Genomic DNA, 115343 nt, shown 5'->3' on the forward strand with positions numbered 1-115343 from the left:
CGGCCGGCGCCTTCAGCTTCCGGCTCTCCGTCCCCGGCGCGGCGGTGGTCCCGGCGGCCGGCGTGACGATGGTGAGCGTGGCCCCCACGCACCGCAGGCGCGGGGTGCTCACCTCGATGATGCGCCGCCAGTTGGACGACATCCGGGCGGGTGGTGAGTCCCTCGCCGTGCTGACGGCCTCCGAGCCGGAGATCTACGGCCGCTTCGGCTACGGCACCGGCGCCTATGCCCTGTCCGTGGACATCGACACCACCCGCGTACGGCTCTCCGTGCCGCCGGGGACGGACGAGGTGCGGCTGCGCCTGGCCGACCTGGAGAAGTCCCTCGCGGACTGCGAGCGGGTCTACGCGGCGCTGGTCCCGGCCCGGCCGGGGATGCCGGCCCGCCGGCCCGGGTGGGAGCGGCAGGGCCTGCTGGATCCGGAGTCGGGGCGGTCGGGGGCCTCGCCGCTGAAGTGTGTGGTGGCCGAGGGGCCGGACGGGGAGGTCGTCGGCTACGCCCGCTACCGGGTCAAGCCGGACTGGGAGCGGAGCGGCTCGGACGGCAAGGTGCAGGTGTCGGAGCTGGACGCGCTGCACCCGGCGGCGTACGCGGCGCTGTGGCGCTACGTCTTCGGGATCGACCTGACCTGGCACGTGCAGGCGTACGGGCGGCCGGTGGACGATCCGCTGCTGCACCTGGCCAGTGACGTCCGCCGGGTGCGGCCGCGACACCGGGACGCGCTGCACGTACGGCTGGTGGATCTGCCGGCGGCGCTGTCGGCGCGGTCCTACGGGGCGCCGCTGGACGTGGTCCTGGAGGTCGAGGACGCCTTCTGCCCGTGGAACGCGGGCCGGTGGCGGCTCACGGCCGGGGCCGACGGGGCCGTGCGGTGCGAGCGGACCGGGGACGCGGCGGAGCTGGAGCTGTCGGTGCGGGAGCTGGGCTCGGCGTACCTGGGCGGGGTCACCCTGACCTCCCTGGCGACGGCGGGCCGGGTGCGCGAGCTGCGCCCGGGCGCGCTGCGGGAGGCCTCGCGGGCCTTCGCCGGGGACGTGGCGCCCTGGCTTCCGCACGGGTTCTAGCCGCCCCGGACGGCCGCGGGGCCGAAGGCCTCCGACCTGGGCGAGGCCGGTCGGCGCCGCCGCCGGTGGGGTGGCGGTCCCTGGTTCCGCGCGGCTAGCGCCGCTGGCAGGTGGGGCACCAGAAGAGGTTGCGGGCGGCGAGGTCGGCGGTGCGGATCTCGCCCCCGCAGAGGTGGCAGGGCATGTTCGCCCGGCGGTAGACGTACACCTCGCCGCCGTGGTCGTCGACCCTCGGGGGGCGGCCCATGGCCTCGGGGAGGTGCTCGTCGCGGACGGTGTCGATGCGGTTGTGGCGGACGCCCTCGCGCATGAGGGCCGCCAGGTCGGCCCACATGGCGTCCCATTCGGCGCGGGTGAGGTCCTTGCCCTGCCGGTAGGGGTCGATGCCGTGCCGGAAGAGGACCTCGGCGCGGTAGACGTTGCCGATGCCCGCGACGACCTTCTGGTCCATGAGCAGGGCGGCGACGGTGGTGCGGGAGCGGGAGATCCGCTTCCAGGCGCGGTCCGGGTCGTCGGCGGGGCGCAGCGGGTCGGGGCCGAGGCGGTCGTGCACGGCCTTCTTCTCGCCCTCGCCGATCAGCGCGCAGGCGGTGGGGCCGCGCAGGTCGGCGTAGTGCTCGTCGCTCAGCAGGCGCAGCCGGACGGTGTCGGTGGCCGGCGGGGCGGGGGCGGGGCCGAAGCCGAGCTTGCCGAAGAGGCCGAGGTGGATGTGGATCCAGGCGTCGCCGAGCTCCAGGAAGAGGTGCTTGCCGTGGGCCTCGGCGCTCTCCAGCGTGCGGCCGTCGAGCAGGGCGGCGCTCTCGGTGAAGCGGCCCTGGGGGCTGCTGACGCGTACGGGCCGCCCGGCGAACCGCTCGGTGTGGTCCTGGGCGAGGCGGTGGATCGTATGCCCCTCGGGCACGGCGGCGCTCCTGTGTGCGGTCATGACGGTGCCGCCGGACTTCCGTCCGGCGGCACGGGTGTCCTACTGGTCCTGCGGGTGGTGGGCCGGGATCGGGGGGAGCTCGCCGGTCCGCTCGTACGCCGACAGCATGTCGATGCGGCGGGTGTGGCGCTCCTCGTTCGAGTACGGGGTGCTCAGGAAGGCCTCGACGAAGGAGACGACCTCGTCCTGGGTGTGCATCCGGCCGCCGACGGAGATGACGTTGGCGTTGTTGTGCTCGCGGCCCAGCTCGGCGGTCTGGACGCTCCACGCCAGGACGGCGCGGATGCCCTTCACCTTGTTGGCGGCGATCTGCTCGCCGTTGCCGGAGCCGCCGATCACGATGCCGAGGCTGTCGGCGTCCGCGGCGGTCTTCTCCGCGGCGCGCAGGCAGAACGGCGGGTAGTCGTCCACCGCGTCGTAGATGTGGGGCCCGCAGTCGACGGGCTCGTGGCCGTTGTTCTTGAGCCAGTCCACCAGGTGGTTCTTGAGCTCAAAGCCGGCATGGTCGGATCCGAGGTACACGCGCATGCCACGAGTGTGTCACGAGCGCGCCCGGCGGCCCGCAGGGGGTGTCGCGTAAATCACTTCTAAACCTCAAGTAAAGCCCAAGAACCCAGACGGGACGGGTCGGGACCTTGGTCCCGGACTTTGAGCCCTGGGCAACCATCGGAATTAGGTCTTCCGTACTGGCCGGAAGTCGGGTTTGAATGCCGGGGCTCGTAACCCGAGAAACCCTAAGGAATCGTCCATGAGCTCCACGACGACCCTTCAGAAGGCAGGCGACCCCACCGGTGACTCCGGTTCCGCCCAGCCCTCCGACGGTCTGAAGGCCGGTCTCAAGAACCGCCACCTGTCCATGATCGCCATTGGCGGCGTCATCGGCGCCGGCCTCTTCGTCGGTTCCGGCGGCGGCATCGCCAAGGCCGGCCCCGCCATCCTCCTGTCGTACCTCCTCGTCGGCGCCATGGTCGTCTTCGTGATGCGGATGCTGGGCGAGATGGCCGCCGCGAGCCCGAACTCGGGTTCCTTCTCCGCCTACGCCGACCGGGCGCTGGGCCGCTGGGCCGGTTTCTCCATCGGCTGGCTGTACTGGTTCTTCTGGGTCGTCGTGCTGGCCGTGGAGGCCACCGCCGGCGCGAAGATCCTCGAGGGCTGGATCCCGGCCGTCCCGCAGTGGGGCTGGGCACTGATCGTCATGGTCGTGCTGACCGTCACCAACCTCGGCTCGGTCGCCTCGTACGGCGAGTTCGAGTTCTGGTTCGCGGGCATCAAGGTCGTCGCCATCGGCGGCTTCGTGATCGTCGGCATGCTCGCCGTCTTCGGCGTGCTGCCGGGCTCGGACAACCCGGGCGCGGGCTTCGCGCACCTCACGGACACCGGCGGGTTCATGCCGGGCGGGTGGGGCTCGGTCCTCACCGGTGTGCTGATGGTCGTCTTCTCCTTCATGGGCAGCGAGATCGTCACCCTGGCCGCCGGCGAGTCCGAGGACCCGCGCCGCGCCGTCACCAAGGCGACCAACTCGGTGATCTGGCGCATCGGCGTCTTCTACTTGGGCTCGATCTTCATCGTGCTCACGCTGCTGCCGTGGAACGACAAGTCGATCGTCGACAAGGGCTCGTACGTCGCCGCCCTCGACTCGATCGGCATCGCGCACGCCGGCCAGATCATGAACGTGATCGTCCTGACGGCCGTGCTGTCCTGCCTGAACTCGGGCCTGTACACGGCCTCGCGCATGGCCTTCTCGCTGGGCGAGCGCGGTGACGCGCCGAAGGCCTTCGCCAAGGTCTCCAAGAAGGGCGTCCCGGCGGTCGCGATCCTGGGCTCCGTGGTCTTCGGCTTCGCCGCCGTCTACTTCAACTACGCCTTCCCGGACACGATCTTCAGCTTCCTGCTGAACTCCTCGGGTGCCATCGCGCTCTTCGTGTGGCTGGTGATCTGCTTCACCCAGCTGCGGATGCGCGGGATCCTGATGCGCGAGGCGCCGGAGAAGGTCACCGTGAAGATGTGGCTCTTCCCGTACCTGACCTGGGCCACCGCCGCGATGATCACCTTCGTCCTGGGCTACATGGTCTACGACAAGGACAACCGCGAGACGGTGCTCCTCTCCCTGCTGGTCGCGGCCGTCGTGCTCGTGATCGGCGTGGTCCGCGACCGGCTGCGTCGCCGGGCCGCCGCCACTGCCGCCGCGTAGCGGCCGCACGAACGACAGCGGCCCCGGACCACTCCGTCGTGGTCCGGGGCCGCTGTTCGTGCGTGGTCAGCCGCGGTGGCCCGCCAGCTGCCAGGCTGCGGGCAGCAGGCCCATCGCCAGGGCGGCCTTGAGGGCGTCGCCGATGAGGAACGGGACGAGTCCGGCGGCGACGGCCGCGCCGAGCGACATCCCGGTGACGGCCATCAGGTACGGCACGCCCACCGCGTAGATCACCGCGGAGCCGAGCACCATCGTGCCCGCCGTACGCAGGACCGAGCGGTCGGCGCCGCGCCGCGCGAGGGCGCCGACGAGGCCGGCCGCGAGCAGCATGCCGAGCACGTAGCCGAAGGAGGCGCCGCCCGCGCCCGAGGTGCCGCCCGCGAACCAGGGCAGGCCGGCCGCGCCGGCCAGCGCGTACAGGGCGAGCGCGAGGAAGCCGCGCCGGGCGCCGAGGGCGGTGCCCACCAGCAGGGCCGCGAAGGTCTGGCCGGTGACCGGGACGGGCGAGCCCGGGACCGGTACGGCGATCTGCGCGGCGAGGCCGGTGAGCGCGGCGCCGCCCGCGACGAGGGTGATGTCGCGGACCCGGCTCGCGGGCAGCAGGTCGGCGAGGACGGCGCCGGGCCGGAGGGAGACGGAAGCAGTGCTCATCGGGGGCTCCGCGAGGTGGTGATCGACAGGACACCGCGAGGCTAGTGCGCGCCGCCGCGCCGACCCACCGTCGGCCGGGACAAAGCCCGACTGCCCGGTTTGGTGGGGACCGGACAAAGGTCTGGACTTACACCCGAGTTGACGTGATCCGTATCACGGCCCATCTTCTACGACACGCCCTTTTTGCTCCTGCGGTCGTCCTCCAGTGAGACTGTAGGTTCCCGCCAATCCCTTGTGCAGCCCCCAGCGCCGCTTGGCCGACCGAGAGTACGAGCACCCCTCATGCGCGACCGCCTGCCCGATCCACCCTCCCTCGACTCCGCCCTCCCGCCGGAGCCCCTGAGCCACGGCCTCAAGCAGCGCCACCTGACCATGCTCGGCCTCGGCGGCGTGATCGGCGCCGGGCTCTTCGTCGGCTCCGGCGCGGGCATCGGCATCGCCGGTCCGGCGATCATCTGCTCGTACCTGCTCGCGGGCGTGCTCGCGATGCTCGTGATGCGCGCGCTGGGCGAGATGTCGGCGGCGATGCCCGCCTCCGGTTCGTTCTCCGTGTACGCGGAGAAGGCACTGGGGCGCTGGGCCGGTTTCTCGGCGGGCTGGCTGTACTGGTTCCTGCTGGTCGTGGTGCTGGCCGTGGAGGCGACCGGCGCCGCGAAGATCGCGAACGGCTGGGTGCCCTCGGTCGACCAGTGGGTGTGGGTGCTCCTGTTCATGGTGGTCTTCACCGTGAGCAACCTGGCCGCCGTGAAGAACTTCGGCGAGTTCGAGTTCTGGTTCGCCGCCCTCAAGGTCGGCGCGATCGTGCTGTTCCTGATCCTGGGCACGCTGGCGGTCTTCGGCCTGCTGCCCGACACCCATCCGGTCGGCATGGCCAACCTCACCGGCCACGGGGGCTTCTTCCCCCAGGGCTTCGGCGGGGTGGTCGCCGGCATGCTCGCCGTCGTCTTCGCCTTCGGCGGCCTGGAGGTCGTCACCATCGCGGCCGCCGAGTCGGACGACCCGGCCCGCTCGGTGGCCCGCGCGGTGCGCAGCGCGGTGTGGCGCATCCTCTTCTTCTACGTCGGCTCGATGCTGGTCATCGTGACCCTGCTGCCGTGGGACTCGCTGGAGCCGGGGCAGAGCCCGTACGTGGCGGTCCTCGACTCCATCGGGATCCCGGCGGCCGGTCAGATCATGAACATCGTGGTGTTCGTGGCGCTGCTGTCGGCGCTGAACGCGAACCTCTACGGTTCCTCGCGCATGGTGTTCTCGCTGGCCGAGCGGGGCGAGGCGCCGAAGTCGCTGCTGAAGGTCTCGGGCGGCGGGGTGCCGCGGCGGGCGGTGTTCGCCTCGGTGGCCTTCGGCTTCGTGTCGGTGGTGCTGAACCTGCTGTGGCCGGACACGGTATTCCTCTACATGCTCAACGCGGTCGGCGCGGTGCTGCTGTTCGTGTGGGCGCTGATCGCGGTCTCGCAGCTGCGGCTGCGGCGGATCCTGGAGCGGGACATGCCGGAGCGCCTGACGCTGCGGATGTGGCTGTTCCCGTACCTGACGTGGGCCGCGCTGCTGGGGATGGCGGCGGTGCTGGTGCTGATGCTGTTCGACGACTCCGCGCGGCCGCAGCTGCTGTGGTCCTCCGGGGCGGCGGCGGCGGTCCTGCTGGTGGCGTGGATCCGGGAGGTCCGGGCCCGCCGGGCCTGAGGCCTCCGAGCCCACTGCCTGCTGTCTCCCGCTGCCCACTGTCCGGATATTGGACACGGAATGTTCGATAACCGGACGGTGGGCAGTATGGCTCCATGAGCCAGAGCACCATCACACCCCCCGAACAGCAGCACGGCACGGCGGCGCCGGCCGGCGGCGGGTCCCCCCTCGGCAGCGGCCTCAAGCAGCGCCACCTCTCGATGATCGCCCTCGGCGGGGTCATCGGCGCCGGCCTCTTCGTCGGCTCGGGAGCGGGCATCGCGGCCGCGGGTCCCTCGATCGTGCTCGCGTACGCCGCCTCCGGGCTGCTGGTGATGTTCGTGATGCGGATGCTCGGCGAGATGTCCGCCGCCAACCCCGCCTCCGGCTCCTTCTCCGTGCACGCCGACCGGGCCATCGGCCCCTGGGCCGGCTTCACCGCGGGCTGGATGTTCTGGACCCTGCTGTGCGTGGGCGTGGCCATCGAGGCGATCGGCGCGGCGCACATCATGACGGGCTGGTTCCCGGGCACCCCCTCGTGGATGTGGGTGCTGGCCTTCATGGCGCTGTTCTGCGGCAGCAACCTGGCCGCCGTCTCCCACTTCGGGGAGTTCGAGTTCTGGTTCGCCGCCCTCAAGATCGGCGCCATCGCGCTCTTCCTGGGCCTGGGCGTCCTCGCCGTCCTCGGCCTGCTGCCCGGCACCTCCTCCCCCGGCGCCGCGAACCTGGCGCACGACGGCGGCTTCCTGCCCAACGGGGTCGACGGCCTGCTGGTCGGCCTGCTCGCCTCGGTCGTCGCGTACGGCGGCCTGGAGACGGTGACGATCGCCGCCGCCGAGTCCGACGACCCGGTCAAGGGCGTGGCCAAGGCCGTGCGGGCCACCATGTGGCGGATCGCGATCGTCTACGTCGGCTCGATGCTGGTCATCGTCACCCTGCTGCCCTGGAACGACCCGGCCGTCACCGCGCAGGGCCCGTACGCGGCGACCCTCGACCACCTGGGCATCCCGGCCGCCGGCCAGATCATGAACGTGGTCATCCTGATCGCCCTGCTGTCCGCGATGAACGCCAACATCTACGGCTCCTCGCGCATGGCCTACTCCCTGGTCTCCCGGGGGCAGGGCCCCAAGGCGCTGGGCAAGGTCAGCGGCCGGGTGCCGCGCCGGGCCGTCCTGGCCTCCTCGGGCTTCGGGTTCGTCACCGTGCTGCTGTCGTACTGGTACCCGGACACCCTCTTCGCCTGGCTGCTGAACATGGTCGGCGGGGTCATCCTCATCGTCTGGGGCTTCATCGCGGTCTCCCAGTTCGTGCTGCGCCGGCGCCTGGAGCGCGAGGCCCCCGAGAAACTGGTCGTGAAGATGTGGGGCTTCCCGTACCTGACCTGGGTGGCGCTGGCCGGCGTCGCCGGGGTGCTGGTGCTGATGGCCGCGGACGAGGACACCCGGGTCCAGGTCGTCTTCACCGGCGGGCTGACCCTGGCCCTCGCCGTGACCGGGTACGTCATGCAGCGCCGGGCGGCGGCGGCCACCGAAAGCTCCCGTTCGCTGTAACACCCCACGGCGAACGGAACGTCAGAGGCCGGGCCCATGCGAGCGCATGGGCCCGGCCTCGGGCGTTTCCGGGGTGCCTCCAGGAGAGGTGACCCTTACTCGAACACAGGAATAGATGCTGCTAGCGTGCAGTTGCGCATTAATTGCAATAAGCGATTGGCACGCCGAGGGGACCGGACACACGCATGGCCATCTACACGCTTCCTGAGCTTCCGTACGACTACGCGGCGCTGGAGCCGGTGATCAACCCGCAGATCATCGAGCTGCACCACGACAAGCACCACGCGGCCTACGTCGCGGGCGCCAACACCACGCTGGAGCAGCTGGCGGAGGCGCGCGACAAGGAGAACTGGGGCGCGCTCAACGGCCTCGAGAAGAACCTCGCGTTCCACCTCTCCGGCCACATCCTGCACAGCATCTACTGGCACAACATGGCCAGCCCGAAGACCGGTGAGGGCGGCGGGATCCCGGACGAGAAGGACGGCCTGGGCGAGCTCCCGGCCGCGATCACCGAGTCCTTCGGCTCCTTCGCCGCCTTCAAGAAGCAGCTGACCTTCGCGTCCTCCGCCACGCAGGGCTCCGGCTGGGGCGTGCTCGCGTACGAGCCCATCAGCGGCCGTCTGATCGTCGAGCAGGTCTACGACCACCAGGGCAACGTGGGCCAGGCCTCGGTGCCGGTCCTCGTCTTCGACGCCTGGGAGCACGCCTTCTACCTCCAGTACAAGAACCAGAAGGTGGACTTCATCGAGGCCATGTGGAACGTCGTCAACTGGCAGGACGTGGCCAGGCGCTACGCCGACGCCAAGGCGAACACCCCGCTGCTGATCCCCGCCAAGGGCTGACCGGCACCGCCGAGCTGTCCGCCTCGTGATCGTCTTCTCAACCTTCACCGGCGGGCATTTCCACCGCAGGGCCCCCGCGAGGACGTGACTCGCGGGGGCCCTGCGCGTTGTCGTCCGGTATCGAGGGTTACTCGAAGCTGGGGCCCTTGTCGCGGGTCCGCTTGATCTCGAAGAAGCCCGGGGTGGAGGCGACGAGCAGGGTGCCGTCCCAGAGCCTGGCGGCGTCCTCACCGCGGGGGGTCGGGGTGACGACCGGGCCGAAGAAGGCCACGTCCTCGCCGTTCGAACCGGGCACGGAGATGACCGGGGTGCCGACCTCCTGGCCGACCCGCTCGATGCCGTCGTTGTGGGAGGCGCGCAGCTCCGCGTCGAAGGTGTCGGTGGTGCCGTACTTGGCGAGCTCCACCGGCAGGCCGACCTCGGCCAGGGCCTCTTCGATGACCTCGCGGGTGTTGCCGCGGCCCTCGTTGTGGATGCGGGTGCCGAGCGCGGTGTACAGCTTGCCGGTGATCTCCTTGCCGAACTTCTGCTCGGCGGCGGTGACCACGCGGACCGGGATCCAGGCCTCGGGCCCGAGCAGCTTGCGGTAGGACTCCGGCAGCTCGTCGAGCTTGTTCTCGTTGAGCACGCCCAGGCTCATCACGTGCCAGCGGACCTCGATGTCGCGGAGCTTCTCGACCTCCAGGACCCAACGGGACGTCATCCACGCCCAGGGGCAGAGCGGGTCGAACCAGAAGTCGACCGGGGTCTTCTCGCGCGCCTGCGTGTCGGCCATGTCTCTCCTCGTATCAGCTAAGGCGTTGCTCATCACATCCCCATCGCCAACCGGTCCGGGGCCGCGCGCATTCCCCCATGGGAAGATTCGAGCCGAAAACGCGATCACGCACGAAGGAGTGCACGTGCCCGGTGAGAACCTTTCCCGCGACGAGGCCCACGAGAGGGCCGAACTGCTGTCCGTCGACGGGTACGAGGTGGTCCTCGACCTGAGGTCCGCGGTGGAGGAGGCCGAACCGGCCGAGGGCCCCCGGACCTTCCGCTCGGTCACCACCCTGCGCTTCCGGGCCGCCGTCCCCGGCGCCTCCTCCTTCGCCGACCTGATCGCGCCCTCCGTGAACTCGGTCACGCTCAACGGCCGCGCGCTGGACCCGGCCGAGGTCTTCGACGGGTCGCGGATCGCCCTGGACGGCCTCGCCGCCGAGAACGTCCTCGTGGTCGACGCGAACTGCGCGTACAGCCGGACCGGCGAGGGCATGCACCGCTTCGTCGACCCGGAGGACGGCGAGGTCTACCTCTACACCCAGTACGAGCCGGCGGACGCCCGGCGGGTGTACGCGAACTTCGAGCAGCCCGACCTGAAGGCCCCCTACCGCTTCGAGGTGACCGCACCCGAGGGCTGGCAGGTGTGGAGCAACGGCGTGGAGGAGTCCCGCGAGGGGCTGACCCGGCGCTTCGCCGAGACCGCGCCCATCTCCACGTACATCACCTGCGTGGTGGCGGGTCCGTACCACTACGTGACGGACACCTACACGCGCGGGGACCTGACGATCCCGCTGGGTGCGATGTGCCGCAAGGGGCTGGCGAAGCACTTCGACGCGGACGACGTCTTCCTCATCACCAAGCAGGGCTTCGACCTCTTCCACGAGATCTTCGACTACCCGTACCCCTTCGGGAAGTACGACCAGGCCTTCGTGCCGGAGTACAACCTGGGCGCGATGGAGAACCCGGGGATGGTGACCTTCAAGGAGGAGTACATCTTCCGCGGGAAGGTCACTCAGGCCTCGTACGAGCGGCGTTCGAACACCATCCTGCACGAGATGGCGCACATGTGGTTCGGCGACCTGGTCACCATGAAGTGGTGGGACGACCTGTGGCTGAAGGAGTCCTTCGCGGACTTCATGGGCTCCTTCGGCCTGGTGGAGGCCACCCGCTTCGACCAGGCGTGGGTCAGCTTCGCCAACAGCCGCAAGGCGTGGGCCTACCGGGCCGACCAGCTGCCCTCCACGCACCCGGTCACGGCCGACATCCGCGACCTGGAGGCCGCGAAGCTGAACTTCGACGGGATCACGTACGCCAAGGGCGCGGCCGTGCTCAAGCAGCTCGTCGCGTACGTGGGGCGGGAGGCGTTCCTGGAGGGCGCGCGGCGCTACTTCAAGGCGCACGCCTACGGGAACACCACCCTCGACGACCTGCTGTCGGTGCTCGGCGAGGTATCCGGGCGGGACATGGCCGAATGGTCGCGGGCCTGGCTGCAGACGGCGGGCGTGAACGCGCTGACGCCGGCGGTGACGTACGACGCCGACGGGCGCGTGACGGAGCTGGCGGTCCTCCAGGAGGGTGACGAGCTGCGGCCGCACCGGGTCGCGGTCGGCCTGTACCGGCTGGAGGCCGACGGCGCCCTGGTCCGCTACGCGCGGGCCGAGGCGGACGTGGCGGGCGCGCGGACCGTGGTCGCCGAGCTGGCGGGGGCCGAGCGGCCCGCGCTGGTCCTGGTCAACGACGAGGACCTCACGTACTGCAAGATCCGCTTCGACGAGGGCTCCCTGGAGACCCTGCGCGGCCACCTGGGCGGTCTGACGGACCCGCTGGCCCGGGCCCTGTGCTGGTCGGCCCTGTGGAACCTGACGCGGGACGCCCTGATGCCGGCCCGGGACTTCCTGTCGCTGTTCCTGGCCCACGCGGGCCGGGAGAGCGACGTCGGCGTGCTCCAGATGCTGCACGCGCAGGCGCTGACCGCGGTCACCCGCTACGCGGCGCCCGAGCGGCGCGAGGCGAGCGGACGGGAGCTGGCGGCGGGCGCCCTGCGCGAGCTGCGGGTGGCCGAGCCGGGCTCGGAGAGCCAGCTGACCTGGGCCCGTTTCCTCGCCGCGAGCGCCTCCTCGGAGGGTGACTTCCAGCTGCTGCTGGGCCTGCTGGAAGGTTCGGCGCGGATCGACGGCCTGGACGTCGACCAGGAGCTGCGCTGGGACTTCCTGCTGCCGCTGGTGGCGCACGGGGCCGCGGACGAGGACGCGATCGGCGCCGAACTGGCGCGCGACGACACGGCGTCGGGCAAGCGGCACCAGGTGCGCTGCCTGGCGGCGCGGCCGTCGGCGGCGGTCAAGGACCAGGCGTGGGCGGCGGTGGTCGCGTCGGACACCCTGTCGAACGCGCTGGTCGAGGCCACCATCGACGGGATGCAGCAGCCCTCACAGCGGGAGCTGCTGGCGGCGTACGCCGGACGCTACTTCGAGGTGATCGAGGGGATCTGGGCGGACCGGTCGATCCAGATCGGGATCGACGTGGTGAAGGGCATGTACCCCTCGCTCCAGGACTCCCCGGCCACGCTGGAGGCCACGGACGCCTGGCTCGCCGCCCGCCCGGACGCGGCTCCGGCCCTGCGCCGCCTGGTCCTGGAGTCCCGCGACGACCTGGCCCGCGCCCTGCGCGCCCAGGCCCGCGACGCCTCCTGACCCACCCGGGTCCGTACCGACGGCGGGGCTGGACGCGGTCCAGCCCCGCCGTCGTACGAGAGGCCCGGCCGGCCCCCGGCAAGGGCACTCCATCGGCAGTCGAACGCCCGTACTTTAGCCCCAGCTTGTCCGCATTTGTCGACGAGCTTGTAACAGGCGTTAGCAAGGCCATGGCCTGAGGGAATCACCGCGTCATGAACCAGAACGCACCCCTCCCCCTCGCCCACCTCACCGCCAGCCGCCCCCGCGTGCTGACCGTCGCCCAGCTCCGCGAGCACGGCGTCAGCGCCTCCGAGGCCGCCGGGCGGCCCTGGCAGCAGGTGCTGCCCGGGGTGTTCCTGCTCCACACCGGACCCGCGACCAGCGAGGAGCGGCTGCACGCCGCCCTGCTGTACGCCGGCCGGCGCGGCGCCGGCGAGGTCATGATCACCGGGCTGGCCGCGCTCGCGCTCTACCGGTTCTCCGCCGCCCCCGCCCTGCTCGCGCTCTCGCACATCGACGTGCTCGTCCCGAACACCCGTCGGCTGCGCTCCACCGGCGACGTGCGCATCGTCCGCGCCCACACCCCGCCCCGCCCCCTCGAGGTGACCGGGCTGCCCGTGGCCCCGGTGGCCCGCACCGTCGCCGACGCCGTGGCCCAGCTCTCCGACGCCGGGACGGTGCGCCGCATCCTCAGCGAGGCCGTCCGCGCCGGGCACTGCGAACCGGCCGCCGTCGTACGGGAGCTGACCGTGGCCCGGCTGCTGAACCGGCCGCACGTCGTCGACGCCGTCGAGGCCCTGCTCGCCGAGGGCCGGGCCATCGCGGAGGACCGGCTGTACCAGCTCGTACGGGGCTACGAGCTCCCCGAGCCCGTCTGGAACGTCGACCTGCGGCTGCCCGGCGGCCCACACCTGGGCGGGGTGGACGCGTACTGGCCCGAGCAGGCCGTCGCCGTCGAGATCGACACCCGGGCCCCCCGCCAGGGCGAGGACGAGGACTGGTCGGAGGCCGTCCGCAAGCGCGAGACGCTGGAGCGCCTCGGGGTGACCGTCCTGCACCTGACCCCCCGCAAGCTGCGCGACTGGCCCGAGCAGCAGGCCGCGGTCGTCCGGACCGCCCTGACGGCTTCCGTCGACCGCGAGCCCGCCGCCTACCTGGTCGTACTGCCCAGGTGACCCCCGGGCGACAGCGGCGGACTGGCCGGGGAGTACTCCGGAGCACTCCAGCGCAACCGCCCCGGATGCACGCCCTCCACCGCCGACTCCACGGTGAACCGCACCCACCGCTCCCCGTCCGCCCCGAACTCGGTCCGGGCCCGGCCGCTCAGCTGGAGCACCGCCCCGCTCTCCCAGTCCGGGAAGAGAAGCCCGGCCCGTTCGTCGGCGGCCAGGTTGCCGAGCGTCAGGAACATCGCGTTGCCCGCGTAGTCCGGCCAGAGCAGCTCGGTCGGCGAGAGCACCTCCACGAAGCCGGGCAGCCCGCCGCGGTGGCTGGCGTCGACGCCGTCCGCCTCCGCCGTGGTGGCGACGAAGAAGGTGTCGGCGGCGCGTACGGCCAGTTCCTGGCCGGGGGTGAGCCCGTGCCCGCGCCGTACGACGCCGGCCCCCTCGGGCAGCAGCTCCAGGGGCTGCCGCTTCTGCAGGTACTTGGGGCAGTTGGCGAAGACCTGTTCGGCCCGGACCGCGAATCCGCGACCGGTCGGCTCCAGGGTCCCGTTCAGCCGCATCCTGCGCCGGGTGCGCGGGTCGAGCGCGATGGTGCCGACCGGGGTCCCGGCCGCGGCCAGCGCGCCGGCGAGCGGATCGCCCTCCGGCAGTCCCCCGGCGACCGTGATCCGGTCCGGCCCGGTGGCCCGTACGAAGCCGGGCGGCCCGGTGAGCAGGGAGGCCCACATCCGCCCCGAGGCGTCGGCCGCGCCGACGACCAGGTGGGGCTGGAGGCCGAGGAAGGCCGCCGCGACGTCCTTGATCTGGGTACCGATCGAGCGGCCGACGTGGCCGGCGAGCTCGCGCACCCCGACCCGGTCCTGCACGGCCAGCGGGCCCGCGTGGTAGGCGCGGGGCACGAGTACCCCGTTCATTAGAAGAACCCGCAGGTCGGCGCGGACTCGGTGGGCGCGGGAGCCCCTTCGACGCCGGTCGGGACGGAGATCTCCAGGCGGGTCCCGTCCGGGTCGTGGAAGAAGATCCCGCCCGAGGCGGCGCCCTCGCCGTGGGCGACGACCCCCTCGTAGGCGAACTCCACGCCCAGGTCGCGCAGCCGCGCCTCGTACGCCCGGACCTCCTCGACGGCGCCCGCGGAGAGCGCCAGGTGGTGCAGTCCGGCCGAGGCGGGGACGTACGCGCCCGTCGCCTGCTGCCAGAGGGTGAGCACGAGCTCGCCGTCCTGGCCGAGGAAGGCGAAGCGGCGGTCCTCCTCCTTGCCCTCGCCCAGCACCTCGAAGCCGAGGGCGTCGCGGTAGAAGGCGAGCGAGCGCTCCAGGTCGGTGACGTTGAGGCCCACGTGCCCGGTGCGGAGCTTGCTGATGACGGTCGTCATGACGGGTTCCCTTCCCCGGAGGATTCCTTGCGTTCTAACCTTCTAAATCGAGATTAAGGGTTAGGCGCGAGGTCGTCAACCGCTCACGTAACCTTGAGGGGTTAGCGAACCGAGGAGACGGACATGACGGCGGCGGATCCACGACCCCTGACCGGGGAGCCGGTCTCGCTCGACCTGCTGAACACGCGCTGGATGCAGGACGGCGAACTGGTGGACCTCTTCGCCGGGGCCTTCGGGCTGACCCGGGTGGAGGGGCTCGCCCTGTGGCTGGGGAGCGCGGGCCTGGACGGCCGCTTCCGCGCCGACGCCGCGACCCTCGTCCACCTGCTGACCGCGCGGGAGTCCCTGGCGCGCGCCGTCGCCGACCCGGCCGACGCGAGCGCCCGCTCCCTGGTGGACGCCGTCCTGGAGCACGGCCGGATCCGGGCCACGCTCACCGCCGAAGGGCCCGGCGAGCGCGCCGAGTTCGCCGATCCCGCCTGGGGGCCGGCCTGGACGGCCGCCCGCGACTACCTCGGACTGCTGGGCGCGGCGCCCGACCGGATCCGCAAGTGCGCCTCCGAGACCTGCGTCCTGCGCTTCTACGACACCTCGCGCAACGGCACCCGGCGCTGGTGCTCGATGGCCGTCTGCGGCAACCGCGCCAAGGCCTCCCGGCACTACGCGCGCACGCGCGAGCGCTGAACGGTCGGAATCTGTCACACCGGGCGTGAGACGGACACCCGCTCCGCCTCCGAGTTGAGGCCGTTAAGTCGACAAGTCGACTCGCTACGCACCGCGATCTGCCCCGTCCTGCCCCGGGATGTTCCCACTGACGCATACCCCGACCTGGCGGGAATCCGCCATGTCAGGTCTCGGTCAATGACAACCCTCCCCAAACAGCTGTCACTTCGGCAAAGCTGACCGGTCATCCGGCACCGAATTCCGGACCGTATCTTTCACTTAGCCAGGGATGCTGATGACCCTCGACTCCCCCAGCTCCACCACCGGGGCGATACCCGGCGCCCGGCGCGCCGCCCGCGTCGCCGCGGCCGCGGGCCTGGTGGCCGCCCTCTGCGCCACCGGCGCCATGCCCGCCTTCGCGGCGGACGGCACCACCGCGCCCGCCACCCCGCCGGTCAAGTCGGCGGACCAGAAGCTCGGTTCGGCCGACGCCGAACTGCTCCAGGAGGCCAAGGCCAAGGGTGACGCGACCGTCACCGTCATGGTCGCGACCGCCCCCGGGCAGACCAAGCAGGTCGCCGACCAGCTCGTCGCCGTCCAGGGCGCCTCGGTGGGCCAGACGTACGACAAGCTCGGCTACGTCCGCGCCACCCTGCCGACCGACAAGGCCGAGGCCGCGCTGAAGTCGGCCGTCAAGCTCGACTCCGTGCACGGCATCGACCTGCGGCACGAGATCCAGCTGCCGGACCCGCGCCCCGACGCCCACCGCGAGGGCGGCACGGCCAAGAAGACCGCGGTCGAGACGTACGCGGCGCCGGACAAGAACACCCCGGCGAAGAACCCGTACAACCCGTCCTTCGAGACCGGCTCGGTCGACTTCGTCAAGAAGAACCCGAAGGCCGACGGCCGCGGCGTGACCATCGGCATCATGGACTCGGGCGTCGACGTCAGCCACCCCGCGCTGCAGAAGACCACCACCGGCGAGCGCAAGATCGTCGACTGGGTCACCGCGACCGACCCGATCACGGACAACGACGCGACCTGGCGCCCCCAGGTCACGCCCGTCACCTCCGCGGGCGGTTCCTTCACCGCCGGCGGCGCGAGCTGGAAGGCGCCCGAGGGCACCTACCAGTGGAGCCGCTTCACCGAGGCGATCACCGCCACCGGTGACATGAAGGGCGACGTCAACCGCGACGGCGACACCACCGACCGGTTCGGCCTGCTGTACGACCCGGTCGCCGGAACCGTCCGCGTCGACACCGACCAGGACAACGACTTCACGAACAACGAGCCGATGAAGCCGTACAAGGACGGCTACCAGATCGGCTGGTTCGGCACGGACAACCCGGCGACCGACGTCGCCGAGCGCATCCCGTTCGTGATCGAGATCCGCAAGGACGTCCCGATGGACCCGCTGGGCGGGGACTGGGTCGGCAAGAAGGTCGACTTCGTCAACGTCGGCATCATCGAGTCCGAGCACGGCACCCACGTCGCGGGCATCACCGCCGCCAACGGCCTCTTCGGCGGCCAGATGAACGGCCAGGCCCCGGGCGCCAAGCTGGTCTCCTCGCGCGCCTGCTCCTGGTCCGGCGGCTGCACCAACGTCGCGCTGACCGAGGGCATGATCGACCTCGTCGTCAACCGCGGCGTCGACATCGTCAACATGTCGATCGGCGGCCTGCCGGCGCTCAACGACGGCAACAACGCCCGCTCGGAGCTCTACAAGAACCTCATCGACACCTACGGTGTCCAGCTCGTCATCTCGGCGGGCAACGAGGGACCGGGCGTCAACACCATCGGCGACCCCGGCCTGGCCGACAAGGTCATCTCGGTGGGCGCGGCGGTCTCCAAGGACACCTGGGCCGCCAACTACGGCTCCGGCGTGAGCAAGAAGTACAACATGTTCCCGTTCTCCTCGCGCGGTCCGCGTGAGGACGGCGGCTTCACGCCGACCATCACCGCCCCCGGCGCGGCCATCAACACCATCCAGACCTGGCTGCCCGGCGCCCCCGTGAAGGAGGCCGGCTACACCCTGCCGGCCGGTTACGGCATGCTCCAGGGCACCTCGATGTCCTCGCCGCAGGCCGCGGGCGCGAGCGCGCTGCTCATCTCCGCCGCCAAGCAGAAGAACATCGCGCTGAAGCCGGCGGAGCTGCGCGTCGCGCTCACCAGCTCGGCGAAGAAGATCGACGACGTTCCGGCCCACGCACAGGGTGCCGGTCTGCTCAACGTCCCCGCCGCCTGGGAGGCCGTCCAGCGCGGCGCCAAGGCGGAGGAGTTCACCGTCAAGGCGCCGGTCGACACCGCGATCGACCAGTTCCTGAAGACCCCGGGCTTCGGCACCGGCGTCTACGACCGTGAGGGCGGCCTGAAGGTCGGCCAGAAGAAGGTCTACGACGTCGTCGTCACCCGCACCACCGGCGTCAAGTACGGCACCCGCCACAACCTGAGCTGGCGCAACAGCGACGGCTCCTTCAAGGTGGTCGGCGGCTACGACTACGTCACCCTGCCGCTGAACAAGCCCGTCACGATCAAGGTCGAGGCCAACGTCAAGTCGGCCGGCGTCCACAGCGGCATCCTGCAGCTCGACGACCCGACCACCGAGGGCATCGACAAGCAGATCCTGTCCACGGTCGTCGCCGCCACCCCGCTGGCGAAGCCGTCGTTCAAGCTGTCGGACACCTCCTCCGTCCAGCGCAACAGCCACAAGTCGTACTTCGTGACCGTCCCGCAGGGCGCGAAGACCCTCGAGGTCGCCCTCGGCGGTCTGAAGCCGGGCAGCCAGACGCGCTTCATCTCGATCCACCCGTACGGTGTGGGCGTCGAGGACAGCGCGACGACCCAGTGCTACCCGAACTACGACAACCCGGCGAACACCTGCCGCCCCGACCTGCGCTCGTACGCCGAGCCCACCCCGGGCGTCTGGGAGATCGAGGTCGAGTCGCGCCGTACGTCGCCGCTGCTCGACAACCCGTTCAAGCTCGACATCTCGGTCCTCGGCGCGGGCTTCGACCCGGCCGTCAAGGTCCTCCCCGAGGTCAAGCAGGGCACCCCGGCCCCGGTCCAGTGGACCATCAAGAACGAGGCCGCGGCCATCTCCGGCGGCAAGCTCCAGGGCGGCCCGCTCGGCAGCGCGAAGGTCGCCAAGCCGACCATCGCCGCCGGTGAGACCCACACCAGCGAGGTCACGATCGGCGAGGGCGTCTCCCGCCTCGACGTCGCGATCGGCAAGGTCTCCGACACGGGCGCCGACCTCGACCTCGAGGTCTACAAGGACGGCGTCAAGGTCGGCTCCTCCGCCGACGGCGACTCCGACGAGGCCGTGAGCCTGGCCAAGCCGGCCGCCGGCACCTACACCGTCAAGGTGATCGGCTACGCCGTCCCGTCCGGCTCCACCACGTACGACTACCGCGACGTGTACTTCTCGGCCGCCCTGGGCTCCGTCCAGGTCGACGAGGCCGCCGCGGTGAACCTCGCCACCGGCGCCTCGGCGCAGGTCAAGGCGAACGTCCTGGTCACCAGCGCGGCCCCCGAGGGCCGTCAGTTCTTCGGCCAGGTCCAGCTGCTCAACGCCCGCGGCACCGCCGCCGGCACCGGCAGCGTGCAGATCGAGAAGGTCCTGCCGTAGCGCGGGCCTAGCGTGAGACGGAAGGGGCGGTGCTCTCGCGAGCACCGCCCCTTCTGCTTTCCCCCCCGCCCCCCTCGGGCTACGGGCCTACTTCCCCAGCGACCGCAGGGACTCGGCGTAGGTGCCCACCGCGTGGGCGATCACGTCCAGGTTGGTGTCGAAGGCCTTGAGGTCGAGGTTCTTCAGGGTGTCCCCGGCGCCGTGGTAGTTCGGGTCGTACGGGGCGCCGGCCGTCCCGCCGTAGCGCTTGGCCTGCTCGGCGGTCTTGATGCCCTCGGCGCCCGTGAAGGTGCCGCCGGCCGGGATGCCGTTCGCGATGAACGGGCCGTAGTCGGAGCGGCCGTCGAAGTCGCTGCCCTCGTGCGGCTTGCCCTTCTTGTCGAGGAAGCCGTTGATCAGTGCCTCGATCTGCGCCGAGCCGGCCGGGCCCGCGCCCTCACCCGTCTTGTCGGAGTCGTCGCCGTCGTAGACGAACTGCGCCGGGTTCGGCGAGGCGATCATGTCGAAGTTCAGGTAGAGCGCGATGTCCTTCTTCTGCTGCTCGGACAGCTGCGCGACGTAGTGCTCGGAGCCCAGCAGGCCCAGCTCCTCCGCCGACCACCAGGCGAAGCGCACCTTGTTGGCGGGCTGCTTGCCCTTGCCCTTCTTGTTCGCGCCCTCCTCCGCGAGCTTGAGGGCCACCTCCAGCAGACCGGCCGATCCGGAGCCGTTGTCGTTGATGCCGGGGCCCTCCGGGACCGAGTCCAGGTGGGAGCCGACGGTCACCACGCGGTCGGCGCGGCCGCCGCGCGTCTCGGCGATCACGTTGCGGGTGGTCTTCTTCACGTGCTCCTGGTCCAGGTCGAGGCGCACCTTCACCTCGCCCTTGGCGGCGGCCGCGGTCAGCGCCTCGCCGTCGGCCAGGGTGATGCCGGCGCTCGGGATGACCCCCTCGGCCGGGGAGGAGAACCCGCCGCGGACCGGGGTGGTGCCGCTGTGGTTGTAGACGATCACGCCGAGCGCGCCGGCCGCCGCGGCGGCCTTCTGCTTCTCCACGAAGGTGCAGGCACCCCGCTTGACCAGGGCGATCTTCCCGGCGAAGGCCCCGGCCGGGTAGTCGTCGGCGGTGCAGCCGGGGGTCTCGTCGACCCGGGCGAGGGCGAGGGGGGCGACGAGCCCGCCCGCCGGGGTGGACTTGGTGAAGGTGAAGGCGGCGGTGGCCAGCTCGCGCGGCTGGTCACCGAGGACGGTGGTCTTCTCCGTCTTCGTGTGCGCCTCGTAGATGTCGAAGTCCTGGTACGAGACCTCGTAGCCGGCCTTCTTCAGGGTGTCGTGGACGTAGGCCGCGGAGGCGGCGTGGCCCGGGGTGCCGGCGGCGCGGTTGCCGCCGTTGGCGTCGGCGATCTGCTGGAACTTCGCCAGGTGGCGGTAGGCGCCGCGCGCGGTGACCTCCTCGACCAGCTCCTTGGCGAGCCGGCCCTCGCGCTGGTCGTGCCCGTGGGCCGAGGCCGGGGTGGCGGCGATCAGGACGGGCGCGGCGACGGCGGCGGCCGCGAGGGCGGCGAGGGCCGGTATGGACCGGCGGCGGTGGCGGATGTCCCGCACGGTGGTTCTCCCCGAGGTAGGCGTTCGAAGGCTGGTACGCCGAGTCCGGATAGCGGGCACGGCAGAACGGACGCTAACCGGCCGTGACCAGGCAAAAGGGGACTTCAGGGGCCCTGCAACACGCCCGTCACGGACTCGTCACGGGGGTTCATGCGCAGGACACCGTCCGTACCTCGGACAATGGATTGGACAAGCCTCGTGGGGTCGAACGCATGATGGCTTCACGCGCGCCCGCGTCGTACGTACCAAAGGAGTCACCGTGAGGGTCGGAATCGTCGGAGCCACCGGACAGGTCGGCGGAGTCATGCGCGGCATCCTCGCCGAGCGGAAGTTCCCGGTGGCGGAGCTGCGACTGTTCGCCTCGGCCCGTTCCGCGGGCTCGACCGTGGCCTGGGAGGGCCAGGAGATCACCATCGAGGACGCCTCCACGGCGGACTTCTCCGGCCTGGACATCGTGCTGTTCTCGGCCGGCGGCGCCACCTCCCGGGCCCTCGCCGAGAAGGTCGCCTCCCAGGGCGCCGTCGTGATCGACAACTCCTCCGCCTGGCGCGGCGACCCGGAGGTCCCGCTCGTGGTCTCCGAGGTGAACCCGCACGCGATCAAGAACCGCCCCAAGGGCATCATCGCGAACCCGAACTGCACCACCATGGCCGCGATGCCGGTGCTGCGCCCGCTGCACGACGAGGCCGGCCTGACCGCGCTGGTCGCCACCACCTACCAGGCCGTCTCCGGCTCGGGCCTGGCCGGCGTGGCCGAGCTCAAGGGCCAGGCCTGCGCCGTCTCCGAGGCCGCGGACCAGCTGACCTTCGACGGCGGCGCCGTGGAGTTCCCGGAGCCCGCCGTCTACAAGCGTCCGATCGCCTACAACGTGGTCCCGCTCGCGGGCAACCTGGTCGACGACGGCTCCTTCGAGACCGACGAGGAGCAGAAGCTCCGCAACGAGTCCCGCAAGATCCTGGAGATCCCGGAGCTCAAGGTCTCCGGCACCTGCGTGCGCGTCCCCGTCTTCTCGGGCCACTCGCTCCAGGTCAACGCCCGGTTCGCGAACCCGATCAGCGTCGAGCGCGCCTACGAGCTGCTGAAGGACGCCCCCGGCGTCGAGCTGTCCGAGATCCCGACGCCCCTCCAGGCGGCCGGCAAGGACTCCTCGTACGTGGGCCGCATCCGCGTGGACGAGACCGTCGAGAACGGTCTCGCGCTCTTCCTGTCCAACGACAACCTGCGCAAGGGCGCGGCGCTGAACGCCGTGCAGATCGCGGAGCTCGTGGCCGAGGAACTGCGCCAGGGCTGATCCCGGGCGCCGGTCGCCGGGCGTGCGGGGGGCGGGTGCCGTACGGCGCCCGCCCCCTCCCCCGTTCCCCCGTCTCAGGGCCGGCGCACCTCGTAGAGGAAGCAGCCGAACTCGACGGCGCGGACGTGCGCGAGGACCGTGCGCGGATCGGCGAACGCCTCCTGGAGCGCCGCGTCCAGCTGCGCGTCGCCGTCCTCGCCGAGCGTCAGGACCCGGCCGCCGAGGATGTGCCCCGCGCCGTCGTAGCGGCGTACGGCCCGCAGCGCGCCGGGGTGGGCGAAGGGGTGGCCGGCCGCCGGGTCCGGGGTGCAGGGGGCGGCGTGCACGAAGACCGGGCCCTGCTCGTCGTAGGCCCCCGGGTCGATCCCGCGCCCGGCGGCCCACCGGCGCAGCGGGGCGTAGGTGACGAGCGCGATCCGCTCGCCGGGGCTGCTGGGGCGCAGGCAGCAGCGCAGCGGGGCGCCGCCCTCGGGGTCCTCGTACGGGAGGGCGGGGCGGCCCGCGTCGTCGGCCAGGCGCATCCGTCCCAGGACCTCGGGGGCGATGGGCAGGGCGGCCGGGCGGCTGGCGGGCGCGGAGGGCGCCGCGGGCGCGGGGTGCGGTGTGGTGGTCATGGGCTCCAGGGTGCGGCGGCCGACCGGGGACACGCTGGCGGAAATCGGACATCACGTTCGCCCGTGGATTACTCCGACGCGGCGGCCCGGCCCCCGTGGAAGGATGGCCGGGCAACGTCACCATCAAAGGAGATGACCGCGTGCCTGGCACGAATCTCACCCGTGAAGAGGCTCAGCAGCGGGCGAAGCTGCTCACCGTCGAATCGTACGAGGTCGAACTCGATCTCAGCGGTGCGCAGGAGGGCGGCACGTACCCGTCCGTGACCACCGTGCGCTTCGAGTCGGCCGAGGGGGGCGCCGAGACCTTCATCGACCTGGTCGCGCCCGCGGTCCACGAGGTCGTCCTCAACGGCAAGTCGCTGGACGTGGCCACCGTCTTCCGGGACTCCCGGATCGCGCTGCCGCACCTGGCGGCCGGCGCCAACGAGCTCCGCGTCGTCGCGGACTGCGCCTACACCAACACCGGTGAGGGTCTGCACCGCTTCGTCGACCCGGTCGACGAGCAGGCGTACCTGTACACCCAGTTCGAGGTGCCGGACGCGCGGCGGGTCTTCGCCAGCTTCGAGCAGCCCGACCTGAAGGCGACGTTCCGGTTCACCGTGACGGCCCCCGAGGGCTGGACGGTCATCTCGAACTCCCCGACGCCGGAGCCGAAGGACCGGGTGTGGGCCTTCGAGCCGACCCCGCGCATCTCCACCTACATCACCGCGCTGATCGTCGGCCCGTACCACGCGGTGCACAGCTCCTACGAGGGCCCGGACGGCCAGTCCGTCCCGCTCGGCATCTACTGCCGGCCCTCGCTGGCCGAGTTCCTGGACGCGGACGCGATCTTCGACGTGACCCGGCAGGGCTTCGACTGGTTCCAGGAGAAGTTCGCGTACGACTACCCCTTCGCGAAGTACGACCAGCTCTTCGTGCCCGAGTTCAACGCGGGCGCGATGGAGAACGCGGGCGCGGTGACCATCCGCGACCAGTACGTCTTCCGGTCGAAGGTGACGGACGCGGCCTACGAGGTGCGCGCCGAGACCATCCTGCACGAGCTCGCCCACATGTGGTTCGGCGACCTCGTCACCATGGAGTGGTGGAACGACCTGTGGCTCAACGAGTCCTTCGCGACGTACACGTCGATCGCCTGCCAGGCCTACGCCGAGGGCTCGAAGTGGCCGCACGCGTGGACCACGTTCGCGAACTCCATGAAGACCTGGGCGTACCGGCAGGACCAGCTGCCGTCCACGCACCCGATCATGGCGGACATCCGTGACCTGGACGACGTCCTCGTCAACTTCGACGGGATCACCTACGCCAAGGGCGCCTCGGTGCTCAAGCAGCTGGTGGCCTACGTCGGCCAGGACGCCTTCTTCAAGGGCGTCCAGGCGTACTTCAAGGCGCACGCCTTCGGCAACACCCGTCTGTCCGACCTGCTCGGCGCCCTGGAGGAGACCTCCGGCCGCGACCTGACCGCCTGGTCGAAGGCATGGCTGGAGACGGCCGGCATCAACATCCTGCGGCCCGAGGTGGAGACCGACGAGAACGGCTCCATCACCTCCTTCGCGATCCGCCAGGAAGCCCCCGCCCTGCCGGCCGGCGCCACGGGCCTGCCCGTGCTGCGCCCGCACCGCATCGCGGTCGGCCTGTACGAGCTCCAGGACGGCAAGCTGGTCCGCACCGACCGCATCGAGCTGGACATCGACGGCGAACTGACGGCGGTGCCGGAGCTGGTGGGCCGGTCCCGGCCGGCGGTCGTGCTGCTGAACGACGACGACCTGTCCTACGCCAAGGTCCGCCTCGACGAGGTGTCCCTCGCCAACGTCACCGCGCACCTGGGCGACTTCACCGAGTCCCTGCCGCGCGCCCTGTGCTGGGCCTCGGCCTGGGACATGACCCGCGACGGCGAGCTCGCCGCCCGCGACTACGTGGCGCTGGTCCTGTCGGGCATCGGCAAGGAGTCCGACATCGGCGTCGTGCAGTCGCTGCACCGCCAGGTGAAGCTGGCCGTCGACCTGTACGCCGACCCGGCGTGGCGGGAGCAGGGCCTGGCCTCCTGGACCGGCGCGACGCGCGAGCACCTGCTCGCCGCCGAGCCGGGCAGCGACCACCAGCTGGCATGGGCCCGCGCCTTCGCGGCCACCGCCCGCACCGAGGAGCAGCTCTCCTACCTGGCCGCGCTGCTCGACGGCTCCGCGACCGTCGAGGGCCTCGTCGTGGACACGGAGCTGCGGTGGGCGTTCCTGGAGCGGCTCGTCGCGACCGGAACCCTCGACGAGCCGGCCGTCGCGGCCGAGCTGGAGCGCGACGCCACGGCGGCGGGCGAACGCCACGCGGCCACGGCGCGGGCCGCGCGTCCGACGGCGGAGGCCAAGGCTGCCGCGTGGGCCTCGGTGGTGGAGTCCGCCGACCTGCCGAACGCGGTGCAGGAGGCGGTGATCGGCGGCTTCGTCCAGACCGACCAGCGTGAGCTGCTCGCGCCGTACACGGAGAAGTACTTCGCGGCGGTCAAGGAGGTCTGGGACTCGCGCAGCCACGAGATCGCGCAGCAGATCGCGGTGGGGCTGTACCCGTCCCTCCAGATCTCCCAGGAGACCCTGGACGCGACGGACGCCTGGCTGGCCTCGGCCGAGCCGAACGCCGCGCTGCGACGCCTGGTCTCGGAGTCCCGCGCGGGCGTGGAACGCGCGCTGAGGGCCCAGGCCGCCGACGCGGCGGCGGGCCGGGGCTGACGGGCCTTGGTTCCTGGTCCCGCTTCCCCTGTGGGGGGGCGGGGCCGGTGCGCTTGTGGTGCGGGCACGCTATCTCCCCCTCGAGCCACCGGGCTCGGCCGGTAGCTGCCCACCCGCCTCCCCGTCTGCGGGCCGGTGGTTCGGGGGGCCGTGTCCCGGTTGGGCGGTCTCGGGGAGGGGTGGGGGAGGGCCTACCCGCATTAGACAGCGACCAGAGGCACCCCAGGACCCGACAGACGCGTCAGATCGCTACGCGCTCCTCTCTTCTCGGCGTCCGCAGCCCTTCTGAGGCTGATACCCGCACCTGAGGACGACGAGAAAGACGTCCGGGCACAGCAGGCGCGTCAGATCGCTACGCGCTGCCCGGCTCTCGGCGTCTGCGGCCGGCCTGGGGCTGGTCATGGGCGGGCTCGACGTTGTCGGCGGCCGTGGTGAATTCGCGGCCGGACGCACCCCGGATGTAGGCCAGCTTCATCCAGCGCTCGATGCCGGTGTCCGAGACGTTCTCGTTGATCACTGCCATCAGTTCACCCTCGGTGCCCGAGGCGATGTCGCGGACTCGGCGGCGGAGGAGGCGGTGCGGGACGTATTCGTAAGGTTCAGTCATCGTCCGACTCCGCCTTCTCGTCTGCGGTGCGCAGGAACCTTGCCCACCCGACAGCCGCACGGGCCAGCAGTCCGGAGCTGGGATGACAGCAGAATGAGCCCTGCAACTCGGGTTGTTCGTCTGCGCTGTTCGTCGTCATGCGGAGATGATGGGCTGGCAGGCAGAGGGGCAGACAGGTCATTACGTGGCCACCAGTGGTCATGTGGCGGCCACGGCCGGGAATGAACGCGATGACGCGTCAAGGTGGATCCATGAGTCAACGCAATGACGCACTGCGGGCGGCGAGACTCCGCGCTGGCTGGCGCAGCGTGGATCAGGCAGCCAAGAGCCTGTCCGAGCACGGGCAGCGGTTTCTCCAGGATCGGCACTTCGAGGTGTCGCCACGCACCTGGCGGCGCTGGGAAGGTGAGCGGCCGGGCCGGCCGCCGGAGGAGACCGCGATCGTGCTGCACGACTCGCTCGGCCGGTGGCCCGAGGACCTGGGATTCACCGTGCCTGCCGGATGGATTCGCCCCGAGGCCCATCAAGGGGAAGACGTGACCAGAAGACAGTTCGTCTCCGTCACCGCTGCGGCGCTCGTTCCTGGGCCGCTGTCTCCGCAGCACATCGACCCGGCCCTCATCGACTACTTCGAGCAGCAGCTCGAAGGGCACTACCGAGCCGACATGTATCTCGGGCCGCACGACCTGATCGGTACTGTCAGCGCGCAGTATCAGCTGATCGACAAACTCGTTCGCTCCGCGAAGGACGAGGTGCGCCGGGGCCTTCTGCGTGTCGGAGCCGCCTACGCCGCGCTCGTGGGCTGGCTGTACCAGGATGCGGGCGATCTCGGTGCCGCGGCGTTCTGGCGGGGCGTCACGCAGGAGATAGCGGTTCGGTCCCGTGACGCTCAACTCATCGGGTACAGCCTCGTGAACCAGGCGCATGTCCGTACGGATCTGAGCGACGGGTACGGCGTCATCGACCTCTGCGAGGCCGCCCTGGACGTATCGGACAGGCTCCTTCCCAAGATCCGCGTCATGGCCATGCAGCAGCAGGCCCACGGCGCCAGTCTCACAGGCGACCGGACCACCGTGGACCGTCTCATCGACGCCGCAGGCGGGCTGTTGGCCCGCGTCGACGACGACCTTCCTTGGGGCAACGCCTGCCGCAGGACCCCGGGCTACCTGGAGGTTCAGCGTGCCACCTGCTACGGCCGGCTCGGCCTCGGGAGGGAGGCGGACTCACTCTGGGCGCAGGTCCTTGACGTCGTTCCCTTGACCGCACGACGGGACCGTGGCGTGTACCTCGCTCGGTACGCCACCTCTGCCGCTGCCGCTCGGGAGCCCGATCACGCGGTTGAGATCGCACGGAAGGCCGTCGAGATCGCCGTCGAGACCCGGTCCGCGCGCATGCTCCGCGAACTAGTCACCCTGGAACGGGCCATGAGCCCGTGGCACGATGCCCCCGTAGGCCGGGAGCTCGCCGAGGTCCTGGCACCGGTTGGCAAGGGGAGCTGACATGGGCGTGCCGAAGGTGTTGTCCGATGGGGAGATCGACGGGCGGTTGGCGGAGCTCCCGGGGTGGGAGCGGGTGGGGAACGAGATCACCCGGACCTACGAGATCCGCTATCACGCCGCTGTGGCAGCGATCGTGACCATCGCCGACCGGTCCCGGCGCATCCAGCACCATGCGGACCTGGACCTCCGCATCGACCACCTGCGGGCAACGGTCACCACGCACGACGCAGGCCACCATCTCACCGCCGCCGACTTCGACCTGGCCCAGCGGATCGACGCGATCGTCGCCGCGCATCAGTCCCTTCCACTGGACTGACCGGGACGCAAGAGTCTCGGCGAAGGCTGCGCGAGCGGGCCGAGGGCCGGCTCCTCGGCGCCCGGCCGGGAAGGCACTTCAGGAGAGGGCCTCGGCGGCTTCGTGGAGGGCCGTCAGGACTCGGGAGACGGCGGGGCCCGTTTCCGCGCCGCGGCGGAGGGCGGCGATGACGTGGCGGGTGGGCCGGTCGTGCGCGAGGACCCGTACGGTCACGCCCGAGGCCCGGCTCGTCACCATGCGGGGTACCAGCGCGACGCCCATGCCCGCCTCCACCATCGCCAGGATCGCGGTCCATCCGGACGCCGAGTGGGCCTGCTGCGGTACGAAGCCGGCGGCCTCGCACGCGCTGCGGGTGATCTCCGACCAGGGGCCGCTGCCGCCGTAGATCCACCGTTCCCCCGACAGGTCGGCGAGCCGCAGCCCCGGCGCCCACGCCAGTGGGTGTCCCGGCGGCAGGGCCACGTCCAGGGGGTCCTCCAGCAGGGTGACCCGTGTGAAGCGGGGGTCGCCGGCGACCGGGGCGTGCGCGGCCAGCGAGAGGGCGAGGTCCACGGCCCCGGCGGACAGGAGTTCCCAGGATTCGGCGGCTTCGGTCTCCCGGACGCGTACCTCCACCCCGGGGTGGCTGCGCCGCAGCGCGGCCACGGCCGGGACGACCAGCACCGGTACCGCGGTGGAGAAGGCCCCGACGCGTACCTCGCCGGCCTCTCCCGCGAGGTACCCGGCGAGTTCGGCGTCGGCCCGCTCCAGCTGGGCGAAGACGGCCTCGGTGTGCCGCAGGACGAGGTGTGCGGCGTCGGTGAGCCGTACTCCCCGCCCCTGGGGTTCCAGCAGGACGACGCCCAGCTGCCGGGCGAGGTTGGTCAGTTGCTGCGAGACGGCCGAGGGCGTCATGTGCAGCGCCTCGGCCGTCGCGGTCACGGTGCCCCGGTCGGCCAGGGTCCGCAGGATGCGCAGCTTCTTGATGTCCCACTCGGTCACGGGAGCGAACCTACCGCCGGGCGACACTCGACAGCCCGACCCCGCCCAGGATGAGCGCCATGCACAGCAGCTGCGCGGGCCCGGTCTCCTCGCCGAGCAGCAGCAGTCCGAGTCCGGCGACGCACACCGGCTGGAGGTAGTAGACGACGCCGGCGCGGGCGGCGCCGATGAGGCTGATGGCCTTGTTCCAGGCGAAGAAGGCGACGGCGGAGGAGAACACGCCGATGTACAGGAGCTGTCCGAGGGTTCCGGGGGTGGCCTGGAAGCCGCCCTGGACGCTGAGGGAGACGGCGTAGGCGGGGGCCAGCATCAGCGCGCCGAGGACGAAGGTGCTGATCAGGAAGGCGAGGCCGCCGATCTCGGCGGGCTTGCGGCGCAGCAGCGCGCTGTACGTGGCGAAGGACAGGGCCGCGCCGAACATCCACAGGTCGCCGGCGCCGAAGTCGAAGCCGAGGGATCCGTCCCCGACGAGGAGCAGTACGCCGAGGGCCGCGAGCAGCATTCCGAAGGTGCGGCGGGCGCCGAGCCGTTCGCCGCCGATGCGGGCGTACACGGCCATGATGACGGGCGAGGCCGCCATGATCATGCCCATGTTGGAGGCGGAGGTGGTGAGTCCGGCCTGGTGGACCAGGGTGTTGTAGAGGGTGACGCCGAAGAAGGTGGCGAGGGCGACGTAGCGGAAGTGGCGGCGGAGCAGGTCGCGCTGCTGCCAGGCCTGGCGGGCGGCGAAGGGGGCGACGGCGACGGCGGCGATGACCCAGCGCCAGAAGACGGCCTGGACGGGCGGGACGCTGTCGGCCATGCCCCGGGTGGCGACGAAGCTGCCGGACCAGACGACCGTGGCGATGAGGGCGAGGAGTACGCCGAGGCCCGCGGCCCCCTTGATCTTCCCCGTACCGCCACCGCCGGGCTGCTGCGGCTCCTGAGTGACGGTCGGTGCGGTACGGACGCGGTCCATGGCGGCCACTGGGTGTCTCCCCCTCGGGGTCTGGTCTGGTGGATTCGTGGGACTACCGTCGCACCTCACCATTGCCCAGGTCCATCGAAACATTTTGATCGGTCTGTTCAGGAGAACTGAACGGTTGCTTGGTGGCGGGCTTCGGGTGCTGGCGGCCCGGGAGCTGCCCGAAGACGGTGGCCCCGAAGGCGATCGCCATGCCGGCCAGCTGGACGGGGGTCAGGGACTGGCCGAGCGCGGCCCAGCCGATGACGGCGGCGGTGAGCGGGGACAGCGGGCCGAGCAGGGTGACGGAGGTGGCGGTGAGCTTGCCGATTCCGCGGAACCAGAGCCAGTAGGCGATGCCGGTGTTGATCAGCATCATGTAGCCGTAGCCGAGGAAGGCCTTGCCGTCGAGCGCGGGCGGCGCTCCCTCGACCAGGGCGGCGATCGGGATGATGACGAGTCCGCCCGCGGTGAGCTGCCAGCCGGTCACGGCGAGCGGGCCGACGCCTTCGGGGCGCCCCCACCGCTTGGTCATCACGGTGCCCGCGCCCATGGAGGCTGAGGAGACCACACCGGCGACGATGCCGACGAGGTCGAGCTCCGCCTCGGCGGTCAGCACCACCATGCTGACGCCGAACGCGCCGACGACGGCGGCGAGCACGGTGCGCAGCCTGGCCCGCTCCCCGAGGACGAGTGCGGCGAGCCCTACGACGAACAGTGGTCCGGCGGCGCCCAGTACGGCGGCGACCCCGCCGGGGAGGCGGTAGGCGGAGAGGAAGAGCAGCGGGAAGAAGGCGCCGATGTTGAGGGTGCCGAGCACGGCGGACTTCCACCACCAGGCGCCCTTGGGCAGGGTCCGGGAGAGGGCGACGAGCAGCAGTCCGGCGGGCAGGGCCCGCATGGCCCCGGTGAACAGCGGCCGGTCGGGCGGCAGCAGTTCGGTGGCGACGGCGTACGTGGAGCCCCAGGAGATGGGGGCGAGTGCGGTCAGGGCGACGGTGGCGAGGCGGTTCACGACGACTCCTCGGGGCGAGCGGGGAAGGTGCGGGGCTTCAGGCGGCTGCGGTGACGGGCCGGGCAGAAGCCTGGGCGGTCGGCGGTACGGCGTAGACGGCTTCGGCGGGCAGGTGGCGCTCCAGGCGGACCAGGGCGAAGGCGGCCCCGACGGCGGCGACGGCGAGGACGGCCCAGGGCAGCCGGCCGTCGACGGAGAGCAGGGCGGTGAAGAGCGACGGGGCGAGGGCGGTGGCCAGCGAGTAGGACAGCTGGTAGGTGGCGAGGTAGCGGCCGCGGACGGGCTCGGGGGCCGCGGAGACCGACAGGGCGCCGCCGGAGGGGCTGTGGACCAGTTCGCCGAGGGTGTAGACGACCACGATGGCGAGCAGGGCGACGAGGGTCGCGGTCTGTCCGGGCCGCAGGGTGCCGAGGACGATCTGGGCGGTGAAGGCGGCGGCGAAGAGCAGGGAGCCGAGGGCTGCCGAGCGGGTGCGGCGGGCGCCGGAGCGGCGGACCCGGCCGGCGACGAGGACCCCGATCCCGGCGCACAGGGCGGTGTTGACGGTGAAGGCGGCTCCGGTGAGGGAGTCGGGTCCGTGCAGCCAGGTGGAGATGTAGAGCGGGAAGAGGACGGACAGGGCCGCGTAGCCGAGGGCGGTGAGGAAGTTGGCGGCGGTCAGCGCGAGGAAGGGGCGGTCGCGCAGCACCATGCGGTAGCCGGCGGGCGGCCGCTTGGCGGAGGGGACGCCTTCGGCGTCGCGCACCGGCCGGACCCGGCTGACGAGCAGTCCGGCGAGGGCGAAGGCCAGGGCGTTGCCCCAGGCGGTGTAGTGGAACCCGCCGGTCCCCCACAGGGCGAGGACGCCGGAGACGAGGAGGGCGCCGGCGCCCATCCCGGCGTTCTGCAGGGCCCGCAGGGAGGCCTGGAGCCGGTCGCGGGCGGCGCCGCGGGCCACTTCCCCGATCAGGGACTGCTGGACGACGGGGAAGGAGCGGTCGGCGAGGGCCGTGACCAGTGCGACGGCGGCGAAGGCGGGCAGTGATCCGGCGAAGGGATAGAGGGCGAAGCCCGCGGCCCGTATCGCGTAGAGGACCAGATTGACCTTGCGGGCGCCGAAGCGGTCGACGGCGGAGCCGGCGAGCGGCATGAAGGCCAGGCCCGCGAGGCCGGTGGCGGTGAGGACCACGCCGACGAGGGCGAAGGAGAGCCCGGTGACGTGGTGGAAGAAGACGAGCGAGAAGGGGATGTACATCCCGATGCCGACCGCGCTGATCCCGGCGCCGACGAGCAGGGACCGTTCCCCCTCCACGCGCGCTTCCCGTGCCTTGCCGGCCACCTTCATCACTGCCTCCCCCGAGTAGGTCACTTGGAAGTAGCTTACCCGTAAGCTACTTTCCGTCAAGCAACTTTCTTGCAATCGAACAAGTGGAAGCCGGATACTGCCGCCATGACCGAGACCGACAAGGACGCAGTCGACGCGATCATCGACCAGTGGTACGCCGTACGGCCCGAGCTGGACACGGCACCCATGGCCGTCTTCGGGCGGATCTACCGGATCTCCAAGGCGATGGGCGACGCGATGGAGCGGGCGTACAGCCGCTACGGGATCTCCCGCGGGGAGTTCGACGTCGTCGCCACGCTGCGCCGATCCGGAATCCCCTACACCCTCTCGCCGCGCCAGCTGTCCGCCACGCTCATGCTCACCACGGGAGGTATGACGGGGCGTCTGGACAAGCTGGAGAAGGCCGGACTGCTCAGCCGCAGCCCCGATCCGCACGACCGGCGCGGGCTCCAGGTGACGATCACCGAGCGCGGGCTCGGCGTCATCGACGAGGCGGTCACGGCGGGCCTGGATGTCCAGCGCTCCGCCCTCACCGGCCTGGCCCCGGAGGAGGTCGAACTGCTCACCGAGCTGCTGCGCAAGCTGCTGGCGGAGGTGCCGTAACCGCGGCGCGGGCACGACAAGGCGCCGGAGGTCGCGCCGGAGCCGGCTGGTACGGGCTCCGCGGACCTCCGGCGCCCGGAAGTCTTCGAGAAGGTGACGGCGGCCCGGTCGGGCCGCCGCTGATCGGGCCGGTGGGCCTGATCAGCCTTCGTTCTGCTGCTTGCGCGACTTGTCGCCGACCATCACGAGACCCGCGATGACCAGGAACAGGACGATCGGCGCGACCACGTACAGGCCGAGCGTCTCGCCGATGCTCAGGCCCGGGCCCGGGTCGTCGCCGTCGTCACGGGTCAGCGCGAGGGCGGGAGACGTCATCAGCAGCATCATCAGCGTCGTTCCGGCCGTGACGGCGCCGGCGCGCAGAGCGTTCTTCTTGTCCACGGTGCAAACGTAGCGAACACCTAAAGCGGGCGCGCGCCCGGGGGTGCCGTACGGGTACGCGCCCCCTCCCCCACGGCGCTCAGCAGGGCGTTCGCCCGGGGCGAGGCGGTCAGCGCCTCCAGGGTCAGCGGGCGGCCCGCCGCGTCGGCGAGCGGCAGCCGCCAGTTGGGGTACTGGTCCCAGGTGCCGGGCAGGTTCTGCGGGCGCCGGTCCCCCACCGCGTCGGGGAGCCAGACGCCGACCAGCCGGGCGGGGGTGCGCAGCAGGAAGGCGTACAGGGCGCGGACGGCGGCCTCCTCGCCCTTGGTGTCGAGGCCGAGGTCGTCGAGCAGCGTCAGCCAGCGCGCGGTGTCGGCGGCGTCCTCGGCCCGCTCCAGGTCCAGGGGGCGCGTCAGCAGGCCGAGCCGGTCGCGCAGTTCGACGTGGGCCCCGGCCAGTTTCGCGGCGGTGGGCGGCAGGTCGTGGGTGGTGACGGTGGCCAGGCAGGCCTCCCGCCAGGCCCCGGGCTCCAGCGGCTGCCCGTCGCCCGACCAGTCCCGCTCGAACCAGAGCACGGAGGTGCCGAGGATCCCGCGCCGGGCCAGGGCGCGGCGTACCCGCGGCTCCACCGTCCCGAGGTCCTCGCCGACCACCAGGGAGCCGGCCCGGTGCGCCTCCAGGACGAGGACGGCGAGCATCGCCTCGCCGTCGTAGGAGACGTACGTGCCCTCCGCGGGCGGGGTCCCCCCGGGGACCCACCAGAGCCGGAACAGGCCCATGACGTGGTCGATGCGCACGGCGCCCGCGTACCGGAACACCCCGCGCAGCAGGGCCCGGAAGGGGGCGTACGCCGACTGCTCCAGGGCGTCGGGCCTCCAGGGCGGCAGCCCCCAGTCCTGGCCGCGGGCGTTGAAGGCGTCCGGCGGGGCGCCCGCGGAGGCCTGCCGGGCGTGGGCGCCGGTCCGGGCGTCCGAGCCGTCGGGGTGCACGCCGACGGCGAGGTCGTGCACGATGCCGACCGCCATCCCGGCCTCCCGCGCGGCCTCCTGGGCGGCCCTCAGCTGGCCGTCCGTCAGCCACACCAGCCAGGCGTGGAAGTCGGCCCGCTCCCCCGGCTCCTCCCCGGCGGCGGCCGCGCACCAGGCGGCGTGCAGCGCGAGGGGTTCGCCCTGTGCGGCGCGGAACTCCCGGTAGGCGGCCTCCCGTACGGGGGAACGCGGGACGGCGTACAGGAGTTCCAGGGCCTGCCGCTTGAGGGCCCAGACGGCGTCCCGGTCGATCAGCGCCCCCTTCTCCAGCACCTCGCGGCGCAGCTCACCGCCCCGGGCGGCCAGCTCGTCGAGGGCGTCGCGCTCGGGGCAGCCGGCGTACTCGGGGACGTCCTCGATCCGCAGGTGCACCGGGTCGGGGAAGCGGCGGGAGGACGGGCGGTAGGGGGAGGGGTCGGTCGGGGTGCCGGGGACGGCCGCGTGGAGCGGGTTGACCTGGACGAACCCGGCGCCGTGGGTGCGGGCCGCCCAGCGGGCCAGCTCCGCCAGGTCGCCGAGGTCGCCCATGCCCCAGGAGCGTTCCGAGAGCAGCGAGTACAGCTGGACGAGCAGCCCGTGGGCCCGCCCGGGCGCGGCCGGGGCCCGGTCGGGGGCCACGATCAGGGTGGCGGACGCGGTGCGCCCGTCGGGGGTGACGGCGCTCAGCCGGTGCACCCCGTACGGCAGGTCCGGACCCCAGTCGGCCTCCCCGGCCTCCCCTGCCCCATCGCCCCCACCCGCCCCACCGGCCCCGTCCTCCAGGGCCACCCGCAGCCGGGTCCCGGCCGGCAGCGCGGTCAGGGCCGCCGGGGCGCCCTCGCCGCGCCACTGCACCAGGGTCGGCGGCAGCAGTCGCGCGGCCCGCGCCGCGTCGGCGGCGTCGGCCAGGGCCCGGACGTCCTCACCGGGGCCGGCCGGCACCCCGAGCAGCCCGAGGACCGCCCGCACGGTGGCCTCGGGCACCTGGACGGTGACGTCCTCGGCGGGCCGGTAGCTGGTGGCGACGGCGTGACGGGCCGCGAGCCGGGCGAGGTCGTCCATGGAAGTCCCTGTCTAGAGGCCCGCGGCGGCTGCGGCGGGGCGGGTGGGCTCGCTCGTCAGCGGGGCCTCGTCCGCGAGCGGGGGTTCGCTGGTCAGCGGCGCGTACGCGCCGCCGGGCAGCGGGGGCTCGCTGGTCAGGGGCCCGTCCGCCGGCCCGGACTGGGCGGGCAGGTGGGCGAGCGGGGCGTGGGCGCGGGCAGCACCGGCGGTGGTGCCGGCAGGGGCGGTACGGGCATTCATGGGAGCACTCCTTCGTGCGCGAAGACCGGACCCGCCCATGCAACACCCCCGGGGAACACCGCAGCCATACCCAGTCGGCGGCACCGCATTCCTGGCTGATCCCGGTCAGATCGCCCCACCGGCGTTGACACCCGAGTCGCACGGGTGGTGGGCTCGGGATCATGCGTACGGGGCGGCGTACGCCCTCGAGAAGCCGAACGGGGAGGCTCCGTGCAGCTCAGGGGCAGGAAGCGGAGCACCGCCGCGGCGGTCGCCGTGATCGGATCGCTGCTGGGCGGGGCCGTGGCCTCGGCCCCGACGGCGCTCGTGGCGGCTCCCGGCACGCCGACGGGCCCCGCCAAGACGCGGCCTGACGCCGGGTCGGGATCGGCGGCCGTGCCCGCGTCCGCCGGCGCGCCCGGCGCCCCGCTCGACCCGGGTTCCGACCCGCCCCGAGCCGCCTCCGAGGGGCCCGCCGTGTGGCCCCGGCCGCAGTCGGCGGCCGCCGATCCGGGGCGCGAGGTGCCGGTGGGCACGGAGGCCGTGCTGGTGGCGCCGGCCGGGGCGGACCCGTACGCCGTCGCACTCGTACGGAGCTCCCTGCGCGCGGCGGGCGTCCGGACCCTGCACGAGCGGGCCCCGGGGCAGGCGCTGCCCGAACGGGCCCTCGTCGTACGGCTCCAGGGCCCCGACGCCGAAGCGGCGCTGCGGGCGCTCGGGGCGGCCGCGGCCGGGGACCTGCCGGACGGCGGCTACCGGCTGGCGGTGGGCCGTAGCGGCGGCCGGGACACGGTCGCGCTGGCCGGTTCGGGGCCGGACGGGCTGTTCCACGCCGCGCAGACCCTGCGTCAGTTGCTGGCGGCCGGGGCGGGGAAGGTGCCCGGGATGCTGGTGCGGGACTGGCCGACCGCGCCGGTGCGCGGGATCACCGAGGGCTTCTACGGGCAGCCCTGGACCCAGGAGCAGCGGCTGGCGCAGCTGGACTTCATGGGCCGCACCAAGCAGAACCGGCTGCTGCTGGCGCCCGGCGACGACCCGCTGCGCACGACGGGCTGGCGCGCGGAGTACCCGGCGGAGCGGCAGGAGGAGTTCCGGGCGCTGGCCGAGCGGGCGCGGGCGAACCACGTGGTCCTCGGCTGGGCGGTGTCACCGGGTCAGTCGATGTGCCTGGCCTCGGCGGACGACCGGGCGGCGCTGGCGCGCAAGGTGGACGCGATGTGGGAGCTGGGCTTCCGGGCGTTCCAGGTGCAGTTCCAGGACGTCAGCTACTCGGAGTGGGGCTGCCGGGCCGACCGGGTCCGGTACGGGACGGGTCCGGCGGCGGCCGCGAAGGCGCACGCCGAGGTCGCGGGCGAGCTGGCGGCGCACCTGGCCGCCCGGCACCCGGGCGCGGCCCCGCTGTCGCTGCTGCCGACGGAGTACTTCCAGGAGGGCGCCACCACCTACCGCGCCGCGCTGGCGGGCGCGCTGGACGCGCGGGTGGAGGTGGCCTGGACGGGCGTCGGGGTGGTGCCGCGCACCATCACCGGCGGCGAGCTGGCGGGGGCCCGCTCGGCGCTCGGGCACCCGCTGGTCACGATGGACAACTACCCGGTGAACGACTGGGACCCGGGCCGGATCTTCCTCGGCCCCTACGCGGGCCGCGATCCGGCGGTGGCGAGCGGCTCGGCCGGGATGCTGGCCAACGCGATGCCGCAGGGCACCCTGTCGCGGGTGCCGCTGTTCACGGCGGCGGACTACTCCTGGAACCCGCGCGGCTACCGGGCCGGGGAGTCCTGGTCGGCGGCGGTGCGCGAGCTGGCGGGCCCCGATCCGCGCACCCGGGCGGCGTTGGCGGCGCTGGCCGGGAACACCGCTTCCTCGGGGCTCAAGCAGGAGGAGTCGGCGTACCTGAGGCCGCTGGCCGAGGAGTTCTGGCGGGCCAGGAGCGGCGGTGACCGGGCGGCCGCCGACCGGGCCGCCGACCGGCTGCGGGCGGCCTTCACGGTGCTCCGGGAGGCCCCGGCGCGGCTGCCGTCGCTGTCGGCGGAGGCGGGCCCGTGGCTGGAGCGGCTCTCGCGCTACGGGGCGGCGGGCGAGCTGGCGGTGGACCTGCTGCGGGCGCAGGCCCGGGGTGACGGGGCGGCCGCCTGGCAGGCCTCGCGGGATCTGGCGGCGGCCCGTGGCGCCCTGGCGCAGAAGGGCGGGGCGCGGGTCGACGCGTCGGTGCTCGACCCCTTCCTGGCGAAGGCGGCGCAGGAGTCGGACGCCTGGACGGGCGCGGCGCGCCCGGCCGGGACGGTGCGCCAGGAGGCCGGTTCGTGGACGGTCCGGCTGGACTCCCCGCGCCCGGTGTCGGCGGTGACGGTGATGACGGACCCGCTGTCGCCCGAGGTGCGGGGCGCGGTGGTGGAGGCGCACGTGCCGGGCGAGGGCTGGCGCAAGATCGGCGACGTGGCGGGCTCGGGCTGGACGCAGGCCGACGCGGGCGGGGTGCGGGCGGACGAGGTCCGGCTGTCCTGGGCGGGTGCGGCTCCGGCGGTCCACCAGGTGGTGCCGTGGTTCGCGGACGGGCCCCGGGCCGCCTTCGAACTGGCCGAGGGGGGCCGGGCCGACGTGGAGATCGGCGGGGGCCCGCGCCGGGTGTCGGCGGAACTGTCCGCGCTGCTGCCGGGCGAGGTGCGCGGGCCGTTGTCGGCGGCGCCGCCGACCGGGGTGGAGGTGCGGGTGCCGCAGGACGTGGTGGTGCCCCGGGGGACCCGGGTCTCGGTCCCGGTGGAGGTCACCGTCCCGGCGGGCACCCCGGCCGGGACGTACCAGGTCCCGCTGGCCTTCGACGGGCAGTCGCGCACCCTCACCGTCCGGGCGGTCCCGCGTACGGGCGGTCCGGACCTGCTGCGGACCGCCCGGGCCGTGTCCTCGGGCGAAGAGGGGCCGCTGTTCCCGGCGTCGGCGGCGGTGGACGGCTCGGCCGCGACCCGGTGGTCCTCGCCGGCGGTGGACGGGGCGTGGTGGCGGGCGGAGCTGGCGGCCCCGGCGCGGGTGGGGCTGGTGACCCTGCACTGGCAGGAGGCCTATCCGTCGCAGTACCGGGTCGAGACCTCCCCGGACGGCGTCAACTGGCGTCCGGGGGCCTCCGTCACCTCGCGGGGCGGTGTCGACACGGTCCGGCTGGAGGACGCGCCGGACACGCGGTTCCTGCGGGTGACGTGCGAGCGCCGGGCGACCCGTTACGGCTGCAGCCTGTGGTCCGCCTCGGCCTTCGCGGTCGCCCCCTGACCGCCCCCGGCACGCCCCGCCCCTCATCCCGCGGCGACCCCGATGCGGTCCAGGGCGTCTTCGGCCCCGTACGGCTGGAGGTAGGGCATCCAGCGCGGGTCGCGGTGGCCGGTGCCGATGATGCGCCAGGCCAGGCCGGACGGCGGGGCCGGCTGGTGGCGCAGGCGCCAGCCGAGGTCGACGAGGTGCCGGTCGGCCTTGACGTGGTTGCAGCGGCGGCACGCGGCGACGACGTTGTCCCAGGCGTGCTGCCCGCCCCTGCTGCGCGGGATGACGTGGTCGACGCTGGTGGCGACGGCCCCGCAGTACATGCACCGGCCGCCGTCGCGGGCGAACAGGGCGCGGCGGGTGAGTGGAACGGGCCCCCGGTAGGGGACCCGTACGAAGCGCTTGAGCCGGACCACGCTGGGCGCGGGGACGGCTCTGGTCGCGCTGTGCAGGAAGGCGCCGGATTCCTCCAGGGAGACGGCTTTGTTCTCCAGGACGAGGACGAGCGCGCGGCGGAGCGGTACGACGCCGAGCGGCTCGTACGACGCGTTGAGGACCAGGACGTGCGGCACGGACTGCCTCCTTGTACGCCGGCGGCGCGTGGCTCGCGCCGGGACGATCTGCTTTCCAGTCTCCCCTTACGGCTGGTCGAAGCGCCACCACGCGCCCGTAACGGGTCCGAGGTGTTTTCAACCACACTCCCTGCTTCCCCAGGTGAGTCTGGTCTCTCCCTCGAACACGGCAACGGGGTCGGGCCCTGTGCCCCGTTAGTGTGGTTGGTCTGCCCGCACATCCCGTCCGGTGGGCAGACCGCTATGCCTGGAGGTATCCCGCCGTGCCCTCGCCCGCCACTCTGCTCCCGCTGGCAGCGACCACCACCGAGGACGCCACCGAGAGCGTGACCAACGCCGCGAGCTTCATCGAGGAGAACTGGGCCACCTGGCTGAGCATCGGCCTGCGGATCCTGCTGATCGTGGTGATCGCCGCGGCGCTGCGCTCGGTCGTCCGCAAGGCGCTGACGAAGCTGATAAGCCGGATGAACACCAGTGCCGAGGCGGTGGAAGGGACCGCGCTCGGCGGGCTGCTGGTCAACGCGGAGCGGCGGCGCCAGCGGTCGGAGGCGATCGGGTCGGTGCTGCGTTCGGTGGCCTCGTTCCTGATCCTGGGCACGGCCGCGCTGATGGTCCTGGCGGCGCTGAAGATCGATCTGGCCCCGCTGCTGGCGAGTGCGGGTGTGGCCGGTGTGGCGATCGGTTTCGGCGCCAGGAACCTGGTCACGGACTTCCTGTCCGGCGTGTTCATGATCATGGAGGACCAGTACGGCGTCGGCGACAAGATCGACGCCGGGGTGGCCTCCGGCGAGGTCATCGAGGTCGGACTGCGCGTGACCAAGCTGCGCGGGGACAACGGCGAGATCTGGTACGTCCGCAACGGTGAGATCAAGCGGATCGGCAACCTCAGCCAGGGCTGGGCCACCGCCGGCGTGGACGTACAGGTCAAGCCGACGGAGAACCTCACCCAGCTGCGCGAGGTGGTCCAGAAGGTCGCCGACTCGATGGTGAAGGAGTCCCCCTGGGACGAGCGCCTGTGGGGTCCGGTGGAGGTGCTGGGCCTGGACGAGGTGCTGCTGGCCTCCATGACGGTGAAGGTGTCCGCGAAGACCATGCCGGGCCAGCAGTTCGCCGTGGAGCGCGAGCTGCGCTGGCGGATCAAGGAGGCCTTCGACGCGGCGGGCATCCGGATCATCGGCGGCCTGCCGGCGGCCGACGAGCCCGAGGAGGCCGGCCCGGACGCGTCCGCCTCCGTCGCCCCGCCCTCCGCGCTCGCCAACCCCGCCTCCCCGCAGTCCCTGGCCACCAACCCGATCCCGGCGCCGTCCGGTCCCCGGATCACCAAGTAGCCTCCTCCGCCCTTCCCGCCGCTGCCCCGCCGGTCGTTTTCCGGCGGGGCAGCGGCATATCCACGGCCGCGGCCATTGACACGGCTCAGAAGCCGATAGGAAACTTCCCTAACAGTTCACCCCGGTGAAGGAGAGACCGCTCCATGCCCGCCGCCACGCCCGGAACTCCCAGCCTGCTGCGCGCCATGAACGACCGCGCCGCGCTGGAGCTGCTGCTGACGCACGGCCCGCTGTCCCGGACCCGGATCGGGCACCTCACGGGGCTCTCCAAGCCCACCGCCTCGCAGCTGCTGGCCCGGCTGGAGGCCGCCGGACTGGTCGTCGCCACCGGCACCGCCGCCGGCCGCCCCGGGCCCAACGCCCAGCTGTACGCGCTCAACGCCCGCGCCGCCCACGTCGGCGCCCTGGACGTCACCCCCGAGCGGGTGCTCGCCGCCGTCGCCGACCTGGCCGGCACGGTGACCGGCAGCTTCGCGCTCCCCTACGCCGAGGGCACCGACGCCGTCGCCCAGGTCACCCGGGCCCTCGACGGGGCCGTCGCGGACGCCGGGCTGGACCGCCGCGACCTGCACCGCCTGGTCATCGCCACCCCCGGGGCCTTCGACCCGCAGACCGGCCAGCTGCGCTACGCCAGCCACCTCCCCGGCTGGCACTCCCCCACCCTGCTCGACGAACTGGCGGCGGCCCTGCCGCTGCCGGTCGAGTACGAGAACGACGTGAACCTCGCCGCCCTCGCCGAACAGCGCCTCGGCGCGGCCCGCGGCCACGAGGACTTCGTCCTGCTGTGGAACGAGGAGGGCCTCGGCGCCGCCCTGGTCATCGGCGGCCGGCTGCACCGGGGCTGGACCGGCGGCGCGGGCGAGGTGGGCTTCCTGCCCGTACCCGGACACCCGCTGGTCCGCCAGGTCGCCCGGGCCAACAGCGGCGGCTACCAGGAGCTGGCCGGCGTCCAGGTCCTGCCCCGGCTCGCCGCCGAGCTCGGCGTCGAGGCACCGGAACCCGCCGCGGACAGCCCGTACGGGCCTCCGGTCGCCGCGGCCGTCGCCCTGCTCCGGCAGGCCGCCGCCCGGCCCGAGGGGGCGCACCTGCGGTTCCTCCAGTCGTACGCCACCCTGCTGGCGACCGGTCTGGCCGCGCTGACCGCCGTACTGGACCCGGAGATCGTGGTCCTGTCCGGGGCCGTGATCACCTCGGGCGGCGAGCCGCTGCGCGCGCTGCTGGAGGCCGAACTCGCCGAACTCGCGCCGTCCCGGCCCCGGCTGGTCACGGGCGAGGTGAGCGAACGGCCCGTCCTGCGGGGCGCCCTGGAGAGCGCCCTGGCCGCGGCCCGCGAGGAAGTCTTCGACACCTCCCGCTGAACCCTCCCGCAAGCCCCCCCCCCCGAATTTCCCCCGCCCCTCCTGTTCCTCCCGCAGAGAGCGAGCCCCGCCATGCCCAGAACCGGACGCCTGACCGCCGTCGCGGCCGCCCTGGCCGCCATATCCGTACTCGCCACCGCCTGTACGGGCCAGAGCGGAACCCAAGCCGCCGACGACCCGAAGGCGGACGTCTCCCTCACCTTCTGGCACGGCTGGTCCGAGCCCGGCGAGGTCAAGGCGATCGAGGAGAACATCGCCCGCTTCGAGAAGGCGCACCCGAACATCAAGGTCAAGGTCACCGGCAACATGACCGACGACAAGATCAACCAGGCGCTGCGGGCCGGCGGGGACAAGGCCCCCGACGTGGTCTCCTCCTTCACCACCGACAGCGTCGGCAAGTTCTGCAACTCCGGCGCCTTCACCGACCTGAACCCCTTCCTGCAGAAGTCCGGGGTCGACAAGGCGAAGGTCTTCCCGAAGAACCTGCTGGAGTACACGCAGTTCAAGGGCAACCAGTGCACCCTGCCCCTGCTGAACGACGCCTACGGCCTCGTCTACAACAAGACCGCCTTCGAGGCCGCCGGGATCCACGAACCGCCCAAGACGTGGAGCCAGTTCACCGAGGTCGCGCAGCGGCTGACGAAGCCGTCCGGGGACTCGTACGAGCAGGTCGGCATCATGCCCACCTACCACGGCTACGAGACCAAGCCGGTGCGGCTGGCGGCGCAGTGGGGCGCGACGTACTTCGACGCCGAGGGCCGCTCCAACCTGGCCAAGGACCCGGCCTTCGCGCAGATGCTGACCGCGCAGAAGGACCTGGTGGCCAAGCTCGGCGGCTACGAGAAGCTGGAGAAGTTCCGCAACACCTTCGGTGACGAGTGGAGCGCGGAACACCCCTTCCACCGCGGCCAGGTCGCCATGCAGATCGACGGCGAGTGGCGGGCCGCCATGGCCAAGAAGGCCGGGGTCGGCTTCGAGATCGCCACCGCCCCGCTGCCCGTCCCGGACGACAAGGCGGGCGAGTACGGCAAGGGCTACCTCGCCGGCACCGTCATGGGCATCTCCTCGGCTAGCCGCAAGCAGAACGCCGCCTGGGAGCTGGTCAAGTACATGACCACCGACACCGCGGCCGTGGTCTCCTTCGCCAACGCCATCCACAACATCCCCTCGACGCTGGCCGCGCTCGACTCGCCGGACCTCCAGGTCACCCCGGAGCTCAAGACCTTCATCGACATCTCCCGGCACCCGAAGTCCAGCACCACACCCGCCCAGGCGGACGGCGGCACCTACCAGCTGACCTTCGAGGACTTCGCGTACAAGGTCGAGAAGGGCGACGTGTCCGACCTCCCGGCCGGGCTCGCCCAGACCGACAAGCAGATCGACACGGACATCGCGAAGGCGCAGTAGGAACCGATGAGCACGCACCTCCTGCGGGCGAAGCACCGCCGGTCCGCGCTGCGGACCGCGGCCTTCATGTCGCCCTGGCTGATCGGCTTCGCCGTCTTCTTCGCCTACCCGCTGCTGTCCACCGTCTACTTCTCCTTCACCAAGTACGACGGCTTCCGGCCCCCCGCCTTCAACGGCCTGGACAATTGGAGCTACGTCTTCACCGACTATCCGCTGTTCTGGCCCGCGATGCGCAACACGCTGTGGCTGGTCGTGGTCATGGTCGGCTGCCGGGTGGTCTTCGGGCTCGGCGTCGGACTGCTCATCACGAAGATCAAGACGGGGGCCGGGGTCTTCCGGACCCTGTTCTACCTGCCCTATCTGGCCCCGCCCGTGGCGGCGACCCTCGCCTTCGTCTTCCTGCTCAACCCCGGCACCGGACCCGTCAACACCCTGCTCGACTCCGTCGGACTGCCCACGCCCGGCTGGTTCACCGACGCCGGCTGGTCCAAGCCCGCGCTGACCGCGCTCGCGGTGTGGGGGGTCGGCGACCTGATGGTCATCTTCATGGCCGCGCTGCTCGACGTACCGAAGGAGCAGTACGAGGCCGCCGAGCTGGACGGGGCCGGGGCCTGGGCCCGCTTCCGGCACATCACCCTGCCGAACATCTCCCCGATCATCCTGTTCGCGGTGGTCACCGGGGTCATCCAGGCCATGCAGTACTACACGCAGCCCCTGGTGGCCGGGAAGGTCGCCGCCGGCGTGATCGGCGGCTCCGGGCAGCAGTTCGAGCCGGGCTACCCGGACAAGTCCACCCTGACCCTGCCCCAGGTGGTCTACAACGTCGGCTTCCAGCGCTTCGACTACGGCGCCGCCTGCGTCGTCGCGCTGGTGCTGTTCGCCCTCTCCATGGCCTTCACCGCGCTCCTGATGCGCCGCCGTGGCGGACTGATCGGAGCCGGTGACTGAGATGCGCCGCCACAACCGCAAGGCCGTACTGCACTGGATCGGCGTGCACTCCCTGGGCGTGGCCGCCGCCCTGTTCTTCGTCCTGCCCTTCGTCTTCCTCTTCCTCACCTCCCTGATGAGCGACCAGCAGGCGCTGACCCGCGACCTGTGGCCGCGCACCTGGGAGTGGGGCAACTACGCGAAGGTCTGGGACACCCCCGGCTTCCTGACCTGGTGGCGCAACACCCTGCTGTACGCCGGGCTCGGGACGGTGCTGACCGTGGTGTCCTCGGTGCCCGTCGCGTACGCGCTCGCCAAGTTCCGCTTCCGCGGCCGGCGGCTGTCGCTGCTGCTGGTCATCTCCATGATGATGCTGCCGCCGCAGGTGGTGGTCATCCCGATGTACCTCTTCTGGGCGAAACAGCTGGACCTGTCCGGCACCCTGTGGCCGCTGATCATCCCGATGGCCTTCGGCGACGCCTTCTCCATCTTCCTGCTCCGCCAGTTCCTGCTGACCATCCCCGACGAGTACCTGGACGCCGCCAGGGTCGACGGCTGCGGCGAGCTGCGCACCCTGCTGCGCGTGGTCCTGCCGATGGCGAAGCCCGGCATCGCCGCCGTCGCCCTGTTCCAGTTCTTCGCCGCGTGGAACGACTACTTCGGCCCGCAGATCTACGCCTCCGACAACCCCGCCGCCTGGACGCTCAGTTACGGACTGGAGTCCTTCAAGGGGGCGCACCACACGAACTGGAACCTCACCATGGCGGCGACCGTGCTCGTCATGGCCCCCGTGATCGTCCTCTTCTTCTTCGCCCAGAAGGCATTCGTCGAGGGCGTCACCCTGACCGGAGTGAAAGGCTAGACCTGATGAAACTCGCAGTGGTGGGCGGCGGTTCCACCTACACCCCCGAGCTGGTCGACGGTTTCGCACGGCTGCGCGACACCCTGCCGGTCACCGAACTCGTACTGATCGACCCGGCCGCCGAACGCCTCGAACTGATCGGCGCCCTCGCCCGGCGGATCTTCGCCCGGCAGGGCCACCCCGGGCTCGTCACCACCACCTCCGACCTGGACGCGGGCGTGGCCGGCGCCGACGCCGTCCTGCTCCAGCTGCGCATCGGCGGGCAGGCGGCCCGGCTCCAGGACGAGACCTGGCCGCTGGAGTGCGGCTGCGTCGGCCAGGAGACCACCGGCGCGGGCGGGCTGGCGAAGGCCCTGCGCACCGTCCCCGTGGTGCTGGACATCGCCGAACGGGTGCGCCGGGCCGCCCCCGACGCCTGGATCATCGACTTCACCAACCCCGTCGGGATCGTCACCCGGGCCCTGCTGCGGGCCGGGCACAAGGCGGTCGGGCTGTGCAACGTCGCCATCGGCTTCCAGCGGAAGTTCGCGGCGCTGCTGGAGGTGGCCCCCTCCGAGGTCCACCTCGACCACGTCGGGCTCAACCACCTGACCTGGGAACTCGGCGTACGCCTGGGCGGCCCGGACGGCGCCGACGTCCTGCCCCGGCTGCTGGCGGAGCACGGCGAGGCCGTCGCCGCCGACCTGCGGATGCCGCGCGCGGTGCTGGACCGGCTCGGGGTGGTGCCCTCGTACTACCTGCGCTACTTCTACGCCCACGACGCGGTGGTCCGCGAGCTCGGCGAGAAACCCTCGCGGGCCGCCGAGGTCGCCGCGATGGAGAAGGAACTCCTCGCGCTGTACGCGGACCCCGCGCTCGACGAGAAGCCGGCGCTGCTGGCGAAGCGGGGCGGCGCCTTCTACTCGGAGGCGGCCGTGGACCTGGCGGCGGCCCTGCTGGGCGACGCGGGCCCCTCCGTGCAGGTGGTCAACACCCTCAACAACGGGACCCTGCCGTTCCTCGCGGACGACGCCGTCGTCGAGGTGCAGGCGCGCGTGGACCGCTCCGGCCCCGTGCCGCTGGCCGCGCCCCGGCTCGACCCCCTGTACGCCGGACTCGTCGCGCACGTCGGCGCGTACGAGGACCTCGCGCTGGACGCGGCCCTGCGCGGCGGACGCGAGCGGGTCTCCAAGGCCCTCCTGGCCCACCCGCTGGTCGGCCAGTACGACCTGGCCGAGGGGCTCACCGACCGGCTCCTCGCGCACAACAAGGAGCACCTGCCGTGGGCGTAGCCGGGGCGGCCGTACTCGCGGTCGACGCGGGCAACAGCAAGACGGACGTGGCCCTGATCGGCGCCGACGGCACCGTCCTCGGCACCGGCCGCTCGGGGGGCTTCCAGCCGCCCCGGGTCGGGGTCGAAGCGGCCGTGGACGTACTGGGGCAGGCCGTCGCGGAGGCCGCCGAGGCCGCCGGACTGCCCCCGCTGCGGCCCGGCGCCCCGTACGCGGCCCGCGTCTCGGCCTGCCTGGCCAACGCCGACCTCCCGGTGGAGGAGCGCCAGCTCGCCGACGCGGTGAGCGCGCGCGGCTGGGGCGCGGCCACCGAGGTGCGCAACGACACCTTCGCGATCCTGCGGGCCGGGCTCACCGCACCCGGCCCGCCGCGCGGGGTCGCGGTGGTGTGCGGGGCGGGGATCAACTGCGTGGGCATGCTGCCCGACGGGCGTACGGCCCGCTTCCCGGCCCTCGGCACCATCTCCGGCGACTGGGGCGGCGGGGGCGGCCTCGCGGAGGAGGCCCTGTGGTGGGCGGCCCGGGCCGAGGACGGCCGGGGCGGGCCCACCGAGCTGGCGACCGCCCTGCCGGGGCACTTCGGGCTGGCGTCGATGGCCGCGCTGATCGAGGCCCTCCACCTGGGCCCGGTGCCCCGGCGCCGGATCCACGAACTGGTGCCGGTGCTGTTCGCGGTGGCGGCGGCGGGCGACCCGGTGGCCGCGGCGGTCGTGGAGCGGCAGGCCGAGGAGGTGGTGGCCCTGGCCGCGGTGGCCCTGGGCCGGCTCGGGCTGCTGGCGGAGGAGGTCCCGGTGCTGCTGGGCGGCGGCGTCCTCGCGGCCCGGCACCCCCTGCTGAACGGCCGGATCGAGCGGCTCCTGGCCGACCGCGCCCCGCGGGCCCGCGTCTCGGTGGTCACCGCCCCGCCGGTCCTGGGCGCGGGCCTCCTGGGCCTCGACGCCCTGTCCGCCCCGCCCTCGGCCCATTCGAAACTCCGTACCCATTTCGGGTGAACGGGGGCCGGGACCCGGCCGGCGAGGAACCGTCGCGACCTCCCCTGCGTATTGACGGTGAAGGGGTGACGGGGGCAGTCGTGGGAGTGGCGTGGGGTGGGCGCCGGAGGCGGTCGGGGTGATGGTTCGCCCAAGATCGAGCACCGGGTGCTGTGGTAACCCGCCGCTACGGCCATACTGCTGCGGAGCAGAGGGACCGAGGGGGAGGTCACGGTGGCCATCACGACACGCGCGTCCGCGCCCGGGGGCGGCTCCTCCGGGGTGCCCGCCGGGCCCGCACCGGGCCCGCCGGCTCCGCCCGGGCGGGGTACGGCCTGGGCCGAGGGCGTGGAGCGGCTGCGCGCCGCCGCGACCACCGAGCCGGGCCGGCTGCGGATCATCGGCGCCGTACTCGCCGCCCTGGTGGTCCTGTTCGGCGCCGTCACGGTGTGGGAGATCTCCGGCCGGGTCACCGCCGCCGAGGACGTGGTGGGCCGCAGCCAGCCGCTGAGCGCGGACGCGGCGAGCATCTACCGTTCCCTCGCGGACGCCGACACGGCCTCCTCCAGCGGGTTCCTCGCGGGCGCCCAGGAGCCCCGCGAGGTCCGCCAGCGCTACGAGAAGGACATCGCGAACGCCTCCCGGCTGCTGGTGAGCGCGGCGGCCAACACCGGGGCGGGCGGGGAGTCCCGCAAGGAAATAGCCCTCCTCGGCGAGCAGCTCCCCCGCTACACCGGCCTCGTCGAGCAGGCCCGCGCGACCAACCGGCAGGGCCTGCCGCTGGGCGGCGCCTACCTGCGCTACGCCAACGAGCAGATGAGCACCGTCCTGCTCCCGGCCGCCCAGCGGCTGTACGAGGCGGAGACCGGCCGGCTCTACACGGACTACGACGAGGCCCGGGCCTGGCCGCTGGCCTCGACGGGCGCGGCGGCACTGGCCCTCGCCGCCCTGGTGTGGGCCCAGCGCCGCAACTACCTGCGCACCCACCGGGTCTTCAACCACGGCCTGCTCGCGGCGACGGCCGCCGCCGCCGTGGTGCTGCTGTGGCTGACGGTCGGACAGAGCCTCGCCCGCTCGGGGCTGGGCGAGGCACGGGCGGACGGGCAGGAGTCGCTGAAGGTCCTCAACGACGCGCGGATCGCCTCGCTCCAGGCCCGGGCCAACGAGAACCTGACGCTGATCGCGCGCGGCGCCGTACTGGCCGCGGACAAGAAGTCCGACAAGTACGACGTCGACTACGAGAAGAACATGAAGCAGCTCGACACCGGTCTGGCCCTGGCCCTGGAGCTGGCCGACGACACGAGCGGCCGGGAGCCGGTCTCGAAGGCCGTGGCGGGCGTGTCGCAGTGGAAGCAGCGGCACGCGGCGGCCCGGGAGACCGACATGAAGGGCGGCTACGAGGAGGCCCTTCCCCAGGTCATCGGGGGCACCAACAGCAGCGGTGCCTCCTTCGACACGGTGGACGCCTCCCTGGAGCTGGCCGTGGCGCACGAGCAGAAGGAGTTCACCCGGGCCGCCCGGGGCGGGCTCGGCGCACTGGGCGGGCTGGTGACCGGCTCCGCGGTGCTGGCGCTCGTCGGTGCGGTGGCGGCCCTCCTCGGCATCGGCCGCAGGCTTTCGGAGTACAGGTGAGGTCGATGCGGATACGGCGGGCACGAGCGGAGCGGTACGCGGAGCCGGGGACCGCGGCTGCGGAGTCCTCCACGGATCCCACGGATCCCGGGACCCCCGGGGCCGCGGCGGATCCGGGCGCGGCCCGGGTGCGGCGGACCGGCGGGCGGCTGCGCGGCTGGGGCGGGGTCAGCGCGATGGCCGCCGCTTGCGCGGTGACGGCCGCGGCCGTCCTGCTGCCGCTGGCCCAGGCCTCGCCCGGCACCGGCGGCCGGCCCGACGCGGTGCGCGAGCCCGCCACGATGGCGGCCGCCCCGGCGGCCCCCGCCGACACCTGCCAGGACCCGGAGGCCAGCCTGCGCCCGTCGGACCTGGACGGGCCGACGATCCAGCGCATCCGCTCCGCCGGCCGGCTCGTCGCGGGCGTGGACCAGAACAGCTTCAAGTGGGGCTACCGCAAGGCGGACGGCTCCCTCGCCGGCTTCGACATCGACCTGGTCAAGGCCATCGCCAAGGACATCCTGGGCAGCGAGGACAAGGTCATCTACCGGGCCATCCCCACCAACCAGCGGATCCCGGCCCTCCAGGAGGGCCGCGTCGACATCGTCGTGCGGACCATGACCATCAACTGCAAGCGCCTGGAGGACGTGGCCTTCTCCACGGCCTACTTCGAGGCCGGGCAGCAGGTGCTGGTCCCCACGGGCTCGGACATCAAGGGGTACGACGCCTCCCTGAGCGGCCGCCGGATCTGCACGGCCGCCGGCTCCACCGCGGAGGCCGCCCTCAAGGACCGCTCCTACGGCGCCCTGTCGGTGTCCGTGCCCAACCAGCTGGACTGCCTGGTGCGGCTCCAGCTGGGCCAGGTCGACGGCATCATCACGGACAACGCCCTCGCCGCCGGCCAGGCCGCGCAGGACCCGTCGATACGACTGGTCGGGGCGCCCTTCACCCGGGAGTTCTACGGGGTCGCGATGAACAAGAACGCCACGGACCTGGTCCGCCGCGTCAACAAGGTGCTGGAGAACTACCGCGCGGGCGGCGAGAGCGGCCCGTGGGAGTCGGCGTACAAGAACCACTTCGACAAGGTGCTGCCGGGCGGCGTCAAGCCGCCCGCGCCCAAGTACCGGGACGGCTGACGCCGGTGACGGATGCGAAACCGTACGCGAGCCCTCCGGGGACGGGGCCGGCCCTGATGGACCGGGACGACGTCGACCGCGCGCTGGCGCGCCTGGGCGCGGAGCACGAGGCCGTCGAGACCTCCCTGCTCGCCCTCCAGGACCACGCCGGGCGCCGGCTGCTGGAGGGCGCCGCGCTGAGCGGGGTCACCAAGGAGCGGTGGGCCGCCGCCGACACCGCGATCACCCGGCTGTGGACGTACTTCGACGCCTACAGCGGGGCGCTGGCCGCCGCCCGGGAGATCCGGGAGCGGCGCCGCTGGCCGAGCGTGCCGGAGCTGTCCGAGCTGACCGAGCGGCTGCGCGGGCCCGGTGTGGTGATAGCCGGGGCCGGGGTGGAGGGCGTCGCGCTGGCGGAGCGGTTCTCGCTGGCCGACCTGGTGGCCCGGATGAACGAGCTGTACGCCGGCTCCCTGGACGTGGTGGTCGCCGCCGACGCGGTGTGGTCGGCGCTGCCCGCGCGGATCGACCTGCTCTCCGCCGAACTGCACCGGACGCGCTCGCTGGCGCACTCGGTGGGCGTGCGGCCGGGCGAGCACCCCTCGGGGGACGACCTGGAGGCGATCACCGCCGAGCTGGCGCTGCTGCGCGCCGAGGTCATCGCCGATCCGCTGGCCTTCTGGGTGGCGGTGTCGGGGAGTTCCGCCCCGGGCGGGGGCCGTCCCGACACGGAGCGGTACGACCGGGCGGCGCGCGCGCTGGACGACGTACGCCGTGAGGTGGAGGCGGTCCTGACCGTGCGGCAGGACGCGGAACAGCGGCTGATCAGCCTGCGGGACGTGCTCTCGCGGGCCGACCGCACCCTCGCGGAGGCGCGGACGGCGCGCGGCGAGGTACTGGCGAAGATCGCGGCGTCCGAGGTGCCGGCGGTCAGCGGCCCGCCGACGGCCCTGCAGGAGGAGCTGGCGGCGGCGGCCGAGTACCGGCGGCGGTCCCAGTGGCACCGGCTGTCGCCGCTGCTGGACTCGCTGGAGGACCGCGCCGGGGAGGAACTGACGCGGGCCCGCGAATCGTTGACGGCGGTGACGGCTCCGCTGGCCGTCCGCGCGGAGCTGCGCGGCCGGCTGGACGCCTACAAGGCGAAGGTGGCCCGGCTCGGCATGGCCGAGGACCCGGTGCTGATCGAGCGGTACGACACGGCCCGGCGGATGCTGTGGAGCGCGCCCTGCGACCTGCGGGCCGCCGAGCTGGCGGTGCTGCGCTACCAGCGGGCGACGGCCGAGGCGCTGGCGCCGCAGCGGAGCCTGCCGGAGCAGCACCGGTCCGAGGGGCCGGGGGAGGAGGACGCGTGAGCCTGATCGGAACACCGTGCGTGCGGTCCGGCTGCCCGGGCACGTACGAGGACATGGGCGGCGGCGAGGTGTACTGCGACACCTGCGGTCTGGCCCCGGCCGGGGCGGTCGCGGCGGGCGCGGACGAGCTGGTGTCGCCGCCGACGGGGATGACGAGCGCGGCCCGGCACGGGGACTCCCGGGGTTCGGCGGGCTCGCGCGGTTCGGGCCGTTCCTCGGCCTCGGCGCGGTCCTCGCGCTCCTCCCGGTCCTCGTCCTCACGGCGCTCGGTGTCGGGGCGGCTGTCGCGTTCCCTGCCGGGTACGGCGTCCAGCCGGTCGGTGTCGGTGCGCAGTTCCGGTTCGGCGCCGTCCTCCTCGGGGCGCGGCAGGCTGGGGGCCGGGCTGGTCAGCGTCCCGGAGGTGCCGCGTCCCGACCCCGCGGCGGCGGTGCTGGAGAACCCGGAGGTGCCGGAGCGCAAGCGGTTCTGCTCGCGTTCGGACTGCGGGGCCCCGGTGGGCCGGGCGCGGGGCGACCGGCCGGGCCGGACGGAGGGCTTCTGCACCAAGTGCGGGCACCCGTACTCCTTCGTGCCGAAGCTGCGCGCCGGCGACGTGGTGCACGGGCAGTACGAGGTGGTGGGCTGCCTCGCGCACGGCGGCCTCGGCTGGGTCTACCTCGCGGTGGACCGGGCGGTCTCCGACCGGTGGGTGGTCCTCAAGGGCCTGCTGGACACCGGGGACCAGGACGCGATGGAGGCGGCGATCTCCGAGCGGCGGTTCCTGGCGGAGATCGAGCACGCGAACATCGTGCGGATCTACAACTTCGTGGAGCACCTGGACCAGCGGACGGGTTCGCTCGACGGCTACATCGTCATGGAGTACGTGGGCGGCAAGTCCCTGAAGGAGATCGCGAACGAGCGGCGCCGGCCGGACGGGCGGCGCGATCCGCTGCCGGTGGAGCAGGCCTGCGCGTACGGGATCGAGGCCCTGGAGGCCCTCGGTCACCTGCACAGCAGGAACCTCCTGTACTGCGACTTCAAGGTCGACAACGCGATCCAGCAGCAGAACCAGCTGAAGCTGATCGACATGGGTGCGGTCCGGCGGATGGACGACGAGGAGTCGGCGATCTACGGGACCGTCGGCTACCAGGCGCCCGAGGTGGCCGAGCTGGGGCCCTCGGTGGCCTCCGACCTGTACACGGTGGCCCGCACCCTCGCGGTGCTGACCTTCGACTTCCAGGGCTACACGAACGTGTTCGTGGACTCGCTGCCGGACCCGGAGCACATCGAGGTCTTCGGGCGGTACGAGTCCTTCTACCGGCTGCTCGTACGGGCGACGGATCCCGATCCGGGGCGGCGGTTCGCGTCCGCGCAGGAGATGGCGGACCAGCTGACGGGTGTGCTGCGGGAGGTGGTCGCGCTGCAGACCGGCCGGCCGCGGCCGCAGCTGTCGACGCTGTTCGGGCCGGAGCTGCGGGTCCCGGACACCCAGCTGTACACGGAGACCGGCGGGGCGGAGGTGTCCCGGCTGGGGGCACGCGTGATGCCCCGCGGAGGCTTCGGCCTGGGCCGCCGGGGCGCGGCGCGCCGGGGGCACGGCGGGGCGGGGGCCCTGGCCGGGGCCGGTGCGGGCGCACTGCCGGGGGCTGGTGCGGATGGCTCGGCGGGGGTGGGACTGCCCGGGGCGGGACTGCCCGGGGTCGGTGGGCACGGGGTGCTCCCCGGGGCGGGTCCTGCCGGGGGTGGAGGCGCCGGAGCCGGCGCGCCCGGGGCCGGGGTGCCCGGAGCCGGGGTGCCCGGAGCCGGAGGTTTCTTTGGTGCGGGTGAGTCGCAGGCGGCGGGTGGGGTTGTGCCCGCGCTCGGGACCACCGCCACGCACGTGGCCGGCGCGCACGTGCCCGGGCCGCGCCGGGAGCCCGTGGCCCCGGCGGGGCCGACGGGTCCCGCCGCGCCCCCGGTGTCCGTACCCGGTGCCATGACAGCGGCAGCGGCCCTGGCGCGGCTCGACGCCCGCGACACCGCGCTCGCCCTGCCGGTGCCGCTGGTCGACGCGGCCGACCCCAACGCCGGGTTCCTGGCCGGGCTGCTGGCCTCCGCGCCCGCCGACCTGCTGGGCGCGCTGGGCGCGGCCCCCGCCGACTCCGCCGAGCTGCGGCTGCGGGAGCTGCGGGCCCGGCTCGAACTGGGCGAACTGGACGTCGCCGGACGGGCCCTGGCCGAGCTGGAGGCCCGCTACCCGGACGACTGGCGGGTGGTGTGGGCGCGCGGGATCGCCTCGCTGGCCACCGGGGACGACGAGATAGCGGCCCTGTCCTTCGACGCCGTCTACGACGCCTTCCCGGGCGAGCCCGCGCCGAAGCTGGCCCTCGGGCTGTGCGCGGAGATCCTGGGCCAGCTGGACAACGCCGCCGAGTACTACCGCCTCGTGTGGATCACCGACCCCGGGTTCGTGAGCGCGGCCTTCGGGCTGGCCCGGGTGCAGCTGGCGGCGGGCGACCGGGCCGGTGCGGTGCGGACGTTGGAGTCGGTGTCGGAGGCCTCGATCCACTACACCGCCGCACGGGTGGCGGCCGTACGGGCACGCCTGCGCGACAGGTCTCCGCAGGAGGCCCTGCTGGAGGATCTCGCGGCGGCGTCCGACCAGGTGGAGGCGCTGCGGCGGTTCGGGCTGGACCCGGAGCGGCAGGAGCGGCTGGCGACGGAGGTTCTGGGCTCGGCCCTGGACTGGGTACTGTCGGGTAGCCGGGGTGCCGACCCCGGCCGGACCTCGTTGCTCGGCAGTCAACTGGACGAGCGCGGGCTGCGCTTCGGCCTGGAGCGCTCGTACCGCGTTCTCGCCCGGCTGGCACAGCGGGGCGAGGAGAGGATCGAACTGGTGGAGCGGGCAAACCGTTTCCGTCCCCGGACGTGGGTGTGATTGATGTCGATGCATCGGCTGTCGGGCTGCCCCAGCTGCGCGGAGCCCCTGGAGGAGGGTGACCGTTTCTGCGGCGTGTGCGGCTACGCGCTCTCCTCCCCGTCCCCGTCCTTGGAGGACCCCACGCCGACCCTCCCGGTGACCCCGCCGCCGCCCCCGGTGGTCCCGGCCGCCGCCCCGGCGGTCCCGCCGCCCCCGGCCGCTCCGCCGGCCGCCGTGCCGGGCGGGGCGTACGCCGCTCCGGCGGCCGGCGCCGGGCGGGCGCAGGCGTGGCCCGCGCCGGCGGACGACCCGGTCCCGGCCGGGGTGCCCGCGCCCGGCTGGAGCGCCGAGGCCGTGCCGGCCCTGGCCGGGGAGGCCTCGCCCCGCCCGGGCCAGAGCGCCGGCTGGGCCTCCGCGGGGGCCGCGTACGAAGCCCCGTACGCGCGGGGCTCCGACGACTACGACCTCCCCGGGGCGACGGGCACGCCGCCCGAGGGCACCCCCTGGCCGCCGGAGGAGAGTCCGTACGGCGCCGCCCCGCAGGCACCCGCGCCCGTGGACCCGTACGCCGCGCCCGCTCAGGAACCGCAGTACGAGGCCCCGTACGCCGCCCCGCACGGAGACGGCCGGACCTGCGTCGCCTGCCGCGCCGGGCACGTGGACACCGACGGGTACTGCGAGCACTGCGGCCACGCGCAGCCCCGCGAGCGCGACCACCTGGAGGAGGAGCTCGGCAGCGTCGCCGCCGTCAGCGACCGCGGGCTGCGCCACCACCGCAACGAGGACTCCTTCGCGGTCGCGGCCACCGCCCTGCCCGACGGCTCCGCCGCCACCGTGGCCGTCGTGTGCGACGGGGTGTCCTCCGCGAGCCGACCCGACGAGGCCTCGGCCGCCGCGGCCGCCGCCGCCAACGAGGCCCTGCTGGAGGCGCTGCCCCGGGGTGTGAACCCCCAGGAGGCCATGCACGGGGCGATCCTCGCGGCGGCCTCGGCCGTCAGCGCCCTCGCCCCGGAGACCCCCGGCGCGCAGAACGCCCCCGCCTGCACCCTGGTCGGAGCCGTCGTCAGCGGCGGGGTGCTGACCATCGGCTGGGTCGGCGACAGCCGCGCCTACTGGGTGCCCGACGACCGCTCCGCCATGCCCCGCCGCCTCACCGAGGACGACTCCTGGGCCGCCCAGATGGTCGCGGCGGGACTGATGGGAGAGGCCGAGGCCTACGCCGACGTCCGGGCCCACGCCATCACCGGCTGGCTCGGGGCGGACGCCTACGACCTCGATCCCCACACCGCCAGCTTCCGGCCGGACCACCCCGGCGTGGTCGTGGTCTGCACCGACGGACTGTGGAACTACGCCGAGTCGGCGCGGGAGATGGCCCAGATCCTGCCCGCGGACGCCGCCGTCCGCCCCCTGCACAGCGCACAGGTACTGGTCGGGCACGCCCTCGACGGGGGCGGCCACGACAACATCACCGTCGCGATCGTGCCCTTCGAGGTACAGCCCGGCACACAGGCGGAGGCGGACCCCGCGGCGGAGGCGGACCCCGCGGCGGATCCGGAAGGGGAACCGGAAGCGGAAGCACGCCCCGGCGCCTGACCCGTCCGCCGTCCCGCCGCCCAGTCGTCTTGAGGAGGAGTCCCACCGATGGCGAATTTCGCCAAGCCGAGCGCCCCGCGCTTCAGCGTGGAGGTGTACCAGAACGAGTTCCTCCCCGAGGGCGGGCGGGACGTGCACGCCATCGTGACGGTCACCTCCACCGGCGGCGCCACCGCCACCCGCGCCCTCGGCCAGGACGCGGCCGTCGTGATCATGGTCGACTGCTCCGGCTCGATGGAGTACCCGCCGGCCAAGATGCGCGGCGCCCGCGAGGCCACCGCAGCCGCGATCGACACCCTGCGCGACGGGACCTCGTTCGCCGTGGTCGCCGGCACGCACGTGGCCAAGGAGGTCTACCCCGGCCAGGGCCGCCTCGCCACCGCCGGCCCGGCCACCCGCGCCCAGGCCAAGGAGGCCCTGCGCTCCCTGAGTTCCGGCGGCGGCACCGCCATCGGCACCTGGCTGCGGCTCGCCGACGGCCTGCTGCGCGGGTCGGCGGCCTCCATCCGGCACGGCATCCTGCTCACCGACGGCCGCAACGAGCACGAGGACCCCGCCGTGCTGCGCGCCACCCTCGACGCCTGCGCGGGCCGGTTCACCTGCGACGCCCGCGGGGTGGGCACCGACTGGGAGGTCAAGGAGGTCACCGGGATCGCGGGCGCGCTGCTCGGCTCCGCCGACATCGTGGCCGACCCGGCCCACCTCGCCGAGGACTTCACGCGCATGATGGAGAACGTCATGGGCAAGGAGGTCGCCGACGTCGCCCTGCGCCTGTGGACCCCGGTCGGGGCGGAGGTCCAGTACGTCAAGCAGGTCTCCCCGGCCGTCCGGGACCTCACCGGCCGGCGCGTCGAGGCCGGCCCGCGCGCCGGGGACTACCCGACGGGCTCGTGGGGCGACGAGTCCCGCGAGTACCACGTGTGCGTCCGGGTGCCGGGGGCGGCCGTGGGCCAGGAGATGCTGGCGGCGCGCGCCTCGCTCGTACTGCCCGGACCGGCGGCCGACGGCGACGGGCCGCGGCCCGCGCTCGCGCAGGGGCTGGTCCGGGCGGTGTGGACCGACGATCTGGCCGCGTCGACCGCCATCAGCCCCCAGGTGGCGCACTACACGGGACAGGCGGAGCTGGCGCAGGCTATCCAGCTGGGGCTCGAAGCCCGCAAAATGGGCGATGTCGACGGCGCCACGGCGAAGCTCGGCCGGGCCGTGCAACTGGCCGACGTCTCCGGCAACGCGGACACGGCCAGGCTGCTCGCGAAGGTGGTGGACGTCGTGGACGCGGCGGCGGGTACTGTGCGGCTGAAAGCGAAGGTCGCCGATGCCGACGAGATGACCCTTGAAACGCGTTCGACGCAGACCGTCCGAGTGAAGAAGACCTGAGAAAACCTGAGAACACCTGCCGCGATGACGCAGGGAGAAGGGGGAAGCGCCGCGATGCCGACCTGCCCGAACGGGCACCAGTCCGCCTCCGACGACTGGTGCGAGGTCTGCGGTCACCGCATGGCTGCCCCTACGGGCGCCCCCGCGGCGCCCTCCTACGGCTACGGCTACCCTCCCACGGCCGGTGAGCCCACCGCCCAGGCCGAGCTCTGCCCGCAGTGCCGGACCCCGCGCGAGGCCATGGCGCCCTTCTGCGAGGAGTGCCGGTACAACTTCCTGACGCGTACGGCGACCTCGTACGCGCCGCTCGGCCCGGACTCCTCGGCCGGCGCGGGCGGTACGGGCGCGGGTCCGGCGGGTACTCCGCCTCCCCCGCCGCAGGCCCCGCCGGTGTTCTCCCAGGACCACTTCGACTACCAGGGCTCCCGCCCGTCGCGGGTCAACCGCCCGGCCGAGCCGCTCCAGGGCGAGGACGACTGGCTGCTGCCGCCGCCCTCCCCCGAGCTGCCGGTTCAGCCCGCGCCGTTGCAGCCGGTGCAGCCGCAGCCCGTGCAGCAGGAGTACCAGCAGCCCCTGTACCAGCAGCAGCCCCCGGCGCCGCCGGAGTACCAGCAGCAGCAGCCCCAGCCTCCCCAGCCGCAGCAGCCCTTCCCGTCCCAGCAGACGGGGTCCTCCTGGACGGCGACGATCGGCCCCGACCGCTCGTACTTCTCGGCGATGATGCAGCGCAGCGGACCGGAGGCGGCCGGGCTCAACCTGCCCGCGTACTCCCCCGAGCAGCACCTCCCGCTCTCCGGCGGCCAGATCACCATCGGCCGCCGCCGCGCCTCGACGGGCGAGTCCCCGGACATCGACCTCTCGGTGCCCCCGGAGGACCCGGGCGTCTCCCACCAGCACGCGGTACTGGTCCAGCAGCCCGATCTCAGCTGGGCGGTGGTCGACCAGAACTCCACCAACGGCACCACCATCAACGGCGGCGAGGAACCGATCCAGCCGTACGTCCCGGTCCCCCTCGGCGACGGTGACCGCGTCCACGTCGGCGCCTGGACCACGATCACCGTCCGCCGCGGCTGAACCCCGGCCGGCCCCCGGCTACACCTGCTCCGCCGGCTCCCCCAGGGGCCATACGTAGGGCCCCTGGGGATCGTCGAGCCAGGACCACTGGCCCCCGTCGGTGACGGTGACGCCGAAGCGCTCGCGCGCCGGCCGGTCCTCGCGCCGCCACAGGTCCAGCGCCTCGCGGGGGTGCAGTACGCCCGCGGTCAGGATCAGCAGGAACTGGAAGCGCTCGTTCTCCACCAGGTCGTACGGGACCCCGTGCAGCGGCCCGGTCGTCCCCACGGGGTGCGGCGAGGCCGTGGCCCCGCGCAGCGGGACGAAGTAGGCGGAGGTGTGGAGGAAACGGCCCTCGGCGAAGTCGGGGTCCCGGACCCTGAGCGCGATCAGCCCGGTCGACAGCGGGGCCAGGATCCGCGCCCCCGGCCGGCACTGGCCCAGCCAGGCGTGCGGGATCAGCGGCAGCGTGCAGGTCACCAGGATCCGGTCGAAGGGGGCGCGGGAGGGGCAGCCGCGCGCCCCGTCGCCGGTGACCACCGTCGGCCGGTAGCCGAGGAGCGCGAGATGGGCCCGGGCCGACTCGGTGATCTCCTCCTCCAGGTCCACGGTGGTGACCAGGTCCTCGCCGAGGCGGTGGCAGAGCAGGGCCGCGTTGTAACCGGTGCCCGCGCCGATCTCCAGCACGTTGTCCCCGTCGCGGACCTGGAGCGCCTCCAGCATCTTCGCCATCAGGGAGGGCTGGCTGCTGGAGGAGACCAGCTCGCCGTCGCGCAGCCGGGTCGCGAGCGGGGCGTCCGCGTACACGCCGCGCAGCCAGCGGGCCCGCAGTTCGGGATCCGGGTCCTCGCCCCAGAGCCGCTCGTGGCCGGCCCCACGGCCGGTCCAGAACCAGGGCACGAACAGGTGGCGGGGCACGGCCGCGAAGGCCGCCCGCCAGTCCGGGTCCTCCAGCGCGCCCGCGGCGACGAGCTCCCGTACCTGGGCGGCGTGCGCGGTCTCCCGCAGGTCCCGTACCGTGCCGCCGGTGCTCATGTCTCCACTGTCCTGCGGGCGGCCCCCGGATGCGACCTCGCGCCCGGGGCCCGGTCCTAGGACCGGGGTCCTCCGTCCGGGCGTCTGAGACGATGGTCGGGTGAATGACGATCCGCAGAGCACGGTCCAGGAGATGACCTTCTACGAGCTGGTGGGCGGCGAGGACACGTTCCGCCGTCTGGTCCACCGCTTCTACCAAGGGGTCGCGGGGGACCCGCTGCTGCGTCCGATGTACCCGGAGGAGGACCTCGGGCCCGCCGAGGAGCGGTTCGCACTGTTCCTGATGCAGTACTGGGGCGGCCCGACGACGTACAGCGAGAACCGCGGCCACCCGCGCCTGCGGATGCGGCACGCGCCGTTCCAGGTGGACGCGGCCGCGCACGACGCGTGGCTGAAGCACATGCGGGTCGCGGTGGACGAGCTGGGCCTCGCGCCGGAGCACGAGGCGCAGCTGTGGCGGTACCTGACCTACGCCGCCGCGTCGATGATCAACACGGCGGGCTGACCGGGCCGTCCCGGCCGTCCCGGCGGGACGGCCCCTGCGGTCAGACCGGCCGTACCTGGAGGGCGCCCAGCCCGCCGGTCCGTCCGGGGCTCCGCGTGGCGACGGACCCGTACGGGGTGCTCAGCCGCAGCCAGCCGCCGGAGGCGAACAGCGCCACGGGGGCCGGTGCGGGGGCGCCTTCGGGCGCGGGCGCGGCGGGCACGGTGGACCGTACCGGCCTGAGGAAGCCCAGGGACTGCGCGGCGTGCACGGCGCGCAGCGGGAGCTCGGTGTCGCCCAGCGTGCGGGACCAGATCTCGCGGCCGATGCGGTCCCGCTCGGAGCGGGTCCGGTGCTGCGGGGGCAGGGCCTCGTCACGGGCCCGGAACTCGGCGACGGCGGCGGCCACGGCCGCCCGTACCGCCTCGGGCTCCGGCAGTCCCGGCACGGGCTGCCAGCCGCCGCGCGGCGGGAGCACCCCGGCCCAGGGCGGGCCGGTGACCGGCCCGGGCACGGTGACGCCGGCGAGGCCCTCGTCGACGGCCTCCAGCAGCTCACCGGCGGACACGGTCACGTCCAGCGGGGTCGCGGCCGGCCCGGCGAGCCGTACCGCGCGCACGGCCAGCACGTCGAAGGACGGGGGCCGCCCGAAGACGGCGAGCGCGCCGCCGCCCGACCGCGCCTGGAGGCGTACGGCGGCGGCGCGGTCGTAGTGCACCAGCCGGCCGAGGAAGGCGGCGAGGTCCGCCGCCTCCCCGGCGTCGGCGAAGCGCAGCTGCTCGTTCATGCCGCGAGGCGCCCTTCGGAGCCCTTGCGGCGGTCCTTCGGCTCGTCGAGGTACTCCTCGAGGAAGAGCCGTTCCTCGGCCGTGATGCGGCGAGGCCGCCCCTCGGCGAGGTTGTAGGGCACGACCACGGTCTCGGCCCGGACGTAGACCGTCTCGGGCGTCTCCTCGGTCGCCTCGTCCTTGACCTCGTAGCGGATGGTCAGGGACGCGGCGCCTATCCGGGTCACCCAGGACTCGATGAGCACCGGCTCGTGCCGGTGCACGAGGGGCAGCTTGTAGTCGATCTCGTGGCGGGCGACGACGGAGCCGCCCGTGAAGGAATCGCTGCCCTCCCCCGGCGCCAGGCGGAACATGAAGTCGATGCGCGCCTCCTCCAGGTAGCGGAGGAAGACGACGTTGTTGACGTGCCCGAAGGCATCCATGTCCGCCCAGCGGAGGGGGCACCTGTAGTGGTGTCTGGCCATGGTCTCGGCCTAGCCCCGGGTGAGCTTCTTGTAGGTGGCGCGGTGCGGACGGGTGGCGTCCGGGCCGAGCCGCTCGATCTTGTTCTTCTCGTAGGACTCGAAGTTGCCCTCGAACCAGAACCACTTCGAGTCACCCTCGTACGCGAGGATGTGCGTGGCGACCCGGTCCAGGAACCAGCGGTCGTGGGAGACGACCACGGCCGCACCGGGGAACTCCAGCAGGGCGTTCTCCAGCGAACCCAGGGTCTCGACGTCGAGGTCGTTGGTGGGTTCGTCGAGGAGCAGCAGGTTGCCGCCCTGCTTGAGGGTGAGCGCGAGGTTCAGGCGGTTGCGCTCACCGCCGGAGAGGACGCCGGCCGGCTTCTGCTGGTCCGGGCCCTTGAAGCCGAAGGCGCTGACGTACGCGCGGGACGGCATCTCGACGTGGCCGACGTTGATGTAGTCCAGCTCGTCCGACACGACCGCCCAGAGGGTCTTCTTGGGGTCGATGTTGGCGCGGCCCTGGTCGACGTACGAGATCTTGACGGTCTCGCCGACCTTGATCTCGCCGGTGTCCGGCGTCTCCAGGCCCTGGATCATCTTGAAGAGCGTGGTCTTGCCGGCGCCGTTCGGACCGATGATGCCGACGATGCCGTTGCGCGGCAGCGTGAAGGACAGGTCGTCGATGAGGACCTTGTCACCGAACGCCTTGGAGAGGTTGTTGACCTCGACCACGATCGAGCCCAGACGCGGGCCCGGCGGGATCTGGATCTCCTCGAAGTCCAGCTTGCGCATCTTGTCGGCCTCGGCCGCCATCTCCTCGTAGCGAGCGAGACGGGCCTTGGACTTGGCCTGGCGGCCCTTGGCGTTGGAGCGGACCCACTCCAGCTCTTCCTTGAGGCGCTTGGCGCGCTTCTCGTCCTTCTTGCCCTCGACCTTGAGGCGCTCGGCCTTCTTCTCCAGGTAGGTGGAGTAGTTGCCCTCGTAGGGGTGGGCGCGGCCGCGGTCGAGCTCGAGGATCCACTCGGCGACGTTGTCGAGGAAGTACCGGTCGTGGGTGACGGCCACGACGGCGCCCTTGTACTGGGCCAGGTGCTGCTCCAGCCAGTTCACGGACTCGGCGTCGAGGTGGTTGGTGGGCTCGTCGAGGAGGAGCAGGTCGGGGGCCTCGAGCAGCAGCTTGCAGAGGGCCACGCGGCGCTTCTCACCACCGGAGAGGTTGGTGACGGGCCAGTCGCCGGGCGGGCAGCCCAGCGCGTCCATGGCCTGCTCCAGCTGGGCGTCGAGGTCCCACGCGTTGGCGTGGTCCAGGTCGTCCTGGAGCTTGCCCATCTCCTCCATCAGCTCGTCGGTGTAGTTCGTCGCCATTTCCTCGGCGATCGCGTTGAACCGGTTGAGCTTGCCCTTGATCTCGGCGACGCCGTCCTCGACGTTCTCCAGGACCGTCTTGGACTCGTCGAGCTTCGGCTCCTGCATGAGGATGCCGACGGAGTAGCCGGGAGACAGGTACGCCTCACCGTTGGAGGGGTGCTCCAGACCCGCCATGATCTTCAGAACGGTGGACTTACCGGCGCCGTTCGGGCCGACCACACCGATCTTCGCGCCGGGCAGGAAGTTCAGGAAGACGTCGTCAAGAATCACCTTGTCGCCGTGCGCCTTGCGCGTCTTGCGCATGGTGTAGATGAACTCAGCCAAGAGAAACCGTCCGGCAGATCGATGGTGGGCAGATACACCCCATCTTGCCGTACGTCCATCCCCGGGGGGAAACGCGTATGACCCGACCCCCTTGACCAGGGGCCCCTGCCCCCACCGGCACGCGGCGGGCGGCACCGGCCGAATCCAGGCCCGCCGGCGTTTGAGGCGCGGGGTCTGGGGCGGAGCCCCAGGATCTTTCAGCCGCGCCGGCGACCGAGGCGGGAACGGAGGAAGGGCGGGGCGGGGAGCAACCCGTCCCACCAGGCCGCCACGGGCCGGGACGCCGGGGCGTACCGGACGCCGGGGCGTACCGGACGCCGGGGCGCGGGCTCAGCGGGGGCGGTAGACGGTGAGGGCGTCGGGGAGCGCGTCGAGAACAAGGGCGGCCGGGGCCTGCGCGTACTCACCGTCGTAGGCGAGCGCGGTACCGGCGGGGATGTCCCCGATGCGCAGGCTGCGCAGGCGCGTCGCGACGTGCACGGGGGACCGGCTGAGCGGCCCGGCGAAGGCGGCGGCGAGCAGCCGCGGGCCGGGCCGGCCACCGCCGTGGACGAGCCGCAGGTCGAGCAGGCCCTCACCGAGGCTGTCCCGGCGGCGCGGGGCGGGGCCGGAACCCTGGTAGGTGCCGTTGCCGGCGAAGAGCAGCCACGCGCTGCGGGGCCGCCCGGCCAGCGTCAGCCGTACGGGCCGCTCGGCGCGCAGCACCTGCCAGGCCGCCAGCACCGCGGCCGGCCCGCCCCCGATCCGCGGCCCCCACCGCAGCCGGTGCCGCAGCAGCTCGGGGTAGGCGCCGATGCTGAAGTTGTTCAGGAAGTACCGGGCCCCGGAACCGGAACCCCCGGCGGAACCGGCGCCTGCCTCCGCGGCGACGGAGCCCGGCCCCGGGGAGGGGCGGCGGGGTGGAGTGGGGGTGAAGCGGCCCAGGGTGATGTGGACCGCTTGGCCCGTGGCCACGGCGCGGCAGGTGTCGTCCGGTCCGGAGAGGCCGAGGTCCAGCGCGAAGTGGTTCAGGGTGCCGCCGGGGAACACCGCCAGCGGCAGCCCGGCGCGCAGGGCGGCGGTCGCGGCGGCGTTGACGGTGCCGTCGCCTCCGCACACCCCGAGCACGGTGGCCCGGGCCGCGGCCGAGGCCAGCGCGGCCTCCAGCTCCGTACCCCCGCACTCGACGACCTCCGCCGCCGGAAGCCGCTCGCGCAGCACGTCGAGCCCCGCTTCGGCGGCCGTCCCCGACCCGGTGTTCACCACGACCACCAGCCCGGCGCCGTCCGGCAGGGCCGGTACCCCGGCCGCCTTCCGTTCGTCGCCCGGGACGACCCGCGCTTCCCGCACGTCCCGCGCGAGGCGGCGTACGACGTACCCCGCGAGCACCCCGAGCGCCGCGCCCGCCATCACGTCGGACGGGTAGTGCACCCCGGTGTACACCCGGGAGAACGCCACCGACACGGCCACCGGCGCCACCGCGGCCCCCCACCCGGGGGACTCCAGGGCCAGTCCGGCGGTGAAGGCGAAGGCCGAGGCGGAGTGCCCGGACGGGAAGGACGTGGTCCACGGCGGCGTGACCGGCTGCCGCACCACGGGCACCCCGTCCAGCACCGGCCGGGGCCGGCGCACCGACCATTTGCCGACGGTGTTGATGGTCGCGGAGGCCAGGGCCAGCGAGGCGATGCCGCGCACCGCCGCCTTGCGGGCCCGGGGCGGTCCGACCGCGGCGATCGCCGCCGCCGTCGCGCCCCACAGCACCCCGTGGTCGGCGCAGCGCCCGAGGGCCGGCAGCACCCGGTCGGCCCCCGGCCAGTGCCTGCGGGCCACCGCGTCGAACAGCTGCCGGTCCCACCGTGCGACCGTGCCCCGCCAGGTCAGTTCCTGATCAGCCATTTCCTGCCCCTACCCCCGGGCACGGATCCGGAATCAGGACCGCCGCCCGACTGGCCCTACCCCCCGGCCCCTCTCGGACTCAGTACTCCCCTTCCTCGCCCTCCTCGCCTTCCAGCGGCCTCTTGCGCAGCAGCAGGACCACCATGCCGCCCAGTACCACCAGCCCCACCGCCAGCGCGGCGATCACGGGGGTGGCGGCCGAGCTGCCGCTCGTGGCCAGCCGCTCGTCTTCGGGGGACTCCTCCTCGGGGGACAGGGACCCGGAGGAGGAGTCCACCGCCACCTCGGTCGCCCCGCCCAGCGTCCCCACCGGCCCGGCGGGGCCGGACTGCGCCCGCGGCTGCGGCCACACCGCCGCGGCGGTGGCGGTCGTGGCGGACTCGCTGGAACCGGCCACGATCTGCGCCTCGGCGGGGATCCCGCTGGTGAAGACCCGCCCGACGGGCACCTTCGTGGAGCCCTGCACGGTGACCGAGGCCGTGCCGTCCGGGGTGCCCGGCGGCACCTCGAAGTACAGCCGGGTCCCGTGTCCGACGGATTCGAGCGGCCGCCCCTCGGCGTCCACCACCCGCACCCCCATGGCCACGGCCGCCGCGTCCGGGGTGACGCTCACGCTCTGCGCCCCCGTCCGCACGGTCACCGGCCCGAGCCGGGTCCCGACGGGACCCGACACCGGCCCGGACACCCGGCCCGGGTCCAGGCCCAGCGAGGCGGGCGGCTCCGGCAGCCGACCGGCAGCCCGCTGGAGGTAGTCGGCCAGGAGTTCCGCCGCCGGGTCGGCGGCCTCCACCTGCGCCCCGTCGGCCAGCCGCCAGATCGCCACCTGGGTCCCGGCGGCCGCGCTCTCCGCCGTCAGGGAACCGGCTCCGGCCGCCTTCGCGAGTCCGGCCAGGTCGTTGAGCTGCGGGTAGGAGTGCTCCAGCACCCACCGGATCCGCCCGGCCTCGGCGTTCCCCGCGAGGGGGCTGCCGTTCCAGCCGCTCTCCGTGTACCGGGCCTGGGGCTGCGCGTATCCCGCCACCCCCACCCCGTACGTCTGGAGCATGCCGCCGCCGTCGACCCGCATCTCGTACAGCCCGGCCGGGATCTGACGGACCGACCCGTCCCCGGTGCGCAGGACCGCCTGCCCGTACGTCTTCAGCCCGTCGAGCACGGCGCTCGCGCCCTCAGCCGCCCGGCCGGCCGCCGGGTCGGAATCGGCGGAGGCACGGGCGCCCGGGGCCGCGGCGAGGGCGGCCGCGGCCAGCAGCGCCACCGCCAGCGGCCTTCGTACGGAGCCCCGTACCGCCGCCACGGCCGGCTGACCGGTATCGGGGACAACAGGAGCGACAGCAGCAGCGACGACAGGAACGGCCCCGGTGCCGCGCGCGGGGTCGGGACCCGCAGGACCGGCAGGAACAGGAAGCGGAACCTCCGGCCCGGCAGGCCCAGCGGCCTGTGGCACGGCGGACGTGGAGGCCGGTCCGCGCGCGGGCGCGGAGCCCGGCACGCGGGATTCGGTGGATACGGAGGACGCGGGAACAGCAATCGACACAGTCTTCCCCTTCGGGCCAAAGACCCAGGTGCCCGTGAGTACCGGGGAATCCTAGCCGCCTCGAACACTCAGACCACCGCCGCCTTCTGAGGGCCCATCAGTGGGGTGTCCGTCTTGACCACCCGCCGGAACGCCGCCGTTCCGCGGTTCAGGTCGTGTCCGATGCTGATCGCGTCGATGTCCGCCGAGAACCACCGGGCGCCGTCGCCGTCCGGCGGGGCCTCCCGGACCCGTAGCCGCCCGTGGACCACGAGCGGTTCCCCCACCGACACGGAACTGGCCAGGTTCAGCGCCAGGACCCGGCGCGCCCACACCGTGTAGAAGCTGGTGGGCGCGTCCGTCCAGGCTTCCGTCCGCCGGTCGAAGTACCTCGGCGTCACCGCGAAGCGGAACCTCGCCGAGGGACCGGTGACGGTCTCCTTGAAGTCGATCTGCGTCGCCACATGGCCCACCAGCGTGACCAGGGTGTCGTTCATCCCGGCCGCCTCCCCACGTCCCTTGCCCCCCACGGACCCTCCGCACGGGGTAGGACCATGCTGGCCGGGACCGCGAATCCCCGCTCCGGCCTGTGGATTACTGGCGGGTTGTGGACAACCTCGTCCCCCCTGCGGCGACCGTCGCGTACTGCTCCCGCACCTCGCGGTAGCGCAACAGCTCGGCCGCGACGGGTTCCAGCACCCGGGCCCGCCCGCAGCCGGCGGCGGCCTGCCGCAGCCGCCGCTCCGCGTCCTGCCCGTACCGGCGCGCCGGGCCCCGGGCCGCGATCGAGCAGGCCCACTCCACCAGCGGCCCGCCGATGATGCCGGACACCATGAACAGCACCGGCGGCAGCAGTCGCGGCTCCAGGACCCCGACGATCTGCCCGACCAGCCACAGCCCGCCGAAGATCTGCACGAGCGTCATGGCCGCCTGCGCCAGGACCGCCGCCGGCCACCACGTCGGCCGCGGCGGCTTGGCGCTGGGCACCGCGACCGCCGCGCCCAGGGTCACCGCCAGGTCGTCCAGCGCCTCCGGGAGCCGTTCGGCGCCGCGCACCGCGGTCTCCCGTACGGCCTGCGCCCAGGAGTCGGGCAGGCCGACGGCCGCCTCGTCGGCGACGAGGCGTACGGCCTGCTCCACCCGCTGCCGGGCGGTCACCTCCTCCTCCACCGGCGGTTCGGCGGACACCGCCGGGGAGCGGCCGATCGCGGCGAGGGCGGCCAGGCCCGCCAGCGAGCGCGGGGCGCGCCGGCTCTCGTACCAGCGCCACAGCCGCAGCCAGGGCGTCCCGCAGGCCTTGCCCGCGTTGCGCCGCCAGGCCCGCTCGGCGGCGAGCCCGGCCGCGTACGCCCCGACCGCCTCCGCGAGGCGGTCCTCGAACTCGGCGCGCGCCACTTCGCCGATCTCGGGCCCCGCGTGGCCGTCGGCGACGTAGAGCGGGCGCAGGCGCGCGGCGGCCCGGTCGACATCGGCGGAGATCCGCCGGGTGGCGGCGCCCTTCTCCTGGGTGAACTGTCCGAGGAGCTCGCGGAGTTCCCCGACGCCCTCACCCGTCAGGGCGGACAGGCCGAGCACGGTGGCTCCCGGTTCGCCGTGCTCGCCGAGGGCGATCCCGTCGTCGTCGAGGAGTCTGCGCAGGTCGTCCAGTACGAGGTCGGCGGCCTCGCCGGGGAGCCGGTCGACCTGGTTGAGCACGACGAACGTCACCTCGGCGTGCCCGGCCAGCGGCCGCAGGTACCGCTCGTGCAGGACGGCGTCCGCGTACTTCTCGGGGTCGACCACCCACACCACTGCGTCGACCAGCGCCAGGACCCGGTCGACGTGGTCGCGGTGCGTGAGCAGCGCCGAGTCCAGGTCGGGCAGGTCCACGAGGACCATCCCGCGCAGCGCCTCGGCCTCGGAGGTCTCGCGGGGCCGGCGCCGCAGCCGGCCCGGGATCTCCAGCCGGTCGAGCAGTCCGGCCGCCCCGTCCGACCAGCTGCACGCGATGGGAGCGGCGGTGGTCGGGCGACGCAGGCCGGTCTCGGAGATCTGCACTCCGGCGAGTGAATTGAAGAGCGTGGACTTGCCGCTTCCGGTGGCTCCGGCGATCGCGACGACCGTGTGCTGTGGGGACAGCCCGCGGCGCGCGGCCGCCTCGTCGAGGACGCGGCCCGCCTCGGCGAGGGTCTTGCCGTCGAGCCGGGTCCGGGAGAGTCCGACGAGCTGGCGCAGCGCGTCGAGGCGGGTGCGCAGGGCCTGGGCCTCGGGGCTGAGCGGGGGCGCGGGGGCCTTGCCGCCGTCGTTCCCGGCGCCGGAGACCGCCCGTACGAGTGCCTCGTCGCCCGCGTCCTGCTCCTCGTCGAAGTCCAGGTCCACGTCTAGGTCGAGGTCGAGGTCCCGGCCCGGGTCGAGGTCCCGGCCCGGGTTCTCGTCCGGGCTCCTCCCCCTGTCCTTCGTGTCCCCGCCCGGGTCCTGCCCTTGGAGGCTTTCGGGGTCCGTGCCGGCGGGTCCGGTCGAACCGCCGCGACGGCCCTTGCGGGTGGCGAGGCGGCGCGAGCGCGCGATCAGTCCGTCGTCCCAGCGGTCGTCGGTCCGGTCGCGGTCGGTCAGGGCGGTCACCGCGTCACCTCTCCTTCTGCAGTACGGACAGCGCGGCGATCAGCTCGGCCTGTGGTTCCGGTGTCACTTCGAGCGCCTCCAGCGGGGCGAGCCTGCGGTCGCGTTCGGCGCGCAGTACCTGGTCGAGGTGTTCGCCGACGAGTTCCCCGCCCCGGTCGCGCAGGCGTACGGCGGCCTGTACGCCGATCCGTTCGGCGAGCTTCTCCCCCGCCGGGCGGGCCCTCTTGCCGCCCAGGAGGGCGGCTACGAGGAGGGCGGCGATGGAGTCGGGGTCGGGCGCGGGCTGTTTGTCGAGCTTGGCGACCTCCTCCTCGGCGAGTTCCTCCAGCACGCGCCGCCAGCGGCGTACGGCCATGCCGATACGTTCCGCCGCTTCCCGGTCGGGCGCGGGCAGGGCCAGGGCTCCGGCGGCCGGTTCGCGCCGCCAGGCGTCGGCGATGCGTTCGTCGGCGGCGGCGACGGCGCACTGGAGCAGCGCGGCGAGGGATTCGGCGAGGGAGTCGAGGAGTTCGTCGGCGCTGGTGTCGAGGGGGTATCCGCGCCAGCGGGTCAGCGCGTCCCCGGCGAGTACGGCGCCGCGGTCGAGGCGGCCCCGGACCCGCTTGCCCTCCCTCTTGTACGCGTCCTCGACGGCCGAGGTGAGGCGTACGGAGGCGGCGTACTGGGCGGCGACGGCGGAGGCGAGCTCCGGCATGCGGCGGCCGAGCGAGTCGAGGGCGCCCAGCGCGGTCCGCCCGACGGCGTACTGGCGGGCGGCCGGGTCCTGGGCGTGGTGGCTGAGCCAGGCGAGGAGCGGCGCGACGGCGCTGGCCGGGAGCAGCCCGCCCCCGCCGGCCGACTCGGGCAGCTCGGGCACGGTGAAGCGCGGCAGGTCGCCCAGTCCGGCCCGGGTGAGCAGGGCCCCGTACTGGCGGGAGACCTCGGCGAGCACCTGGTGCGGGACCCGGTCGAGGACGGTGACGAGGGTGGCCCGGTACTGCTTGGCGGTGCGCAGCAGGTGCCAGGGGACGGCGTCCGCGTACCGCGAGGCGGTGGTGACCATGACCCAGACGTCGGCGGCGCAGATCAGTTCGGCGGCGAGTGTCCGGTTCTCGACCACGAGGGAGTCGATGTCGGGGGCGTCGAGGATGGCGAGCCCGCGCGGGAGGGTGGAGACGGTCTCGATGCGCAGTTCACGGGTCGCGGTGCGGCGGCCCGCGGCGCGGGGGGCGTTCCGTTTGGACGCGGGGAGCGGTTCCTCCTCCCCTTGCGGGGCCCATACGCGCATCAGGTCGGGCAGGATCCGCATCCCGGCGAACCAGTGATGATCATCCGGATGGCAGACGAGCACGGGGGTGCGTGTCGTCGGCCGGAGTACCCCGGCTTCACTCACCTGGCGTCCGACGAGGGAGTTGACGAGGGTGGACTTACCGGCCCCGGTGGACCCGCCGACGACGGCGAGCATCGGCGCCTCGGGCGCTTTCAGCCGGGGTACGAGGTAGTCGTCGAGCTGCGCGAGCAGCTCGGCTCTGGTCTGGCGGGCGCGCGGGGCGCCGGGCAGGGGCAGCGGCAGACGCACGGACGCGACCCGGTCGCGCAGGGCGGACAGGGCATCGAGCAGCTGAGGCCGAACATCCAAGGTCACCACATGCGAAGAATGCCCAATTTGGGACCATTTTTGAAGCTTATACGCCCTCTGCGCGCCGACCGCGACTCCAGCGGGACATCCTGGACACGGCGGACGAGTGGGACGCAGGCATAACGAGTGCACAACACCCAGGGCGCCGCGGCGCAAAAGCGGTGCGAGAATCGCACCTGCCTGCGAGTATCGGGACCGCTTCACCGAACCTCCACATCGTGGCACGCGGGTGAAGCAACCGGGACAAGGCGACCGGAGCCCTATCCTTGACCCGGCACGGACCGTAGTCCCACCCCCACCAAGGGGCTCCAGGCCACCACGGCCACCTTCCGGCCCCCGTAGCTCAGTGGATAGAGCAGGTGCCTTCTAAGCACTTGGCCGCAGGTTCGAGTCCTGCCGGGGGCACTCTTTCTCCACCTCCCCGCAAGGACCCGCCCGGGTCCGCCGGTGTGTCCCGTCCCGGTGGCGACGACGGCGACGGCGACGCGAGGACCTCGATCGGCTGAAGCCCGGCGCCTGAAGGCGCCGGGCTTCAACTCGTTGGGGCCGGTGACGGGGCCGGGGCCGGTGACGGGCTCGGACTCGGACTCGGGAACGGCCGGAAACAGGCCGTCCCGCCCGACGGGGGTGCGGGCGGGACGGCGATCAGGGGCGGGCCGGGTGCGCTCGGGCGCGGGCCGCGCGCGGGTCGGGCGCGGGTCAGGCGGCCGGGGCACCCGCGGGGGCGTCAACCGGCGCGTCCGCCGGTGCGCCAGCCGGTGCGTCCGCCACCGGTGCGTCGGCCGGGGAGACGCCGAAGGCCTTGACCGCCTGGTAGTACGTCCAGGCCGTGCTGTCGCAGGAACCCTTCTTGACCCCGGAGTACTGGGAGCAGACCCGCTTCAGGTCCGAGTAGAAGGCGTCGTCCAGCCGGGACTTGTTGGCGGGGAAGGAACCCGCCGCCTTGTAGTTGCGGTAGCCGAAGTCGTGGCGGGCGCAGGCCGTCTGGAAGGGGAACCCGAAGGGGTTGTCCGGGGACGAGCTGCAGTAGTCCGTCGACCAGTCGAAGCCGTACGCGGCCCAGTTGCCCTGGCTGCCGCGTGCGGCGACCCAGGCGTTGTAGCTGGAGGCGCTCGTCTGCGTCCAGCTGCTCAGGACCTGCGGCTTGTCAGCGGGGGCGGCGGACGCGGGGGTCGCGACGGCGATCAGACCGGCCGCGGCCGAGGCGAGCAGGGGTGCGAGACGGCGACGCATGGCATTCCTCCGGGACGGGGCGGCGGGGCGGACGGGCCGCCCGGTCAACTCCCGGTGCGGCGTCGGGTCCCACCCTCGGAGCCCGCCATATCTCCGGTCCCTACCGGCCCTATAACCGCGGTCCGTGCGCGTGCGTCGCGGTCCGGTCAGCGTGCGTTGACGCGTGTCCCCGATCCGGGCGGGCGGGTCTGGGTACGGGGCCCCGGGCCTGGGCCGTGGGGGTCCCAGGGGCCGGGTCGGGGAGCCGGGACCCCTCTCAGGTATGACGCCGTGTGCGACTTGCGGCAGAGTCAGGATTCGTACTGCGGAGGGACGCGCGAACGGCCTCCGCCACGAACACTTGTAGGCATGAACCGCCGTCCGCTCGTCATCGTCGCCGCCGTCGTAGGAGCCCTGGCCACCGCTGCCTTCGCCCTGCCGAACCTGCCGCCCAACCCGGTCACGAGCGTCCTCAGCGACCGGGTCTTCCAGGAGAAGGGCAAGCGTTACGCCTCCGCCGCCGACGCGTCCGCGCGCGGCGACAGGGCGTTCACCCTGCCCAGTTGGATACCGAAGGACGCCACCGACGTCCGGATACAGGCGCGGACGACCGGCCAGGCCCGGCTGATCCGGTTCACCCTCGGCGCGACCCCGCTCGACGGACCGCAGTGCGCCGCCCCGGCGGTGCGCAAGGCCGGCGGGCCCCGCCTGGGCGCCCGTTGGTGGCCGGGTGACACCCGGGCCGAGGAGCGGCCCGAGTGCCGGGACTTCTACCAGTACCAGGTGGCCGTACGCGGCAAGAAGGTCTACGCCTGGACCGACGGCACGCCGTCGCCGGGAGCGCGAATACAGGCCGGGGCCACGGCCGTCCCGGCGTCGCGCGGATAGACGCCTAGGCCTGGGCCGGAGCCGGATCCTGGGTCGGGGCCTGGGGCTGGGCCAGGGCTGCGGTGGTGGCGCGGGCGAAGCCGTCCGGGTTGTCGAGCATGATGTTGTGCCCGCAGTCCGGGACGGCGACGACGGCGACTCCGGCGGCCTCCAGGGCCTCGGCGGCGGCGGGCCCGTCCCCCTCGGGGTGCAGGTAGGCGCGCGGGATCGGCAGTTCCAGCAGGAGCTCCCGCATGGTGGGCTTCGTCCCCTCGACGAGGTGGACGGCGGTGCGGTACAGGGCGGTACGGCCGGCCAGCCTCATCGTCGACCACCAGTGCGCGCCGACCCGTTCGCGGACCTCGGACCAGCCTCCGGCCAGGAACTCCTCCTCCGTGTAGGAGGCGATGCCGCTGCTGCCCGCCGTGACGGGGGTGCGCGGCGCCGGGTCCAGGTTGGCGTCCACCAGCACGAGGCGGGAGACCAGCCGGGGATGCCGGGCGGCCAGCACGATGGCCACCGCGCCGCCCATGCTGTGCGCGATGAGCTCGGCGCCCTCGACGCGGGCGGCGGTGAGGGCCTGCGCCACGGCGTCGGCGTGTGCCTCCAGGGTGTAGGAGAAGCCCTCGGGCCGGTCGCTGTGGCCGTGCCCGAGCAGGTCCATCAGCAGCGAGCGCCGCCCGGCGAGCAGCGGGTGCACGGCGGAGGCGGCGAAGTAGGCGGGCGAGGTGGATCCGAGGCCGTGGAGGTAGACGCGGGCCGGTTCCTCCCCTGGCAGTTCGACCCAGCGGATGCGGTCGCCCTCCGGTGTCACGACGGCATTGTGCACGGTGTGTGTTCCCCCCTGGAGCCCTGCTCTGGCACGTTCCGCCTGAGGGTATCCGGGTTCCCGAAGCCCTCGTCTACCCTCATGAGGTGATCGACCATGTGAACCAACTCGGCGCCGAGGCGGCCCGGCTCGGACCGCTCCCTGTGGGCACCGACGTGGCCGTATGGGCGCTGGACACCCGACTCGCGGTGATCGGCGGCCGGAAGGCCGACGGGGCCGAGGCACTGCTGGACACGGGCGAACGGGAGCGGGCCGCGCGGCTGCTGCGGGACAGCCACCGGCGCAGCTACCTGGCCTCGCACCTGGGGCTCCGGCTGCTGCTCGGCGGCTATCTGGGGCTGGCTCCGCAGGAGGTCGTGCTGGTCCGGGAGACCTGCCCGTGCTGCGGCGGCCCGCACGGCCGGCCCGCCGTGGCGGGGGGCGCGCTGCACTTCTCGCTCTCGCACAGTGACGACGTGGCGTACTTCGCGTTCGCCGGGGTCCCGGTGGGCGTCGACGTGGAGGCCGTGCCGGGCGCGGAGGCGGTGGAGGACGTACTGAGCACCCTGCACCCGGCGGAGACGGCCGAGCTCACCGCGCTGGCGGGCGCCGACCGGGCGGCCGGGATGGCCCGGGTGTGGTCCCGTAAGGAGGCCTGCCTCAAGGCCACCGGTACGGGTCTGGCGCAGGGCCTGGTCGAGCCCTACGTCGGCTCGGCGGACGCCCCCGCCCCGGTCCCGGGCTGGTCCCTGCGGGACCTGTCCGCGCCGGCGGGGTACGCCGCCGCGCTCGCGCTCCTCGACGCCTGAAGCCGGGCGGCGCGGGCGGACGCGGCCCGGTCCAGCCGCGGCCACAGCCCCGCCAGCCAGGCCTCCGCCGGCCCGGCTCCGGGCAGCCCCGCCGGAACGGCGTCGTGGAGCGCGGCCGTCTCCGGTTCGGCGGTGCGGTGGTGGCGCAGGATCTCCGGCTCGCCGGGCCCGGCGGCGGCCACGGCGACGCTGCGCAGGAACATCACGTTCGCCGCGAGCAGCCACAGGTCCTCCCCGACGGGCTCCGCTCCCGAGGAGCCGTCGGCGCCCTCGGCGAGCGCCCACGGGTCCGGCGCCAGGTAGCGCACCCGGCCCACCCCCGTGAACCCCGCCGCGGCCGCGCACATCCCGCACGGCTCCTGCGTGCTCCAGAGCGTGGCGCTGCCGAGGTCCCACCCGGTCCGGGCGGCCCCGAGGGCGTTCATCTCGGCGTGGGCCAGCGGGGTGCCCCGCAGCGGGCCGGTGCCCGGGCCTTCCTCGTAGGCCTCGTTGCGGCCCTCCGCCAGCACCGCGCCCGCCGGATCGGTCAGTACCGCTCCCACGGCCAGGCCTCCGGCGGCCAACGCCTCGTAGGACAGCGTCAGAGCCCGCCGCACCGCCTCCGGCGCCGCCGCCCACACCACTTCGAAGTCCCCGCCCCCACCACGTGTCATTCCCGCATGCTCGCACGCCCCCGGACCCTGCTGTCGAAGCCCGGCGCCGCGCCTCACGGCGTCGTCGGAGCACCTGAGCAGGTCCCGTGCGCGGACGCCCCGCCGCCTCGGCACGGCCGGCGCCGGACGACACGGGCCTCGCGGGCACGCCACCGGTCAGGCCCGCGTCGTCCGGTGCCGTGGTCCCGGGGCCGACAGCGCCTCGGCGCGTTGGCGGGGCTCCCGCGTACCGGACGCACTCGGGTGCTCGGCCAGCGCCGGGGGCACCTCCCAGCGGTAGCTCGGGGAGGGGCGCGGTGCCGGGCGGCGCTGGCCGGGCAGGGTCCGGACGGGACAGCGCCTAGGCTGCCGCCCATGGACATCCGCCCCGCCCGTACCGCCGCCGAACTCCAGGCCGCCGAAGGGCTCTTCGACGGGCCCGCCCGCGAGGAGTGGTCCGCGCGCTTCCTCGCCGCGTCCGGACACCTGATGCTCATCGCCTACGTCGACGGCGTCCCCGCCGGGATGGTCTCCGGCGTCGAGATGACCCACCCCGACAAGGGCACCGAGATGTTCCTCTACGAGCTCTCCGTGGACGAGGGTTACCGGCGGCGCGGGATCGGGCGCGCCCTGACCCTGGCCCTGGCCGAGGAGGCCAAGGCGCGTGGCTGCTACGGCATGTGGGTGGGGGTCGACACCGACAACGACCCGGCGCTCGCCACGTACGGCGCGGCGGGCGCCGAGGACGAGGGCGTCTTCAGCATGCTCGGCTGGAACCTCACGCCCTGAGGGGGCCGTCGCGGGCCCCGGGACCCCGGGAGGGTCGGGGCACCTCTCCGGCGGCGTGTCGTGGGGCCACTCGGCGCTCCCTCCGCGCGCCGCCGCGCATGCTGGCCGAGCATCGGCCGCATGACCGCACTGACCGCGCTGCTCCCGGCCGCCGCCGCCCTGCTCGCGGCGGCCACCGTCCTGCCGCCGCACACCGCCGACGCCGCCGATGCCGCCGACACCTCCACCGCCCCCTACGTCGTCGTCCTCAAGGGCACCACCCCGCGCGCCCCGGCCCACACCCGCGCCCTCGTCGCCGAGGCCGCGGACGCCGGGGACCAGGTCGGACCGGTCTACGACACCGCCCTCGACGGGTTCGCGGTACGCACCACCGCGGCCCGCGCCGCCGAACTCGCCGCCGACCCCCGTGTGGCCTCGGTGGAGCCGGACACCCGGTACCGGATCTCCGACCCCCCGGCCGACACCCCTCCCCCGGCCCCCGCACCGGCCCCCACCGCCCCAGCTGCCGCACCGGCCCCCGTAGACGCTCCCGTCACCGCACCGGCCCCCGCAGGAACCCCAGCCGGCCCAACAGCCCCAACCGGCCCCGCAGACACCCCAGCCGCCCCCATCGCCCCACCGGCGCCTGCAGACACTCCCGTCACTCCACCGTCCCCCGCAGACACCCCGGCCGCGCCCGCCACTCCCGTCAACCCACCAGCCTCCGCAGACACTCCGGCCGCCCCCACCACCCCTCCGGCTGCCACCACCCCACCAGCCCCCGCCGACACCCCGGCCGCCCCAACCTCCCCAGCCGCACCGGTAGCCCCCATCACCCCAACTGCCCCCGCCATCCCGGCACCCCCCGCCGCCCCCGCCCCCGCACCCGCCCCTCCCCGCCAACACCCCGCCCCCTGGGCCCTCGACCGGATCGACCAGCGCGAACTGCCCCTCGACGGCGGGTACACGTACGCCCGTACCGGCGCGGGCGTCACCGTCTACGTCGTCGACACCGGCATCAACACCCTCCACCAGGAGTTCGGCGGCCGCGCCCGCTCCGGTTACAACTCGGTGTTCATGGAGCGCGCTTCCGACTGCAACGGCCACGGCACGCACGTCGCGGCCACGGTGGGCGGAGCCACGTACGGGGTCGCGAAGGGCGTCTCCCTCGTCGGGGTGAAGGTCGCCGACTGCCGGGGCGACGCGAGCCTGTCGGCGATCCTGAAGGGCCTCGACTGGATGGTGAAGGACGCCACCCGCACCATGGCCACCGCCGGGCCCGGCGCGAGGCCCGTGGTCGCCAACATGAGCCTGGGCGGCACCCCCAGCCGCGCCATGGACGCGGCGGTCGTCCGCGCCGTCGCCGCCGGGATCACCGTCACCGTCGCCTCCGGCAACGACGGCAGGAACGCCTGCTCCGGCTCCCCCGCACGCGTCCCCCAGGCCCTCACGGTCGGCGCGACGGACGCCGCCGACCGCCACCCCGCCTTCTCCAACCACGGCTCCTGCGTGGACCTGGCGGCCCCGGGCGTGTCCGTCACCTCGGCCTGGAAGGGCTCCCCGACCGCCCTCGCGCGGGCCACCGGCACCTCCATGGCCGCCCCGCACGTGGCGGGCGCCGCCGCGCTGGTCCTGGCGGGCGGGACCGCCCGCACCCCGGAGCAGGTCGGCCGGGCCCTGCTCCGCGCGGCCGTACCGGGCCGGATCACGGGCCTCCCCGCGGGCACCGTGAACCTGCTCCTGCACGCCCCCGCCGAACCGCCGCCCGCACACTGACCGGTCGGTATCCGACAGCGCTGTCCGATGGCCCGTCAGACCCGGTCTGATGGGCCATCAATGTGTGTGCGCTTCGGGCGAAAGCAAGCCATTGACTTCTTGTCACGGCGACGCGTCAATGACGGCCATCCGCACCGGCTCGGCCTCCCCGCACAGCGGGTGGGGGGAGGGGTTCGTCTGACGAAGGAGTCGCGACCCAGTGAGTACAACGTTCCGACGAAGAGTTCTGGCCGGGGCGGGTGCCCTTTCCCTGGCGTTGACGGGCGGCGTCGTGGCCCTGACGGGAACGGCGCAGGCCGCGACCAAGACCACACCCGTGCCCGTGAAGTGCGTCGCCCCCGCACCGCAGCCGGGCGCCACCGGCAGCCAGGACTTCACGGTCACGGTGCCGGACACCGCCAAGGCGGGCCAGAGCGTGCCGATCACCATCGACCCCGGTGAGACCCCGGTCGTCCCGATGTTCACCATCGACACGGTCAACACCATCAAGGCGAAGCTGCTCGTCAACGGTGTCGCCCAGACCGTGACCAGCCCCGCCGTCGCCAGCCACCAGGAGGCCGGCAAGAAGGCCGACCCGCCCGCCTTCAGCGGGAACATCACCGTCCCGGACGGCACCGAGGGCACCACGATCCAGATCACCGTCGACCAGGTGATCACGGACGCGGACCTCGGCGGCACGGTCTACACGACCACCTGTACGCCGGAACCGCGCCCGAGCGCCTCCGTCGGCTCGATCGCCGTCGAGGCCCTGCCGAAGGACCCGGTCACCACCAGGCTGACGCCCAACAGCGGCAAGGCGGGCACCGCCGTCGTCGTCACCGGCGCCAACTTCCCGGCCGGGCCGGTCACCTGCTCCGCCCTCCTCGGGGGCGCGGCCACCGGTGACACCGGTACGGGCACGGCGGACGCTTCCGGCGCCGCCACCTGCACCGTCACGGTCAGCAAGAAGGCCGACGCGATCAAGATCGACGGTTCGGTGCCCCCGGCCAAGCCCTTCGTGTTCGTCGAGGAGCAGGCGGGCGTGAAGAACCCGGTCGACATCGAGGTGCTGCCCGGGCCGCTGGCCCTCGGGCCCAAGGACGGCCAGCCGGCCGTCAGCTTCGGCGCGGTGACCATCAACGGCAAGGCGCAGTCGGTCTTCGGCGCGTTCAACGCGGCCACCGTCCAGGACTTCCGCGGCGGCAGCCTCGGCTGGGACGTGACGGCGACCCGTACGCCGTTCCTGAACGCGGTCAGCGGCCACGCGATGGCCAAGGCGCAGCTCGGCATCCAGCCGTCCTGCACCGTGACCAACCCGGACAGCCCGAGCACCTGCTCCGCCGGTGCCCCGGGTGCGATCACGGACACCCCGATGAAGGTCGCCTCCCAGGCGGCCGGCGGTGAGGAGCTGACCGGCGGCGAGTTCGCGGTGGGCGGCGCGGCGATGCTCCAGCTGCCGCCGTTCATGTTCGCCGACACCTACCAGTCGGTCGTGACCTTCTCGATCGCCTGATCAGGCCCGGCCCCGGGTGGTGCGGCGCTCCGGCGCCGCGCCACCTTTCCCGCTGTCCGCCGCGACTGGAGACCACCGCCCATGCCGCTCCGCACGCGCCGTACCCGCCGTACCCGCCGTACCCGCCGTACCCGCTACGCCGCCACCCGCGGCCCCCGCGCCGTGCTGCACGCCCTGCTCGCCGCGCTCTGCGGCCTCGTCCTGCTCCCGGTGGCGTCCGCCGGCAGCGCCTCGGCCGCCGACAACGGCACCTGGGGGGTGTTCCCGACGCCCCCGGCCGGCGCCCCGATGACCGACCGCGCCTACTTCTTCCACCAGGGCGCCGCCGGCAGCTCCGTGAGCGACAGCGTGACGATCCTGAACTCCTCCGACAAGGAGCTCACGTTCCAGGTCTTCGCCACCGACGCCGTCAACACCCCCTCCGGTGGCGCCTTCGCGCTGCTGCCCGTCGAGACGAAGCCCAAGGACCTGGGCACCTGGATCGCGCTGCCGCCCGAAACCGCGACGACGGTCACCGTCCCGCCCAAGGGCCGCAAGGACGTCCCCTTCACCGTGAAGGTGCCCCAGGACGCGGTTCCGGGCGACCACGTCGGCGGGATCGTCGCGCTGAACACGGCGGTCGAGGGCGTGCAGAAGGACGGCAAGGTGCAGGTCGGGGTGAAGCGTTCGGTGGGCGCCCGGCTGTACTTCCGGGTGCCGGGGCCGCTGACGCCCGGGCTGAGCGTGGAGGACGTACGGGTCACCCGGGGCGCGCCGGTCCTGCCGTGGGTCAAGGACGCGCACGCCACCGTCACGTACACGCTGGTCAACCGGGGCAACGTGGTGGTCGAGCCGAAGGTGTCGGTGTCCGCGGAGGGGCTTTTCGGGCGCCGGGTCCTGGACCGTCCGGCCCGGGAGCCGAAGCTGGTGCTGCTGCCCGGCCAGCGGGTCGAGCTGACCGAACCCTGGCAGGACTCGCCACAGTTGGACTGGGTCACCGTCAACGTCGCGGCGGGGGCGGCCGCTTACCCCGATCTGCGCTCGGATTCGGCCACGGAGTTCCTCGCCGTGCCCTGGCCGGCGCTGGGCGCCGTCCTCGTCCTGGCGGGCGCGGGGGTGACCCTGCGGGTGCTGCGCCGGCGCCGCCGCGGCGGCCCGGAACAAACGGAACCCGTACCGGACTTGGCGGGGGCGCACTGACCGGCGAGGGTGTCTGCGGGTGACGGCATTCGGCCATCACCGGCTACGGGGAGACAAGACCGATGGAACGAGAGCACAGCGAGCCCCGGACCGACCAGCCGGGCCCTGACCAGCCGGGCCCTGACCAGCCGGGACCCGACCGGCCGGGCCCCGACCGCCGGGCGGTGCTCGCGGGCGGCCTGGCCGGCGCGGCGGCGCTGACCCTGGGCGCGGCCTCCGGGGACCGGGCCGCCAAGGGCGCGGGCCTGCTGACCCGCGTCGAGCGCGCCCTCGGCACGGGGACGGCCGCCTACCTGCCCGGCGACGGCTGGATACGCCTCACCCTCCCGCTGGAGGACGGCGGCGCGGCCCCGGTCACGGTGGACGTGCTCGCGGACACGGCGCGGGCGCCGCACGGCATCGCATACCTCCTGCCCGGCGGTGGCCTGAACTTCACCGCGGACTTCGACACCCCGGGCACCCCGGGCGGGGTGAGCCTGGCCCGCCACCTGCTCGGGCAGGGCCTGCTGGTCGTCGGGGTCACCCCGCGCGAGGACGCCTCCCGGACCGAGGACATCGGGCCCGACCGGGGGCTCGCGGCGCACCGCCGGGACCTCGCGAAGGTGGTGGGCGTACTGGACTCCGTACTGGGCCTGCCGTACCAGTACGCGGGCCATTCGGCCGGGGCCGCCCTCGCCCTGGACGCCGCCTCCCACGACCCCTCGCCGCGGCTGGGCCGGGTGCTCGTCCTGGACACCACCGGCCCGTACACCGGCGAGCTCGCGCTCCGGGCGGCCCGGACCAGGGACGCGTACGAGGAGCAGCTCGCCCGGGGTGTGCACGCGGCCGACCCGGGGCTGGCCGCGCTGATCGCCGGCGCGGTGTCCGATCCGGCGGCCCCCTCCGCCGTGCCCTGGCCCCCGGACCCGGCGCGGCGCTTCACCCGGGCGGGCCTGGCCCACTTCGCGCTGGTCCGCACCGCCGCGCTGCCCGGCCCGGCGAACTGGATCTACCGGCAGGGCCACAGTGCGGGCGGCTACGCCTTCGGCGCGGGCGGCCCGGCCGAGGACCGCTTCACCCTGGACCACACCTCCCTGACCACCTGGCACGCGGCCACCACCGCACTCGGCAGCGGTCTGGTCCCGACGGCCCTGATGCGGGACCTGGCGGCGGTGTGGGCGGGGGACGAAGCGACGTACCGGATCGACTGGCCGCGGATCCGCGCGGAGGTGGTGTGGGTCAACACCGAACTGGGCCGGGGCGACGAACCGCACGGCGCGGACCTGATCCGCGCGGGCGGCAACACCCGCGTCCGCTTCGCCCTCGTCCCGGGCTACGGCCACGGCGACGCGGTGTGGAGCGCGACGGCGGCGAAGGACGTCTGGTCCCTGTTCTGACCCGGCCCCGAGGCGGAACGGACTCGCCCCCTGCCACAGCGAGGGGGCGGGCCACCCCCAACTAGGCCATGTAGATCGGCGTGTATGCGGCTACCTGTTCCGGGGTGACCTCGTCCACGGTCATGGCACCGGTCCAGAGGTGGTCACGGTTGCAGTACCCGTGGAGGTCGGCCCGCTTCCCGCGCGCCAGCTTCCACGTCCCCTGAGGAAACCTCACCACCACGTCGCTGCCACAGATGAACGAGCGGTTCGCCTGCGCCATGATCCAGCGGGCGTGTTCACCGTCGCCCTCGGAAGGCCGGCACATCGTCCGGGCCATCTGCCACAGCCGCCCCCACTCGACACCGGGAGTGAGGGGCCCCACCACCGCGACATCCCCCAGGTTCCGGGCATCGAGGGAGAGCGTGGCGTAGCCGAAGACGGTCCCGAACATCCGGAAGACCGTGACTCTGCTCTGCCCTGAAACGGTCTCATCAACCGGCATGCCGTCAACCTCTGTTCACGGTGAGCCCCGGGCGCATCGGCCGCACCCGGGGCTCGTCTCTCCGATGGAGTCAGCAGCCGTCGCCGTCACCGCAGCAGGCGGGCGGGTTGCAGTCCTTGGCGGCGCCCCAGAGGCGGTCGTCCACGTCGAAGCCGGCAGCCTTGATGCGCTCCGCCACGGAGCCGATCAGGGGCCGCGTACGGACGGTGGCCTTGGGCTCGTGGTCCAGGAAGTACCCGAACTGCTCCAGGCACCAGGCTCGGTACGCCTGGGTGTGCAGCGCGAACGAATGCCAGCCGGGGTCAACGACGGCCGAGGGGGTCATGTCGAACGCGCGCGCGTCCCCCATGACCTTGAGGAAGGCAAGGGCCTGGTCCACGATCCGGCGGGCTACGGACAACTCGTGTCCGTACTCCACCGCGCAGAACTCGGACACCTTCTCGAACAGCTCGGAACCGACGAGGTCCCGCCCGCGCCGTAGGGCGATGGAACTTTCCAGCATGCTCGTCACAGTGAGATTCCCTCTCGTCACCTGGTACGCCGCCTCATGTGCGGGTGATTGCGGATCTCCGTGTTCACCTGGGCCACGGTCCGGAGGTCGCCTTCGTCGTGGGCTTCGCGCCGCTCGGCATCCAGTGCCGTGCAGACCCCGCAGCGCTCGGCGGGCTTGGGCCACGACGCCTTGGCACTGCCCGGGACGGCCGCTCTCACTGGTGCCCCCGCGCAGCGTGGCGGCGGATCAGCACGTTCATGTCGCTGACGACCGTTCCCCTGAGCGGGCCCTTGGCCAGGACGCGCGCCTCGGCCCACTTCTGGCACCTGGGGCAGTCGGCGGGAGGCTGCGGCCACTCGGGCATGAAAAGGCGGGCTACCGCCGGACTTATGGCCCTCGCCTGATTGCCGGCCATTTGCGCCCCTCCCGATCGCCGTTCGTTACTCGACAATCTTCGGGCCGGGCGAGCCCCTACTGAAGCCTTATTCGCGTTGTCGGGTAAAGACGGCCGACCACTCGTTCAGGCGTTCCCTGGCTTGCTCACCGAACAGGGCATGCTGTTCGAATTTTGCGAACTCACCCAGGTATGCCGACACGTCCCGGTAATCCCGGAAGACCATCACACCGGTAGAGGCTTCCACGGTGGCGATGCGGTCGTCGTAGACGGTGAAAACATTCAAGGGGCCCGGCATGACAGCCGGCCCGATGGGGATTACACCGATCCGAACATTGGAGAGCCGAGTCAGCGAGGCCAATCGGTCCATCTGAATGGCCAGAGCGGCCGGAGGGATGAGCGGCCATCGCACGGCCTGTTCGGTCAGAATGAACGTGAACCGCTTCGAGCCGTCGTAAAGGACGGCCTGACGCTCAAGCTTCTTCGCCACGGTCTTGCTCTGGTCTCCAGGAACGTCCGCGATGCTGGCCCGCACATACTCCGGCGTAGCCAGGAGGCCTGTGATCATCGTCGGCAGGAAGTAGCGGAACTCTGTGGACGACTTCTCGAAGCCGGCCAGCTCATTCTACCGCTTGTCCAATCCCCTGCGACGGGAAGACCAGTCGTCCTTCCATTCGGTGTTGGCCATCCGTGCTAGTGCCATCACTTCGGTTACGAGCGAGGCGGGTGCGTCGAGTGCTCGGAGGATGAGTTCTACGTCAAAGAGAGCGGGGGTTAGCTTCCCGCTCTCGATGTTACTGACTCTCGTTTGAGACATGTTGCAGCGCTGAGCGAGCCGGGTCTGAGTCCACCCGGCCCGCTTGCGTAGCGTCTTTAGTGTTTGTGCTAGGCCAGCCCTGGACTCACCTAGCTGCTGAGGGTCAAGCGTCAATGCCCTTCACGTACTCCTCGAAGGGCACCGACTCGGCGATGGCGATGCGCTGGTATTCGATGAACGGGGCGAGCTCTCCCTCATAGACTTCACGGTTGATCTGTCGGCCGTCCGGGTGATAATTCATCAGCACCACTTCGGAGCGGTCGAACATCCAGAAGTCCTGGACGCCCTCAAGGGGGTTCTCGCGGTCGGTCACATCGAGTATGCGGATCTGCTCACCGGCCCATGCGTGAGGCAGGTAGCACATGAACTCGTAGCGCAGGTATTCCGAGAGTGGACGTGTCACGATGTGCACGCGCCCTTTACTCTTACCCTCGCGGACCAGGCGCTTCAGGTCGTCGGTGTACTCGCTTGAGTAGGCATGCGGGTCGATGCGCGCTCCGGCCCTGAACGCCTGGAGCTCTTCCTCTTCCTGCGGTACGAGGTACTGCGGCAGGGTCTCCAGTCGCCACGCTTCGACCGTGAAGCTCTGGAACCTGGATCGCCATGCGTCACCATCCAAGAGCACGGAACGCCTCCCTCAGCACTGCCTCAGGGATCTCGACGAGGCCCTCACCGGCCGGGGGCTGGAAGACCGTGGACACGTCCCCCTGGACGATGATCGAGCCGCTCGGCGAGACATACACGTTGGGGCAGTCGTTCCTGCTGCAATTGCCGTTTCCGTTGCCAGTAAGTCGGGTCAGTTCCTCACGAGCCATGGCGAAACCCCCTTGTCGGGCAGCCCGGTTGGGCTGGTGACCATGACGGTACGAGGGGGTGCGGCCCGCCGTCCATGCGGCCTCGCCAATATTCGCGTTGTCGCATAAAGACGGAGCCCGGGACAGCAGGAACCCCCGGCCGGTGAGGGTTGGCCGGGGGTCCTGTGTCCGGGGGGTCAGTGGTTGCGGGGGAAGCCCAGGTCGACGCCTGCCGGGGCGTCCGAGGGGTCCGGCCAGCGGGTGGTGACGACCTTGCCGCGGGTGTAGAAGTGGATGCCGTCGTTGCCGTAGATGTGGTGGTCGCCGAAGAGCGAGTCCTTCCAGCCACCGAAGGAGTGGTAGCCCACCGGCACCGGGATCGGCACGTTCACGCCGACCATGCCCGCCTGGATCTCCAGCTGGAAGCGGCGGGCGGCGCCGCCGTCGCGGGTGAAGATCGCGGTGCCGTTGCCGAAGGGCGAGGCGTTGATGAGGGCCACGCCCTCCTCGTAGGTCTCGGTGCGCAGGACGCACAGGACCGGGCCGAAGATCTCGTCGCGGTAGGCGTCGGAGTCGGTCTTGACGTTGTCCAGGAGGGACAGGCCGATCCAGTGGCCGTTCTCGTTGCCCTCGACCGTGTAGCCGGTGCCGTCGAGGACCACGTCGGCGCCCTGGGCGGCCGCGCCCTTGACGTACGAGGCGACCTTGTCGCGGTGGGCGGCGGTGATCAGCGGGCCCATCTCGGAGGTCGGGTCGTTGCCGGGGCCGATCTTGATCTTCTCGGCGCGCTCGCGGATCTTCTCGACGAGCTCGTCGGCGATGGAGCCGACCGCGACGACGGCCGAGATGGCCATGCAGCGCTCGCCGGCCGAGCCGTAGGCGGCGGAGACGGCCGCGTCGGCGGCGGCGTCCAGGTCGGCGTCCGGGAGCACCAGCATGTGGTTCTTGGCGCCGCCCAGTGCCTGGACGCGCTTGCCGTTGGCGGAGGCGGTGGTGTGGATGTGGCGGGCGATCGGGGTGGAGCCGACGAAGGAGACGGCGGAGATGCCGGGGTGGGCCAGCAGCGCGTCGACGGCGACCTTGTCACCGTGGACGACGTTGAGGACGCCCGCCGGCAGGCCGGCCTCGGTCATCAGCTCGGCCAGCTTGACGGAGGCCGACGGGTCCTTCTCGCTCGGCTTGAGGATGAAGGTGTTTCCGCAGGCCACGGCCAGCGGGAACATCCACATCGGCACCATCGCCGGGAAGTTGAAGGGGGTGATGCCCGCGACGACGCCCAGCGGCTGGCGGATCGAGGAGACGTCCACCCGGTTGGAGACGGAGGTGGACAGCTCGCCCTTGAGCTGCGTGGTGATCCCGCAGGCCAGCTCGACGATCTCCAGGCCGCGCGCGACCTCGCCCAGCGCGTCCGAGTGCACCTTGCCGTGCTCGGCGACGATCAGCTCGGCGATCGCGTCGCGGTTGGCGTCGAGCAGGGCGCGGTAGGCGAAGAGCACCTTGGTGCGGGCGGCCAGCGAGGACTGGCCCCAGGACAGGAAGGCCTCCTGGGCGATCTTCACCGCCGCGTCGACCTCCTCGGCGGAGGCGAGGGCGACCTGCGTGGTGACCTCACCCGTCGCCGGGTCGGTGACCGGGCCGTAGTTGCCCGACGCGCCCTCGACGGTCTTGCCACCGATCCAGTGGTTGACGGTCTTCATGCTTGAGCTCCTTCACAGATGGCGACGTCGCTGCGCGGCTTGCCGGTCGTACTCTTCACGGGCCTGGGCCGCCGACGCACGGGTCGCGGTCTCGGCCACAGGAACATCCCACCACGCCGGTGCCGGGGGTGGGCCCGACACAGTGTCGGGTGTTCGGGTCTGTGCGTAGACACATGTGGGACGGTCCGCCTCACGCGCCACCGCGAGGGCTTTTCGCAGGTCACCGATGGTGCGGGTGCGGATCACGGCCATCCCGAGGGAGGCGGCGTTCGCCGCGAGGTCCACCGGAAGGGGGTCCCCGGTGTACGTGCGGTCGGGCGCCCGGAAGCGGTAGGCAGTGCCGAAGCCCTCGGCGCCCACGGCCCCCGAGAGGCCGCCGATCGAGGCGTAGCCGTGGTTGTCGAGGATCAGCAGCCGCAGCGGGACGCCCTCCTGGACGGCGGTGACGATCTCGGTGGGGTTCATCAGGTACGTCCCGTCGCCGACGAGCGCCCACACCGGGCGGCCGGGGGCGGCGAGGCCGACGCCGAGGGCGGCGGGGATCTCGTAGCCCATGCAGGAGTAGCCGTACTCCAGGTGGTACTGGTCGCCGGAGCGGGCCCGCCACAGTTTGTGGAGGTCCCCGGGGAGCGAGCCGGCGGCGTTGACGAGGATGTCGGTGTCGTCGACGAGGGCGTCGAGGAGGCCGAGGACCTGGGTCTGGGTGGGCGGCCGGTCCTCGTCGGAGGCGGGCACGGCGTACGCGCGGTCCACGCGGGCCTCCCACGCGGCCTTCGCGGCGGTGTACGCGGCCTCGTACGCGGGGTCGACCCGGTACCCGGCGACCGCTTCCCGCAGCTCCGCGAGGCCCTCGCGGGCGTCGGCGACCAGCGGCCGGGCGGCGAGCTTGTGGGCGTCGAAGGGGTCGAGGTTGAGGCCGAGGAAGCGGACGGCCGGGTCCTGGAAGAGGGTCGCGGAGGCGGTGGTGAAGTCGGTGAGCCTGCTCCCGGCGGCGATGACCAGGTCGGCCTCCCGCGCGAGGGCGGCGGCGGTGTCCGTCCCGGTGTGCCCCACGCCGCCCACCTCGGCGGGGTGGTCCCACGGCAGCACCCCTTTGCCCGCCTGCGTGGTGGCCACCGGGATCCCGGTGGCCTCCGCGAAGGCGGCCAGGGCGGGCCCGGCGGCGCTGTGCCGGATGCCGCCGCCCGCGATGATCAGCGGGCGCGCGGAGCCCCGTACCGCTTCGGCGGCGGCGGCCAGCTCGGCGCGGTCGGGGCGGGGGCGGCGTACGGACCACACCCGGTCGGCGAAGAACTCCTCGGGCCAGTCGTGGGCCTCGGCCTGCACGTCCTGCGGCAGCGCGAGGGTGACGGCCCCGGTCGCCACGGGGTCGGTGAGCACCCGCATCGCCTGGAGGGCCGCGGGGACCAGGGCCTCGGGGCGGGTGATCCGGTCGAAGTAGCGGGAGACGGGCCGCAGGGTGTCGTTGACGGAGACGTCGCCCGCGTACGGCACTTCGAGCTGCTGGAGCACCGGGTCGGCGGGCCGGGTCGCGAAGGTGTCCCCGGGCAGCAGCAGGACCGGGATCCGGTTGACGGTGGCGAGGGCGGCCCCGGTGACGAGGTTGGTGGCGCCGGGCCCGACGGAGGTGGTCACGGCGTGCGCGGAGAGCCGCCCGCGCTGGCGGGCCCAGCCGACGGCGGCGTGCACCATGGCCTGTTCGTTGCGGCCCTGGAGGAAGGGCATGGCGCCCGGCCCGCTCTCCAGCAGGGCCTGCCCGATCCCGGCGACGTTGCCGTGCCCGAAGATCCCCCAGGTCGCGGCGATCAGCCGCTGCCGGCGGCCGTCGCGCTCGGTGTACTGGACGGCCAGGAACCGTACGAGGGCCTGGGCGACGGTCAGCCTCATGCGTCACGCTCCGCGGCGGGGAAGGGCAGCCGGGGATCCACGGCCTGGGCGGGCCAGGTGTCGCGGATCCAGCCGTGGTCGGGGTGGTCCCGGATCAGCCACTCGCGTTCCGCGTCCGGTCCGGCCATCACGTTCAGGTAGTACATGTCGTGGCCGGGGGCGGCGATGGAGGGGCCGTGCCAGCCGTCGGGGATGAGGACGGCGTCGCCGGTCCGGACCTCGGTGAGGATGTCCGTCTTCCCCGCCGGGGAGGGCGACACCCGCTGGTAGCCCAGGCCCGGGGTGTCGCCGTGCGGGGCGATCTCGAAGAAGTAGATCTCCTCCAGGCGGGATTCCTGGCCCGGGTGGTGCGCGTCGTGCTTGTGGGGCGGGTACGAGGACCAGTTCCCGCCGGGGGTGAGCACCTCGACGGCGATGAGGCGGTCGCAGGGGAAGACGCCGGCGGCAGCGAAGTTGTTGACCTGCCGGGAGCAGTGGCCCGCGCCGCGCAGCTCGACGGGGACCGCGCCGGCGGGCCCGTACCGGGCGGGGAGGCGGTTCTCGCAGCGGGCGCCGGCCAGGGCGAATCGCCCTCCTTCCGCCGAGCGGATCTCGGCGTGGCCGTCCCGGGGCAGGTAGGCGAAGTCGGTCGGGCCGTCGAACACCCCGGCCCGTCCCTTGAGTCCGAAGACCTGCGGTCCGCTGCTGGGGGCTCCGCCCCCAGAGCCCCGCGCCTCAAACGCCGCCGGGGCTGGATTTCGGCCCGCACCCGGGGAAGCTTCCGCGCAGCGGACCTCGCAGCCGCCCGACAGGGGGAGGACGATCCACTCCGCGTCCCCGCACGCATGCGCGTACGTCTCTCCCGGCGCGAGTTCCAGGATCCGCAGCCGGGTCCACTCCATCTCCCACTCAGACACCGGCGGCACGCCCGAGCACCTCCTCCACCTCGTGCGGGAACGGCATCGCCGTCGAGCAGGCCAGCCGCGAGGCGACGATGGCCCCGGCGGCATTGGCGTAGCGCAGGGTCCGTGCCAGGTCCCAGCCGGCGAGCAGCCCGTGGCACAGGGCGCCGCCGAACGCGTCCCCGGCGCCCAGCCCGTTGACGACGGTGACCGGCACCGGCGGCACCTCCACCGCCGTCCCGTCGCGGTGCACGGCCAGGACCCCGCGCGGGCCGCGTTTGACCACGGCGAGCTCCACTCCGGCGGCGAGCAGCGCCCGCGCGGCCGCGTACGGTTCGCTCTCGCCGGTGGCGACCGCGCACTCCTCGGTGTTGCCGACGGCCACGGTCGCCCGCCCCAGGGCCTGTTCGTACCAGGGCTGCGGCGGTCCCTCCCACAGCATGGGCCGCCAGTCGAGGTCGAAGACGGTCGTCCCCGCCTTCGAGCGGGCCTCCAGCGCGGCCAGAGTGGCGCTGCGGCTGGGCTCCGCGCTGAGGCCGGTGCCCGTCATCCAGAAGACCCGTGCCGCCCGAACGGCGTCCCGGTCGACCTCCTCGGGCCGGATCTCCAGGTCGGGCGCCTTCGGGAACCGGTAGAAGTAGAGCGGGAAGTCGTCGGGCGGGAAGATCTCGCAGAAGGTGACGGGGGTCGGGTAGCCCGCCACCTCGCCCGCCCACCGGTCGTCGACGCCGAATCCGCGCAGTTCGGCCCGCAGGTACGCGCCGAAGGGGTCCGCGCCGGTGCGGGTGATGACCGCGGAGCGCCGGCCGAGCCGGGCGGCGGCGACGGCGACGTTCGCCGGTGAGCCGCCGAGGAACTTGCCGAAGGTGTCGGCCTCGGCGAGCGGTACGCCGGTCTTCAGCGGGTAGAGATCCACCCCGATCCGCCCCATCGTGATCAGGTCGTACGGAGCCTCGCCCTCCGCGGGCCCCTCGTACGCGGCCCTGTCCCCGGTGGTCACAGCAGGCACTCCTCCCATTCGTCCTCCCCGTCCCGTCGAGCCTCGCACCCTAAGGTGGCCGTCATGAGCTCCTCCCCGCCCGCGTTGACCCGTATCCGTGTCGGTTCGGCTCCGGACTCCTGGGGTGTCTGGTTCCCGGAGGATCCCCGGCAGGTCCCCTGGGAGCGTTTCCTCGACGAGGTCGCGGACGCCGGGTACGAGTGGATCGAGCTCGGCCCCTACGGCTACCTGCCCACGGATCCGGCCCGGCTCACGGAGGAGACCGCGAAGCGGGGGCTGCGGGTGTCCGCCGGCACGGTCTTCACCGGACTCCATCACGGGCCCGCCGTCTGGGAGGAGACCTGGGAGCACGTGTCGCGGATCGCGGCGCTGACCCGGGACATGGGCGCGGACCAGCTCGTGGTCATCCCGTCGTTCTGGCGGGACGACAAGACGGGCGAGGTACTGGAGGACCGGGTCCTGACCCCGGGTCAATGGCGTGAACTGGCCTCCCAGACCGAGCGCCTGGGCCGGGAGGTCCGGGAGCGGTTCGGGCTGCGGATCGTGGTCCACCCGCATGCCGACACCCACATCGACACCCCGCAGAACGTGGCCCGCTTCCTGGACGCCACCGATCCGGAGCTGGTCTCGCTGTGCCTGGACACCGGGCACTACGCGTACTGCGGCGGGGACAGCGTCGAGGCGATCGAGACCTTCGGGGAGCGGATCGGCTACCTCCACCTCAAGCAGGTGGACCCGCGGATCCTCGCCGAGGTGGTGGCGGACCAGGTGCCCTTCGGCCCGGCCGTGGCGCGCGGGGTGATGTGCGAGCCGCCCTCGGGGGTGCCCGCGCTGGAGCCCGTACTGACGGCGGCGCAGCGGCTCGGGGTGGACCTGTTCGCCATCGTGGAGCAGGACATGTACCCGTGCCCGCCCGACCGGCCGCTGCCCGTGGCCCGCCGCACCCGCGCCTACCTGCGCTCCTGCGGCGCACGCTGACCCGTACGCGCCCCACCGCACACCGGCACGCCCTGCCCCACCCCCGACACGCTCCCCTGGAGGAACGAGACATGAGCACGCTCGGCATCGCCGTCATCGGTACCGGGAAGATGGGCGCCGACCACGTCCGGCGCATCGGCGACACCGTCGGCGGGGCGCGGGTGGTGGCGGTCGCGGATCCGGACGGGGACCGGGTCAAGGAGGTCGCGGCGGGCCTGGACGGCGCGGGCGCGTACACCGACCCGGCGGCGGCGATAGGGGCGCCCGGGGTGGACGCCGTACTGATCGCCTCGCCCGGGCCCGCCCATGAGGAAGCGATCCTGCACGCCCTGCGCCGCGAGCTGCCGGTGCTCTGCGAGAAGCCGCTGACCCCGGACCCGGAGGGGGCGCTGCGGATCCTGGAGGCGGAGCGGAGGCTCGGCCGGAGGCTGGTGCAGGTCGGGTTCATGCGGCGGTTCGACGCCGAGTACGAGCGGCTGAAGGAGCTGCTGGACGCGGGCGGCATCGGCCGGCCGCTGTTCCTGCACTGCCGTCACCGCAACGCCGCCTCGCCCTCGTTCTTCACCAGCGACATGCTGATCAGCGATTCGGTGGTGCACGAGGTGGACGCGGCCCGCTGGCTGCTGGGGCAGGAGGTCACCGCGGTGACCGTGCTCTCCCCCACGCCCTCCTCGGCGGCGCCGGAGGGGCTGCGCGACCCCCGGCTGGTGCTGCTGGAGACCTCCGGCGGGGCGGTCGTCGACGTGGAGATCTTCGTCAACTGCGGGTTCGGCTACCAGGTGCAGTGCGAGGCGGTGGGCGAGCGGGGCAGCGCCCGGATCGGCGACGGCCACGCGATGGTCGTCCAGTCGGGCGGCCGGTGGGGCGGGGAGATCACCCAGGACTTCACCACGCGGTTCGCCGACGCCTACGACCGGCAGGTGCGGCGGTGGGTGGCCGCGGCGGCGCGCGGGCGGGTGGACGGGCCCGACGCCTGGGACGGCTACGCGGCGGCGGCCGTCTCGGAGGCGGGACTGGCCGCGGCGCGCGGCGGCGTACGGACCGAGGTGCGGCTCGCGGAGCGGCCGGAGCTGTACCGGCGCTGAACACCCCTCGACCCGGGTGGCTCCTGTGCCGCATCTGTCACAGGAGTCGCCCTCGTGTCACACATGTCCGCGTTACGCGGGTTTTCCGTCACAGGGGGTCGACAGCCCCTCCCCCGCGCTCACCGAGGGTCGTTCTCCGGGCACAACCCCGAGTGATCGTCAGTGTCCACGCGCCGGCTCCCCCGACGGCCTCCCGGCCGGCCCCGCGGCGTGGACCAGGAGGTGTCGTGGATGAGCGACCGACAGCTGTGGTCGTACAAGGAGATCGCCGCCCACATCCGGGTGCAGCCGGACACGGTGCGCTCCTACCGCAAGCACGGGCTGCTGCCCGCCCCCGACCACGTGGAGGGCGGCAAGCCCTACTGGTACGCCGACACCATCCGCACCTGGGTGGCCCGCCGCCCCGGCAACCGGGGCCGCCGCGAGGACTGACCCCCCGACCCCACGACACCGGCCCTCCGCGGCGCGGGCCTCCCCCGGCCCCGCACCGCGGAGGCGGGGGCGCGGGCTCCGCGTCACCAGGACTCGGCCTCCGGCGTCCGCTCCCGCTCGACCCGGCCGCGGCCCAGCAGCCGCAGCCCGAGCAGCGGGAAGACCAGTACCGACACCATCGCGGCCCCCACCAGCGCCGCCGCCTCCCCCGCGAACCAGGGCGGCTTGGGCCGCAGCGCCCAGAACACCGCCGCCGCCGTGAGCACGGCGAAGCCGGCGAGCAGCACCGCCGAGCGGGCGGGGGCCCGGCCGCTGAGCAGCAGGGCCATGGCGATGGCCGGCCCGAACTCGCCGACCGATCCGACGGCCGTCATCACGGTGCCGAAGCGGCTCTTGAGGAGCAAAGGGGCGAGGACCGCGACGGCCATGATCAGGATGAGGGTGACCGAGTGATCCATATGAGCCATTTACGTATGATTCGGGCCTGTCGGCCGCTCCGGAAGAGTGGGCGCGTAGACTCGCCTCCATACCCCCTAGGGGTATAGTCTTCGAAGAAGAGACACCCCGACGAAGGAGAACGACATGACCGCCGAGACGGACACCCGCACCACCACCGTGTACAAGGTGACCGGGATGACCTGCGGGCACTGCGAGGGAGCCGTGACCGCCGAGCTCGCCGCCCTGCCGGACGTGACCTCGGTCAAGGCCGTCGCCGCGACCGGCGAGGTCACCGTGGTCTCGGCCGCGCCGCTCGCCGAGGCCGACGTGCGCGCCGCCGTGGACGAGGCCGGCTACGCGCTCGCGGGCCAGGCCCAGGCCCAGGCCTGAGCATCACCTTCTCCTGCGCAGTACCCCGCCGGGCCGTACCGGCCAGCTCATACTGGTTCCGTACGGCCCGGCCCTCCCCCTGGAGCCGGAAATGACCAGCACAGTGCACGACGGACCCATAGCGGCGGTCGAACTCTCGATCGGCGGGATGACCTGCGCCTCCTGCGCGGCCCGCATCGAGAAGAAGCTCAACCGGATGGACGGGGTCACCGCCACGGTGAACTACGCCACCGAGAAGGCCCAGGTCTCCTACGGCGGCGACGTCCGGGTCGCCGACCTGATCGCCACCGTCGTGAAGACCGGCTACACCGCCGAGGAACCCGCGCCGCCGGAGCCGGAGCCGTCCGCCGCGGCCACGGCGGCGGAGCCGGTACGCGACCCCGTGCTCGCCGCGCTGCGCCAGCGGCTGCTGGTGTCCGCCGCCCTCGCCCTGCCCGTCGTCCTGCTCGCGATGGTCCCGCCCCTGCAGTTCGACAACTGGCAGTGGCTCTCGCTGACCCTGGCCTCGCCCGTGGTGGTGTGGGGCGCGCTCCCCTTCCACAAGGCCGCCTGGACCAACGCCCGGCACGGCGCCGCCACCATGGACACCCTGGTCTCGGTCGGCACGCTGGCCGCCTACGCCTGGTCGCTGTGGGCCCTGTTCTTCGGGCACGCGGGAATGCCCGGCATGCGGCACGGCTTCGACTTCGGCGTCTCGCGCACCGACGGCTCCTCCGCCATCTACCTGGAGGTCGCGGCCGGCGTCGTCAGCTTCATCCTGCTCGGCCGCTACCTGGAGGCCCGCTCGAAGCGGAAGGCCGGCGCCGCCCTGAAGGCGCTGCTGGAGCTGGGCGCCAAGGACGTGGCCGTCCTGCGCGGCGGGCGCGAGGTGCGGATCCCGGTGAGCGCCCTCGCGGTGGGCGACCGGTTCGCGGTCCGCCCCGGGGAGAAGATCGCCACCGACGGCACCGTCGTCGAGGGCAACTCCGCCGTGGACGCCTCCATGCTGACCGGCGAGTCCGTCCCGGTCGAGGTCTCCGTCGGGGACTCCGTCACCGGCGCCACCGTCAACGCCTCCGGCCGCCTCCTCGTGGAGGCCACCCGGATCGGGTCCGACACCCAGCTCGCCCGGATGGCGCGGATGGTCGAGGACGCGCAGAACGGCAAGGCCGAGGTGCAGCGCCTCGCCGACCGGATCTCCGGCGTGTTCGTGCCGGTCGTCCTGGCCCTCGCGCTCGGCACCTGGATCACCTGGCTGCTGATCACCGACGACCCCACCGCCGCCTTCACGGCCGCCGTGGCCGTCCTGATCATCGCCTGCCCCTGCGCCCTGGGCCTGGCCACCCCGACCGCGCTGATGGTCGGCACCGGGCGGGGCGCGCAGCTCGGCATCCTGATCAAGGGGCCCGAGGTGCTGGAGTCCACCCGTCGCGTGGACACCGTCGTCCTGGACAAGACCGGCACCGTCACCACCGGCCGGATGACCCTGCGGGACGTGCACACCGCCGAGGGCGTCGACGAGAAGGAACTGCTGCGCCTCGCCGGCGCCCTGGAGCACTCCTCCGAGCACCCGATCGCCCGGGCCGTCGCCGCCGGGGCGGCCGAGCTCGCCGGTGAGCTGCCCGTCCCGGAGTCCTTCGAGAACGTCGCGGGGCTGGGCGTACAGGGCGTGGTCGACGGGCACGCCGTGCTGGTCGGACGCGAACGACTGCTGGCCGACTGGGAGATCGCCCTGCCGGAGGCGCTCGCCGGGGCCAAGGCGGCCGCCGAGGCCGCGGGCAGCACCGCGGTCCTGGTCGCCTGGGACGGCGCGGCGCGCGGGGTGCTGACCGTGGCCGACGCCGTGAAGGAGACCAGCGCCGAGGCCGTCACCCGGCTGCGGGCGCTCGGCCTGACCCCGGTGCTGCTGACCGGCGACAACCGGGCCGTGGCCGAGACGGTGGCCCGCGAGGTGGGCATCGACGAGGTGATCGCCGAGGTGCTCCCGCAGGACAAGGTGGACGTGGTCAAGCGGCTCCAGGCCGAGGGCCGCACCGTCGCCATGGTGGGCGACGGGGTCAACGACGCGGCCGCGCTGGCCCAGGCCGACCTGGGGCTGGCCATGGGCACCGGCACCGACGCGGCCATCGAGGCCGGCGACCTGACCCTCGTACGGGGCGACCTGCGGGTGGCGGCGGACGCGATCCGGCTCTCCCGCCGGACCCTCGCCACCATCAAGGGCAACCTGTTCTGGGCCTTCGGCTACAACGTGGCGGCGCTGCCGCTGGCGGCGGCCGGCCTGCTCAACCCGATGATCGCGGGGGCCGCGATGGCCTTCTCCTCGGTCTTCGTGGTGACGAACAGCCTGCGGCTGCGGTCCTTCCGCTAGTGGCCGGCCTCCCCCAACCCTCCACATCTCCTTCACTGGAGACGCAGATCACAGTGATGACAACGTAACCATCCGGGGTCGTCAAGGATCTAATAGGGCGATGCCAGAAACGTCTTGGGGGATGTTTCAGGAGGTCCTGGGGGACCTCCGGGCATCTGCCGGCCGGGACGCGTGCCCTCGGGAAGCTTTGAGCGGCCCTCCCGACCCGAAACGGGTCCCGGCACCCACCGACGCCCCGGCTCGGATCCCGTGGGGGGAATCCGCCGCCGGGGAAAGGAAAGCGCCCCGACCGTCGACCCGTGGGGGGATCGACGGCGGGGCGCTTTTCGTGAAGCGGGGCCGGGAGGCAGGCGGCTAGCGGGCCTCTACGGGCACGAAGTCGCGCAGGACCTCGCCGGTGTAGATCTGGCGCGGACGGCCGATGCGGGAGCCGGGCTCCTTGATCATCTCGTGCCACTGGGCGATCCAGCCGGGAAGCCGGCCGAGCGCGAAGAGCACGGTGAACATCTCGGTCGGGAAGCCCATGGCCCGGTAGATCAGACCGGTGTAGAAGTCCACGTTCGGGTAGAGGTTGCGCGAGACGAAGTACTCGTCGGCCAGCGCGTGCTCCTCCAGCTTGAGCGCGATGTCCAGCAGCTCGTCGCTCTTGCCGAGCGCCGAGAGGACGTCGTGCGCCGCCGCCTTGATGATCTTCGCCCGGGGGTCGAAGCTCTTGTAGACGCGGTGCCCGAAGCCCATCAGGCGGACGCCGTCCTCCTTGTTCTTCACCTTGCGGATGAAGGCGTCGACGTCGCCGCCGTCGTTCTTGATGCCTTCCAGCATCTCGAGGACGGACTGGTTGGCGCCACCGTGCAGCGGGCCCCACAGGGCGGAGATGCCGGCGGAGATCGAGGCGAACATGTTCGCCTGCGAGGAGCCGACCAGACGCACGGTGGAGGTCGAACAGTTCTGCTCGTGGTCCGCGTGCAGGATCAGCAGCTTGTCGAGCGCCGACACCACGACCGGGTCCAGGTCGTACTCCTGGGCCGGCACGGAGAAGGTCATGCGCAGGAAGTTCTCGACGTAGCCGAGGTCGTTGCGCGGGTAGACCACCGGGTGGCCGACCGACTTCTTGTACGCGTAGGCCGCGATCGTCGGGAGCTTGGCCAGCAGGCGGATCGTCGAGAGGTGGCGCTGCTTCTCGTCGAACGGGTTGTGGCTGTCCTGGTAGAACGTGGACAGCGCGCTGACCACGGAGGACAGCATCGCCATCGGGTGCGCGTCGCGCGGGAAGCCGTCGTAGAAGCGCTTGACGTCCTCGTGCAGCAGCGTGTGCTGGGTGATCTCGTTGCGGAACGACGCGAGCTGGTCGACGGTCGGCAGCTCACCGTTGATCAGCAGGTAGGCGACCTCGATGAAGGTCGAGCGCTCCGCCAGCTGCTCGATCGGGTAACCGCGGTAGCGCAGGATGCCCTGCTCGCCGTCGAGGTAGGTAATGGCGGACTTATAGGCGGCCGTGTTCCCGTAGCCGCTGTCCAGGGTGACGAGCCCGGTCTGGGCCCGGAGCTTCGAGATGTCGAAGCCCTGGTCACCGACGGTGCTCTCGACCACCGGGTAGGTGTATTCACCGTCCGCGTACCGGAGTACTACAGAGTTGTCGCTCACGTCATCCCTCACCGACGTAGTGCCTCTTCTTCGAGGTGCCCTGACTGCCTCTACCTTCCCCCATTTGGCACAGGTGAGTGCACTCGGGGTCGGGGTTTGGTGTTTTTGACGGCACTGAGTGCCGTCAACCTGCTCATCCTGCCCCCTCCGCACCGGTGCGGATAGCCCAAATGATCGATCATCTAGGTGATGTTTCCCACCGGTACGCGGCCGGAGAGCCGGGGAGCCACGGCCGTGTACCTCCTGCCTGCGGAAACGGTACGCACCGCCTGACCGAGGGCCTTGCGGGACCCGACCAGGACGACCAGTTTCTTCGCCCTGGTCACCGCCGTGTAGAGCAGATTGCGTTGGAGCATCATCCAGGCCCCGGTGGTGACCGGGATCACGACCGCGGGATATTCACTCCCCTGGGAGCGGTGGATGGTGACGGCGTAGGCGTGGGCCAGCTCGTCGAGCTCGGCGAACTCGTACCCCACCTCCTCGTCCTCCTCGGTGCGCACCGTCAGGCGCTGTTCGTCCAGGTCGAGGCCGGTGACCACGCCCACCGTGCCGTTGAAGACGCCGTTGGCGCCCTTGTCGTAGTTGTTGCGGATCTGGGTGACCTTGTCGCCCACCCGGAAGACCCGGCCGCCGAAGCGCTTCTCGGGCAGGTCCGGCCGGGCCGGGGTGATGGCCTGCTGGAGCAGGCCGTTGAGGTTCCCGGCGCCGGCCGGGCCGCGGTGCATGGGTGCGAGCACCTGGATGTCGCGGCGGGGGTCGAGCCCGAATCTGGCCGGAATTCGACGGGCCGCCACGTCCACGGCGAGGATCCCGGCCGCCTCGGTGTCCTCCTCGGGGAAGAGGAAGAAGTCGGGCAGGCCGTCGGTGATGGGCGGGACACCGGTGTTGATGCGGTGCGCGTTGGTGACCACGCCGGACTGCTGGGCCTGCCGGAAGATCCGGGTCAGCCGGACGGCGGGCACCGGGCCGCCCTCGGCCAGCAGGTCGCGCAGCACCTCGCCGGCGCCGACGGAGGGCAGCTGGTCCACATCGCCGACCAGCAGCAGGTGCGCCCCGGGCGCCACGGCCTTGACCAGTTTGTTGGCCAGCAGCAGGTCCAGCATCGAGGCCTCGTCGACCACCACCAGGTCCGCGTCCAGCGGGCGGTCCCGGTCGTACGCCGCGTCCCCGCCCGGTTTCAGCTCCAGCAGCCGGTGCACGGTGGAGGCATCGGCCCCGGTCAGCTCCGAAAGGCGCTTCGCCGCCCGGCCGGTGGGGGCGGCGAGGACCACCTTGGCCTTCTTGGCGCGGGCCAGCTCCACGATGGAGCGGACCGTGAAGGACTTGCCGCAGCCGGGCCCGCCGGTGAGGACGGCGACCCGCTGGGTGAGCGCGAGCCGGACGGCCTCGCGCTGCTCGGGCGCGAGGGTGGCCCCGGTGCGCCCGGCGAGCCAGCCGAGGGCCTTGTCCCAGTCCACGTCCCGGAAGCCGGGCATCCGGTCCTCCTCGGCGTGGAGCAGCCGGCGGACCTGCCCGACGAGCGAGAGCTCGGCCCGGTGGAAGGGCACCAGGTACACGGCGGTCAGCGGGTCCGGACCGCCCTGGGGGTCGGGTACGGATTCCCGTACGACTCCCTCCGGATCGGCGGCCAGTTCGGCGAGGCACTCGATGACCAGCCCGGTGTCCACCTGGAGGAGCTTGACCCCGTCCGCGATGAGCCGTTCCTCGGGGAGGAAGCAGTGGCCCTGGTCGGTGGACTGGGACAGGGCGTACTGGAGGCCGGCCTTGACCCGCTCGGGGCTGTCGTGCGGGATGCCGACGGCCTGGGCGATGCGGTCGGCGGTGAGGAAGCCGATGCCCCAGACGTCGGCCGCGAGCCGGTAGGGCTGGTTGCGCACCACCGAGATGGAGGCGTCCCCGTACTTCTTGTAGATGCGCACCGCGATGGAGGTGGAGACGCCGACGCCCTGGAGGAAGACCATGACCTCCTTGATGGCCTTCTGCTCCTCCCAGGCGGCCCCGATCAGCCTGGTCCGCTTGGGGCCGAGGCCGGGGACCTCGACCAGGCGCTTCGGCTCGGTCTCGATGACGTCGAGGGTGTCGGTGCCGAAGTGCTCCACGATCCGGTCGGCGATCTTCGGGCCGATGCCCTTGATGAGGCCGGAGCCCAGGTAGCGGCGGATGCCCTGGATGGTGGCGGGCAGGACGGTCGTGTAGTTGTCGACGCTGAACTGCTTGCCGTACTGGGGGTGCGAGCCCCAACGGCCCTCCATGCGCAGGGACTCCCCGGGCTGCGCGCCGAGCAGGGAGCCGACCACCGTCAGCAGATCGCCCGCGCCCCGGCCGGTGTCGACCCGGGCGACCGTGTACCCGCTCTCCTCGTTGGCGTAGGTGATGCGCTCCAGCACCCCCTCGACCACCGCCAGTTGCACCGCCCCGCTGATTGTCATGCCACGACGCTACCGTCCGGGGCCGACAGCCCGCCGGGCCTGTGGACAACCACGGGGACAAACCGAAGGGGGCCCGGCCTCCCCGGCCGGACCCCCTCACGGTTACCCCTCCCTCGTCGGACTTCCCGATCCCCCCAGATCCCCTCCCGGAAGTGCCGACGCAACCTACGACCCGCTACCCGCCCGCAGGGTTGCAACGAAATCCGCAGCTTTACCTTTCCGTGACCGAAGGGCGGTCCCGGAGCCGTCCGAGGTGCCACCAAAACACCGCACAAGTAGCGTTTCCGGCATGAGCGAACCTTCATTCCAGGACGATGTGCTGCGCGAGCTCGGCGACGACAGGCTGACCGAGATCGCGGGACTGCTCGGCACCGACGCGAACGGCGCCCGCGACACGGTCGCGGAGACCGTCGGCGCCATGACCGGCGACCTCCAGCAGAAGGCCGACACGGACGGCGACGACGGCGTGGAGGTCCGCCAGGCCTTCGCCGAGGTGGCCGAGGCCCCGCTCCAGGGGGTGGCCACGCTCGGCGGGCTGGGCGGCATGCTCAGCGGCGGGATGATGGCCGGGGTGCTCGCCAAGGTGAGCAAGCCCGTGGCCAACGCCGTCTCGAAGAAGACGGGCATCCCCGCGCCGACCGTCGCCCGCGTCATCGAGCTGCTGATCCCGGTCCTGCTGGCCGTCTTCGCCAAGCGCGCCGCCGCCCGCAAGGGCGCGCCGACGCCGGGCGGCGCCCCGGCCCCCGGCGCGGCGCCGGCGGAGGGCGGCGGCCTCGGCGACCTGCTGGGCCAGCTCCTCGGCGGCGGCGCGGGCGGCCCGAAGAAGTAGCCCGTTCGGGGGCCCGCCTCCGGAGCGGGCCCCTAGAGTGGCCTCATGGCTGAGAAGGTGCGGCTGCGGGATCCGGAGCCCGGGGACCTGGGGTGGATCGTCCAGCGCCACGGCGCGCTGTACGCCGCCGAGTACGGGTGGAACGCCGACTTCGAGGGGCTCGTGGCCCGGATCGTCGCGGACTTCGCGCAGGACCACGACCCCCACCTGGAGCGGGTGTGGATCGCCGAGCTCGACGGCCGGCCCGTCGGGTCCGTGATGTGCGTACGGGAGGACTCCGCGCCCGGTACCGCCCGGCTGCGGCTGCTCCTGGTCGACCCGGAGGGGCGCGGCCACGGCATCGGGACGCTGCTGGTGGACACGGTGGTGGCCTTCGCCCGTTCGGTCGGCTACCGCGAGCTGGTGCTCTGGACCAACGACGTGCTCACCGGTGCCCGCGAGATCTACCTGCGGGCCGGTTTCACCCTGACCGCGGAGCGGCCGCACCGCTCGTACGGAGTGAGCCTGACGGGGCAGGACTGGCGGCTCCCGCTCCAGCAGGGCTCCCCGTCGTGACCACGGCGGTACGGGGCTTCGCGCGGGCCGGGGCCAGCGAGGTCAGCCCCACGCCGCCGACCAGCAGGACGGCCGCCAGCCAGCGCAGCCCCGAGATCCCCTCGCCCAGTACCAGGGCGGCCGAGGACATCCCGAAGACCGGCACGAGCAGCGAGAACGGCGCCACGGACGAGGCCGGGTAGCGGCGCAGCAGGTAGCTCCAGGCGACGAAGCCGAAGACGGTGGACACCCAGGCGACGTAGCCGATGACGGCCGCCCCGGACCAGTCGAGGGCGCGCAGCGCGGCCAGGTCGCGCTCCGGTCCCTCGATCAGCAGCGAGAGCGCGAACAGCGGCAGCACCGGGACGGTGCACACCCAGATCATGAAGTTCAGGGCGTCCTTCGGGGCGGCCTTGCGGGTGAGCACGTTGGACACGCCCCAGGCGACGGCGGCCGCGACGACCAGCACGAACCCGCCGACCGGCCCGGAGACCCCCCGGTCCACGGCGGCGACGGCGATCCCGGCCAGCGCCACGACCATGCCCAGCACCCGTACCCGGCCGGGCCGTTCGCGCAGGAAGACGGCGGCGAGGATCGCGGTGAAGACGGCCTGGATCTGGAGCACCAGCGAGGACAGCCCGGCCGGCATCCCGGCGGCCATGCCGGTGAAGAGGAGCCCGAACTTGGCGATGCCGAGGGCCGCCCCGACGCCCAGGATCCACTTCCAGGCGGCCTTGGGCCGGCCCACGAAGAACACGGCGGGCAGGGCGGCGACGAGGAAGCGCAGGGCGGACAGCAGCAGCGGCGGGAAGTGGTCGAGGCCGATCTCGATGACGACGAAGTTGAAGCCCCAGACGGCGGCGACGAGTACGGCGAGTGCGGTGTGCAGTGGGCGCATGCTCCGAGCATCGACCCCACGACCATGTAGCACCAGCGCGGATCTCTTCCGGAATGGATGAAGCGATGCTTACGCGTCCGCGGGCCGGGCCGCCTACGATGGGAGCATGCTCGACCTGTCCCGGCTGCGCGCCCTGCACGCCGTCTCCGTCCACGGTTCGGTCGCGGGCGCGGCGGCCGCCCTGGGCTACACCCCCTCCGCGGTCTCGCAGCAGATCGCCAAGCTGGAGCGGGAGACCCGCACCACCCTGCTGGAGCGGCGCGGGCGCGGGGTCGCGCTCACCGAGGAGGCCCACCACCTGGCGGACACCGCGCAGCGGCTGCTGGCGATCGTGGAGCGGGCCGAGACCACCTTGGAGGAGCGGCGCGGGCAGCCCGGCGGACTGCTGAGGGTGGCCGCCTTCGCCTCGGCGGCGCGCGGGCTGCTGCCGGGGGTGCTCGCCGAGCTGGCGCGGCTGCATCCCGCGCTGGAGGTACGCCTGACGGAGGTGGACCCGCACCTGTCGGTGGACCTGGTGGCCCAGGGCGTCACCGATCTGGCGGTGGCGCACGACTGGGACATCGCCCCGCTGCCGGCCCCCGAGGGGGTGGAGCAGGCCGTCATCGGCAACGACAAGTGCGATCTGGTGGTTCCGGCCGGACACCCCTTCACCGCCCGGCGCGTGGTGCGGCGGGCGGACCTCGGGGGGCAGCGGTGGGTGTGCCAGCCGCCCGGACGGGTCTGCCACGACTGGCTGGTGCGGACGATGCGCACCGCCGGGTTCGAGCCCGACATCGTCCATGTGGCGGAGGAGAACCACACGATCGTCGCCCTGGTCGCGGCCGGGCTCGGGATCGCCGTCGTGCCCCGGCTGGGTACGGGCGCACTGCCGCCGGGCGCGGTGGCCGTACCGCTGGAGCCGGGCCCCGTCCGCAGGCTGTACGCCCTGTGGCGGACGGGGGCGGCCCGCCGGCCCGCGATCACCGCGGCGGTGCGGACCCTCCAGGAGCACTGGCCGGCGGTGTCCGGCGACGCCCTTACGGGGGACGGACCGAGTGTCCGTCACCCGGTCGGGCCGGTACGGCAGTAGGGTCCGGCGGGTGCCCTACCACGCCTCCCGCCGGGCCCTGCTCGCCGCCGCGGCCGTGGCCGCCGTGACGGCCGCCGGAGCCGCCTCCGCCGCCGTGGGCTCCCACCGCGCCGGCCCCGACGACGCCCGCTCCTCCGACCGGCCGCCCGGACGCCACCCGGACCGGGCCCGGCTGCGTTCGCTCGTCGCCTCGATGAGCCTGCCCGAGCAGGTGGGGCAGCTGTTCGTGTCCCGGGTCTACGGGCACTCCGCGACCGACCCCGACGAGGCCGACGCCCGGCTGAACCTGGCCCAGTTCGGGGTGCGCACCGCCGCCGAGGTGGTCGCCCGCCACCACCTGGGCGGGGTCGTGTACTTCGCGTGGGCCCACAACACCCGCTCCCCGGGCCAGATCGCCGCCCTGTCCGACGGCCTCCAGCGGGCGGCGGCCGGCTCGGGCGCGGGGATCCCGCTGCTGCTCTCCGTGGACCAGGAGCACGGGGCCGTCGCCCGCATCGGCCGGCCCGCGACCCTGCTGCCGGGGGCGATGGCGCTCGGCGCGGGCGGCTCCACGGCCGACGCCCGCCGGGCGGCCCGCGTCGCCGGTACGGAGCTGGCGGCGCTGGGGGTCCGGCAGGACTACGCCCCGGTGGCGGACGTCAACGTGAACCCGGCCAATCCGGTGATCGGCGTACGCTCCTTCGGCTCCGACCCGCGCGCGGTGTCGGCCCTGGCGGCGGCCCAGGTACGGGGCTACCAGGCGGCGGGGGTGGCCGCGACGGCCAAGCACTTCCCGGGCCACGGGGACACCGAGACCGACAGCCACGTCGGGCTGCCGGTGATGCGGCACACCCGCGCCCAGTGGGAGGAGCTGGACGAGCCGCCGTTCCGCGCGGCGGTGGAGGCGGGCGTGGACGCCGTGATGACGGCGCACATCGTCTTCCCCGCGCTCGATCCCTCGGGGGACCCGGCGACCCTCTCGCGGCCGATCGTGACGGGCATCCTGCGCGAACGCCTCGGCTTCCGGGGGGTGGTGGTCACCGACGCCCTCGACATGGCCGGGGTCCGGCAGAAGTACGGGGCCGACCGGGTCCCGGTGCTGGCCCTCCTCGCGGGCTGCGACCAGCTGCTGAACGCGCCGGACCTGGGGCTCGCCCAGCGGGCCGTGCTGGCGGCCGTGGAGTCGGGGGAGCTGACCCGGGAGCGGATCGCGGAGTCGGTGCTGCGGATCCTGGAACTCAAGGCCCGCCGGGGCCTGTTCGAGGACCCCTACACCTCGCCGGAGGAGGTGGCGGCGCAGGTCGGCGCGCAGGCGCACCTGGAGGCCGCCGACGAGATCGCGGCCGCCACGACCACCCTGCTGGCCAACCCGCGCGCCCTGCTGCCCCTCGACGCCTCGGCATCGCCCCGGCTGCTGGTCACCGGGACCGACCCGGTCTCCCCCACGGGTAGCACGGGACCCCCTACGACGGTCCTGGCACGGGAGCTGACCGCCCTGGGCTGCCGGGCGACGGCACTGCCGCCGGGCCGGGCCGTGGCGGCCGCCCCGGGGCACGCGGCGGTGCTGGTGTGCACGTACAACGTCCCGGAGGGGGAGAGCCCGCAGCGCACGCTGGTCACGGAGCTCCTCGCGACGGGCGTCCCGGTGGTGCTGGTGGCGCTGCGCAATCCGTACGACCCGGCGCGGCTGCCGGCCTGCGCGGCGGAGCTGGCCACCTACACCTGGACGGACGTGGAGATGCGGGCCGCGGCCCGGGTGGTCACGGGGGCGAGGCGGCCCGCCGGCCGCCTCCCCGTCCCGGTCCCGGGCCGCTACCCGCTGGGCCACGGGCTGTCGTACCCGCCCGTGGCCCGGTAGCCGGAGCTACGGGCGCAGCTGCTGCGCGCGCTCCAGGTCGTGCCGGTCGAGCTGGGCGTCGGGGGCCGCGAGCGGCGCCGTCTTCGCCGTGCCGAACGTGTTGGCGGCGGGCGCCACACCGGCCCACTGGAGGATCTTCGCGGTGGCGAGGGTCTTCTCGCCGTCCAGCAGCTTGGCGACGTTGGCACCGTGGTTGGCGCCCGGCGCGGTCATCACGTAGCTGTCGCGGACCCCGTACCCGAGATGGAAGGGCTCGGAGCCCCACGGGTCGTTCTGGCCGTACACGAAGAGCATCTGGTGGGCGTTGTTGCGGACCCAGTTGTCCACGTCCGCCATGACCCCCGGCTGGAAGGTCATCGGGATGTCGCGCGGCACGAAGTTGCGCGGCGGCTGGTAGCCGTAGCGGCTCAGGCCCTTGAGGTGGGGCTGCTTGATGTCGGGCGAACCGAGCTGCGTACCGGCCTGGTAGTAGTACGGCGTGTACGTCTCCAGGCCCTGGTCGGCGTAGGCCGAGAAGCCGGAGATGGTGTCGACCGTGTCCCAGATCTCCTGGTCGGAGGCGGTGGCGGCGGTCGGGACCGCGGCGCAGTCGGCGAGCAGGCTGTACTGCCAGAAGGCCCAGGTGTAGTCGAGGACGACGGCCTCGAAGGCCTTGTCCAGGCTGCCGACGGTGTTGAAGGTCCAGCCGTTCTCGGCGGCGGCCGCGGTGTACTTGGCCTCCAGCGGCGCGCGGCGGATCAGGGCCTCGCGCTGCACGTTGTTCAGCTTGTCGCGGCACTCCTTGGTGCCGACCTTGGTGAAGAACCGGTCGTAGGCCGAGTCCTCCTTGTTGACGACGTCGTTGGGCGCCACGTAGGCGACGACCCCGTCCATGTCACGCGGGTAGTAGCGCTCGTAGTACGTCGCCGTCATGCCGCCCTTGCTGCCGCCCGTGGCCAGCCAGTTCTTGGTGTAGATCTTCTTCAGGGCGGTGAAGATGCGGTGCTGGTCGCTGGCGGCCTGCCAGATGTCCAGGTTCGCCCAGTTGGCCGGGTCGGGCCGCGAAGGCGTGAAGAAACGGTACTCCAGCGAGATCTGGTTGCCGTCGACTATGGTCGTCGGCTCGCTCCGGCGCGGGTTGGTGTTGACGTTGTAGCCGGAGGTGAAGAACACCGTGGGGCGGGTGGTGTCCTTGTGCAGCAGGGTCATGCGCTGCTTGAAGGTGCCCTTCCACGGCTGCCGGTGGTCGACCGGCTGCTCGTAGTTCAGTACGAAGAAGCGGTACCCGGGGTACGGCTTCTCCTCGATCAGGCTCATCCCCGGAATGCCGAGGATCTGGTCCTTGATGTCCGTGGCGGCGGCCGGTCCCGCGGCTGTGGCCGCGTGTGCCGTGGCGCCGGCCGCGCCCATGGTGCCGATGAGCACCACGAGCGACAGCAGCCATCCGAGCGTCTTGCGCATTCACACTCCCCTTGAGTCCACTCTGGTCGCCGTGAACCTAGCGGGGTCAATGCGCTTATGAACAGCCCTTGTTGGGCCTGTCCCTCAGCACAGGATCCAGCCGGAATCGACAGATCCGGCCGCCACGCTCCCCTTCACATACACACACCGGTTGATCGCGCCGACGGTGACGGGGCCCGCGTACCGGGTGAATTGCCCCGCATCGCCCACCGCGATACCCCCGCGCGGCTGGATGCTCACCGCCATGTGGCGGCGCTCCCCCGGATGCAGGGCCACCGCCGTCGCGCAGGCCTGGGTGCGGGTCTTGTACACGCGCACCTCGCCGGTGGAGAACGGCAGCACCTTGACCAGCCGGCCCGGGCATCCGTCGCCCGCGGCGTGCGCGGCGGGCGCCGCGAACAGCCCCGCGGCGCCGAGCCCGAGCGCCACCGCGAACACCCCGAGGGTCACGGCCGCCCCCCGACGCCGCTCCCCCGCCTTCCCCCACACCTTCCAGCCCTGCGACATCCTGACCCCCCGATGAGTCGTACGTAACACGTACGCCTGTACGACGCCCGGAATCCCCGGAAGGTTGCACGGGGCAAGTACGACCGGGGGCCGTCCGCGCGGGCCACCGCCGTCACGGGGCCGCGCCCGCCACCCGTACCTCGTAAGGGTGCATCCACAACTTCCCAGCGGTGGAACGGGAGTTCACCATCGACGAGGACATTACGCTAGGCGACCGGACGACCGCTCACCGTAGCCGTGAAAGGCATCAGAACATGACGAACGACCTCCTCGACCGCAAGCTGGAGCGCGCCTTCACGCACCTGGACGCGGACTCCAACGGCGTGATCGACGAGCAGGACATGATCGCGCTCGGGTCGCGGCTGCTCTCCGCGCTCTCCGAGCCCGCCGACTCCCCCAAGGCGACCGAGGTCTTCCGCGGCCTCACGGACTTCTGGGTGGACCTCTTCAACGAACTGGGCGTCGGCACGGACCAGAAGCTCACGCCCCAGCAGTACCGGGACGGCATGACCCGCCTCTACAAGGACGGCGGGCCCGCCTACGACAAGTCCTTCCGCCCGATGATGAAGGCGATGCTCACGGTCGCCGACACCAACGGCGACGGGCAGATCAGCCCCGAGGAGTTCCACAGGGCCCAGACGGCCTTCGACACGAAGCTGGAGCCCGAGGCCGCCGAGGCGCTCTTCGCGAGGATCGACAAGAACCACGACGGCTACCTGACGGTGGACGAGCTCCTCGCCGCGGTACGCGAGTACTACACCGGTGACGACGAGGACGCCCCGGGGAACCTGCTCTTCGGCGAGCTCTGATCCCCGGGGCGCCCTGAGAGGTACTCCGCCTACGCCGCCGCCCGCTCCTCCTCGGCCTCGCCGGCGAAGGTGCGCCACAGCTCGGCGTAGCGGCCGCCGCGGGCCAGGAGTTCGGCGTGGCTGCCGTCCTCGACCACCCGGCCGCGGTCCATGACGACGACCCGGTCGGCGCGGGCGGCGGTGGTCAGCCGGTGCGCGACGACCAGGGTGGTGCGCTTGCCCGCGAGCCGGTCCGTGGCCTGGTTGACCTGGGCCTCCGTGGCCAGGTCCAGGGCCGCGGTGGCCTCGTCGAGCAGCAGTACGTCCGGGTCGACGAGTTCGGCGCGGGCCAGCGCGATCAGCTGCCGCTGCCCGGCGGAGAGGTTGCGGCCGCGCTCGGTGACGGTGTGGAGGTAGCCGCCGTCGAGGGTGGCGATCATGTCGTGGGCGCCGACCGCGCGGGCGGCGGCCTCCACCTCGGCGTCGCTCGCGCCGGGCCGCCCGTAGGCGATGGCGTCCCGGACCGTCCCCGGGAAGAGGTACGACTCCTGGGGGACGACCCCCAGCCGGTGGCGGTACGCCGTCAGGTCCAGCTCCCGCAGGTCCGCGCCGTCCGCGGTGACCCGGCCCGAGGTCGGGTCGTAGAACCGGGCCACCATCTTGACCAGGGTGGACTTCCCGGCGCCGGTCTCGCCGACGAAGGCGACGGTCTGTCCGGCGGGTATGCGCAGGCTGATGCCGCCCAGCGCCTCCCCCTTCGCCCCGCGCTCCGCGGCGGTGCCGTACTGGAAGCGCACGTCCTCGAAGGCGATCTCCCCGCGCAGCTTCGCCACGGGACGGGGGTCCGCCGGGCGCGGGGTGGTGGTGGGCTCGCGCAGCAGCTCCTGGATCCGGCCGAGGGAGACGGTGGCCTGCTGGTAGCCGTCGAAGACCTGCGAGAGCTGCTGGACGGGGGCGAAGAACAGGTCGATGTACAGCAGGTACGCCACCAGCGCGCCGGTGGTGAGGGTGGCCGCCTCCACCCGTCCCGCGCCGACGATCAGCACGGCCGCCGCCGCGCCCGAGGACAGCAGCTGGACGAAGGGGAAGTAGACGGATATCAGCCACTGGCCGCGCACCCGGGCGTCGCGGTAGGCGTCGCTGCGCTCCGCGAAGCGGGAGGCGCCGGTGTGCTGGCGGCGGAAGGCCTGCACGAGGCGCAGGCCGGCGACGGACTCCTGGAGGTCGGCGTTGACCAGGCCGACCCGGTCGCGGGCGAGCTCGTAGGCGGCGACCGACTTGCGGCGGAAGACGATCGTGCCGATGACGAGCAGCGGCAGGGTCGCGAACACGATCAGGGCGAGCTCGACGTCGAGGACGAGCAGGGCGACCAGGATGCCGAAGAAGGTCAGGACGGAGACCACGGCGGTGACCAGGCCGGTCTGCAGGAAGCTCGACAGGGCGTCCACGTCGGTGGTCATCCGCGTCATGATCTTGCCGGTGAGCTCGCGCTCGTAGTAGTCCAGGCCGAGGCGCTGGAGCTGCGCGAAGATCTTCACGCGCAGGGCGTACAGCACGCGCTCCCCGGTCCGGCCGGTCATCCGGGTCTCGGCGAACTGCGCCGCCCACTGGGCGAGGACCAGGGCGAGCGCGAGAGCGGAGGCCGCCCAGACGGCGCCCAGGGCGGCCTGCTCGACGCCCTGGTCGATGCCGTGGCGGATCAGGATCGGCAGCAGCAGGCCGGAGCCCGCGTCGAGGGCGACGAGGCCGAGGCTGATGGCGAGGGGGGCCCAGAAGCCTCGCAGCAGGCGGCGCAGTCCGTAGCTGTCCTCGGCGGCGGCCGCCCGCTCCTCGTCCACCTCCGGCCGGTCGTCGGTGGGCGGCAGGGCGGCCACCTGGGCGAGCAGTTCGGGCGTGGCACCGGGGGCGGGGGCGCTGTCGGCGGCGTCCTCGCGGCGGCGCCAGAGTTCGGGGGTGACGCCGTTCGCGACGCGGCGCTTGGCGTTGACCGGCTCGGAGTCGATCTCCGCCTCGAGCTCGATGTCCCGTTCGATGGCGCGGTCCAGGTCCCCCTTGAGGTCCCGCTCGAACTCGGTCATGGCCGGGGCGTCGGGGGTGCGCGGGGAGCCGGCGCCGAGGGCGTCGGGGTCGGTCAGCAGCCGCCGGTACAGCGGGGAGCGGCGCTCCAGTTCCTCGTGCGTGCCGAGGTCGGCGAGGCGGCCCCGGTCGAGTACGGCGATCCGGTCGGCCAGCGCGAGGGTGGAGCGGCGGTGGGCGATGAGGAGGGTGGTGCGGCCGGCCATGACGGCCCGCAGCGCCTCGTGGATCTCGTGCTCGACGCGGGCGTCGACGGCGGAGGTGGCGTCGTCGAGGAGGAGCAGCCGGGGGTCGGTCAGCAGGGCGCGGGCGAGCGCGATGCGCTGGCGCTGGCCGCCGGAGAGGGTCAGGCCCTGTTCGCCGACCTTGGTGTCGAAGCCGGCGGGGAGGGCCTCGATGAAGGACTCGGCCTGGGCGGCGCGGGCCGCCGCCCGTATCTGCTCCTCGGCGGCGCCGGGGGCCCCGTAGGCGATGTTGGCGCGGATGGTGTCGGAGAAGAGGAAGGAGTCCTCGGGGACGAGCCCGATGGCGGCGCGCAGGGAGTCGTAGGTCAGGTCGCGCACGTCGTGCCCGCCGACGCGGACGGTGCCGTGGTCGGCGTCGTAGAAGCGCGGCAGGAGGAGGGAGACGGTGGACTTGCCGCTGCCGGAGGCGCCGACGACGGCCACCGTCTCGCCCTCGGCGATGGTGAGGGAGAAGCCGTCGAGGACGGGACGCTCGGGGTCGTAGCCGAAGCGGACGTCCTCGAAGGCGACGGTGGCGGGCGCGTCGGCGGGCAGCTCGTGCGTGCCCTCCTCGATCAGCGGCTCGGTGTCGATGAGCTCGAAGACCCGCTCGGCGCCGGCGCGGGCCTGCTGGCCGACGGTGAGGACCATGGCGAGCATCCGGACGGGGCCGACGAGCTGGGCGAGGTAGGTGGAGAAGGCCACGAAGGTGCCGAGGGTGACCTGTCCGCGGGTGGCCAGCCAGCCGCCGAGGGCCAGCATGGCGACCTGCCCGAGGGCCGGGACGGCCTGGAGGGCGGGGGTGTAGCGGGAGTTCATCCGGATGCCGCGCATCCGTCCGCCGAACAGCTTGCGGCCGGCCGCGCGGAGCTTGCCGGTCTCCTGCTCCTCCTGCCCGAAGCCCTTGACGACGCGGACGCCGGTCACGGCCCCGTCGACGACCCCGGCGACGGCGGCGGCCTGGGCCTGGGCGTACCAGGTGGCGGGGAAGAGCCGCTTGCGGCTGAGCTTGGCGATGAACCACAGGGCGGGTGCCATGAGCAGCGCGACGAGGGTCAGCAGCGGGGACAGCCACAGCATGATGCCGAGGGATATCCCGAAGAGCAGGAAGTTCCCGATGGTCATCGGGAGCATGAAGAGCAGGCCCTGGATCAGCTGGAGGTCGCTGGTGGCCCGTCCGACGACCTGGCCGGTGGACAGCTCGTCCTGGCGCCGGCCGTCGAGGCGGGCGATGGTGTCGTACATGTCGGTGCGCAGGTCGTGCTGAACGTCGAGGGCGAGGCGTCCGCCGTAGTACCTGCGTATGTAGGTCAGCGCGTACACGAGGAGGGCGGCGCCTATGAGCGTGCCCGCCCAGGGGGCCATGTCCTTGGTCCGGTCCCCGATGACGTCGTCGATGATCACCTTGGTGACCAGCGGGACGAGCGCCATGACGGCCATGCCGGCCAGTGAGGACCCGAGCGCGAGCAGCACGTTGCGCTTGTATCGCCAGGTGTAGGCGGCCAGCCTCCGTCCCCAGCCCTGTTTCTCCCCGGTCGCCGTCTCTGCCGCCGTCACGTGAGTGCCTCCCCGTCGGTCCTGTCCTGCCGCCAGCCCCAACGCCCCGACCGGCGGATTTCATCCCGCCGCAACAATCGAACGCCTTTGCGCGACGGGGCGCACGGGAACCTGACCCGTCCGGGGGACGGCGGGCCGAGGAGGACTCCGCCCGCCCTCCGCCGGGAGCCGAGAGGGCCTGCGGCCGGGCTCCGCCGACGCGACGGCGACGGGCTCGAGCCGGCCGGACGCGGCCGTCACGCGGGGCGGGCCTCTCACCCACACGAGCGATTCCCTCCCGTTCCGAGCCGCCATACACTGGAGCATCTATACGTTCAGATATATGGACGAGCCATTCGACGTATTGGCTGGCCCCGGGGCGCCGGGCGGTCCTGCTGACCGTCTTCCGTAAGACACGGCAGCGGGAGGACTCCGAGGTGGCGCGCGCCAAGCTGGCCAAAGCGCTCTGTGAAGCACAGCACGAACCGGCCCACGACGTGTTCAGCCGTCATCCGTAGGAGGGAGCCACAGATGGTGAGTCACGCACATTGGAAGATCGCCCGGGACAAGAAGGCTGCCCAGGGCCTCTCCGAGAGCCCGGAGGCGACCAAGCACCGCGAGGAGATCCGGCTGGCCTGGGATCTGGGGCAGGCCGTCTACGACCGACGGACGGAACTCGGGATCTCGCAGACCGAGCTGGCGCGGCGGGCGGGAATGACACAGCCGCAGGTGTCGAAGCTGGAGCTCGGCGGGACCGTGCCGACCGTGCCACTGCTGGCACGGCTGGCGCGGGCCATGGAGTCGGAGCTGAACCTCAAGCTGGTCGGTGACACCTCGGTCGCCGTCTTCACGGCGCAGGAGCGTGAAGCCGCGTAGGACTCCCTCAGAGGTGGGTCGGGGCGAACATCTTCAGGGTGGCCGGGAGGATCACGACCGAGGGGCCCGGGGTGGTGAGGGCCTTGCGGAGGTCCGCCGTCAGGGACTGCGGGGTGGTGGTGGTCGCCGGGACGTCGAAGGAGGCGGCCAGGGCGGCGAAGTCGGGGCGGGTGAGTTCCGTGGCCGTGGGGGCGCCGAAGGCGTCGGTCATGTACTCGCGGAGGATGCCGTAGCCGCCGTCGTCCACGATGAGCCAGGTGACGTCGAGGCCGTGCTGCTTCGCGGTGGCCAGGTCGGCGATCGAGTACATCGCGCCGCCGTCGCCCGAGACCGCCAGGACCGGGGTGTCCGGTTCCGCGACGGCCGCGCCGAGGGCCGCCGGGAAGGCGTAGCCGAGGCCGCCCGCGCCCTGCGCCGAGTGCATGGTGTTCGGGTGCTTCGGGTCGAAGGCCGACCAGGCCCAGTAGGACAGGATCGTCATGTCCCAGAAGGACGGGGAGCGGGGAGGCAGGGCCGCGCGGACGGACCGCAGGAGGTCCTGTTCCAGGGCGACGTCCTGGCCGGCGAGGCGGGCAGCGATGTCCGCGAGCACCATCCGGACGCGGTCCGGGGCGCCGGCGTCCTCGCGGGGGGTGACCGTCTCCAGCAGGGCCTGGAGGGCCAGGCGGGCGTCCGCGTGGATGCCGAGGGCCGGGTGGTTGGACTCCAGCTTGCCGAGGTCGGCCTCGATCTGGACGATCCGGCCCGTCGGGAAGAACGTGTGGTAGTTCGAGGAGAGTTCCCCGAGGCCCGAGCCGACCACCAGCAGGACGTCCGCGTCCTCCAGGAAGTCGGTCATGTGGCGGTCCTCCAGCCAGGACTGGAGGGAGAGCGGGTGGGTCCAGGGGAAGGCGCCCTTGCCGCCGAAGGTGGTGACGACGGGTGCGTTCAGGAGTTCCGCGAGCTGCGTCAGCTTGCCGGCCGCGTCGGCGCGGACCACGCCGCCGCCCGCGATGATCACCGGGCGGGAGGCGTTCGAGAGCCAGTGCGCGGCCAGGGCCGTGAGCTCCGGGCGCGGCGGCAGTTCGTGCGGGGTCGCGTCCATGCCCGTGACCTGCGGGAGGACGGTCTCCGCGCGGAGCACGTCCTCGGGGATCTCGACCCAGACCGGGCCGTGGGGCGTGCTGAGGGCCGATTCCCAGGCTTCGGCGACCACCGAGGGGATCTGCGAGGGGGTGCGGGCGATGTGGACCGACTTCACGACCTCGCGGAAGGAGGCCGACTGGTCGCGCAGCTCGTGCAGGTGGCCGCGGCGGCCGCCGCCCAGGCCCGGGGTGGGGACCTGGGAGGAGATCGCCAGGACCGGCGCGGACGCGGCCGCCGCCTCCGCGAGGGCGGGCAGCGCCATGAGCGCCCCGGGGCCCGTGGAGAGCAGCAGCGGGACGGCCTCGCCCGTCATGCGGCCGTACGCGTCGGCGGCGAAGGCGGCGTTGTTCTCCGTACGCAGGCCCACCAGGCGCAGGTCGGAGCGGCCGACCGCGTCGAAGAGGGCGAGCGCGTGCTGCCCGGGCAGACCGAAGACGGTGGTCGCGCCGAGGCCGCGCAGGGTCTCCACGACCAGGTCCCCGCCCGTACGGCCCGGCGGCGGCGCGAGGGCGGCGGCCGTCTGGGCCTCGGTGGGACGGAGTACCAGGTCGTGGTCGTGCGTCACGGTGTGTGGCTACCCTTCGCCGCCGCCCTGTGGGTGTGTGGTGATCAGGCCTGCCGGGAGGCGGCGATCTGACGGCTCATGATCGTGGTGAGCTCGTACGCGGTGTGCGAGGCCGCGACCGAGGTGATCTCCGCGTGATCGTACGCCGGGGCGACCTCGACCACATCGGCGGAAACGAGGTTGCAGGACGACAGACCGCGGATGATCTCCAGCAGCTCGCGGGAGGTCATGCCGCCCGCCTCGGGGGTGCCGGTGCCGGGGGCGTGGGCCGGGTCGAGCACGTCGATGTCGATGGAGATGTACAGCGGGCGGTCGCCGATGCGCTGGCGCAGCTGGTCGGCGACCTCGTCGGCGCCGCGGCGGTAGACGTCGGCCGAGGTGACGATGCCGAAGCCCATCTTGGCGTCGTCGTCGAGGTCCTGCTTGCCGTACAGCGGGCCGCGCGTGCCGACGTGGGAGAGCGCCTCGGTGTCGAGGATGCCCTCCTCCACCGCGCGGCGGAACGGGGTGCCGTGCGTGTACTCGGCGCCGAAGTACGTGTCCCAGGTGTCGAGGTGCGCGTCGAAGTGCAGCAGGGCGACCGGGCCGTGCTTCTTGGCGACGGAGCGCAGCAGGGGCAGGGCGATGGTGTGGTCGCCGCCGAGGGTCATCAGGCGGGAGCCGTTGCCGATCAGGTCGTCGGCGGCGGCCTCGATCGTCTCGACGGCCTCGTTGATGTTGAAGGGGTTCGCCGCGATGTCACCGGCGTCGGCGACCTGCGCGAGGGCGAAGGGGGAGGCGTCCTGGGCCGGGTTGTACGGGCGCAGCAGGCGGGAGGCCTCGCGGATGGCGTTGCCGCCGAAGCGGGCGCCGGGGCGGTAGGAGACACCGGAGTCGAAGGGCACGCCGACGACGGCCACGTCGGCCTTGCCGCCGACCTCGTCGAGGCGGGGCAGCCGGGCGAAGGTGGCCGGGCCCGCGTAGCGCGGGATGCGGGAGGAGTCGACGGGGCCGCGCGGCTGCGTGCTCATGGGGGGTGCCCTTCTGGTGGTCCTGCTGGTGCGGTCCTTCGAGCGTAAGGCGACGCCCCCGGGGCGCGAAGTGTACGTTTCATCCACCACCGGGCCGCGATCTGTACGGAGTATCCATGGAGACGTTGCCGCCGACCCCGCCCGTCGCGCTCGGCGCGCTGCTGCGTGACCGCCGGCTGGGGCTGCGGCACCTGGCGGGGCCCGCCGAGGCCGATGTGCACGGGGTGCACGCCTCCGAGATGGCCGACCCGTCGCCGTACCTGCTGGGCGGGGAACTGCTGCTGACGGCGGGCGCGGAGCTGGCGGCGGACGCGGACGCGGACTGCGAGGCGTACGCGGAGCGGCTGGTGCGGGCCGGGGTGGGCGCCGTCGGGTTCGGGGTGACGCCGGTGCACGGGACGGTGCCGCGGGCGCTGGCCGCGGCCTGCGAGCGGCACGGGCTGCCGCTGGTGGAGGTGCCGCCCGGGACCCCGTTCGCGGCGGTCGGCCGGGCGGTGTGGCGGCTGATGGCGGAGTCCCGGACCGGGGAGCTGCGCCGGGTTGCCGAAGCCCAGCAGTCCCTGGCGGCGGCGGCCGCCCGCCCGGACCCGGTCCCGGCGGTCCTGACCCGCCTGGCCACGGCCCTGGGCGGCTGGGCGGCCCTCCTCGCCCCGGACAGCGCCG

At 73.0% G+C, this 115343-nt stretch carries 94 protein-coding genes, 1 tRNA gene and 4 pseudogenes (2 of these 99 cut by a window edge); 51 read left to right on the forward strand and 48 right to left on the reverse strand.

Features of this window, described 5'->3' with window-relative positions; translation table 11 throughout:
- Positions 1 to 1064, forward strand: the 3' portion of a protein-coding gene (locus OOK31_RS30730) for a GNAT family N-acetyltransferase (protein ID WP_267090643.1). It extends 172 nt beyond the left edge of the window; 1064 of the gene's 1236 nt are visible here — the last part of the coding sequence; the start codon falls outside the window, past its left edge; it ends in the stop codon at positions 1062 to 1064.
- Positions 1065 to 1158: 94 nt separating this feature from the next.
- Here the strand turns inward: OOK31_RS30730 and OOK31_RS30735 are convergent, their stop codons facing one another.
- Together OOK31_RS30735 and OOK31_RS30740 are read right to left on the reverse strand one after the other, a co-directional pair.
- Positions 1159 to 1965 (reverse strand): Fpg/Nei family DNA glycosylase, encoded by an 807-nt coding sequence (locus OOK31_RS30735; protein ID WP_267090644.1) that lies wholly within the window; start codon positions 1963 to 1965, stop codon positions 1159 to 1161.
- A gap of 63 nt (positions 1966 to 2028) precedes the next feature.
- Entirely contained in the window at positions 2029 to 2517 is a 489-nt protein-coding gene (locus tag OOK31_RS30740; protein WP_267090645.1) for a ribose-5-phosphate isomerase, read from the reverse strand.
- A gap of 220 nt (positions 2518 to 2737) precedes the next feature.
- On the opposite strand from OOK31_RS30740, the gene OOK31_RS30745 reads away from it, so the two are divergent.
- Entirely contained in the window at positions 2738 to 4180 is a 1443-nt protein-coding gene (locus OOK31_RS30745; protein WP_267090646.1) for an amino acid permease, read from the forward strand.
- A gap of 66 nt (positions 4181 to 4246) precedes the next feature.
- Here OOK31_RS30745 and OOK31_RS30750 read toward each other — a convergent pair whose 3' ends face one another.
- Positions 4247 to 4831, reverse strand: coding sequence for a biotin transporter BioY (locus OOK31_RS30750; RefSeq protein WP_267090647.1), 585 nt, complete (start codon positions 4829 to 4831; stop codon positions 4247 to 4249).
- Positions 4832 to 5113: 282 nt separating this feature from the next.
- Between OOK31_RS30750 and OOK31_RS30755 the strand changes: the two genes are divergently transcribed.
- The 3 genes from OOK31_RS30755 (at position 5114) to OOK31_RS30765 (ending at position 8882) form a co-directional block, all read left to right on the forward strand.
- Positions 5114 to 6511 (forward strand): amino acid permease, encoded by a 1398-nt coding sequence (locus tag OOK31_RS30755; RefSeq protein ID WP_267090648.1) that lies wholly within the window; start codon positions 5114 to 5116, stop codon positions 6509 to 6511.
- 95 nt (positions 6512 to 6606) lie between these two features.
- Positions 6607 to 8040, forward strand: a complete 1434-nt coding sequence (locus OOK31_RS30760) for an amino acid permease (RefSeq protein ID WP_267090649.1) — start codon at positions 6607 to 6609, stop codon at positions 8038 to 8040.
- Between the two features lie 185 nt (positions 8041 to 8225).
- The gene (locus tag OOK31_RS30765) at positions 8226 to 8882 is read left to right on the forward strand and encodes a superoxide dismutase (protein ID WP_267090650.1); all 657 of its coding nucleotides are present in this window, start codon (positions 8226 to 8228) and stop codon (positions 8880 to 8882) included.
- A gap of 127 nt (positions 8883 to 9009) precedes the next feature.
- Here OOK31_RS30765 and OOK31_RS30770 read toward each other — a convergent pair whose 3' ends face one another.
- Positions 9010 to 9657: a DsbA family protein gene (locus OOK31_RS30770; protein ID WP_267090651.1), complete on the reverse strand. Its 648-nt coding sequence runs from the start codon at positions 9655 to 9657 to the stop codon at positions 9010 to 9012.
- A 124-nt stretch (positions 9658 to 9781) separates the two neighbouring features.
- Between OOK31_RS30770 and pepN (OOK31_RS30775) the strand changes: the two genes are divergently transcribed.
- Positions 9782 to 12331, forward strand: a complete 2550-nt coding sequence (pepN, locus tag OOK31_RS30775) for an aminopeptidase N (RefSeq protein WP_267090652.1) — start codon at positions 9782 to 9784, stop codon at positions 12329 to 12331.
- Between the two features lie 194 nt (positions 12332 to 12525).
- Positions 12526 to 13488 (forward strand): hypothetical protein, encoded by a 963-nt coding sequence (locus OOK31_RS30780; RefSeq protein ID WP_267090653.1) that lies wholly within the window; start codon positions 12526 to 12528, stop codon positions 13486 to 13488.
- Here OOK31_RS30780 and OOK31_RS30785 read toward each other — a convergent pair.
- Entirely contained in the window at positions 13464 to 14393 is a 930-nt protein-coding gene (locus tag OOK31_RS30785) for a pyridoxamine 5'-phosphate oxidase family protein (protein ID WP_267090654.1), read from the reverse strand. The two genes, OOK31_RS30780 and OOK31_RS30785, sit on opposite strands and share 25 nt — an antisense overlap.
- Entirely contained in the window at positions 14393 to 14851 is a 459-nt protein-coding gene (locus OOK31_RS30790; RefSeq protein ID WP_267090655.1) for a VOC family protein, read from the reverse strand. Before OOK31_RS30790 ends, OOK31_RS30785 begins: the two co-directional genes overlap by 1 nt.
- A 123-nt stretch (positions 14852 to 14974) precedes the next feature.
- Here OOK31_RS30790 and OOK31_RS30795 point away from each other — a divergent pair, with 123 nt between their 5' ends.
- Entirely contained in the window at positions 14975 to 15535 is a 561-nt protein-coding gene (locus OOK31_RS30795; RefSeq protein ID WP_267090656.1) for a CGNR zinc finger domain-containing protein, read from the forward strand.
- 274 nt (positions 15536 to 15809) lie between these two features.
- Positions 15810 to 19142 (forward strand): S8 family serine peptidase, encoded by a 3333-nt coding sequence (locus tag OOK31_RS30800; protein ID WP_267090657.1) that lies wholly within the window; start codon positions 15810 to 15812, stop codon positions 19140 to 19142.
- An 87-nt stretch (positions 19143 to 19229) separates the two neighbouring features.
- Here the strand turns inward: OOK31_RS30800 and OOK31_RS30805 are convergent, their stop codons facing one another.
- A complete protein-coding gene (locus OOK31_RS30805; RefSeq protein ID WP_267090658.1) occupies positions 19230 to 20726 on the reverse strand; it encodes a M28 family metallopeptidase in 1497 nt (498 codons plus the stop codon).
- Positions 20727 to 20985: 259 nt separating this feature from the next.
- On the opposite strand from OOK31_RS30805, the gene OOK31_RS30810 reads away from it, so the two are divergent.
- Positions 20986 to 22017 (forward strand): aspartate-semialdehyde dehydrogenase, encoded by a 1032-nt coding sequence (locus tag OOK31_RS30810; RefSeq protein WP_267090659.1) that lies wholly within the window; start codon positions 20986 to 20988, stop codon positions 22015 to 22017.
- Positions 22018 to 22091: 74 nt separating this feature from the next.
- Here OOK31_RS30810 and OOK31_RS30815 read toward each other — a convergent pair whose 3' ends face one another.
- Positions 22092 to 22538, reverse strand: a complete 447-nt coding sequence (locus OOK31_RS30815; RefSeq protein ID WP_267090867.1) for a DUF1203 domain-containing protein — start codon at positions 22536 to 22538, stop codon at positions 22092 to 22094.
- A 233-nt stretch (positions 22539 to 22771) separates the two neighbouring features.
- Between OOK31_RS30815 and pepN (OOK31_RS30820) the strand changes: the two genes are divergently transcribed.
- The gene (gene pepN / locus OOK31_RS30820) at positions 22772 to 25348 is read left to right on the forward strand and encodes an aminopeptidase N (RefSeq protein ID WP_267090660.1); all 2577 of its coding nucleotides are present in this window, start codon (positions 22772 to 22774) and stop codon (positions 25346 to 25348) included.
- 352 nt (positions 25349 to 25700) lie between these two features.
- On the opposite strand, the gene OOK31_RS30825 is transcribed toward pepN (OOK31_RS30820), so the two are convergent.
- Positions 25701 to 25955, reverse strand: coding sequence for a hypothetical protein (locus tag OOK31_RS30825; RefSeq protein WP_267090661.1), 255 nt, complete (start codon positions 25953 to 25955; stop codon positions 25701 to 25703).
- Between the two features lie 251 nt (positions 25956 to 26206).
- Between OOK31_RS30825 and OOK31_RS30830 the strand changes: the two genes are divergently transcribed.
- Both OOK31_RS30830 and OOK31_RS30835 read left to right on the forward strand, forming a co-directional pair.
- The gene (locus OOK31_RS30830) at positions 26207 to 27454 is read left to right on the forward strand and encodes a Twin-arginine translocation pathway signal (RefSeq protein ID WP_267090662.1); all 1248 of its coding nucleotides are present in this window, start codon (positions 26207 to 26209) and stop codon (positions 27452 to 27454) included.
- Position 27455: 1 nt separating this feature from the next.
- Positions 27456 to 27770 (forward strand): 4a-hydroxytetrahydrobiopterin dehydratase, encoded by a 315-nt coding sequence (locus OOK31_RS30835; RefSeq protein ID WP_267090663.1) that lies wholly within the window; start codon positions 27456 to 27458, stop codon positions 27768 to 27770.
- A 78-nt stretch (positions 27771 to 27848) separates the two neighbouring features.
- On the opposite strand, the gene OOK31_RS30840 is transcribed toward OOK31_RS30835, so the two are convergent.
- Genes OOK31_RS30840 through OOK31_RS30855 form a run of 4 tightly spaced genes read right to left on the reverse strand, consistent with a single transcriptional unit; the run spans position 27849 to position 32057 of the window.
- Entirely contained in the window at positions 27849 to 28751 is a 903-nt protein-coding gene (locus OOK31_RS30840; RefSeq protein WP_267090664.1) for a LysR family transcriptional regulator, read from the reverse strand.
- Positions 28752 to 28761: 10 nt separating this feature from the next.
- Positions 28762 to 29718, reverse strand: coding sequence for a DMT family transporter (locus tag OOK31_RS30845; RefSeq protein WP_267090665.1), 957 nt, complete (start codon positions 29716 to 29718; stop codon positions 28762 to 28764).
- Between the two features lie 43 nt (positions 29719 to 29761).
- A complete protein-coding gene (locus OOK31_RS30850) occupies positions 29762 to 30709 on the reverse strand; it encodes an EamA family transporter (protein WP_267090666.1) in 948 nt (315 codons plus the stop codon).
- A 37-nt stretch (positions 30710 to 30746) separates the two neighbouring features.
- On the reverse strand, positions 30747 to 32057 hold the full coding sequence (locus tag OOK31_RS30855) for an MFS transporter (RefSeq protein WP_267090667.1): 1311 nt from the start codon (positions 32055 to 32057) through the stop codon (positions 30747 to 30749).
- Positions 32058 to 32138: 81 nt separating this feature from the next.
- Between OOK31_RS30855 and OOK31_RS30860 the strand changes: the two genes are divergently transcribed.
- Positions 32139 to 32636, forward strand: a complete 498-nt coding sequence (locus OOK31_RS30860) for a MarR family winged helix-turn-helix transcriptional regulator (protein WP_267090668.1) — start codon at positions 32139 to 32141, stop codon at positions 32634 to 32636.
- Positions 32637 to 32777: 141 nt separating this feature from the next.
- Here OOK31_RS30860 and OOK31_RS30865 read toward each other — a convergent pair whose 3' ends face one another.
- The 3 genes from OOK31_RS30865 to OOK31_RS30875 are packed head-to-tail and all read right to left on the reverse strand — an operon-like array spanning position 32778 to position 35305.
- Positions 32778 to 33017, reverse strand: coding sequence for a hypothetical protein (locus OOK31_RS30865; protein ID WP_267090669.1), 240 nt, complete (start codon positions 33015 to 33017; stop codon positions 32778 to 32780).
- A 20-nt stretch (positions 33018 to 33037) separates the two neighbouring features.
- The gene (locus OOK31_RS30870) at positions 33038 to 35065 is read right to left on the reverse strand and encodes a 4-alpha-glucanotransferase (protein ID WP_267090670.1); all 2028 of its coding nucleotides are present in this window, start codon (positions 35063 to 35065) and stop codon (positions 33038 to 33040) included.
- Positions 35066 to 35077: 12 nt separating this feature from the next.
- Positions 35078 to 35305: a hypothetical protein gene (locus OOK31_RS30875; protein WP_267090671.1), complete on the reverse strand. Its 228-nt coding sequence runs from the start codon at positions 35303 to 35305 to the stop codon at positions 35078 to 35080.
- A gap of 210 nt (positions 35306 to 35515) precedes the next feature.
- On the opposite strand from OOK31_RS30875, the gene OOK31_RS30880 reads away from it, so the two are divergent.
- Positions 35516 to 38542: a beta-N-acetylglucosaminidase domain-containing protein gene (locus OOK31_RS30880; RefSeq protein ID WP_267090672.1), complete on the forward strand. Its 3027-nt coding sequence runs from the start codon at positions 35516 to 35518 to the stop codon at positions 38540 to 38542.
- Positions 38543 to 38565: 23 nt separating this feature from the next.
- Here the strand turns inward: OOK31_RS30880 and OOK31_RS30885 are convergent, their stop codons facing one another.
- Positions 38566 to 39102 (reverse strand): HNH endonuclease, encoded by a 537-nt coding sequence (locus OOK31_RS30885; protein WP_267090673.1) that lies wholly within the window; start codon positions 39100 to 39102, stop codon positions 38566 to 38568.
- A 263-nt stretch (positions 39103 to 39365) separates the two neighbouring features.
- On the opposite strand from OOK31_RS30885, the gene OOK31_RS30890 reads away from it, so the two are divergent.
- The 14 genes from OOK31_RS30890 (at position 39366) to OOK31_RS30955 (ending at position 58227) form a co-directional block, all read left to right on the forward strand.
- On the forward strand, positions 39366 to 40430 hold the full coding sequence (locus OOK31_RS30890; protein ID WP_267090674.1) for a mechanosensitive ion channel family protein: 1065 nt from the start codon (positions 39366 to 39368) through the stop codon (positions 40428 to 40430).
- Positions 40431 to 40573: 143 nt separating this feature from the next.
- The gene (locus OOK31_RS30895) at positions 40574 to 41788 is read left to right on the forward strand and encodes an ROK family transcriptional regulator (protein WP_267090675.1); all 1215 of its coding nucleotides are present in this window, start codon (positions 40574 to 40576) and stop codon (positions 41786 to 41788) included.
- Between the two features lie 72 nt (positions 41789 to 41860).
- Positions 41861 to 43195, forward strand: a complete 1335-nt coding sequence (locus OOK31_RS30900) for an ABC transporter substrate-binding protein (protein ID WP_267090676.1) — start codon at positions 41861 to 41863, stop codon at positions 43193 to 43195.
- Positions 43196 to 43201: 6 nt separating this feature from the next.
- Positions 43202 to 44143, forward strand: a complete 942-nt coding sequence (locus OOK31_RS30905; RefSeq protein WP_267090677.1) for a carbohydrate ABC transporter permease — start codon at positions 43202 to 43204, stop codon at positions 44141 to 44143.
- A gap of 1 nt (position 44144) precedes the next feature.
- Entirely contained in the window at positions 44145 to 44984 is an 840-nt protein-coding gene (locus OOK31_RS30910) for a carbohydrate ABC transporter permease (RefSeq protein WP_267090868.1), read from the forward strand.
- 5 nt (positions 44985 to 44989) lie between these two features.
- Positions 44990 to 46255 carry a 6-phospho-beta-glucosidase gene (locus OOK31_RS30915; protein ID WP_267090678.1) on the forward strand — a complete coding sequence of 422 codons (1266 nt, stop codon included), beginning with the start codon at positions 44990 to 44992 and terminating at the stop codon, positions 46253 to 46255.
- Positions 46246 to 47247, forward strand: coding sequence for an N-acetylglucosamine kinase (locus OOK31_RS30920; protein ID WP_267090679.1), 1002 nt, complete (start codon positions 46246 to 46248; stop codon positions 47245 to 47247). Before OOK31_RS30915 ends, OOK31_RS30920 begins: the two co-directional genes overlap by 10 nt.
- 213 nt (positions 47248 to 47460) lie before the next feature.
- Positions 47461 to 48858 carry a hypothetical protein gene (locus OOK31_RS30925; RefSeq protein WP_267090680.1) on the forward strand — a complete coding sequence of 466 codons (1398 nt, stop codon included), beginning with the start codon at positions 47461 to 47463 and terminating at the stop codon, positions 48856 to 48858.
- Positions 48859 to 49034: 176 nt separating this feature from the next.
- Positions 49035 to 49973 (forward strand): glutamate ABC transporter substrate-binding protein, encoded by a 939-nt coding sequence (locus OOK31_RS30930; protein WP_267090869.1) that lies wholly within the window; start codon positions 49035 to 49037, stop codon positions 49971 to 49973.
- Between the two features lie 56 nt (positions 49974 to 50029).
- Positions 50030 to 51304, forward strand: a complete 1275-nt coding sequence (locus OOK31_RS30935) for a hypothetical protein (RefSeq protein WP_267090681.1) — start codon at positions 50030 to 50032, stop codon at positions 51302 to 51304.
- 53 nt (positions 51305 to 51357) lie between these two features.
- The gene (locus OOK31_RS30940) at positions 51358 to 54201 is read left to right on the forward strand and encodes a serine/threonine-protein kinase (RefSeq protein ID WP_267090870.1); all 2844 of its coding nucleotides are present in this window, start codon (positions 51358 to 51360) and stop codon (positions 54199 to 54201) included.
- 3 nt (positions 54202 to 54204) lie between these two features.
- Positions 54205 to 55776, forward strand: coding sequence for a protein phosphatase 2C domain-containing protein (locus tag OOK31_RS30945; RefSeq protein WP_267090682.1), 1572 nt, complete (start codon positions 54205 to 54207; stop codon positions 55774 to 55776).
- 48 nt (positions 55777 to 55824) lie between these two features.
- The gene (locus tag OOK31_RS30950) at positions 55825 to 57153 is read left to right on the forward strand and encodes a VWA domain-containing protein (RefSeq protein WP_267090683.1); all 1329 of its coding nucleotides are present in this window, start codon (positions 55825 to 55827) and stop codon (positions 57151 to 57153) included.
- Positions 57154 to 57207: 54 nt separating this feature from the next.
- Positions 57208 to 58227 (forward strand): FHA domain-containing protein, encoded by a 1020-nt coding sequence (locus OOK31_RS30955; protein WP_267090684.1) that lies wholly within the window; start codon positions 57208 to 57210, stop codon positions 58225 to 58227.
- An 18-nt stretch (positions 58228 to 58245) separates the two neighbouring features.
- On the opposite strand, the gene OOK31_RS30960 is transcribed toward OOK31_RS30955, so the two are convergent.
- Positions 58246 to 59241, reverse strand: a complete 996-nt coding sequence (locus OOK31_RS30960) for a methyltransferase domain-containing protein (protein ID WP_267090685.1) — start codon at positions 59239 to 59241, stop codon at positions 58246 to 58248.
- A gap of 100 nt (positions 59242 to 59341) precedes the next feature.
- Between OOK31_RS30960 and OOK31_RS30965 the strand changes: the two genes are divergently transcribed.
- Positions 59342 to 59746 (forward strand): globin, encoded by a 405-nt coding sequence (locus OOK31_RS30965; protein ID WP_323188272.1) that lies wholly within the window; start codon positions 59342 to 59344, stop codon positions 59744 to 59746.
- 40 nt (positions 59747 to 59786) lie between these two features.
- Here OOK31_RS30965 and OOK31_RS30970 read toward each other — a convergent pair whose 3' ends face one another.
- The 8 genes from OOK31_RS30970 to OOK31_RS31005 all read right to left on the reverse strand — a co-directional run bounded on the left by OOK31_RS30970 (position 59787) and on the right by OOK31_RS31005 (position 70257).
- Entirely contained in the window at positions 59787 to 60512 is a 726-nt protein-coding gene (locus OOK31_RS30970) for a hypothetical protein (RefSeq protein WP_267090686.1), read from the reverse strand.
- Entirely contained in the window at positions 60509 to 60976 is a 468-nt protein-coding gene (locus tag OOK31_RS30975) for a thioesterase family protein (RefSeq protein WP_267090687.1), read from the reverse strand. The genes OOK31_RS30970 and OOK31_RS30975 overlap by 4 nt, the downstream gene beginning before the upstream one ends.
- Positions 60977 to 60985: 9 nt before the next feature.
- Complete coding sequence (ettA, locus tag OOK31_RS30980) at positions 60986 to 62650, reverse strand: energy-dependent translational throttle protein EttA (RefSeq protein WP_267090688.1); 1665 nt, start codon at positions 62648 to 62650, stop codon at positions 60986 to 60988.
- 330 nt (positions 62651 to 62980) lie between these two features.
- Positions 62981 to 64525 (reverse strand): bifunctional phosphatase PAP2/diacylglycerol kinase family protein, encoded by a 1545-nt coding sequence (locus tag OOK31_RS30985; RefSeq protein WP_267090689.1) that lies wholly within the window; start codon positions 64523 to 64525, stop codon positions 62981 to 62983.
- A 79-nt stretch (positions 64526 to 64604) separates the two neighbouring features.
- Entirely contained in the window at positions 64605 to 65819 is a 1215-nt protein-coding gene (locus tag OOK31_RS30990) for a TQXA domain-containing protein (protein WP_267090690.1), read from the reverse strand.
- 308 nt (positions 65820 to 66127) lie between these two features.
- Positions 66128 to 66535, reverse strand: coding sequence for a single-stranded DNA-binding protein (locus OOK31_RS30995; protein WP_267090691.1), 408 nt, complete (start codon positions 66533 to 66535; stop codon positions 66128 to 66130).
- A 97-nt stretch (positions 66536 to 66632) separates the two neighbouring features.
- A complete protein-coding gene (locus OOK31_RS31000) occupies positions 66633 to 68639 on the reverse strand; it encodes a YfjP family GTPase (protein WP_267090692.1) in 2007 nt (668 codons plus the stop codon).
- A gap of 4 nt (positions 68640 to 68643) precedes the next feature.
- A complete protein-coding gene (locus tag OOK31_RS31005) occupies positions 68644 to 70257 on the reverse strand; it encodes a dynamin family protein (protein ID WP_267090693.1) in 1614 nt (537 codons plus the stop codon).
- A gap of 332 nt (positions 70258 to 70589) precedes the next feature.
- On the opposite strand from OOK31_RS31005, the gene OOK31_RS31010 reads away from it, so the two are divergent.
- Positions 70590 to 70662 (forward strand) — tRNA-Arg (locus tag OOK31_RS31010).
- A 294-nt stretch (positions 70663 to 70956) separates the two neighbouring features.
- Here the strand turns inward: OOK31_RS31010 and OOK31_RS31015 are convergent.
- Complete coding sequence (locus OOK31_RS31015) at positions 70957 to 71490, reverse strand: phospholipase (RefSeq protein ID WP_267090694.1); 534 nt, start codon at positions 71488 to 71490, stop codon at positions 70957 to 70959.
- Between the two features lie 348 nt (positions 71491 to 71838).
- On the opposite strand from OOK31_RS31015, the gene OOK31_RS31020 reads away from it, so the two are divergent.
- Complete coding sequence (locus tag OOK31_RS31020) at positions 71839 to 72357, forward strand: hypothetical protein (RefSeq protein WP_267090695.1); 519 nt, start codon at positions 71839 to 71841, stop codon at positions 72355 to 72357.
- Between the two features lie 4 nt (positions 72358 to 72361).
- On the opposite strand, the gene OOK31_RS31025 is transcribed toward OOK31_RS31020, so the two are convergent.
- Positions 72362 to 73165, reverse strand: a complete 804-nt coding sequence (locus tag OOK31_RS31025; protein ID WP_267090696.1) for an alpha/beta fold hydrolase — start codon at positions 73163 to 73165, stop codon at positions 72362 to 72364.
- 86 nt (positions 73166 to 73251) lie between these two features.
- Between OOK31_RS31025 and OOK31_RS31030 the strand changes: the two genes are divergently transcribed.
- Positions 73252 to 73953: a 4'-phosphopantetheinyl transferase superfamily protein gene (locus OOK31_RS31030; protein WP_267090697.1), complete on the forward strand. Its 702-nt coding sequence runs from the start codon at positions 73252 to 73254 to the stop codon at positions 73951 to 73953.
- Here the strand turns inward: OOK31_RS31030 and OOK31_RS31035 are convergent.
- Positions 73848 to 74606 (reverse strand): nucleoside deaminase, encoded by a 759-nt coding sequence (locus OOK31_RS31035; RefSeq protein ID WP_267090698.1) that lies wholly within the window; start codon positions 74604 to 74606, stop codon positions 73848 to 73850. The two genes, OOK31_RS31030 and OOK31_RS31035, sit on opposite strands and share 106 nt — an antisense overlap.
- Positions 74607 to 74960: 354 nt before the next feature.
- Here OOK31_RS31035 and OOK31_RS31040 point away from each other — a divergent pair, with 354 nt between their 5' ends.
- The 5 genes from OOK31_RS31040 (at position 74961) to OOK31_RS31060 (ending at position 81176) form a co-directional block, all read left to right on the forward strand.
- On the forward strand, positions 74961 to 75374 hold the full coding sequence (locus OOK31_RS31040) for a GNAT family N-acetyltransferase (protein WP_267090699.1): 414 nt from the start codon (positions 74961 to 74963) through the stop codon (positions 75372 to 75374).
- A 120-nt stretch (positions 75375 to 75494) separates the two neighbouring features.
- Positions 75495 to 77129 carry a S8 family peptidase gene (locus OOK31_RS31045; RefSeq protein ID WP_267090700.1) on the forward strand — a complete coding sequence of 545 codons (1635 nt, stop codon included), beginning with the start codon at positions 75495 to 75497 and terminating at the stop codon, positions 77127 to 77129.
- A 199-nt stretch (positions 77130 to 77328) separates the two neighbouring features.
- The gene (locus tag OOK31_RS31050; RefSeq protein ID WP_267090701.1) at positions 77329 to 78621 is read left to right on the forward strand and encodes a hypothetical protein; all 1293 of its coding nucleotides are present in this window, start codon (positions 77329 to 77331) and stop codon (positions 78619 to 78621) included.
- A gap of 81 nt (positions 78622 to 78702) precedes the next feature.
- Positions 78703 to 79800: a DUF916 domain-containing protein gene (locus OOK31_RS31055; protein WP_267090702.1), complete on the forward strand. Its 1098-nt coding sequence runs from the start codon at positions 78703 to 78705 to the stop codon at positions 79798 to 79800.
- A gap of 62 nt (positions 79801 to 79862) precedes the next feature.
- Complete coding sequence (locus tag OOK31_RS31060; protein ID WP_267090703.1) at positions 79863 to 81176, forward strand: hypothetical protein; 1314 nt, start codon at positions 79863 to 79865, stop codon at positions 81174 to 81176.
- Positions 81177 to 81237: 61 nt separating this feature from the next.
- Here OOK31_RS31060 and OOK31_RS31065 read toward each other — a convergent pair whose 3' ends face one another.
- The 10 genes and pseudogenes from OOK31_RS31065 to iolC form a co-directional block, all read right to left on the reverse strand.
- Positions 81238 to 81660, reverse strand: a complete 423-nt coding sequence (locus OOK31_RS31065; RefSeq protein WP_267090704.1) for a hypothetical protein — start codon at positions 81658 to 81660, stop codon at positions 81238 to 81240.
- A 70-nt stretch (positions 81661 to 81730) separates the two neighbouring features.
- Positions 81731 to 82162 (reverse strand): hypothetical protein, encoded by a 432-nt coding sequence (locus OOK31_RS31070; protein ID WP_267090705.1) that lies wholly within the window; start codon positions 82160 to 82162, stop codon positions 81731 to 81733.
- A 205-nt stretch (positions 82163 to 82367) separates the two neighbouring features.
- Entirely contained in the window at positions 82368 to 82517 is a 150-nt protein-coding gene (locus tag OOK31_RS31075; RefSeq protein ID WP_267090706.1) for a hypothetical protein, read from the reverse strand.
- A 118-nt stretch (positions 82518 to 82635) separates the two neighbouring features.
- Positions 82636 to 83478, reverse strand: a pseudogene (locus tag OOK31_RS31080) (helix-turn-helix domain-containing protein).
- Complete coding sequence (locus OOK31_RS31085) at positions 83468 to 83989, reverse strand: DUF6879 family protein (protein ID WP_267090707.1); 522 nt, start codon at positions 83987 to 83989, stop codon at positions 83468 to 83470. Before OOK31_RS31085 ends, OOK31_RS31080 begins: the two are co-directional and overlap by 11 nt.
- Positions 83973 to 84179 (reverse strand): hypothetical protein, encoded by a 207-nt coding sequence (locus OOK31_RS31090; protein WP_267090708.1) that lies wholly within the window; start codon positions 84177 to 84179, stop codon positions 83973 to 83975. Before OOK31_RS31090 ends, OOK31_RS31085 begins: the two co-directional genes overlap by 17 nt.
- A gap of 176 nt (positions 84180 to 84355) precedes the next feature.
- The gene (locus tag OOK31_RS31095; RefSeq protein WP_267090709.1) at positions 84356 to 85855 is read right to left on the reverse strand and encodes a CoA-acylating methylmalonate-semialdehyde dehydrogenase; all 1500 of its coding nucleotides are present in this window, start codon (positions 85853 to 85855) and stop codon (positions 84356 to 84358) included.
- A 12-nt stretch (positions 85856 to 85867) separates the two neighbouring features.
- A complete protein-coding gene (gene iolD, locus OOK31_RS31100; RefSeq protein ID WP_267090710.1) occupies positions 85868 to 87742 on the reverse strand; it encodes a 3D-(3,5/4)-trihydroxycyclohexane-1,2-dione acylhydrolase (decyclizing) in 1875 nt (624 codons plus the stop codon).
- Positions 87739 to 88623 carry a 5-deoxy-glucuronate isomerase gene (iolB, locus tag OOK31_RS31105; RefSeq protein ID WP_267090872.1) on the reverse strand — a complete coding sequence of 295 codons (885 nt, stop codon included), beginning with the start codon at positions 88621 to 88623 and terminating at the stop codon, positions 87739 to 87741. The genes iolD and iolB overlap by 4 nt, the downstream gene beginning before the upstream one ends.
- A gap of 7 nt (positions 88624 to 88630) precedes the next feature.
- Positions 88631 to 89623: a 5-dehydro-2-deoxygluconokinase gene (gene iolC / locus OOK31_RS31110; protein WP_267090711.1), complete on the reverse strand. Its 993-nt coding sequence runs from the start codon at positions 89621 to 89623 to the stop codon at positions 88631 to 88633.
- 63 nt (positions 89624 to 89686) lie between these two features.
- On the opposite strand from iolC, the gene OOK31_RS31115 reads away from it, so the two are divergent.
- From OOK31_RS31115 to OOK31_RS31125, 3 genes are all read left to right on the forward strand, one after another.
- A complete protein-coding gene (locus OOK31_RS31115; protein WP_267090712.1) occupies positions 89687 to 90601 on the forward strand; it encodes a sugar phosphate isomerase/epimerase in 915 nt (304 codons plus the stop codon).
- 71 nt (positions 90602 to 90672) lie between these two features.
- Complete coding sequence (locus tag OOK31_RS31120) at positions 90673 to 91686, forward strand: Gfo/Idh/MocA family protein (RefSeq protein WP_267090713.1); 1014 nt, start codon at positions 90673 to 90675, stop codon at positions 91684 to 91686.
- Positions 91687 to 91917: 231 nt separating this feature from the next.
- Complete coding sequence (locus tag OOK31_RS31125) at positions 91918 to 92118, forward strand: AlpA family transcriptional regulator (RefSeq protein WP_030297784.1); 201 nt, start codon at positions 91918 to 91920, stop codon at positions 92116 to 92118.
- Positions 92119 to 92327: 209 nt separating this feature from the next.
- Here the strand turns inward: OOK31_RS31125 and OOK31_RS31130 are convergent.
- Positions 92328 to 92516, reverse strand: a pseudogene (locus tag OOK31_RS31130) (cation:proton antiporter); the annotation flags it as partial.
- Positions 92517 to 92700: 184 nt separating this feature from the next.
- On the opposite strand from OOK31_RS31130, the gene OOK31_RS31135 reads away from it, so the two are divergent.
- Complete coding sequence (locus OOK31_RS31135) at positions 92701 to 92946, forward strand: heavy-metal-associated domain-containing protein (protein ID WP_267090714.1); 246 nt, start codon at positions 92701 to 92703, stop codon at positions 92944 to 92946.
- A gap of 91 nt (positions 92947 to 93037) precedes the next feature.
- On the forward strand, positions 93038 to 95293 hold the full coding sequence (locus OOK31_RS31140; RefSeq protein WP_267090715.1) for a cation-translocating P-type ATPase: 2256 nt from the start codon (positions 93038 to 93040) through the stop codon (positions 95291 to 95293).
- Positions 95294 to 95647: 354 nt separating this feature from the next.
- Here OOK31_RS31140 and OOK31_RS31145 read toward each other — a convergent pair whose 3' ends face one another.
- Complete coding sequence (locus OOK31_RS31145) at positions 95648 to 96937, reverse strand: citrate synthase (protein WP_030229520.1); 1290 nt, start codon at positions 96935 to 96937, stop codon at positions 95648 to 95650.
- Between the two features lie 182 nt (positions 96938 to 97119).
- Positions 97120 to 99366 carry an ATP-dependent RecD-like DNA helicase gene (locus tag OOK31_RS31150; RefSeq protein ID WP_267090716.1) on the reverse strand — a complete coding sequence of 749 codons (2247 nt, stop codon included), beginning with the start codon at positions 99364 to 99366 and terminating at the stop codon, positions 97120 to 97122.
- Between the two features lie 289 nt (positions 99367 to 99655).
- On the opposite strand from OOK31_RS31150, the gene OOK31_RS31155 reads away from it, so the two are divergent.
- Positions 99656 to 100195 (forward strand): DUF937 domain-containing protein, encoded by a 540-nt coding sequence (locus OOK31_RS31155; protein WP_267090717.1) that lies wholly within the window; start codon positions 99656 to 99658, stop codon positions 100193 to 100195.
- A 63-nt stretch (positions 100196 to 100258) separates the two neighbouring features.
- Positions 100259 to 100750, forward strand: a pseudogene (locus OOK31_RS31160) (GNAT family N-acetyltransferase); the annotation flags it as partial.
- On the opposite strand, the gene OOK31_RS31165 reads toward OOK31_RS31160, so the two are convergent.
- Positions 100656 to 101627 (reverse strand): EamA family transporter, encoded by a 972-nt coding sequence (locus OOK31_RS31165; protein ID WP_267090718.1) that lies wholly within the window; start codon positions 101625 to 101627, stop codon positions 100656 to 100658. The pseudogene OOK31_RS31160 and the gene OOK31_RS31165 overlap by 95 nt on opposite strands.
- A gap of 106 nt (positions 101628 to 101733) precedes the next feature.
- Between OOK31_RS31165 and OOK31_RS31170 the strand changes: the two genes are divergently transcribed.
- Entirely contained in the window at positions 101734 to 102696 is a 963-nt protein-coding gene (locus OOK31_RS31170; protein ID WP_267090719.1) for a LysR family transcriptional regulator, read from the forward strand.
- A 10-nt stretch (positions 102697 to 102706) separates the two neighbouring features.
- Positions 102707 to 104533, forward strand: a complete 1827-nt coding sequence (locus OOK31_RS31175) for a glycoside hydrolase family 3 protein (RefSeq protein ID WP_267090720.1) — start codon at positions 102707 to 102709, stop codon at positions 104531 to 104533.
- Between the two features lie 6 nt (positions 104534 to 104539).
- Here the strand turns inward: OOK31_RS31175 and OOK31_RS31180 are convergent, their stop codons facing one another.
- Positions 104540 to 105973: a S28 family serine protease gene (locus tag OOK31_RS31180; RefSeq protein WP_267090721.1), complete on the reverse strand. Its 1434-nt coding sequence runs from the start codon at positions 105971 to 105973 to the stop codon at positions 104540 to 104542.
- An 84-nt stretch (positions 105974 to 106057) separates the two neighbouring features.
- Positions 106058 to 106480 (reverse strand): hypothetical protein, encoded by a 423-nt coding sequence (locus OOK31_RS31185; RefSeq protein ID WP_267090722.1) that lies wholly within the window; start codon positions 106478 to 106480, stop codon positions 106058 to 106060.
- A 254-nt stretch (positions 106481 to 106734) separates the two neighbouring features.
- Between OOK31_RS31185 and OOK31_RS31190 the strand changes: the two genes are divergently transcribed.
- A complete protein-coding gene (locus OOK31_RS31190; RefSeq protein WP_267090723.1) occupies positions 106735 to 107289 on the forward strand; it encodes an EF-hand domain-containing protein in 555 nt (184 codons plus the stop codon).
- A 29-nt stretch (positions 107290 to 107318) separates the two neighbouring features.
- On the opposite strand, the gene OOK31_RS31195 is transcribed toward OOK31_RS31190, so the two are convergent.
- Positions 107319 to 111125, reverse strand: coding sequence for an ABC transporter ATP-binding protein (locus OOK31_RS31195; protein ID WP_267090724.1), 3807 nt, complete (start codon positions 111123 to 111125; stop codon positions 107319 to 107321).
- Between the two features lie 338 nt (positions 111126 to 111463).
- On the opposite strand from OOK31_RS31195, the pseudogene OOK31_RS31200 reads away from it, so the two are divergent.
- Positions 111464 to 111622, forward strand: a pseudogene (locus tag OOK31_RS31200) (type II toxin-antitoxin system RelE/ParE family toxin); the annotation flags it as partial.
- A gap of 13 nt (positions 111623 to 111635) precedes the next feature.
- Positions 111636 to 111980, forward strand: coding sequence for a helix-turn-helix domain-containing protein (locus tag OOK31_RS31205; protein ID WP_267090725.1), 345 nt, complete (start codon positions 111636 to 111638; stop codon positions 111978 to 111980).
- 7 nt (positions 111981 to 111987) lie between these two features.
- On the opposite strand, the gene OOK31_RS31210 is transcribed toward OOK31_RS31205, so the two are convergent.
- Positions 111988 to 113670, reverse strand: coding sequence for a thiamine pyrophosphate-binding protein (locus OOK31_RS31210; protein WP_267090726.1), 1683 nt, complete (start codon positions 113668 to 113670; stop codon positions 111988 to 111990).
- A 44-nt stretch (positions 113671 to 113714) separates the two neighbouring features.
- Positions 113715 to 114680, reverse strand: coding sequence for an agmatinase (gene speB, locus OOK31_RS31215; protein WP_267090727.1), 966 nt, complete (start codon positions 114678 to 114680; stop codon positions 113715 to 113717).
- Positions 114681 to 114796: 116 nt separating this feature from the next.
- Here speB and OOK31_RS31220 point away from each other — a divergent pair, with 116 nt between their 5' ends.
- Positions 114797 to 115343: the 5' end (the start) of a PucR family transcriptional regulator gene (locus OOK31_RS31220; protein WP_267090728.1), read on the forward strand. The gene runs 839 nt beyond the window's last position; 547 of the gene's 1386 nt are visible here — the first part of the coding sequence; its start codon is at positions 114797 to 114799; its stop codon lies beyond the right edge, outside the window.

Source organism: Streptomyces sp. NBC_00249, assembly GCF_026342355.1.
In the GTDB taxonomy this organism is placed as follows: Bacteria; Actinomycetota; Actinomycetes; order Streptomycetales; family Streptomycetaceae; genus Streptomyces.

Excerpts from the sequence above, each read along its gene's own strand:
- OOK31_RS30750 (WP_267090647.1), bottom strand. The coding sequence starts at position 4,831 with ATGAGCACTGCTTCCGTCTCCCTCCGGCCCGGCGCCGTCCTCGCCGAC.
- OOK31_RS31115 (WP_267090712.1), top strand. The coding sequence starts at position 89,687 with ATGAGCTCCTCCCCGCCCGCGTTGACCCGTATCCGTGTCGGTTCGGCT.
- OOK31_RS31090 (WP_267090708.1), bottom strand. The coding sequence starts at position 84,179 with ATGGCTCGTGAGGAACTGACCCGACTTACTGGCAACGGAAACGGCAAT.
- OOK31_RS30835 (WP_267090663.1), top strand. The coding sequence starts at position 27,456 with ATGGGCGTGCCGAAGGTGTTGTCCGATGGGGAGATCGACGGGCGGTTG.
- OOK31_RS31020 (WP_267090695.1), top strand. The coding sequence starts at position 71,839 with ATGAACCGCCGTCCGCTCGTCATCGTCGCCGCCGTCGTAGGAGCCCTG.
- speB (WP_267090727.1), bottom strand. The coding sequence starts at position 114,680 with ATGAGCACGCAGCCGCGCGGCCCCGTCGACTCCTCCCGCATCCCGCGC.
- OOK31_RS30875 (WP_267090671.1), bottom strand. The coding sequence starts at position 35,305 with ATGAATGCCCGTACCGCCCCTGCCGGCACCACCGCCGGTGCTGCCCGC.
- OOK31_RS31150 (WP_267090716.1), bottom strand. The coding sequence starts at position 99,366 with ATGACAATCAGCGGGGCGGTGCAACTGGCGGTGGTCGAGGGGGTGCTG.
- OOK31_RS31205 (WP_267090725.1), top strand. The coding sequence starts at position 111,636 with ATGGTGAGTCACGCACATTGGAAGATCGCCCGGGACAAGAAGGCTGCC.
- OOK31_RS31135 (WP_267090714.1), top strand. The coding sequence starts at position 92,701 with ATGACCGCCGAGACGGACACCCGCACCACCACCGTGTACAAGGTGACC.
- OOK31_RS31045 (WP_267090700.1), top strand. The coding sequence starts at position 75,495 with ATGACCGCACTGACCGCGCTGCTCCCGGCCGCCGCCGCCCTGCTCGCG.
- OOK31_RS31155 (WP_267090717.1), top strand. The coding sequence starts at position 99,656 with ATGAGCGAACCTTCATTCCAGGACGATGTGCTGCGCGAGCTCGGCGAC.
- OOK31_RS30800 (WP_267090657.1), top strand. The coding sequence starts at position 15,810 with ATGACCCTCGACTCCCCCAGCTCCACCACCGGGGCGATACCCGGCGCC.
- iolD (WP_267090710.1), bottom strand. The coding sequence starts at position 87,742 with ATGAGGCTGACCGTCGCCCAGGCCCTCGTACGGTTCCTGGCCGTCCAG.
- OOK31_RS31075 (WP_267090706.1), bottom strand. The coding sequence starts at position 82,517 with ATGCCCGAGTGGCCGCAGCCTCCCGCCGACTGCCCCAGGTGCCAGAAG.
- OOK31_RS30960 (WP_267090685.1), bottom strand. The coding sequence starts at position 59,241 with ATGAGCACCGGCGGCACGGTACGGGACCTGCGGGAGACCGCGCACGCC.
- OOK31_RS30985 (WP_267090689.1), bottom strand. The coding sequence starts at position 64,525 with ATGGCTGATCAGGAACTGACCTGGCGGGGCACGGTCGCACGGTGGGAC.
- OOK31_RS30755 (WP_267090648.1), top strand. The coding sequence starts at position 5,114 with ATGCGCGACCGCCTGCCCGATCCACCCTCCCTCGACTCCGCCCTCCCG.
- OOK31_RS30910 (WP_267090868.1), top strand. The coding sequence starts at position 44,145 with ATGCGCCGCCACAACCGCAAGGCCGTACTGCACTGGATCGGCGTGCAC.
- iolB (WP_267090872.1), bottom strand. The coding sequence starts at position 88,623 with ATGGAGTGGACCCGGCTGCGGATCCTGGAACTCGCGCCGGGAGAGACG.
- OOK31_RS30975 (WP_267090687.1), bottom strand. The coding sequence starts at position 60,976 with ATGGCCAGACACCACTACAGGTGCCCCCTCCGCTGGGCGGACATGGAT.
- OOK31_RS31055 (WP_267090702.1), top strand. The coding sequence starts at position 78,703 with ATGCCGCTCCGCACGCGCCGTACCCGCCGTACCCGCCGTACCCGCCGT.
- OOK31_RS31190 (WP_267090723.1), top strand. The coding sequence starts at position 106,735 with ATGACGAACGACCTCCTCGACCGCAAGCTGGAGCGCGCCTTCACGCAC.
- OOK31_RS30785 (WP_267090654.1), bottom strand. The coding sequence starts at position 14,393 with ATGAACGGGGTACTCGTGCCCCGCGCCTACCACGCGGGCCCGCTGGCC.
- OOK31_RS30795 (WP_267090656.1), top strand. The coding sequence starts at position 14,975 with ATGACGGCGGCGGATCCACGACCCCTGACCGGGGAGCCGGTCTCGCTC.
- OOK31_RS31120 (WP_267090713.1), top strand. The coding sequence starts at position 90,673 with ATGAGCACGCTCGGCATCGCCGTCATCGGTACCGGGAAGATGGGCGCC.
- OOK31_RS30900 (WP_267090676.1), top strand. The coding sequence starts at position 41,861 with ATGCCCAGAACCGGACGCCTGACCGCCGTCGCGGCCGCCCTGGCCGCC.
- OOK31_RS30740 (WP_267090645.1), bottom strand. The coding sequence starts at position 2,517 with ATGCGCGTGTACCTCGGATCCGACCATGCCGGCTTTGAGCTCAAGAAC.
- OOK31_RS30760 (WP_267090649.1), top strand. The coding sequence starts at position 6,607 with ATGAGCCAGAGCACCATCACACCCCCCGAACAGCAGCACGGCACGGCG.
- OOK31_RS31170 (WP_267090719.1), top strand. The coding sequence starts at position 101,734 with ATGCTCGACCTGTCCCGGCTGCGCGCCCTGCACGCCGTCTCCGTCCAC.
- OOK31_RS30825 (WP_267090661.1), bottom strand. The coding sequence starts at position 25,955 with ATGACTGAACCTTACGAATACGTCCCGCACCGCCTCCTCCGCCGCCGA.
- OOK31_RS31140 (WP_267090715.1), top strand. The coding sequence starts at position 93,038 with ATGACCAGCACAGTGCACGACGGACCCATAGCGGCGGTCGAACTCTCG.
- OOK31_RS30870 (WP_267090670.1), bottom strand. The coding sequence starts at position 35,065 with ATGGACGACCTCGCCCGGCTCGCGGCCCGTCACGCCGTCGCCACCAGC.
- OOK31_RS30955 (WP_267090684.1), top strand. The coding sequence starts at position 57,208 with ATGCCGACCTGCCCGAACGGGCACCAGTCCGCCTCCGACGACTGGTGC.
- OOK31_RS30815 (WP_267090867.1), bottom strand. The coding sequence starts at position 22,538 with ATGCGCCTGGCCGACGACGCGGGCCGCCCCGCCCTCCCGTACGAGGAC.
- OOK31_RS31015 (WP_267090694.1), bottom strand. The coding sequence starts at position 71,490 with ATGCGTCGCCGTCTCGCACCCCTGCTCGCCTCGGCCGCGGCCGGTCTG.
- OOK31_RS31180 (WP_267090721.1), bottom strand. The coding sequence starts at position 105,973 with ATGCGCAAGACGCTCGGATGGCTGCTGTCGCTCGTGGTGCTCATCGGC.
- OOK31_RS30905 (WP_267090677.1), top strand. The coding sequence starts at position 43,202 with ATGAGCACGCACCTCCTGCGGGCGAAGCACCGCCGGTCCGCGCTGCGG.
- OOK31_RS31095 (WP_267090709.1), bottom strand. The coding sequence starts at position 85,855 with ATGAAGACCGTCAACCACTGGATCGGTGGCAAGACCGTCGAGGGCGCG.
- OOK31_RS30945 (WP_267090682.1), top strand. The coding sequence starts at position 54,205 with ATGTCGATGCATCGGCTGTCGGGCTGCCCCAGCTGCGCGGAGCCCCTG.
- OOK31_RS30940 (WP_267090870.1), top strand. The coding sequence starts at position 51,358 with ATGGGCGGCGGCGAGGTGTACTGCGACACCTGCGGTCTGGCCCCGGCC.
- OOK31_RS31060 (WP_267090703.1), top strand. The coding sequence starts at position 79,863 with ATGGAACGAGAGCACAGCGAGCCCCGGACCGACCAGCCGGGCCCTGAC.
- OOK31_RS30970 (WP_267090686.1), bottom strand. The coding sequence starts at position 60,512 with ATGAACGAGCAGCTGCGCTTCGCCGACGCCGGGGAGGCGGCGGACCTC.
- OOK31_RS30770 (WP_267090651.1), bottom strand. The coding sequence starts at position 9,657 with ATGGCCGACACGCAGGCGCGCGAGAAGACCCCGGTCGACTTCTGGTTC.
- OOK31_RS30780 (WP_267090653.1), top strand. The coding sequence starts at position 12,526 with ATGAACCAGAACGCACCCCTCCCCCTCGCCCACCTCACCGCCAGCCGC.
- OOK31_RS31165 (WP_267090718.1), bottom strand. The coding sequence starts at position 101,627 with ATGCGCCCACTGCACACCGCACTCGCCGTACTCGTCGCCGCCGTCTGG.
- OOK31_RS31185 (WP_267090722.1), bottom strand. The coding sequence starts at position 106,480 with ATGTCGCAGGGCTGGAAGGTGTGGGGGAAGGCGGGGGAGCGGCGTCGG.
- OOK31_RS30765 (WP_267090650.1), top strand. The coding sequence starts at position 8,226 with ATGGCCATCTACACGCTTCCTGAGCTTCCGTACGACTACGCGGCGCTG.
- OOK31_RS30830 (WP_267090662.1), top strand. The coding sequence starts at position 26,207 with ATGAGTCAACGCAATGACGCACTGCGGGCGGCGAGACTCCGCGCTGGC.
- OOK31_RS30790 (WP_267090655.1), bottom strand. The coding sequence starts at position 14,851 with ATGACGACCGTCATCAGCAAGCTCCGCACCGGGCACGTGGGCCTCAAC.
- OOK31_RS30860 (WP_267090668.1), top strand. The coding sequence starts at position 32,139 with ATGACCGAGACCGACAAGGACGCAGTCGACGCGATCATCGACCAGTGG.
- OOK31_RS30745 (WP_267090646.1), top strand. The coding sequence starts at position 2,738 with ATGAGCTCCACGACGACCCTTCAGAAGGCAGGCGACCCCACCGGTGAC.
- OOK31_RS31040 (WP_267090699.1), top strand. The coding sequence starts at position 74,961 with ATGGACATCCGCCCCGCCCGTACCGCCGCCGAACTCCAGGCCGCCGAA.
- OOK31_RS31065 (WP_267090704.1), bottom strand. The coding sequence starts at position 81,660 with ATGCCGGTTGATGAGACCGTTTCAGGGCAGAGCAGAGTCACGGTCTTC.
- OOK31_RS30895 (WP_267090675.1), top strand. The coding sequence starts at position 40,574 with ATGCCCGCCGCCACGCCCGGAACTCCCAGCCTGCTGCGCGCCATGAAC.
- OOK31_RS31035 (WP_267090698.1), bottom strand. The coding sequence starts at position 74,606 with ATGACACGTGGTGGGGGCGGGGACTTCGAAGTGGTGTGGGCGGCGGCG.
- OOK31_RS31125 (WP_030297784.1), top strand. The coding sequence starts at position 91,918 with ATGAGCGACCGACAGCTGTGGTCGTACAAGGAGATCGCCGCCCACATC.
- OOK31_RS30995 (WP_267090691.1), bottom strand. The coding sequence starts at position 66,535 with ATGAACGACACCCTGGTCACGCTGGTGGGCCATGTGGCGACGCAGATC.
- OOK31_RS30935 (WP_267090681.1), top strand. The coding sequence starts at position 50,030 with ATGGACCGGGACGACGTCGACCGCGCGCTGGCGCGCCTGGGCGCGGAG.
- OOK31_RS31070 (WP_267090705.1), bottom strand. The coding sequence starts at position 82,162 with ATGCTGGAAAGTTCCATCGCCCTACGGCGCGGGCGGGACCTCGTCGGT.
- OOK31_RS30930 (WP_267090869.1), top strand. The coding sequence starts at position 49,035 with ATGGCCGCCGCTTGCGCGGTGACGGCCGCGGCCGTCCTGCTGCCGCTG.
- OOK31_RS30915 (WP_267090678.1), top strand. The coding sequence starts at position 44,990 with ATGAAACTCGCAGTGGTGGGCGGCGGTTCCACCTACACCCCCGAGCTG.
- OOK31_RS30950 (WP_267090683.1), top strand. The coding sequence starts at position 55,825 with ATGGCGAATTTCGCCAAGCCGAGCGCCCCGCGCTTCAGCGTGGAGGTG.